Source organism: Oceanisphaera ostreae (assembly GCF_042676125.1).
Lineage (GTDB): Bacteria > Pseudomonadota > Gammaproteobacteria > Enterobacterales > Aeromonadaceae > Oceanimonas > Oceanimonas ostreae.
In genome coordinates this window covers 1-100,615 of record NZ_JBHTJS010000029.1, presented here as the reverse complement: position 1 = coordinate 100,615, position 100,615 = coordinate 1, and the positions used below count along the sequence as shown (strand labels likewise).

Here is a 100,615-nt window from a genome sequence, read left to right as displayed (position 1 = left end):
TCCATTTTGAGCTCCGCGATCTCCTTTTTAAGGCGGTAGATTTCTCGCTGCTCCTCGGTGATGGGGTGGGCTTTTACTTCCTTGCCTTCTTGTTCATCTCGAACCTGGCGCACCCATTTGCCGAGCGTAGAAACCCCGATGCCCATCGCCCTGGCCACATCGGTAACAGAACGACCTTGGTCGAGAACCATCTGAACGATTTCCATCTTGTATTCAGCGCTAAAACGGCGGTGTGTCTTGCTTGTCATTATGTCACCTGTATATCTGATGAGGTGATGATATCACCTCTGAACAGGTGGCCACTTTAAGTGTGCCACTACATCATCTCGGCGGAACACACTCGCCTATGGCGCTCAAACACATGACATCCTTGTCATGTGATGGTCGGTGGAGCAGTGCCCTTCATCCTCTCTTAACTCCCTCAGGTGACTGATGACGTTGTCTACAGGCAACTCGATGCTTGCAAAGAGGTAACGGAGAACGCCTCCCACGTCCGTGAAATGCCAAGGATGGCATGTCCCGAGCTCCGATGGATGGGTTTATGGTGAGTCGAGGGAGGCGACTCTGTTTCCTCTCGTCTCCGACATTAAACTAGATCACATTTTTACTTAGATTGGTATGAGGTAACGCTCATACATCGTTAATTATTAAAGACGATAACTTGCCGAAACGTGTAAAGCGTCATAGCGTTAGGTTGTCATCAGAATGTCATTGTACCCAGTCTTAATTGGGTATTAATCGTAAGCATAAGGGAGCATATCTATGGATGATAACGCCCGTAAACGCTTTATTCTGGATACCAACGTGCTGTTGCACGAGCCTCTTTCTATTTATTCCTTTAATGAACATAACGTAGTTATACCCATGACGGTGCTTGAGGAGCTGGATCGTATTAAAGACCGACAGAAAGATGTGAGTCGGGATGCGCGACAGGCCATTAGAACCTTAGAGAGTATTTTTCATGACGCCACACCGGAGCAAATAGTTGCTGGAGTCCCACTAGGACTGCAGGATGATGATGCCTCGGGCACGATTGCCATCATTACCGACAAGCACTTGCCCCAAGGCTACGCGATGTTTACCGATGACGAAGCCGATAATCGTATTATTAATACTGCGCTTTATTTGCAGCATACGATGACGGGAATGGCGGTGCTGGTGACCAAAGATATTAACATGCGCCTAAAGGCTAAGGGGGCCGGACTACAGCATGTCGAAGATTATCGCTCTGACCAGCTGGTTGATGATATCCGTTTGTTATCTAAAGGATTTTACCATCAAGAGAATAGTTTTTGGGATCGTGTCGGTGAGTGTGAAAGTGAAACCCATGGCCGAGAAGTGATTCATACGGTGGCCGATGAGCTATTACCTGGGGCGTACATCAATCAATATCTGATTGATGATACCGAGGACTTTGCCGGTCGAGTGTTGGAGAAAATACCTCACAAAATCCGCTTTGTCGACTTGGGGCGAGAGCGGATGATGGGACGTAAAGCATGGGGTATTCAACCTAAAAATATATACCAAGCCATGGCGCTAGATGCATTGCTTGATCCGAGTATCGAACTGGTTATTTTAACGGGCCCTGCCGGTAGTGGTAAAACGTTATTGGCAATGGCCTCTGCGTTAGAAATGACCATTGAAAAAGGGATTTACGATAAAGTTATCGTGACACGTAATACGCCGGAAATAGCCGAGAGCATCGGTTTTTTACCCGGTACCGAAGAGGAAAAAATGGCCCCTTGGTTGTCGGCAATTACCGACACTTTAGAAGTGCTACATAAACAAGACGAATGCATGGACGGCTCGCTGAGCTACATAATGAGTAAAGCGAATATTCAGTTTAAATCGGTTAATTTTATGCGCGGCCGCAGTATTCAAAATACCTTTGTGTTGTTGGATGAATGCCAAAACTTAACCGCTTCACAGTTAAAGACTATTATTACGCGCTGCGGTGATGGCACAAAATTAGTCTGCTCGGGCAACTTGGCCCAGATAGATTCCAATTATTTAACCCCAGTCACCTCAGGGTTAACCTATATTGTGGAGCGCTTTAAAGATTTTGAGGGCAGTGCCAATGTGTACCTTAACGGTGTAATGCGCAGTCGTTTAGCGGCGTTTGCCGAAGAGAATCTCTGAGTAAGAACATGAGGCGTGAAGCTCTTATCTCACGCTTTCTCCTCGCAGCTTCCCCATCCAAGATAAGCTTTTAATTCCTGAGTATAAGGAGCTGCTAGCAGCTCCTTTGTTCCTTGCTCTAGAATACGGCCGTCATGAATAAAAGCGATATTATCGGCGACTCTGGCCGCTTCGTCTGGATGATGAGTGACCAGCAATACGGTGAGTTGCAGTTGATTGGTCTGGCTGCGTAGAAGATCCAGTAATTCGAAACGCAAGGCCGGATCGAGTGCAGAAAAGGGCTCATCAAGTAATAAAATGGGCTGACGACGAGCTAAGCAGCGGGCCAACCCCACCCTTTGCTGCTGACCACCGGATAAACTGGATGGTTTTCGCTCCAGCAACTCACTAATGCCAACGTGGTTCGCCACCTGCACAATGATAGCCTCTTGATCTGTAGTGAGGCGTAATGAAGGTGATAAACCTATGGCGATATTCTGATAGACCGACATATGCCAGAACAGGTTATTATCCTGAAACAGCGTGGTGACAGGCCTGTGTGCTGGGGACAGTGGCAATAATGATTGGTTTTCATGGCACAACTGGCCGGAATCAATAGCCGAAAAGCCACCGATCATAGCCAGTAACGTAGACTTACCGGCGCCACTGGGGCCGATCAGTGCGGTTATTTCACCGGCTTTGGCGGAGAGCGTAAAGCACAATTCTTGCTCTGGATAGCGAGCGCAAAGCTCAATTAGCTGCAGCATCTTTGCCCCCTAATACTCCTTCAACCAAACCAAACAAGCCGAGGCTTAGCACCAACAACACCAAGGCGGTAGCCGCCGCATCTATCATTTGATAACTCCCTAACTGTTGATACAAAAGCCACGGTAAGGTTTGCAGCGACTGACTACCAAACAGCGCAATGGCACTGAGATCGCCCAGCGACAGCATCATGGCTAATGCAAAGGCCAGTGCTAGTGGCTTGCGTAATAAGGGCCATTCGACTTGTTTAAGTCGCGCCCAGCCTTGAATATCCAAGCTAGTACACAGGCGATTATATTGCCGTGCTACTCGGTCCATCGGGAGTTGTAAGGCGCGTAGACCATAGGGCAGTGCCATTAGTGCATTGACCAATAGCACCAGTATTGGCCCCAGAGTGAAGACGTCGGCCACATTGCGTAACAGAATAAACAAACCCGTAGACAGCACCACGGCAGGTAGCACGAGAATCACCGAGCCGGTTGCCTCCATTAAGGCGGCGGCTGATCGCCGCTGCAACTGCAAGCGTAAATAACGGCTGCTACTTAGTAAACCGACGGTTAGTAACACTGATAATACCGCTGCTCCGGTGGCAATGATCACTGAGGTAAGGGTGGCTTGCCATAAGGTTATTGACGTTAAGGCAGCCCATAGGCGGGGGTTAATACCATTGCTGATAATAGCGAGTAGCGGCGGCAGGAAGATGCTTAAGCAAATAGTGAGTATCACCGCATCCCAAATGCGCACGCGAACTAAGCGCCGATCGGGACGTAGCGAACACCCTGAATGGCCCGATTGATCGGGAGCTGTCTTAGTTAAGCGGTATTGTAGTAACAGAAAGCCGCTACAAAAAAACAGCTGCAGTAATGCGAGCATACCGGCAAACGGCAAGTCGAAATCAAAACGCAGCGCTTGATAAATAGCGACTTCTAAGGTGGTAGATTTAGGGCCGCCGCCTAGGGCCATTACGGTAGCAAAGCTGGTAAAGCAGAGCATGAAAATCATGCTCCCTAATGCGGGAAGCGCACTGCGAATTGTCGGCCACTCCAGCCAGCGGAATAGTTGCCATCCATTAAAACCCAGTTGATTGGCCATGCGCCAGTGACTCTCGGGGATAGATTCAATCCCCTGCAGTAGAATGCGGGCCGCCAGCGGCATATTAAAAAATACGTGCGCCAGCAGAATACCGTTCAGGCCATAGAGGTAACCGACAGACTCAAACCCCGAAGCCTGTAGGAGCTGATTGACCCAACCTTGGCGGCCGTGCACGGTCACTATGCCAAATACCACCAAGATCACCGGAAGCACCAAAGATAGGCCAAACAATCGCAACAATAACTTGCGGCCAAAAAAATATCGGCGTGACAAGGCTTGAGCCAACGGAATAGCCAGCATCAGGCTGAGTAGGGTAGACAATAGCGCCTGATAAAAACTAAACCAGAGAACATGATGTAGATAGCTGTCGTGTAGTAGCCGAAACCAGCCATGCTGACTACTTTGTACCAATAGCGCGCCGATAGGCCCAGCACTCAGCAATAATATGCCTAGCAGGCTTAAGCAGCCGGGTAGCCACCAATATTTGCGTACCATTAACGAGTAACGGCGTTAAGCCACTGCCTTAACCAGGTACTACGTTGCTCGGCTATATGCTCGGCACTAAAGCTGAGTGCCTGATCTGGCTGAACCAAATCGGCAAAGCTGTCGGGTAGCGGTGTATCGATTACCGGATACATCCAGTTACCGGCTGGGATTTGCTCTTGAAATGCAGGGCTAAGCATAAACCGCATAAACTGTTTGCTAAGCTCGGGTTGCTTGCTGGTATTAAGGATAGCTGCAACTTCGACCTGCAAATAGTGGCCTTCTTTAAAGTTAGCGGCTTGATACTGATGCTGTTGTTCAGCGGAAATGTGATATGCCGGTGAGCTGGTGTAAGACAGCACTAAGTCAGCCTCGCCTTTTAGAAACATACCATAAGACTCGCTCCAGCCTTTAGTGACGGCTACGGTGCGTTTAGCTAAATTCTGCCACACACTAGGTGCTTGCTCGCCATACAATTTTTGCACCCACAGCATTAATCCTTGGCCAGGTGTACTGGTGCGAGGGTCTTGATACAACAATGTCAATTCGGGGCGTTCGAGCAGTTCGGCAAAGCTCTGCGGAGGGTGTGCTAGTTTATCGGCATTATAAATAAAGGCGAAGTACCCATAATCAAAGGGCACAAAGGTGTTGTCGCTCCACCCCCCGGGCACTTTAAGCGCGTCTAACGGTTGTTGATGCTCGGCCAATAAGCCAGTATTTTTTGCGGCTTGCAGCAAGTTATTATCCAGCCCCAAAATAATGTCTGCTTTGGTGTGTTTACCTTCGAGCCGTAGACGGTTCAAGATAGAAACTCCGTCATCTAGGGCGACAAACTCCAGCTGGCAGGTACATTCGGCTTCAAAAGCCTGTTTAATTGCCGGCCCGGGGCCCCAATCTGATGCAAATGAGCTATATGTATAAATAGTTAGCGTGGAAGCTTGTGCCATTGCTTGGCTAGTTATGAGTAGGGATAGGGCAATAAAAAATTTATTCACCGAGCACTCCTTGTGGATGAAATAAAGCCGGGAGCAATACGCGAGTATGATCTCTGCGGTCGCCGCACACTATTTTTGAATGGCATTATTGTAGGGTTATTTTGTAAGCTAAACTAGTGACTTATAAACTGAAGACTGACAAGGAAGGTCAATTATGTTATTTGCGAATGAGGATCAGCGTTTATTTCAACGTATGCAGCTTGATACTAAAATTATTCTAGCTACTGCTCAAACTCGAGTAGAGGGCGTGTGTCGCAACATTAGCGCCACGGGCGCATTAATGGAAGTAACCGCTGGCCATTGTCAGGTTGGTGAAGAGTGGCAGTTAGTGGTGCCCTCAGCCGACAATAGTGTTGAGCCATTAAAAGCCATGGCAACGATATTGCGGGTTGAATCCGGTACGGCGACCGATATGGTGGGGCTCAGCTTGAGCGAGGTACGTTAATACCATGGCGCCGAGTAAACAGCACTTTCCGGTAAGCCTCGATATTCCCGTGGCCTGGGGAGATATGGATGCATTGCAGCATGTAAATAACGTGGTTTACTTTCGATATTTTGAAACTATTCGTATCGAATATTTACGCCGTATTGGCATGTTGGAAATCTTGGCCGCTGAGCAGATAAGCCCAGTGCTGGCAGAGACCAGTGCGCGCTACCGTAGGGCTGTTGTTTTTCCTGATACGCTGGTGCTAGAGGGTAGAGTGAGTGAGTTTTTTGATCACGGATTTACCATGGAGTATCAAATCACCAGTAAACAGCAGCAAGCGGTAACGACACAAGGGACGGCGCGCATTGTTATGCTGAATATGGTCACGGGTGAGAAAGCAGCGTTGAGTAAAAGGCTAAAACAGCAGATGGTGCAACTGGAAGAAATAACATAACGCCGGCGTTTGCCGGCGTTATAAAGTGCAAATTACAGCCAGCTGGGTTGCTTGGCTTCAAAGCTGTCGATTTGCTCTTGATGCTGCAGCGTTAGGCCGATGCTATCTAGACCGTTTAGCAGGCAATAACGACGGAATTCGTCAATTTCAAACGAAAAATTCAGGTCGCCAGCACGAACTTGCTGAGCTTCCAAGTCGACAGTGACTTGGGCATCGTTATTGGTTTTTACGTAAGCAAACAGGGCGTCGACTTCGGCGTCAGCCAAACGTACTGGCACCATGCCGTTATTAATGGCATTACCATAAAAAATATCGGCAAAGCTTGGGGCAATAACTGCCTGCAAGCCAAAGTCGGCCAGCGCCCAAGGGGCGTGTTCACGGCTAGAGCCACAACCAAAGTTTTCGCGTGCTAGCAAAATCACCGCTTTATCAAACGGTGCTTGGTTGAGCACAAACTCAGGGTTAGGCTGCCGGCCCGCTTCATCTAAAAAGCGTGAGTCGTGAAACAAGTGCTGACCAAAACCAGAACGGGTAACTTTTTGCAGAAACTGCTTAGGAATGATCTGGTCTGTGTCTACGTTCGCCTCATCTAAAGGGGCGGCAATACCGGTTAACTGCTTAAATCCGCTCATGTTATACCCCTTATAATTCTCGAATATCGACGAAGTGTCCGAACACGGCTGCTGCTGCGGCCATGGCTGGGCTCACCAAGTGAGTGCGACCACCGCGGCCTTGGCGGCCTTCGAAGTTGCGGTTACTGGTAGCGGCACAGCGTTCGCCGGGCAGTAATCGGTCATTATTCATGGCCAAGCACATAGAGCAACCTGGCAGACGCCACTCGAACCCGGCTTCCAAGAAAATCTTATCTAAGCCTTCGGCTTCAGCTTGGGCTTTCACCTGCTGTGAACCTGGCACGACTAACGCTTGTACACCCACGGCCACTTTACGGCCTTGGGCGATGGCTGCGGCGGCGCGCAAATCTTCGATACGGCTGTTTGTGCAAGAGCCAATAAATACCTTATCGATATTCACGTCGGTGAGCTTGGTGCCACCTTCTAGCGCCATGTACTGCAGTGATTTAATGGCGGTTTGACGCTCAGCGGCATCGGTCATGTCAGCAGGAACGGGGATGGTGGCGTTAATAGCCATCACCTGGCCTGGGTTAGTACCCCAAGTCACTTGCGGCGCAATATCGGCACCATCAAGCTCAACCACCGCATCAAACTGGGCGTCGGCGTCAGACTTCAGTGTCTTCCACTCGGCGACGGCTTGATCCCAGTCGGCGCCTTTAGGCGCAAATGGCCTACCGTTCAGGTAATCGAAGGTAGTTTGGTCGGGAGCAATAAGGCCGGCCTTGGCGCCGAGTTCGATGGCCATGTTACAGATGGTCATGCGCGCTTCCATTGACAGGGCTTCAATCACGCTGCCGCAGAACTCCACAACATAACCAGTACCACCGGCGTGGGTGACTTTGCCGATAATGGCCAATACTACGTCTTTGGCGCTAATGCCGGGCTTAAGCGCGCCATTGACCTGAATCTTCATGGTTTTGGCTCGACCCTGTTTCAGGGTTTGTGTCGCCATCACATGTTCAACTTCTGAAGTGCCGATACCGAACGCCAAGGCACCAAAGGCACCATGAGTGGCGGTATGGGAGTCACCACAGACGATGGTGGTTCCGGGCAGGGTTAAGCCTAATTCAGGACCAATGACATGCACTATGCCTTGATATTTATGGTGCAAGTCATACAAGGGCACGCCAAACTCTTCACAGTTTTTGGCCAGCGTTTCCATTTGAATGCGTGCCATTTCACCGGAAGCGGCAATGTCGTTAGTTTCGGTGGAGACGTTGTGATCCATGGTTGCCCACGTGCGATCCGGGCGGCGCAATTTGCGGCCCTTTTCACGCAGGCCATCGAAAGCTTGCGGTGAGGTCACTTCGTGCACTAGGTGGCGGTCGATATACAGCAGCGGCGTTTCACCATCTTCATTACGCACCAAGTGGGCGTCGAATACTTTTTGATAGAGTGTTTTAGCCATTAGCTTGCTCTCCTGATGCGGTTAGCGATGTGCTCACCCATTTGTACCGTGGTTTGTACCGGGTGCTTAGCGTCAGCACTGTACAAGTCGCCACTGAAATAACCTGCTGCCAGCGTTTCGCTGACGGCACGCTCTATGGCAAGGGCGGCTTCTTCTTGTTTGAAGCTATAACGCAGCATTAATGCGGACGATAAAATTTGTGCAATTGGGTTAGCGACGCCAAGGCCTGCAATATCTGGTGCCGAACCACCGGCTGGCTCATATAAGCCAAAGCCTTGGTCATTCAAACTAACGGATGGTAACAGGCCCATGGAGCCAGTCAGCATGGCCATTTCGTCAGAAATAATATCGCCAAAAAGATTAGAGCACAGCATAACGTCGAACTGCGATGGATCTTTAATCAGCTGCATAGTCGCGTTATCGATATAGATGTGGTTCAAGGTAACGTCTGGGTAATCTTTGGCGACCTCTATAACCACTTCACGCCATAAAATAGACGCTTGCAGTACGTTGGCTTTATCGACAGACGTAACAATGCCACGACGGCCTTGGGCTGCTTCAAAGGCTAAACGCGCGATGCGCTCAATCTCGAAGCGATGATAGACCTCGGTATCGAAGGCTTTTTCTTGTGCGCCCGAGCCTTCGCGGCCTTTAGGTTGACCAAAATAGATACCACCGGTGAGTTCGCGCATACACACGATGTCGAAACCGCGCGCGCTAATGTCGGCACGCAAAGGTGAAAAACCTTCTAAGCCTTCATAAATGCGCGCCGGGCGCATATTACAAAACAGCTTAAAATGGCCGCGCAACGGCAGCAGGGCACCGCGTTCAGGCTGATCGTTGGGGGGTAAATGCTCCCATTTAGGGCCGCCTACCGAACCAAACAGAACCGCATCGGCGGCTTCACAGCCTGCCAAGGTCGCCGCTGGCAGCGGAGTGCCATGGTTATCGATGGCTACGCCACCCACATCGTGATGGCTTAGCTCTAGGGTAAAACCGAACTCTGCCTGTACCTTGTCTAGCACTTTAAGGGCTTCTGCCATCACTTCTGGGCCGATGCCGTCTCCGGGCAAGACGGCGACCTTGTAATTTGCATTCATACTCACACTGTCTCCATACGAATTTTCTTTTGAATTGCTTCTTTTTTCTTTTCTGCAACTTGCTCGGCACGCCAAATACTATTAATGACATGCACTAAGGCTTGCGCGGATGATTCTACTATATCGGTGGCTAAGCCCATGCCGTGAAATTTGCGCTCTTTATACACAGCAACAATGTCCACTTGGCCCAAGGCATCTTTGCCTTCGCCTTTACTTTTCAGTTCATATTTATCAACGTTTATGTCGTAGCCAGTCACGCGGTTAATACATTGATACACTGCATCTACCGGGCCATTGCCAACGGCGGCTTCGTTAATGATTTCGCCGCCAACGATCATGCGCACACTGGCGGTAGCCATTACATTACTACCGGATTGTACGCTGACATATTTTAATTTGAACTGCTCGGGCTCTTCGTGGATCTGGCTGAAAAACACTAAGGCTTCTAGATCATAATCAAATACTTGGCCCTTGCGGTCGGCCAGCTCTAAAAAGCTAGAATACAGACGATCTAATTCATAATCTTGCTCGTTATAGCCCATCTCACTCATGCGATGCTTGATGACGTGACGGCCAGAGCGTGAGGTTAAGTTCAGCTCATTTTTCTGCAAACCAATACTTTCTGGGGTAATGATTTCGTAGGTGTTTTTGCTCTTCAATACACCATCTTGATGAATGCCAGAGGAATGAGAGAACGCATTCGCACCCACAATCGCCTTATTGGGCTGCACGGGCATGTTGCACAAGTTACGCACCAGCTGGCTTGTACGATAAATTTCTTGATGCTTGATATTGGTATTAACGCCCAGCAATTCGCTACGCGTTTTCAAGATCATGGCGATTTCTTCTAACGAGCAGTTGCCCGCCCGTTCGCCAATACCATTAATGGTACATTCAACTTGGCGTGCGCCTTGCTGTATGGCGGCAATCGAGTTGGCTACCGACATACCTAAATCGTCATGGCAGTGCACCGAAATGACCGCTTTATGGATGTTAGGTACACGGTTGAACAGCATCTCTATAATGCCGCCGAATTCGCTGGGCACAGTATAACCCACGGTGTCGGGAATGTTGACCGTAGTGGCGCCGGCTTTAATCACGGCTTCTACCATGCGGCACAAGTTATCGATAGGCGTACGACCGGCGTCTTCACAAGAAAACTCAACATCATCGGTATAGCGGCGTGCATGCTTTACTGCATTCACGCCCATTTCTAATACCGAATCGAAGTCTTTGCGCAACTTGCTTTGTACATGAATGTCGGAGGTAGAGATAAAGGTATGAATACGGAATTGATCCGCGACCTTAAGTGCCTCAGCGGCGGCATCTATGTCGGCTTCTAAGGCGCGAGACAGTGCACATACGCGGCTGTTCTTGATATGACGCGCGATGGTTTGCACCGACTCAAAATCGCCCGGTGAAGAAATCGGGAAACCGACCTCCATAATGTCTACGCCTAAGCGCTCTAGTGCATAAGCAATTTGTAACTTTTCCTTGACCGTTAGGCTAGCGGAAAGCGCCTGTTCGCCATCTCGCAAAGTAGTATCGAATATTATGACTTGGTTCGACATGTCGCTTTCCTCTCTGTTTACCGTGTCGCCCGCGACACAGATATAAAAAACCCGTGCGGCTGGCACGGGTTTTTTATGAAGATATGTGGATGATGAATTCCAGCTACGCTCGACCCGTGCGCGTTAGCACCTGTGAGTTTATTAGTAGAAGTCGTAGCTGAATATGTTTGGACATCGCACTCATCACCGAAGAATAGATAGTTAACAACAGTATACAAATAACGGGAATCTGTGATGGTGTCAACGTTTTAGATCTTATTTCCAATAGGCAGTCACTCGGTCTTACAGTGCTTGATTAGCTATTATTTGGGGTTTAGCACTGCTTTTCTATCTCATGTTGGCCTGAACTTCTTATTTTGGTTTCTTGGGCCATATAAACACCTGCATTGTTAGGTTGGATCCCACAGAAACAGATGGCCATAATAGCAGCAAGCAAGAGTGCTGCTGTTTATATGGTAAGGAAGTAAGTGTGAGTGTTCTATTTTGAGTTTTGCCACTGTAAAGAGAGTACCTGTTTTGTATGGCAAGGAATAAGTGTGAGTGCTCTTTTTCGAATTTTACCACTGAAAGAGAGTGGCTTTTTGTATAGCAAGAGATAAGTGTGAGTTCTCTTTTTCGAATTTTACCGCTGAAAGAGAGTGCCTGTTTGGCACCTAACTGCTAGCCTTTTATTAGGCTCTTATTGGGCCGTTTGTTATGACGTACGCTCTTGTGCACAGAGAAGATATGCGGCTTAAGCCTTGCGATACGGCGCTTTTAATAAAGCCTCGTAGACAAGCGATTTAAAGCAGGTTAAGGTGATTTTCACCCCTTTTCTGCTTATTTACATCCTATCTGGCAGAAGCATTTGTTTTTAAAGATAAAAATTGCTCGCTTTTGTTATGTTCCAGCTATTTGGCTGGGCGGCTCGGGTAACTGAAAATAGCAGAGCGAATAAAGTAAAGCCTGGAGGGCTTATCATGGAGATGTTATCAGGCGCACAAATGGTAGTTCGGGCGCTGGAAGATCAGGGAGTCGAGCATTTATTCGGTTACCCCGGCGGTTCAGTGCTTGATATCTATGACGCCTTATTTGAAAACAGCAAAATAGAACATGTATTGGTGCGCCACGAACAAGCAGCCGTGCATATGGCTGATGGCTATACCCGAGCGACAGGTACCGTGGGCACGGTATTGGTGACATCGGGGCCAGGTGCCACCAACTGTATTACGGGTATTGCTACCGCCTATATGGATTCCATCCCAATGGTGATCCTATCGGGTCAGGTGCCTACGTTTTACATTGGTGACGATGCTTTTCAAGAAACCGATATGATTGGTATTTCGCGTCCTATCGTGAAGCACAGCTTTTTATGTAAAAAAGCATCAGACATTCCAATGGCTATAAAAAAGGCATATTACATTGCTGCCAGTGGTCGCCCAGGCCCTGTGGTTGTCGACTTGCCGAAAGATGTGCAGAACCCGCTAGAAAAGCATCCTTATGTTTATCCTAGCTCGATAGAGATGCGCTCTTACAACCCCTCTGACGTGGGTCATAAAGGACAAATCAAAAAGGCGATGCATGCCTTGGCTGCAGCTAAACGTCCTATTATGTACGTGGGGGGCGGTGCCGTTACAGCAGAGGCCAGTGCGCTGGTTATTCAGTTGGCCGAGATGTTTAACTTGCCGGTGACTAACACCTTGATGGGACTTGGCGTCATGCCAGGTACGCACAAGCAGTTTGTGGGCATGCTGGGCATGCACGGCACTTACGAAGCCAATAAGACCATGCATAACTCGGATCTTATTTTGGCCATTGGTGCGCGCTTCGATGACCGAGTGACTAATAACGTCGCAAAATTCTGTCCGCACGCCACTATTGTGCATGTGGATGTAGACCCCACCTCCATCTCTAAAAACATCAAGGCTCACATTCCTATCGTTGGCTCGGCCGACACGGTATTAGGCCAGATGTTGGACACCATTCGTGAACTGGGCTTAAAAACCGATCCCCAGGCGATGAGTGATTGGTGGGAGCAAATTGAACAGTGGCGTGCTCGTGAATGCCTGAAATATGCGACCAGTGAGAAATACATTAAACCGCAACAGGTGATTGAAGCGGTATATCGCATTACTAAGGGTGAGGCCATGGTTAGCTCGGATGTGGGGCAGCACCAAATGTTTGCCGCACTCTACTATCCATTTGACAAGCCACGGCAATGGATTAACTCCGGTGGCCTTGGCACCATGGGCTTTGGTTTACCTGCTGCCATGGGTGCCCAAATGGCACGGCCCGATGCGGTGTCGGTGTGTGTGACCGGTGATGGCTCTATTCAGATGAATATTCAAGAGTTATCAACCTGTATGCAATACAACATACCGGTTAAAATTATCTCCATGAATAACCACTCTCTAGGCATGGTTAAACAGTGGCAAAAAATGTTCTACGAGGGCCGTGAAAGCCACTCTTATATGGACTCGTTGCCAGATTTTGTGAAACTAGCTGAAGCGTACGGCCATGTGGGCATTCGAGTGTCTGATCCGAAAGAGTTGGATGCGGCACTAGAGAAATGTTTCTCGATGACCGACAAGTTAGTGTTTATGGATATTGTGATCGATCCAGAAGAACACGTTTATCCAATGCAGATTAAAACCGGTGCCATGGATGAAATGTTTTTAAGTAAAACGGAGAGAACTTAATGCGACGTATTATATCCCTGTTGCTGGAAAACGAATCCGGAGCCTTGAGCCGAGTGGTGGGGCTTTTTTCTCAACGGGCTTACAACATTGAAACTCTGACCGTTGCGCCTACCGAAGATCCGACGCTGTCACGCATGACCATAGTGACCACCGGTGATGAGCGAGTGATAGAGCAAATCACCAAGCAGCTAAACAAGCTAGTAGATGTGCTTAAAGTGTGTGACTTGAGTGAAGGCGGTCACATAGAGCGGGAAATTGTGCTGGTAAAGGTACGTGCCGATGGCGCCAACCGCGATGAAGTAAAGCGCACCGCGGATATCTTTCGTGGCCAAATTGTCGACGTGACGCCGCATCTATATACGGTGCAGCTGGTGGGCACCAGTGACAAACTGGATGCGTTTATTAGTAACATGAGCGAAATCACGGAAGTGGTAGAAGTAGTACGCAGTGGCGTGTGTGGTATCTCCCGCGGCGAGAAATCACTGCGCCCGTAATATGCACTGGCTTCTGATATGTTAAAACCGCCTACGGGCGGTTTTTTTGTTTAACATTTTTATGCCAGACTTTTCGATTGAAGAAGGTGGCTTGCTTCGCAACTAGAGAGTTGTTACATCAAAAATAGTTGACATCTGTCATCATCAGTTGAAGATCAGAGGCCATGAGTCACTCTGCTTGGTAAACCAAGGTCAAGAATGACTCTGTTGAATTTCATCGCGCGGCTATCCTGCATATTGAGGATACCGTGGACTATATAAATAAGGGCTAGCCGTTAAATTCTGCTAGCTCATTAGGAGCCCCATGACTAAAACAATTATAGCTACCGAAAATTCACCAGCAGCGATTGGCCCTTATGTTCAAGCGACTCGCATTGGTAATATGCTTTATACTTCGGGCCAGATCCCACTGGATCCGGTAAGCATGGATGTGGTTGAAGGGGGCATTGAAGCACAAACCAAGCAGGTAATGGATAACTTGCTGGCAGTATTGACAGCTGCCGGTGGCGACGCCTCTAGCGTGCTTAAAACTACCTGCTTCCTATCTGATATGAACAACTTTCTTGCCTTCAACGAAGTGTACGCCAGCTACTTTACCTTGGGCGCACCGGCTCGCTCATGTGTAGAAGTGGCCCGTTTGCCTAAAGACGTACTGGTAGAAGTAGAAGCCATTGCTTACGTTGAATAAACTTACGTTGAATCAATAAGAAAAGAGTCTGGAGATGACGTCATCTGTGTTGCGGTTTGCCCTGATGGTAACCGGCCCTTGTTATGGCACTCAGTCTGCAGCTGATGCCTATCGTTTTGCCTGCGCGGTAATAGAGCAGGGCCATGCTATTAGCCAGATTTTCTTTTATCAAGAAGGTGTATATAACGCCAATCTGATGGTGCAGCCCGCTGCGGATGAAACGGATTTACAGCAAGCTTGGGTTGCGTTGGCACAACAACACGAGTTGACGCTGGACGTGTGCGTGGCGGCGGCATTGCGCCGAGGTATTGTGGATAGTGATGCCGCCGCTCAGGCCGAGTTGGAGCAGTGGAATTTGATTGCTCCTTTTTGTTTGAGTGGCTTAGGTCAGTTGGCGCAAGCCGCACTCACCGCCGACAGAGTGGTACAGTTTTAACGAATATTAGAGGTAATCACGTCATTCTATGAGCTTTATCTTATGAACAAGGTCGCCTTTATTTTTCGTACCCCGCCTCATGGCTCAGCCGCTGGCCGAGAAGGACTAGACGCTGTGTTAGCCACGTCGGCACTCAGTGAAGATATTGGCGTGTTCTTTGCCGATGATGGTGTTTATCAACTGCTGAGTCGCCAAGACCCAAGCGCCATACTTGGACGGGACTATGCCCCGACCTTTGGCCTGCTCGAACTCTATGATGTAGATAATGTGTATATTTGTGCTCGGTCGTTGGCCGAACGAGGCTTGGCGCCAGCGCAGATCACCATAGAGACAGAAATACTGTCAGCGTCCGATTGGCAGCAGTGCTTGGCCAACTACAATGTACGGCTCAGCTTTTGAGGGCGTTATGCTATATACAATAAAGCAGTCTCCTTTTAGTCATCAGGCGCTCGTGCAGGCATTGGCGCTGATGCAGCCAGACGATCGATTGCTGCTATGGCAAGATGCGGTTATTGGCGCCACTGTCAGTCAATGGCTGAGCTTATTGCAGCCGCTAGCCGCCACAGGTCGTTTGTATGTTATGCAAGAAGACTTACAGGCCCGTGGGCTAACCCATCAAGTGGGTGAGATGATTTGTATGGCCGACTGGGTAAGGTTAGTGGCAGAATGGGGAAGTCCTCAAGCTTGGTGAGCCTGTTTTGATAAATATTCGAGCAATAATTGTATAAATCTTGACTCAAGGCCACAGCAAGCATAGACTTTTGCGTCCCCGCTTTTGGGGAACGTTTTTCACAACTGTAGAACGATACTTTTTCAGGAGCTGTTAATGACTACAATTAACCAGCTGGTTCGCAAACCACGCAAAAAAGTCGTTACCCTAGGTAGCGTACCTGCGTTAGAGGCGTGCCCGCAAAAACGCGGTGTATGTACCCGTGTATATACCACTACCCCAAAGAAGCCTAACTCTGCATTACGTAAAGTATGCCGTGTTCGCTTGACCAATGGTTTTGAGGTTAACTCATACATTGGTGGTGAAGGCCACAACCTGCAGGAACACTCCGTTGTTCTGATTCGCGGTGGTCGTGTTAAGGATTTGCCAGGTGTGCGTTATCACACCATCCGTGGCGCACTAGACACTTCAGGTGTTTCTGCTCGTCGCCAAGGTCGTTCTAAGTACGGCGCGAAAAGACCTAAGGCTTAATAGTTCTCTGTTAAGTAAGGCCAAACATTTATTCTATAACACTATTGTGTTTTGGGTTATCCCTGAAGTTACGGAGAATTTGCAATGCCAAGACGTCGCGTGATCGGCCAGCGTAAAATATTACCGGATCCTAAGTTCGGATCCGATTTGCTGGCAAAATTCGTAAACATTTTGATGATCGACGGTAAAAAATCTACCGCTGAGACCATCGTTTACAATGCTCTAGAAGCTGCTTCTGCAAAAAGCGGTAAAGAGCATCTGGCGCTGTTTGAAGAAGCCCTAGAAAACATTCGTCCTACAGTTGAAGTTAAATCGCGCCGTGTAGGTGGTTCTACCTACCAGGTGCCTGTTGAAGTACGTCCAGTTCGTCGTAATGCCCTAGGCATGCGCTGGTTAGTAGACTCTGCGCGCAAGCGCGGTGAAAAGTCTATGGCTCAGCGTTTAGCTGGTGAGCTGATGGATGCTGCTGACAACAAAGGTTCTGCGGTTAAGAAGCGTGAAGACGTACACCGCATGGCTGAAGCAAACAAAGCGTTTGCACACTACCGCTGGTAATTGGCTGGGTGCGCAGTTTGCGCACCTCTTTAATTGCCTACTAAGGGCATTGACCTTAGCAAGAGGATTTTATTGTGGCTCGTACAACCCCAATTGAGCGCTATCGCAACATTGGCATTAGTGCTCACATTGACGCGGGTAAAACTACCACCACTGAACGGGTGCTGTTTTACACTGGCGTAAACCATAAAATTGGTGAAACCCACGATGGGTCTGCCACCATGGACTGGATGGAGCAGGAACAAGAGCGTGGTATTACTATCACCTCTGCTGCTACTACCTGTTTTTGGGATGGGATGGAGCACCAATACCCGCAGCACCGTATCAACATTATCGATACACCAGGGCACGTTGACTTCACCATTGAAGTTGAACGTTCCATGCGCGTACTCGATGGTGCGGTTATGGTTTATTGTGCCGTGGGTGGTGTTCAGCCACAGTCTGAAACCGTATGGCGTCAGGCAAATAAATATAAAGTTCCGCGTATCGCGTTCGTTAATAAAATGGACCGTACCGGTGCTGACTTCTTGCGCGTAGTTGCACAAATCAAAAGCCGCCTTAAAGGTGTGCCGGTACCAGTGCAATTGCCGATCGGCTCTGAAGAAAACTTCAAGGGCGTGATCGACTTGGTCAAGATGAAAGCCATCGACTGGGATGAAGATAATAACGGGACTACTTTCGTTTATCACGATATTCCCGAAGAGATGCTCGAGCTAGCCGAAGAATGGCGTCAGAACATGGTTGAAGCTGCTGCTGAAGCCAACGATGAGCTAATGGACAAGTACCTAGAAGGCGGCGAACTGAGCGAGGCTGAAATTAAAGCAGCTTTGCGTCAGCGCGTGCTAAATAGCGAAGTCATTCTGGTTACTTGCGGTACAGCCTTTAAAAATAAAGGCGTACAAGCGATGCTAGACGTAGTAATCGATTATCTACCGTCTCCAGTCGAGGTTGCTGCTATTGTTGGCACTAAAGATGATGGCGAAACGCCAGATACTCGACCTGCCAGCGATGATGCTCCTTTCTCAGCCCTAGCATTTAAGATAGCGACTGACCCATTTGTGGGTAACCTGACGTTCTTCCGTGTGTACTCTGGTGTGATTAGCTCCGGTGATACCGTAGTGAACTCCGTTAAAGGTAAGCGCGAACGTTTCGGTCGTATCGTACAGATGCACGCCAACAAACGAGAAGAAATTAAATCCGTTTGTGCTGGTGACATCGCAGCCGCTATTGGTTTGAAAGACGTAACCACAGGTGACACCTTGTGTGCCGTGAATGCGCCAATCATTCTGGAGCGGATGGAGTTCCCTGAGCCTGTTATTTCCGTGGCCGTTGAACCCAGAACCCAAGCCGACCAAGAGAAAATGGGACTGGCATTGGGGCGTCTGGCGCAAGAAGATCCGTCTTTTCGCGTACGGACCGATGAAGAATCTGGTCAAACCATCATTGCCGGTATGGGCGAGTTGCACCTCGATATCCTTGTCGAGCGAATGAAGCGCGAGTTTGGCGTACAAGCCAACGTGGGTAAGCCCATGGTGGCCTATCGTGAAAGTATTAACGGTAGCGTTGAGCAAGAAGGCAAGTTCGTTCGTCAGTCGGGTGGTCGAGGTCAGTTTGGTCACGTGTGGATCAAAATTGAACCACAAGCGGCCGGTACTGGCTATTTGTTTGAGAATGCCGTTGTCGGTGGTGTTATTCCTAAAGAATACTGCCCAGCTGTAGATAAAGGTATTCAAGAACAGATGAGACAGGGGGTGTTGGCCGGTTATCCAATCGAAGATATCAAGGTCACCCTGTACGATGGTTCTTATCATGATGTTGACTCTTCTGAAATGGCCTTTAAAATCGCAGGGTCGATGGCCTTTAAAGAAGGGTTCATGAAATGTAACCCGGTGCTGCTTGAGCCTACAATGAAGGTTGAAGTAGAAACGCCTGAAGATTACATGGGTGATGTAATCGGTGACGTTAACCGTCGTCGTGGTATCATCGAGGGCATGGAAGATGGCCCATCAGGCAAAATAATTAATGCCATGATTCCGTTATCTGAAATGTTCGGCTACGCTACAGACCTGCGTTCACAGTCACAAGGTCGTGCTTCTTACTCTATGGAGTTTGCTAAGTACGCCGAAGTACCTGCCAGCATGGCTGAAGCGCTTATTGCTGCTCGTAAAGGTTAATAATCTTTGTTTAAACTCCCCGCCGCACAGCGAGTGGGAACAAACTAGGAAGGACTAGTCCGTGTCTAAAGAAAAATTCGAACGTATTAAAACACACGTAAACGTAGGTACTATCGGCCACGTTGACCACGGTAAAACCACTCTGACTGCTGCTATTACTACCGTTTTAGCTAAGAAAATGGGCGGTACCGCTCGCGGTTACGCTCAGATCGATAACGCTCCTGAAGAAAAAGCACGTGGTATCACCATAGCCGCTTCTCACGTTGAGTACGATACTGATGCACGTCACTATGCACACGTTGACTGCCCAGGTCACGCTGACTATGTTAAAAACATGATCACCGGTGCTGCTCAAATGGATGGCGCAATCTTGGTTGTTGCTTCTACTGATGGCCCTATGCCACAGACTCGTGAGCACATCCTGTTGGCCCGTCAGGTTGGCGTTCCTTACATCGTTGTGTTCATGAACAAGTGTGACATGGTTGATGATGAAGAACTGCTTGAGCTGGTTGAAATGGAAATCCGTGAGCTGTTGTCTGAGTACGACTTCCCAGGCGACGACACTCCAGTAATTCAGGGCTCTGCTCTGAAAGGCCTGGAAGGTGATCCAGAGTGGGAGCCTAAGATTCTTGAACTGGCTGACGCACTTGATACTTACATCCCAGATCCAGAGCGTGCTGTTGACGGTGCATTCTTGCTGCCAATCGAAGACGTTTTCTCAATCCAGGGCCGTGGTACTGTTGTTACCGGTCGTGTTGAGCGCGGTATCGTTAAAGTTGGCGAAGAAATTGAAATCGTTGGTATCAAGGACACTGTTAAGAGTACTTGTACTGGCGTTGAAATGTTCCGTAAGCTGCTTGACGAAGGTCGTGCTGGTGAGAACGTTGGTGTTCTTCTACGTGGTACTAAGCGTGAAGACGTTGAGCGTGGCCAGGTTCTTGCTAAGCCAGGTTCAATCAAGCCACACACTACTTTTGAATCAGAAATCTATGTTCTGTCAAAAGAAGAAGGCGGCCGTCATACTCCGTTCTTCAAAGGCTACCGTCCACAGTTCTACTTCCGTACAACTGACGTAACCGGTACTATCGAATTGCCAGAAGGCGTTGAGATGGTTATGCCTGGTGACAACGTTCAAATGGTTGTTACTCTGATTGCTCCTATCGCGATGGAAGACGGTTTACGTTTTGCTATCCGTGAAGGTGGTCGTACTGTAGGTGCTGGTGTTGTTGCCAAAATCCTTGCGTAATCGCACTTTTAGTGCATAAAAAAGGAGGCTTCGGCCTCCTTTTTTTATGGCTAAAATCCAGTAAAGTACAGCCGTACGCTTTACGCCGTACGCTATACGAGAAAGATAAACACTCATCCGTACGCTTTACGCCGTATGCTATACGAGAAAGATAAACACTCATCCGTACGCTTTACGCTTTACGCCATACGCCATACGCCATACGCCATACGCCATACGCTTTACGCCATACGCTATACCCGAGAAAGATAAACACTCAGCCTTACGTTTACGCCGTATGCTATACGTTAACGATCAACACTAGGTTAGGCTTTACGCTGTAAACGTAAGGCGTAAGGCGTAAGGCGTAAGGCGTAAGGCGTAAGGCGTAAGGCGTAAGGCGTAAAACGTACAGCGCACAAAGTTCTCTTCTTAGTTTAATTTTGAGGTATTAGATGGAAATTAAAGCCGTTACTGCAGCTTTCTCCGTTGCCGCTCAAGTGACTTCAGACGACTTATTAACACTTAAAGCGGCGGGTTTTCGCACAGTGGTGTGCAACCGTCCCGATAATGAAGCACCAGAGCAGCCCAGCGCAGCCAGTCTAGCCGCGCAAGCACAATCTTTAGGTATGAGCTGGCATTGGTTACCTATCACGCCAGGGCTGTTTACGAAGGATAATATTAGCGAGTTTGAACAGCTGTTAGCCTCTGCCAATGAGCCGGTGTTAGCCTTTTGCCGTACTGGCACCCGTTCCATTAGTTTATGGGCGTTAGCGCAAGCGCCGCACACGGCAAGTGCCGAGTTATTGCAGCGGGCGACTGCCGCTGGTTATGACTTATCGCAGTTAGCTCCACAATTGGATGCCGCTAAAAAGCAATAAGTAATAGGCTTGCTTATGAGCACATCGGTATGCGGTGGTGCCGTTGCTAAATTGTACAAATCTTAGAGAATAAGCCTTGCATTGATAACTAATATCATTTAGATTTACCTCATTGATGCGGAGGGTTTCTTCATGTATGTATGTTTATGCAAGGGTATTACCGATAGTCAGCTACGTGCCGCGATAGCGGACGGCGGCAGTGAGTTTAAACGGCTAAAGAAAGAATTGGCCGTGGGCTCGCAATGCGGTAAATGTGTCCCCGTGGCGATGGCAATTTTGGCGGAAGAAAATGCCAAAGCTGGGCTTTACTACGAAGTCGCTTAATTACCCTATCTAATCCCCTGCACTCTCCTAGCGATAGCACATAACCATCGCATCAAGCCCCGTTAGGGGCTTTGTCGTTTAAAGCCTCAATCCAACTATTCAATAGCTAACTGCGGCCAGCGAAGATGGCATACCTGTGAATGTTAATAGTTTCCTGTGCTCTTCCCTCTATCTATCTGACTCCGTTTTTAGCTAGTATGGGACTCGATTTTTATAAGGATTTACCCACAGTGAAAGAAACGTGTCGAGTTTTGCCTGCCCACAAAAATGTTGCCTTAGTGGCACATGATCATAAAAAAGCACAGTTGTTAGAATGGGTAGGGCGCCGCGCCGAAGCGCTGAAGTTACATCATCTGTATGCCACGGGTACCACGGGCAGCATGTTAAGCAAGACAATCGGCCTGCCAATTCGCTGCTTAATGTCTGGCCCGATGGGCGGTGATCAACAGCTAGGTGCCTTAATTGCTGAGGGTAAAATTGATGTGTTGATTTTTTTCTGGGATCCACTCAATGCCGTCCCCCACGATCCCGATGTGAAGGCATTACTGAGGTTAGCTACGGTGTGGAATATCCCCGTAGCCACTAATATGTCGACCGCCGATATGTTGATGGATAGTGCACAAATGAGCCAGGATTTCAGTATTTGCATACCCGATTATCAAGGATATTTGGACGAAAGAACGAAGTAGTAGCCGTAAAGGGGCGCCTTACGCTGTACGCCTTACGTTCATCTCTCGCAGGCTCAGTATTTTATCTTTGACGTACGGCGTACAGCTTATAACGTAAAGCTGTGTTTTCGTCTAATGTCTATCTAACCGCTTATATGCGTACTTAGGGCGGGTGGTCATAATGAGATCTTTTTGTTCTTCGGTCATATTTGTCGGATTGAGGCCCAGCACTTTAAAAGTCAGTAATGGTCGCGCCGCGATACTGATCATGAGTGGCTTAATGGAATTTATCCCCGCGTCACCTGGTTCACCAAATGCGTAAGTCAGTATTCCTTGCTCCAGCAAGTTTTTGACGGTCGGTTCGGTGACTGGCAATTTTATGACGCTTTTACGTTGTATCACAAATTCACGTAACACCGACTTCTCATTGGCATCTAAATAATCCAGCAATTCTTTGAGTAATTTTTCTTGCATAAGGCGCTGCTTACGAGAAAACAGGTATTGAAATAGCATGATAGCTGCATGAGAGAAAAAATAAGCCCCAGATGCCACCATACTTAGTATGAATAGCAATCGATAATCATTGAGCCACAGCCCAAAAGAACCAGTAAAAAGAGAACTGGGTAATAAACTCATGATTGTACTACTTAGCAATAACCAACACATAAAGCGGTTAAATGTTGATATATATCGTAAATCCAGCATGTCTTTCTCCACGATTACACGATGACAGCCGCTCATCATGCTCGCATATGCAGCTAAAGTTAATATTATGAATAGGCAATTACCCAGCAAAAGTCATGCCATTTAACGAAGTAATGATCTTGTAGAGGATACAAGTGATGGTATCGTTCAGAGATGGTATAGTGATAAATTAATTACCTTAACGTTAAGTGTATACAGAATACCTTAATATTGTGTTTTATTAATGTTCGATTAATTTCTATTGTTATAGTCGACAGGGAGTCTAGAACAAATGAGTACGCTTACACTTGAACAAGCATTAACCATTACGCGTGGCGCATTCGAGCATGCGCAAGAGATTTCTGCTGCACCACTTACCGTTGCCGTATTAGATAATGCGGGTCGCTTAATTTCGCTGCAGCGCCAGGATGGGGCCAGCTTGCTGCGACCAGATATTGCTACTGGCAAAGCATGGGGAGCCGTTGCCATGGGCCGTAGCTCGCGTGGTTTGGCTGAAGTTGCTGAAGCGAGACCGGCTTTTGTGGCGGCGGTTAACGTTATGGCGCAAGGACAAATCATTCCGGCACCGGGTGGGGTACTAGTACGCGATGCCAACAATAATATTCTAGGCGCCGTAGGTATTAGTGGTGATACGCCCGATGTTGATGAGGTTTGTGCCGTTGCCGGTGTAGAGTTTGTCAGTTTGGTTGCGGATTGTAGCTAACAGATTATTTGTCAGTTGTTTTGGCCGAGGAGTAACTTTGGTTACTCATCTTAGCGCTCACACAGGTGAGCGCTTTTTTACGTTTTTTTGCCAAACTTTCGGTCAACCTGAGGTATGGTTAAGCAATGTAGCGTCTCATATTATGGTTTGGAGTTTAAAATCAATATGTCTCGGATCCGAGCAAAGAACGAAGAAATTATCATACGCGCCGCGAGTCGAGTATTTGCCGAGCACGGCTATGCCGCAACCAAAACGGCTACTATTGCGGAACTCGCTGAATTACCAAAACCCAATATTTACTATTATTTTGGCAGCAAAGAAAAGCTGTACCACGCCGTGCTCGAAAGCATTACCGAGCCGTTACTGGCGGCGTCAGCGCCTTTTATCGAGCACCAAGATCCCGTGCTGGCCCTAACGGCTTATATTAAATCTAAGTTAATGATTTCAAAGAATTATCCTTATGCTTCCAAGGTGTTTGCCAATGAAATTATGCACGGGGCACCACATTTACCAGCGGATATGATTGAGCGACTTAGCGAGCAGACCCGCACCCTAAGCGCCAAGCTCCACGACTGGATGGCGCAAGGCCTAATGACGGCCGTTGATGCACACCACTTGTTGTTTGCTATTTGGGCATCCACGCAAACCTATGCCGATTTTAACTGGCAGATAACGATGGCGTTGGGCAAAGAAGAATTAGATGAGCAAGACTTCGAGCGTGCAGCTCAGCAAATCACCCAGTTAGTCATCGGTGGCTGTAAAGTTCAATCCTTACCCGAAGCATAGCGATCGGCTCCCCGCTCTAAGCTAAAATCAACACCGTCTTTTGACGGTTTTTGTCCATCTGGCAGTTGTACCTAAGCTGTCTGACGTAAGTCAGAGCCTCCGTTTGGATTTAACAACTATCCTGCTGCGCTATCTTTTCATTCCCCCGTCTATAATTACCAACGCTGCTTAACATACTGCCTCCTCTTAGGCAGCGTGCTGTTACGGCCGCGGCTAACGGATTTTCGCAAAGTTAAGTTATCTAATAGTAAAATAATTGTTGACTATTGGGTCAGGTTTAACTTTAATTACACTTGAAGATATTATTTTTTTGCCAACTGGCAATGTGTGCAGTGTATTCGCTGAAGGAGGTAGGCCTTGATTAAGTTTCTGCTTAACCAAGAGTTGCGAGAGGAACAAGACCTTTCGCCAAATATGACGGTGCTTAACTATTTGCGCGAACGCGTTGGTAAAACCGGCACCAAGGAAGGCTGTGGCTCGGGCGACTGTGGCGCTTGCACTGTGGTGCTAGGCGAGCGAGAGGGTGAGCATATCCGTTATCGCACGGTTAACTCCTGCCTAACCTTTGTGTCTACACTGCACGGCAAGCAATTGCTGACGGTTGAAGATCTCAAATCAACAGACGGCAGTCTGCATCCAGTACAGCAAGCGATGGTGGATTTTCATGGTTCTCAATGTGGATTTTGTACACCGGGCTTTATTATGTCGATGTTTGCTTTAAGTAAAAATAAACCGACGGCAAACAAACACGACATCTTTGAGGCATTAGCCGGCAACCTATGTCGCTGTACCGGTTATCGCCCGATAGTCGACGCAGCCAAAGCCATCGCCGAGCAGCCCCAGCTAGTTGACCAATTCTCTCGTTACGAAACCGATATTTTGGCCAAGCTAGACCACATCGAAACAGACGCTTTAGTTACCCTTAACGGAAACGGCAATGTATGTTTCTCTCCGGTGTCTAGTGATGAGCTAGCAGACTTATTAATAGAACATCCGGATGCTCAGCTGTTAGCGGGTGGCACCGACTTGGCGCTGCAAGTGACGCAGTTTTATCGTGAACTGCCAAAGATGATTTATGTGGGTAATGTCGAAGAGATGAAACAGCTGGCAGAAGATGACCAGCAATTAGAAATTGGTGCGGCGCGCAGCCTCAGCGATAGCTATGAGGCGTTAAGCCGTGTGTTCCCAGATATGGGTGAATTGTTAGATCGCTTTGCGTCCTTGCAAATTCGTAACCAAGGCACGCTCGGCGGTAACGTCGGTAATGCGTCACCCATTGGCGATGCGCCACCGGTATTAATGGCACTGAATGCACGTTTGGTACTGCGCAGAGGTGAGGTACGCCGCGAGCTGGCCATTGGAGATTACTTCTTGGATTATAAGAAGACCGCGCAACAAACCAGTGAATTCATTGAGAAAATCATCGTACCCAAGCCTAAGCCTGACCAGCACTTCAAAGTCTATAAGCTGTCTAAGCGTTTAGATGATGATATTTCTGCGGTATGTGGTGCCTTTAATCTGACCATTAATGGTGGAGTGATCCGTGAAGCCCGCATCGCCTTTGGTGGTATGGCGGCAGTGCCTAAACGTGCCTCGGCTTGCGAGCAAGTACTGCTCAATCAGCCATGGAACCAAGCGACGGTAAAGGCGGCGATGAAGGCCCTAACAGGTGATTTTGAACCCTTATCTGATTTTAGGGCTAGCAAGGAATATCGCAGCAAAACGGCCACCAACCTGCTTTATAAGTTTTTTATGGAGCAACAAAGTCTGCAACTCGAAACGAGGGTGACGTCTTATGTCTAATAAACCACAACAGTCACTGACCATCGACGAAATGATGGCACGCGTGCAGCAAAGCCTGCAAACCGGCGTAGGCAAGAGCGTGCCTCACGACAGCGCGGTAATGCAAGTGGCTGGCGAAGCACAATATATTGATGATCGATTGGAGTTTCCTCATCAGCTGCATCTGTATGCCCGACTGTCAGAAAGAGCACATGCACGCATTACCAAATTAGATGTGAGCCCGTGTTACGAGTTTGAAGGTGTCACCATTGCCATTACCGCTAAAGATGTACCGGGCGAGCTGGATATCGGCCCTATTCTGGCGGGTGATCCGCTGTTAGCTGACGGTTTAGTGGAATACGTGGGACAGCCAATATTGGCGGTGGCAGCCAAAGATTTAGTGACCGCCCGCAAGGCGGCCATGGCCGCGATTGTGGAATACGAAGACTTACCGGCGGTGCTGTCGGTAGAAGACGCATTAGAGAAAAAGCTATTTGTCACCGACAGTCATAAGCAGCAACGAGGCGACTCCGCGACAGGGTTAGCCAATGCCAAGCACGTTATTGCAGGTAGCCTGCACATTGGTGGGCAAGAGCACTTTTACCTAGAAACTCAAGTGAGCTCGGTAGTACCTACCGAAGATGGTGGCATGATGGTATTTACCTCTAGCCAGCACCCCACCGAAATTCAGAAATTAGTAGCCAGCGTGCTGGGTGTGCCCATGCACAAGGTGGTGACCGACATGCGGCGTATGGGCGGTGGCTTTGGTGGTAAAGAGACGCAAGCCGCAGCACCCGCCTGTATGGCGGCAGTGGTGGCACATTTAACGGGTCGGCCGACCAAGATGCGTCTGCCTCGGGTAGAAGACATGATGATGACCGGTAAGCGTCATCCATTTTTCAACCAATATAAAATTGGCTTCGACGACAGCGGCCGCATTCAGGCCTCGGAAATTATCGTGGCAGGTAACTGTGGTTACTCACCCGATTTATCCTCATCTATCGTCGACCGCGCGATGTTTCACTCAGATAACGCCTACTACTTAGGTGACGCCACCGTGATCGGCCATCGCTGCAAAACGCACACGGCATCTAATACCGCCTTCCGTGGCTTTGGTGGCCCTCAGGGCATGATGACCATAGAACATGTGATGGACGAAATTGCCTCTTACTTGGGTAAAGATCCGCTCGAGATCCGTAAGGTTAACTTCTACGGCAAGGAAGATCGTAACGTCACTCACTATCACCAGCCGGTAGAGCACAACATCATTCATGAAATGGTGGACGATCTTGAAGCCTCCAGTGAATACGCTGCGCGTCGTCTTGAGATCAAGACGTTTAATGCTAACAGCCCAATTCTGAAAAAAGGTATCGCCATTACTCCCGTTAAGTTTGGGATCTCCTTTACTGCGAGCTTCTTGAACCAGGGCGGTGCCTTAATACATATTTATACCGATGGCAGCATTCACCTCAACCACGGTGGCACCGAAATGGGCCAAGGGTTGAACATTAAGGTGGCCCAAATTGTCGCCGAAGAGTTTCAGGTTGATATTGATCGCATTCAGATCACTGCCACTAACACCGACAAAGTGCCTAATACGTCACCTACTGCAGCGTCTAGCGGTACCGACTTAAACGGTAAGGCGGCGCAGAATGCGGCACAAACCATTAAGCAGCGCTTGATCGACTGGGCAGCAGGACATTTTCAGGTCACACCAGAAGAAGTGGTATTCAAGAATAACTTCGTCACAGTTCGTAACCAGATCCTGTCGTTCCCTGAGTTTGTACAACAGGCGTACTTTAATCAGATTTCGCTATCTAGCACCGGCTTTTATCGTACGCCGAAGATCTTTTACGATCACGCCACTGGATCTGGTTCGCCTTTCTATTATTTTGCCTATGGTGCGGCCTGCGCCGAGGTACTGATCGATACCCTCACTGGGGAATATAAAATTTTGCGCGCCGACATCTTGCATGATGTAGGTGACTCGCTGAATCCGGCCATTGATATTGGTCAGGTAGAAGGGGCCTTCGTACAAGGGGCTGGTTGGTTAACCACCGAAGAGCTGGTGTGGAATGATAAAGGTAAGCTCATGACCTCGGGCCCTGCGGGTTACAAGATACCTGCTATCGCTGATATGCCGATTGATTTTCGTACCAAGTTAGTCGAAAACCGCAAGAACCCAGAGGATACGGTGTTTCATTCGAAGGCCGTGGGTGAGCCGCCGCTGATGCTCGGTATTTCGGTGTGGTGCGCGTTGAAAGATGCCATCGCCAGTGTGTCTGATTATCGGAAATATCCCCATATAGACTCACCGGCCACGCCCGAGCGTGTGTTATGGGCGGTGGAGCAAATGCAGGAATGGGTAGAGAAAAGCGAAGCCGAACAGGCTAAATAGTAGGTTGTGTGTCAAACAGAAGTACTTGAAGCGTGTCGGTGGTGTAGACCCTTAGGCCGACTTTTCTCATGAGGTAAGGTTATGTTCAAGGATAACTGGATTCAAATACTGGCCGAATTAGAACGTAAGGGGGAGCCTTGTGTGCTGGTGACTGTGGTCGAGCATAAAGGCTCTACGCCTCGTGATAGCGGTACCAAGATGCTGGTGACCGAACAAGGCTGCTACGCCACCATCGGCGGTGGTCATCTTGAGTATAAGGCGCTGAAGCTGGCGCGCGATATGCTGCTCAGTGGTGAACAACAGATGAAGGTTGAGCGCTTTAATCTGGGCGCTAGCCTAGGTCAGTGTTGCGGCGGCATGGCCAGCATTATGCTGGAGCCTGTGGTGCAGGCGCGTCATCATTTGGTGCTGTTTGGTGCCGGTCATGTGGCTAAAGCCTTGGTGCATATTCTGGCCACATTGCCGTTTCGTATTACTTGGATTGATGAGCGCGAGTCTGAATTTCCGCTTGAGCAAATAGCTAATGTGACTCAGGTGGTCAGCGATGACTCGGTTGGAGAGATAGCCAGTCAACCCGCGAATAGTTTTTATCTGGTAATGACCCACAACCATCAGTTGGACTTGGAGCTTTGCGCCAAAATACTTAAACGCCAAGATGCCCGCTACTTTGGGGTCATTGGCTCAAAAACCAAACGTAAACGCTTTGATTATAAGCTGAAAGAGCGGGGCTTTAGTGAGGCTAACCTGACACAGATGATTTGCCCGATTGGTTTAAGTGAAGTTAGCGGTAAACATCCCGCCGAAATTGCAGTGTCGGTGGCGGGTGAGCTGATTCGTGAATATCAGCAAGTGGGCACTCTTGCCGCAGTGACGGGCTCAATCGTGACACAGGTAGCATCGCCCCGCGCTGAGTTTAGCGACATAACGAATGACGTGGTTGTTGCTCAATAAATAACGACAACCTTTTTTTAGTTTACAGGAGAAGCCTTTTCATGACGCAAGTGACCGCCTATCGCGCCGCCATTTTGCATAGCTTGGCCGATCCGGCCCAAGTAGGGCTGGACGCAAGTTACGACTATTACGAAGATGGTATTTTGGTAGTGGCAGACGGCCATATTAGCGATATCGGCCCGGCAGATCAGGTGCTGGCGCGCTTGCCTGCAGCAGCCGAACTGCTGAACTTTGAACATAAGCTGATTACGGCAGGGTTTATTGATACCCACATTCATTTTCCGCAAACCGAAATGATCGCCTCTTACGGTGAGCAGCTACTGGACTGGTTGAATAACTACACCTTTCCTGAAGAGGGCAAGTTTGCCGATCCGGTTCATGCAAAGCGCGTCGCCAGTTTTTTTCTCGACGAACTACTGCGCAACGGCACCACTACAGCCATGGTCTTCGGTACCGTGCATAAAGCGTCGGTAGAGGCGTTTTTTACGGAGTCTGACAAGCGTAATATGCGCATGATTGCCGGGAAGGTCATGATGGATCGCAATGCGCCTGACTATTTGTTGGATACCCCTGAGTCTAGCTACATCGATAGTAAAGATTTAATCGAGCGCTGGCATAAAAAAGGCCGTCAGCTCTATGCCGTAACGCCACGATTCGCCCCCACAAGCACCGCCGAGCAGCTAGACATGGCGGGGCGCTTATTACAGGAATACGATGACGTTTATCTGCAAACGCATTTATCTGAAAATAAACAAGAAATTACCTGGGTAAAAGAGCTCTTTCCCGATAGAGCTGGTTATCTTGATGTCTATGATCATTTTGGCTTATTGGGCGAACGGTCGGTTTTCGCTCATGCGGTGCATTTAGAACAAGCTGAATGTGAGCGTATGAGCGAAACGGACTCTGTGATCTCTTTTTGTCCCACATCCAATCTATTTCTTGGCTCGGGGCTGTTAGATCTACCTGCCATGGAAAATCATAACATACGGGTTGGTTTAGGTACCGATGTGGGCGGTGGCACCAGCTTTTCCATGCTGCGCACCATATCCGAAGCTTATAAGATCCAGCAGTTGCAACAGCATAAATTACATCCGTTAAAGGCCTTGTACTTAGCAACCTTGGGTGGCGCTCGGGCACTGAGTTTGGATGATAAAATAGGTAACCTAGCGATTGGCAAAGAAGCGGATTTCTTGATCCTCGACCTACATGCCACGCCGTTAATACAAACGCGTATGAATAATACACACAGTTTGTTTGAACAATTATTTGTGCTGATGATGCTGGGAGATGATCGAGCCATCGCTGAAACTTATATTGCGGGGCAGCGTCAATATCAACGAGAACAAGCCTCTAAGTAGGTCTTAGTTAATGACGATGTAAAAAGCGCCCAATAAGGGCGTTTTTTGTGTTCAGTCACAGTCTTGAATATTGTGGCTGTTGTATTGCGTAAAACCCAGTAAGATTGTATACGTGATTACAAAAAATTAACTAACAAGCAAACATTGCGCTGCGTTAATAGCCATTAATGCGCTAATTAGCCGGTAATGTCAGCTTTAATCGGAAATCTTATTTATGAGTTCACTCAGTCAGCTGGAGCCCAGACCCGTCAAGTCGAGCTTAAATACCCAAGATGATATTGTTTATGAACACATTTTTGATGCAATTTTGGAACAACGCTTAGCACCTGGTACCAAACTTAGCGAAGAAGCATTAGGCGAAATTTTTGGCGTGAGTCGCACCATTATCCGTCGTGCCTTGCTGCGGTTGTCTCATGAACAGGTGGTGAGTATTCGACCTAACCGTGGTGCCGTAGTGGCAGCCCCTAGCGTTGACGAGGCACGGCAAATATTTGCGGCGCGGCGCGTGGTTGAGTTGGCGGTAATTGCCCTGGCTGTAAAAAATGCCACTCCCGAGAGCCTCGGGCGCATTCGTACCATGGTACAAGAAGAGCACGCTGCATTTGCCCGTGGCGACCGCGGCCGCGGCATTCGTTTGTCTGGAGAGTTCCATTTAGAGCTGGCTAACATGGCTCACAACACGCCTTTACTTAACTTTCAACGCAGTGTGGTATCACAAACGTCACTCATTATTGCCCAATATGAAGTAGGCCATCAGGCGGATTGTTCTTTTAACGAGCATGAAGCGCTGTTGTTGGCCATTGAGTCTGGCGATCCAGACCGTGCCGTTGCCATGATGGGGCAGCACCTAGATCATATTGAAGGTAAATTGAACTTGGATAATGAGTCAGCCTCCACCGATTTACACGTGGTGTTCTCGGGCGTGGTCAAGAAAAAGCCAAAAAGTTAGCGATAACCATCATTTATTAGGGCCAGGTATAGCTGGCCCACCTTGCTTTTCCCTTCTGCTATAGTCATTTACACCACCTCTGGCATGGTGAATTTGTCGTGGCTACCATTTACCCTGAGGGTGGTCCAAGTCACGACGTCCAACTGGCGCTACCGACATGAGCGTTCGACTCCTAATGTTATAGGCATGTAAACAACAGTAACGACTGTTGAGATTATAGTTATTGCACAGCCTAATTGGGGGCTGCAAAGGGAGCATGTCATGTCTGTAGAAAACCAGAAAAGCGTCGCCTTACTCGAGCAATTATTTGCCGCATTTAACCGTCATGACATTGATGGTGTTGTGGCCTGTATGAGCGAAGATTGTGTCTTCGAAGGAGCTGCTGGCGCCGAAGCGTACGGTACTCGCTTTACCGGTATTGCCGCTGTGGCAGATGCTTTTGTTAAAGTGTGGACCACCTATCCTGATGTTAGTTGGCAGAATACCAGCCACTTCGCCGTTGGCGACAAGGCGGTGTCTCAGTGGACCTTTTGTGCCACCTGCCCGGATGGAAAACGCATAGAAGCCGATGGCGTCGATATTTTTACGGTGAAAGACGACAAACTGGTGTTAAAGCAGGCTTTCCGTAAAGACCGCCCGCTGCTGGATCCCAAGTAAAGCATCACCAGGGTTTCAACTTTTCATCGGGGAATACGAATATGGATATCGCCAACAAAATCCAGGCGGAGCTCAGCCAGTCTGCTCAGCCCAAAAAAGTGCTAGATAGTTATGATCCCACCTATGATCCTTTGGTGGCGGCTACGCCAGGGCGAGGCCAGCAGTATGCTCCCACCTATTGGGTGGCAACCGCCGGTACGGCGCCGGAAGACGATGGCCCTATTACCCAAGATGTAGATGTGGATGTGGCCATTATTGGCAGCGGCTTTACCGGCTTGACCTGTGCGCTATTTTTGGCCAAAGAGCACGGTATTAAGGCGACGGTATTGGAAGCCAATCAGGTTAGTTGGGGGTGTACCAGTCGCAACGGCGGTCAGGCGCAGAATGCATCGGGTCGGTTAACTCGATCTCAATGGATCCAACGCTGGGGTATAGACACAGCCCGTAAGATGCACGAAGAAGTGCAAGAAGGCTTTGCGACTTTCAAGGGGTTGATTAAAGAAGGTAATATCGACTGTAATCCCCAAGACGGTGGCCATTTGTATGTTGCTCATCGGGAAAAGGCGTTACGTAAGCTGGAAGCCGAAGGCAAGGTGCTGCGTGATCAATTCGGTTATCAAACTGAGATGCTCGACAAAGCCACCCTAAGCCGTAACTACGTCGATGAGGCCGAAGCGGTAGGCGCCATGCACGAGCCGGATGGCATTGGTGTGCACCCACTCAAGCTGGCGCACGGTTACCAGCGCATGGCGCGGGAGTTAGGGGCGACCATACATCCGTCCAGCCCCGTTACTGGTTGGGAAACTAAAAATGGTATTCATTATCTGCAGACACCCGGTGGCATAGTACGAGCGCGGGCGGTGGCGGTGGCGACGGGAGGCTATACCTCTCAGGGCCTACATCATCAGCTGCGCAATAAAATTATGCCGATATTGTCTAACTCGCTGGTTACTCGGCCGATGACAGATCAAGAGCTTGCCGCCTGTAACTTCAAGACCAATGAAGTGATCACCGACACCCGCACCTTGCGTCATTATTATCGAAAGCTGCCGGATAATCGCTTACAAATTGGTAGCCGTAGCTCCATTACCGGCAGTGATGCGGCGAACCCTAAGCACCTACAGTTGCTGGTCGAGGGCATGCATCGTAAGTTTCCGGCGCTCACCGGCATTAATGTAGATTACTCATGGTGGGGCTGGGTCGATGTCAGCCACGACATGATGCCACGCATCGCTCAGCCTGATGAGAAAGAGCAGGTGTTCTATGCCTTGGGCTACGGCGGTAATGGTGTGATGTTCTCGGCCCACGCCGGCCGACGCATGGCTCAGCGAGTTGCAGGTATTAAGGAAGGTTTTGAGCTACCGATTTACGACACTGCATTACCGGGTCACCTATTTTCACCCTTTCGTCGGTTGGGGCAACGGATGTTATATAACTGGTATCAGCTGCGTGACGAGCATTTGTAAGCCAACATGGCGGGGTGTGATGTAAGCACTTTACTTTTGTGCGCATTGGGTTACAAAGGTGTAACCCAATGGCACGGTAATGCTCCGGTATTGTCGTTGCCTGCTTTCTCATTCGTAGACAGGTAGCCGATTCATGTTCCCGCTGTTTCATTTCTCCACGGAAAAAACCACCAGTCTGCAACAGCAGCTACGCGAGCAGATTGCCGTCGCTATTCTCAATGGCAATATCCCCCAAGACAATCCACTCCCTTCTAGCCGCAAGCTGGCCAAACAACTGAGTATTGCGCGCAATACGGTAGTGCTAGCCTATGAGCACTTGTTAGACGACGGCTATCTAATCGCCAGAGAGCGTAGTGGTTATTTCGTCAATCCGGACATTTTATCCCGTCAGCTGAAGGTGCCGCAGCCGAGTAGCCCGCAAGAAGAAGGCGCTGCACCGGATTGGTTACATAAGCTCAAGATTACTCCGAGCAGCCAGCATAATATCACCAAGCCTAAAGACTGGCAGAAGTACCCTTATCCTTTTATTTATGGTCAGTTTGATACCAGTTTGTTTCCTAGCAACCATTGGCGCGAATGCTGCAGAGATGCGGTGAGCGTGCCAGCGATCCGCGACTGGGCCTCGGATCGTTTCGATGCCGACGATCCGCTACTGATTGAACAAATCCGAACTCGACTGTTACCTCGGCGTGGGGTTTGGGCGTCAGCAGACCAGATACTGGTAACGGTCGGCGCTCAGCAGGCCTTGTATATGTTAGCTCGACTACTGCTGGATAAAGACAGCACCATTGGTATTGAAGAGCCAGGCTATGTGGACATTCGTAATATTTCGACCATGAACCCAGCCCGCGTACGCGGGCTGCCGGTTGATGAACAGGGGCTGATCGTCGACGAGGGGCTTAACGGGTGCGATGCGGTGTTTACTACTCCTAGTCATCAATGCCCGACCACGGTGACCATGCCGCTAGATCGACGCTATGCCCTGTTAGAAAAAGCCATCGAACAGGATTTTTTGATCATCGAAGATGATTATGAATGCGAAAGTAACTTCAAGTCCAATCCGATACCGGCACTAAAGAGTCTGGATACCAACGATCGGGTGCTGTACGTCGGCAGTCTGTCCAAAACGCTAGCGCCAGGGCTGAGGCTTGGTTATTTGGTGGGGCCGGCCGAGCTTATTCGCGAAGCTCGGGCCTTGCGTCGGCTGATACTGCGTCATCCTGCGGCTAATAATCAGCGTTCGGTTGCATTATTTTTGGAGCGGGGCTACCACGACGCCCTGATTATGAATATCGCCAAGGCTTACGAAGAGCGCTGGCAGGAAATGGGGGAGGCCTTGAATGAATACCTGCCTTGCTCCACTCGTCAGCCCAGTTTTGGCGGTTCTTGTTACTGGGTAAAAGGCCCGGAAGGGTTGGATAGCCGACTACTACGTAAGGAAGCGGCTGACAGAGGTATTTTGATTGAGCCGGGTGATATTCACTTTTTGGAGCAGCCGGCACCTCTTAATTATTTTCGCCTTGGTTACTCATCTATTCCGGCTCATAAGATACGACCAGGCATTAAGGCGCTGGTGGAACTGATCAAGGATATGGTTTAGCACTTACTCGTAATAAATAGTGGTTCGCACCAGTAATCAGTAAATGTTTATAAAATGTTAACCAAAGGCGCCTTCGTGCGCCTTTTTTTGTTTTTAAGGCTCTGATTATTATGAGTAAATACTCTGGCGTAACGTATGTTACGTAACTGGTCCTACTCAGTCATCCCTCCAGTTCCTACTCTAGTCCTCAGTGAATCGCATCATGCCATCAGGCATTAATTGTCTGAATCGAGTTGTCTGAGAGGGGAAGCCTGAATAGCTCGATGGATACTAAAGGTGTTATTCGCCTGTATTAATAATGAACGTAAACCTGCTTGAACCGAATATTGGATTGAACACTCCGGGTGGCGGTACCTATCGCCACCAACAGGACACAGCAAAAGGAAGACAGCTATGCCACGTATGACTCCTAGTGAAGCCTTGGTTGAAACTCTGGCGGCAAATGGTGTAACCGATGCCTTTGGCATCATGGGTTCTGCTTTTATGGATGCCATGGATATTTTCGCGCCAGCCGGTATTCGACTCATCCCGGTAGTTCACGAGCAGGGTGCGGGCCATATGGCCGATGGTTATTCTCGCGTCAGTGGTCGCCACGGGGTGTGTATTGCCCAGAATGGTCCCGGCATTACCAACTTCGTGACAGCCATTGCCGCCGCCTACTGGGCACACAGCCCTGTGGTCTGTATCACTCCCGAAACCGGCTCCATGAGCCAAGGTTTGGGTGGTTTTCAGGAAGCCCAACAGCTACCGTTTTTCGAAACTATCACTAAATATCAAGGCCATGTGGCCAACCCGGCCCGTATGGCCGAGATCACCGCCCGTTGTTTTGACCGTGCCATGCTAGAAAACGGCCCGACCCAACTGAATATTCCGCGTGACTTCTTCTACGGCGATATCGACGTCGAAATCCCCCAGCCTATCCGTATCGAACGAGGTGCTGGTGGCGAGCAGAGCCTGCAGGAAGCGGCAGAGCTGCTGGCCAACGCCAAGAACCCGGTGATCATCTCCGGTGGTGGTGTGGTGATGTCCGATGCCGTCGAGGAATGTAAAGCACTGGCCGAGTTTTTGGGCGCGCCGGTTGTGAACAGCTACCTGCACAACGACTCCTTCCCAGCTAGCCACCCGCTGTGGTGTGGTCCTCTGGGTTACCAGGGCTCCAAGGCGGGTATGAAGTTGATTTCTCGTGCCGACGTAGTGCTGGCACTGGGCACTCGTTTAGGTCCGTTTGGCACTTTGCCGCAGCACGGCATGGATTACTGGCCGAAAGACGCCAAGATTATCCAGGTTGACTGCGATGCCAAGATGTTGGGTCTGGTGAAGAAAATTTCCGTTGGTGTCTGTGGCGACGCCAAGGCCGCCGCGGTGTCTATGCTGAAGCGCTTAGAAGAGCTTGATGTGCATTGCTTAGAAACCAAAGGTGCCCGTGGCAGTGAAATCGCCGCCGAAAAAGCGGCTTGGGAACAAGAGCTAGACGAGTGGATCCACGAGAAGGATGACTACTCACTGGACATGATTGCCGAGCAGGCCGAAGAAGAGGGCAGCTTCCTGCACCCTCGCCAAGTATTGCGCGAGCTGGAAAAAGCCATGCCAGAAGACGCTATGGTGTCTACCGACATCGGTAACATTAACTCGGTGGCCAACAGCTACCTGCGTTTCGAAAGACCGCGCTCTTTCTTCGCCGCCATGAGCTTCGGCAACTGTGGTTACGCCCTGCCCACCATTATTGGTGCCAAGGTAGCCGCTCCCGAGCGTACCGCTATCTCCTACGCTGGTGACGGCGCTTGGGGTATGTCGATGATGGAAATCATGACCTGTGTGCGTGAGCAAATACCGGTAACTTCTATCGTATTCCACAACCGTCAGTGGGGCGCCGAGAAGAAGAACCAAGTTGATTTCTACAACCGTCGCTTCGTAGCTGGTGATCTAGAAAACCCGAGCTTTGCAGAAATCGCTCGTGGTATGGGAGCAGAAGGGGTCGTTGTTGACCGTCTGGAAGACGTAGGTCCGGCACTTAAGGCCGCCTGTGCTGCCCAGAAGGAAGGTAAGACCACGGTTATTGAAATTCTGTGTACCCGTGAACTGGGTGACCCCTTCCGTCGTGACGCCCTGTCTAAGCCGGTACGTCACTTGGAGAAGTACAAGGACTACTGCTAATCGTGCTGGCTACCCGCCGTTGCGAGCAGCCAAGCTAAAAGAGTTTGAGTTATCGACGATGTCGTTGATACAGATTACAAAGGGTTGGCTAAGCCAACCCTTTTTCTCACCCTTTTACGACCACGTTGTTATGCAGAGGTGGATCACGGGAGATAACCCGATGCCATTGCCACAGTGGTTTCCGGTTGTTTTCTGTCTGTCAGGAAGGAATTAAATCATGCTCAGTACCACGCCCAAAGAATGCCCGGCCCGGTTGCTGGCCCAGGCCCGTCAGCACCCCCGAGTCACCACTGTGGTGATCAACCCGATTAACGAGATATCTCTGGCCAGCGCACGCATGGCTAACGAGCAGGGGTTGATCGAGCCGATACTGGTGGGTGACATTGAGACCATGCGCCGTCAGGCCGAGGCGATGGGTTGGTCGCTGGAGCAGATTCGCCTGGTGCAGGCCGCCGATGAAACGGAAGCGGCTCGGTTAGGGGTGGCATTGGTCAGTCAGGGCGAGGCGCATTCCATCATGAAGGGACATGTGCATACCGACATTCTGCTGCGGGCCGTGCTAAACAAAGCGGCGGGCCTGCGTACAAATAGTCGTCTGAGTCATGTGTTTTACATGACAGTGCCCGGTATCGACAAGGCGCTGTGTATTACCGATGCGGTGATCAACGTGCAGCCGTCGGTCCTCGACAAGTTGCATATCGCCCGCAATGCCATCGAATTTATGCATGCACTGGGCAATCTTGAGCCCAAAGTGGCACTGCTATCGGGTACCGAAGAGGTGAGCAAGAGCATGCCCTCCAGTCAGGACGCCGCCGAGCTGGTTAAACTGGCTGCTATGGGCGCTATGCCTGGTGCCGTAGTGGAAGGCCCACTAGCATTCGACAATGCGGTATCGCTCGAAGCGGCGACCATCAAGGGCATCAAAGGCAAGGTTCCTGGGCAGGTGGATATTCTGTTGGTGCCTAATCTTGAGTCGGGGAACTTTCTCTTCAAGCAGATGGTATATTTCATGGGAGCTACTGCAGCCGGTTTGGTGCTGGGTGCCCGAGTACCGATTATTCTGACATCGCGGGCCGATCCGCCCGAGGCTCGGCTGGCCTCCTGCGCTTTGGCTTCGTTGTATTGTGCCCATCGGGCAGTGCAGGTATCTTGAATTCAGCGTTATTGCGCATTCATTAAAGGAGTCGAATATGTCGCTCAGTCGTTATGGTTTTATTGTAAAAGGCGCGGATCTGGAGCTATTCAAGCACCATAGCCGCATCAAAAGTGAATTGTTTGATATCGCTGTGTCCGGCGTACAAACCCTAGAAGAGGCCATTATGGCCGCCCAGGAAATGTTAACCCGACGCATCGAAGTCATTGAGCTGTGTGGTGGTTTTACTGCCGCAGAAGAAGCGCAGATCCGCGAAGCGATCAACGATCATGTTCCCTTGGGCCGAGTGCAATATCGCAGTGAAGATCAGGCTCGCGTCGACTGGCCCGATTAATAATTAGTACTGTATTGATGCTGTCGTTACCGCCCCCGTATGGTTTGTCCATCCGGGGGCGGTGTCGTTACAGCATCAATAAAGACTTCCCGGTCATATGCTGGGTGTTGAAGTCGAGCCCCTTGATCCTTCCCATGCAGCGGCAGTGCCTGTTGACGCTGTTTGCTGGTAACTCGATATAAAAAAGGCGGCAATTTCTGCCACCTTGTTCAGTATGTGGAGTGTTGAAATAGAGGATTAGTGCTTTTGTGAGACAGCTTTGCTTGCCGTGTCTTTTTCGGGGCGAGGCACGATCAGGGTGGGAATGCGCGCTTCGCGCAGCACATTTTTGGCTACGCTACCCAGCAGAGTCTGAAACCAGCCCTTCTCGTGGGCGCCCATCACAATTAAATCACAACCCAGCTCCCTAGAGCGCTTGAGAATCGTTTCGGTAGGGTAACCTTCTACCACTTCGCAGCCGATGATTTTAGAGCGCAAAGCCTGTTCTTCTGGTGCAATGACCTCCCAGAAATGGTCTTGGCGTTGTTGCAGCTGGTCTTGGGCATGACGAAGTCGTTGATGCAAAAACTCCTCACGGCTGCTCTGATTAAGAATATAAGACTGCAGGGTCAATCGTTCATCGCTAGACAGCTCTTCAACCACTTTCAGAATATGCACCTCGGCACCGGTTGTTTTAGCCAGATAGATAGCATATTTAAAGGCGTAAGAGGCATTTTTGGATAAGTCGGTACAGTACAGGATTTTATTTATTTCCGGCAACATCGGCGCATCCCTCATATTAAGTATTAAAGACAGGGCAGATTAATTATCGGCCCTGTCTATCATAGTGAACTCGTCGTTAATATCCCAGTAGGCTGGGTAAAAATAGAGTTATTTGTGGTATATAAGCGATGATAAATACGGCCAGCACCGAGGTAAAAGCAAAGGGTAGGGCACGAATCGAAATTTCTTCGATAGACGTCCCTGACACGCCGGAGGCAATAAATAAATTTTCGCCCAGAGGAGGGGTCTGAAAGCCAATAGAAAGGCTGCACACCACCACAATGCCGAAGTGAATGGGATCTATCCCTAAATTATAAGCTATCGGTAACAGCACCGGCGTTAAGATCATGATGGCAGCCAGCGTTTCCATAAACATGCCGACAAACAGCAAGAAGAAGATGATCAGCGCCCAAATCAGATAAAGATTAGTGGTCACCTCCAGCATGGAAGACGCTACGATGGCCGGGATCTGATTCTCTACTAGCAGGCGACCGAACACGGTGGCAGTAAACAAGATCAGCAACACGCGCCCAGTGAGCCAAGTGGTGGTTTCTAACGACCGCATCACCGCTTTTATTTTTAGTTCTTTGTGCACGAAAAAACCAATGAACAAGGTATAGAAGATGGCAACGATAGCGGACTCGGTAGGGGTGAACAGACCGCTGTAAATACCACCCAATATCACCACAGGTGCCAGCATTGACCAGATACCTTTGCGCATAGCGGTGCGGGTTGTGGCAACAGACCAGCCTTCGGTCGTCCCTTTATAACCGTATTTTCTACACAGAAAATAGTTCATGATCAGCAAGCCACCGGCTAGCACCATGCCCGGCAAGACGCCGGCGATAAACAATTTGGGAATAGATACTGACTGAAACTGTCCGTATTGAGCAATAGCTTCTGGCGGGGCCATCATACCCATGGCGGAAATGCCAAAAATAACCATGGGAATGGACGGCGGTATTACCACGCCTAAACCACCGGACGAGGCAGTAATAGCCGAGGCATATCCCTTGCTGTAACCCCGATCGACCATGGCCGGGATCATTAGCATACCAACAGCTGCAGTGGTGGCTGGGCCCGAGCCTGAAATGGCACCGAAGAACATACAGGCCATAACGGTGGCGGCCGACATGCCGCCGGTGAAGGGGCCGGCAAAGCTTTCAGCCAGATCTACCAGCCGTTTAGAAATACCTGCGGCTTCCATCAAGGCACCGGCCAGAATAAAAGCGGGCAGCGCCATTAGAGGGAAAGAGCCGACCGAGGTAAAGGCAATTTGTACCAGCTTGATGGGGTTGTCGCCCAGATAAAGAAAAGAGGCGAGGGCGGATACTCCTAAAGACACACTGATAGGAGCGCCTAGCAGCAGTAATAGCAGAAAGCTCCCGAATAAGATCATAACGACGGATGATTCAACCATGGGTGACTCCTGCCTTAACTCGGTTTGTTTTGTTGGTCGGAGGATTCGATCAGTTTCTCAACTTCCAAAGATTCTGGATCACGAATGTCGATGCCTTTGATCAGCTTGTAATAATTGACCTGTAATATGCGTATTGTCATCAGAGTGAAGGCAATCGGTAATATGATGTACACATATTTCATCGGGAAACCCAATGTTTGGGATTTCCAAAATAAATTCATTTTATTAAATACAAAATCATAGCTTAAATAAATAAAGTAACCGTTGAAACAGACCCAAATTAGATCCGCAATTGCTTCAGAAATAACAGCAACAATGGGTGGAAAAAATTTGAATTGGAAGGTCACCCGGTTGTGTGCCGCGAGCTTAGTGGCATAGCTTGCACCAAAATAAACAAACCATACAAACATGTAAGTGGATAATTCTTCGGTCCAGGAAAGAGAGTGGTTAAATACCTGTCGCGAGATTATTTGTGCAAACAATAAAATAACAAAAGAAGCGAGTAGAGTTCTACAAATTACGTTTTCTATATTATCGACAATCTTGAACAGTAACTTTCCAATGCTCATGGCGATGTCTCCCTAAGAAGAGTGCACCCGCAGCATAGCGGGTGCACTCTGGTTGAACCGACGATTTAAATAGTGTCGCGTCCGAGGGAAGTCAGAATCTTGTTCAGATTATCTTTACCACCCAACTGCTTGTAGTACTTGGGCCATACTTGGTCGATGGCTTGCTGCATCCATTGCTTTTCTCCGTCGGCTGGCTCGGTAATTTCCATGCCATTGGCGGTCAGCTCAGCTTTAATCTTGTCTTCTTGCTCAACCAGCCATTGGGCACTGTGATCGGTAGCAGCCTGACCAGCTTCCAGAATGGCTTTTTGCATATCGGCAGGCTGAGACTGAAAGACAGATTCAGACACGATCAGCGGTTCAATGGAGAACAGATAGCGAATATTGGTGATGTACTTCTGTACTTCATCAAACTTCATCGCCGACACGGTAATGTAGGGGTTATCCTGCCCGTCAACGACGCCTAGCTGCAGGCCGGTAAAGGTTTCAGACCAGGCCATGGGCGTAGGGTTGATGCCCCATGCGCGATAGGTATCAATCATAATTTCGTTGTTGGGGACTCGAATTTTCAAGCCTTCCAAATCGGCCAGTGACGATACAGGTTGCTTGGAGTTAGTCAGCACTCGAAACCCGGAATAAGCCCAGCCGATAATGCGCACCCCAGCATCACGAATGGTGTTTTCTACCAGCTGCTTACCGACCTCACCCTGAGTCAGGGTCATTGCATCGTCTAGGCTGTGTACCATATAGGGCAAGGTCAGCACGCCGACAGAAGGTGAAAAAGGGGTTACGTTGTTGATGGCCAGAATGGAGAAATCGAGCAACCCCATTGACGCATCGTTGACTGTAGCCTGCTCATCGCCCAGCTGGCCGTTAAGGAACATTTTGGTGTCGTGCTTGCCACCGGTTTTTTCCTTGAACACTTCTGAAAACTTAAGACCCAGTTCGTGCTGGGTGCCACCGGCACCGTCACCCACCGCAATACGAAAGGTATTTGCCTGCGCGACCGAGCTGCCGACGGCTATCGCGCCAGCACAAAGGGCGAAGGAGATGGACTTGATAAAGCGTTGCTTAAATATCATGGCTTCTTGCTCCAGTTTTTGATGCTCCGTCCGTATGGCGGAACAGGTCCTTCCGTGATGCCAGGCAGGTGAGAACCGATGTTTCACCGTGCCTACTACTGGCGTTTTCTGCTAACTCCGGGTGCAAGAGGAGGAACTCAACAAACCCTCATTGCAGGGCCACTCCGGGCGAGCGACTTACTGCTAATACTCGAATTTGAACTCTAAAATAGTTAGGGCCACTTACTGTGACGAGCTGGGTCCAACCTGTAATTGGTTAATTATCAGCATGTTACGCCGGTCTCGTTGTAAATGAAATGTTATTTATTTGTTTTTCTTTGTGGTGAGTGTTTTGCTCATCAGACTCAGCACCTCGTCGAACACCTTGTTATCCAGAGACTGACTCAGGTCCAGTAGCTGGCTGTGGCGATAGTAGTCACTCAAATCCAGTCCCACGCCCAAAGCACAAAGGGCAATGCGTCCCTCCCGCTCTAGACGACCGGTGACTTGGCGCAGATGTAGGTCGAGGATATCTTGCTCATTATGTTGGCGTGTGGCGGTATCCATAGGGCAGCCGTCGGAGATCACCAGTAGCAGGCGATCTTGAGCAGAGTGTGCCAGCAGCCTCTGCTCTGCCCATAAGAGTGCTTCTCCATCGAGCCCCTCGCGAAACAGGTCGTCCTTGAGCAGTGCGGCGACGTGGCGGCGGGATCGCCGCCACGTCGTATCGGCATCTTTGTACACGAGATGACAGCGCTCGTTCAATCGACCAGGATTGGCGGGGCGGCCTTGACGCTGCCAGTGGCGAAGCGGCTGACCACCGTTCCAGTGTCCGGTGGTAAAACCCAGTATTTCTATCTTAGCGCCGACTCGCTCCAGCGCCCGAGCCAAGGTATCCACCAACATGCTGATGCTTTCCATGTTGGGACGCATGGAGCCAGAATTATCGATCAGGAAGGTAACCACTGCATCACTCTTAGGCTCCTGTTGCTCTTGTTTGAATACCCGGCGGTCGGACAGCGAAGTCACCAGCGTCGATAGTCGTCGGCCGTCGAGGCGACCTTCTTCTTCACCGAAGCGCCAGCCCTGTTGGTGCGGACGCACGAGCAAGTGGCGTAGCTTTTTGGTGAGTACATTCAGATTGAGCCCTTGTTCACGAATACGATTATCTAAGTTATCGCGCAGGCGGACCAACAGCTCGGGTCGCACCCGCTTGTGGGCGGGCCACTCCCGATCGAAACGGGAGTCGTAAACCTGATAGTTCAGTGCATCTGCGGCCTGGCGCAGACGACTCTGTTGATGATGCTCTGCCATGGCTAGGCCGGCGTCATCGCCAGCTTCTAGATCCAGCAACAGTCCAAACGTTCTTTTGGTATCTTCGCTAAGGGCATCTTCAGGCTTGCCCTCACCAACCTGTTGCTGGTGGAGGTCGTCGATCAGGCCGTTCAGGCACAGAGCGATAGACTGCGCATGTTCGGCGAAGGCGGCTTGATCGTAACGATGACGGCGGATTAAGCCGAAAGCGGGGCCAATTTCTCGTAGTAGAAACATGCGAGTTGACTCAATCATCATTTCGGTGGTTTCTTCCAGCGGTCCGCCGCCCAGCTGCACCCAACTCATCTGGGCCAGCGTGAACAGCAAGAGCCCGATATGAGTTTCGGTCTGACCTGAGGACTGAAACTGGTTACACCAAGATGAAAATCGGTGATGCAGATTGTGTTTGCTGCCCGGATGCCAGGACTCAACCAAAGACTCGACCCTGAGCTGCTCCAAAAGCTCGAACACTAGCCGAGCTATAGGAGGAGCAGGTAGCCATTGTCGATGAAGCTCGGTGTTGTTATGGCGCAGGCGCAGAGCGATGGCATCGACGACGCCGCGAAAAGAGCCGAGATCGTCCAGTCCCAGTTGCGGATGTAAATGAGGGGCGCGCAGCGGATAGGGGCGACCCTGTAATTCCAGTTGATGGCCGCGATAGCGCAGATCTTGCTGGGCCGATAGGGCACGGATCAGAGCGGCATGCAGCTCTTCGAGTCGTTGCTGTTGGCGAGCTTCCCGGGCCTGATCCTGGCCCGGAGTCATTGAGGGCGTGGTCATCTTGAGTTTCCTCACAAGGCGAGAAGAGATAAACGATGGGGATAAAAGAGATTGGTAGCCGACCATCTACATGATGGACGACGAGCCGGAGCCGCCAACCGCTTTTCCACCGCACGGCAGGCTCCGGATTGCTACCTTTATAATTACCAGTTCAATCCGGGCATATGAACTACATCAGGGACAGTTTGAGTGACCTAGATTCATCCAGTTCCTGATCGAAACAGCGCTGATAATACTCGGCTACCAAGGGGCGTTCCGCCTCGTCACACTTATTGAGAAACGATAGCCGGAATGCCAGCGCGGGGTCGCCAAAGATCTCGGTATTTTCGGCCCAGGCGATCAGAGTGCGTGGTGACATTAGGGTAGAGAGATCGCCGGCAGCAAAGCCGCTTCGGGTTAATTCTGCTACCGCAACCATGGTGCTGATCAGTTGATGGCCTCGCTCGTCTGCATAACAAGGCACCTTGCCCTGCACTATGCTGATTTCGTCTTCTCGCGGCAGATAATCGAGGCTAGCCACTATGTTCCAGCGGTCCATTTGTGCTTGGTTAACCTGCTGGGTGCCGTGATATAGGCCGTTGACGTTACCCAGACCCACGGTATTGGCGGTGGCAAACAGTCTGAAGTGACTATGGGGGGTAATGACTTGATTTTGATCGAGCAGAGTGAATTTACCATCCTGTTCCAAGATCCGCTGGATCACGAACATCACATCCGGACGACCGGCATCAAACTCATCAAAAACGAGCGCCACCGGACGGCGCAAGGCCCAAGGCACTATGCCTTCCTGAAACTCGGTGATCTGCTTACCGTCTTTCAGCACTATGGTGTCTTTACCCACCAGATCGAGGCGGCTGATATGGCCGTCCAGATTTACCCGTACGCAGGCCCAGTTCAGTCGAGCGGCTACCTGTTCGATATGGGTCGACTTGCCGGTGCCATGCAGTCCCTGAATTAGTACCCGCCGATTGCGAGTAAAGCCGGCGAGAATGGCCATGGTGACATCAGGATTGAAACAATAGGCTGGGTCGATATCGGGGACATGTTCGTCTTTGTGCTCGAATACCGGCACCTTGAAGTCGGAGTCGATATTAAACAGCTCGCGAACCGACACAAGCCGGCTGGGGTGGTCGTGAATTAGACTAGTCATGGTTCTGCCCTCGTTCGTTGGCGGCGGCGACATTAAGTAAACAAAGTGTTAACAGTGTATCTGCCGCGATCGAATCGAGCAGGGGCCAGTTGGCACGGGTTCATGTAGCCAGCGCCAGTGATAGAACAACCCAAAAGAGTTAAGCTTTTTGGTGCGCGTTAGGTTGGTCGACGGTGATATTTTTACTCGGTGGTGCAATATGACATTCTTGAAATATTCTGGCAGTACAGGTTTTGCAAATTTCTGGGTCCAGATGATCGTAAATGCGATGTATTGCTTGGCCTTTGTTGGTAAAAATATGATCTTCTCCTAGTCGCTCCATTAAGTTATTGCGCTTGAGCGTGCGCACCACGCCTTCTTTCAAATTGCATAGATAGAGACCGCCTCCCGCCGCTTGTCGGCGTATTGACTCCTGCAACAGCATTTGTGCTCCCACTATATCCACGAAGTTCATGCCGTTACCCACGATTAATAATCTAGGCTCGCGAATGTTTTGCAGGTATTCCTGTACATGATTTACGGCGCCAAAAAATAACGAGCCTTCGATACGAACAATGCGTAGTTGAGGACAATAAGGGAGACGTTTGTTTTCGGCACTAACAAATACCGGATGCTTGGCATCCGGGTCCGGCAAGATAGAAACAATACGCGGCGTGGAGGTGCGTTTCAGATAGAACACCAGCGACAAGATTACCCCCGCATAAATGGCAAACTCTAGGGCGACTAATAAGGTGGCTGCAAAGGTGGCGATCAGCACGGTGGTTTCGGACTTGGCGGCGCGAACAATCAGCTTGATATGGTGAAAGTCGATCAAATTCCAAGCCACTACCAACAATAAACCGGCCATAGCAGGTATGGGTAACCAGGCGGTCATGCCAGAGAACAGTTGTAGTATGAGCAACAGAAAACCGGCGGCAAAAATGGCCGCCATCGGCGTGCGAGCACCAGAGGTAAAGTTAACGCCGGTGCGAGTAAATGATCCGGAAGAGGCATAACAAGAAAAGAAAGCGCCCACTACGTTCGACAAGCCCTGACCGATAAACTCTTGATTATCATCAAGGCGTTGGTGAGAGCGGCTGGCGATAGCTCGGGCAATCGACGACGCTTCTACCAAGCCCAGCAAGCTAATGGCCAAGGCTCCAGATGATAAAGCGCTAATGTTGCTAAAACTTAAGTCGGGCATACTAAACGGCGGCAGGCTGGCGGGAATCGCGCCCACCATGGCGATCTGCTGTTGAGTGGGGTCCAATATAAAGGCCAAGCCACTGGCCAGAGCTAAGGCCATCAACATATAGGGCCAGCGAGGAAGCAGCTTCTTAATTAGCACACAGCCAAGCACAGTGGTAAGCCCCACCGCCAGACTATAAGGGTCGGCACTGGATAAATGGCTAAGTACTTGCCAGCCGTTATCGGTAAAGGTGCCCTTGGTATGCAGCGATAGCCCTAGTAAATTCTGTAGCTGACTCACCACTATCACCACGGCGGCCCCAGCGGTAAAACCAATTACCACCGAGTGGGAAACAAAGTTAACCAGTACCCCCAGCCGAGCCGAGGCGAGTACCAGCTGAAACACCCCTTTCATTAAGGTCAGCGTTAGCGCGAGGGCAATAAACTCGGCGGTACCCGGTGTGGCCAGTGGGCTCACCGAGGTAAATACCACAATTGACATAGCGGCAGTGGGGCCAGAAATTAAATGCCAAGACGAGCCAAATAAAGCGGCAATAATGGCCGGTATAATGGCGGCATAAAGCCCATATTCTGGGGGTAAGCCGGCAATCAGCGCATAGGCTACACCCTGAGGCAGCACAATAATGGCATTGGTTAATCCCGCTTGAGCGTCGGCGCGCAGGCTGGCGCCATTAACTAAAGGTGTCCACTGCAAAAATGGCAGCATGCGGGTCCACACTTTTGATTTCCCCTTAGTTTGGTTTGGCATGGTTGCTCTTCCTTGTGTTGTTGCATGCTTACTATCTAGATCATAGGCCGCGGGCGATAAAATTTGGATCTATCGAACGAGGGTAACTGGCCTTTGCCACACCGTTCGTATCTGGCTAACGTCATATCAAGGTGTGACTTTTACTCGAGCCTGCGGTGATCGCTTAAGCTACGCTTTTTTATTATATCATCGGTGGCACCATACCTCGCCGAAATGGATATATCGTTTGGCACCCTAGACAAGGAAGCTGGGAGAAATATTATGGCCTTTATCTCGTATCACCCGGCGACCGGGACCGAAGTAACACGCCTGAATACGCTGTCGGCTGCCGAACTTGAGCAGCGGGTACAGCAGAGCCAGCTGGCCGCACAAACATGGCGACAGAGCAGTGTATCTGATCGTAGCGCCCTGCTGAATCGACTGGCATCTCTGCTGTCGGCCAATCGAGAACGATTGGCGATGTGTATGACGCGAGAAATGGGCAAGTTGCTAAACGAAGCACTGGCGGAGGTGGACCGCTGTGCCTTGGAATGTAACTATTTTGCGACTCAAGGACCGGCCATGTTGCCGCTGGCGCGGAGCATGAATACCTTCGAACCCATGGGCAGCGTACTGCTGCTTAGCTCTTGGCGTTTTCCCTTATGGCAGGTGTTTCGTGTGTTGGCTCCGACGCTGATGGCGGGCAATGCCGTGTTGCTGAAATTGGCCGAAAATCTACCGCTGTGTGCCCGTGAAATCGAATCTCTGCTGACGGAGGCAGACGCGCCCAACGGACTGGTGTTCAGTCTACTGATTACCAAGCCACAGGTCGCTAGCCTGATTATCGACACCAGAGTAAAAGCGTTGGCGTTCAGTGGAAATCGGGAAGACGCCAGTCGGGTGGCCGCACTGGCCGGACAGCAACTGAAACCGATAGTGCTAGAGCTGGATGAAACAGAGCTACATGTGATTTTGGATGATGCAGACCTGAACTTGGCGGTAGCGGCGGCGCTGCGCTCGCGCTTTCGTAACGCCGGTCAGCTGGGGCATGCGGCGCGGGGGTTTATGGTGGCGCCGGGCATTGCCGATAGCTTTGTGACCAAACTGTCGGCTCAGCTAGCCGAGTGGCAGCCGGGCGACCCGGAGCAGCTTGTGTCAACCCTAGGACCCTTGGCCACTCAGATGCAACGAGATGAATTGCATTTTCAGGTACAAGCGGCGCTGGCGGATGGCGCTCAGGCTGTCGTGGGCTGCGAGTTACCGGCAGGAGCGGGTTGGTATTATCCCGCCTCGCTACTGGATTGGGTGCATCCTCAGATGACGGTATTTCGCCAACAACTGAGCGGGCCTTTGGCCTGCGTGCTTCGAGCCCCCAACGTGGAGGCGATTATCGACATGTGTCAGGGGTTAGGCCCCGATGGCACTGTTAGTATCTGGACGCGAAATATTGCCCAAGGAGAGCAGCTAGCACGGCAGTTGCCGTTTGGTACCTGCCTGATCAACAGAGAGCCTTGTCAGGATAAAGGTTATCGATCCCAATCCGGACTGATGGCGGAAGGTCATTTTAGTATCAGAGCTTTTTGTCATACCAAGACGCTACGGGTGTCTGCCTGACGCTCTGGTGCCAGTTTGACGCTATATCTGGTCCTGTTATTTGCTGGTGGAGCTCGGTTATACTACCGACACATGTATTGCTCACGTTTTCTCGCTAAGTATGGCTCGATCTATTCTTGACTGTCACGGAGTGGCCCCCGAGTGCAATACCCTGCCACAGCCTTTTGGCTGTAGCTTCTTTTCATTAATATCAAATGATTGGGCGAAAAAATGACAACAAAGTATCCAACTCTGGAACAGATGGGGATCACCTCTTTCGATAATATCAGTCGTTACAGCTTGCGCCGCGAGGCCAGAGCAGACGTACTAAAAATATACTATCGCCGACCGAGCGGCTCCTTATTGTCGCGCAGTAAGAAGTTTACCTATGCTCGAGCTAAAGCTAGGGTCGCGGTCGAGTTTCAGAAAACCGAAGCTTGGCATCAGTTAGAAGACACCAGTCCACTATTGCGCCAGGCAGTGGCTGAATTACAACAATTACTCAAACCAGCAGCCGAACCGGCGATTTCCGATGAACTCCAGAACACTAAGCAGCAGTTACTAGCGGATTTGGAGCATATGGAAGCGGTGATGAAGGCGAAGCTAGCAGAGTTGCGTCACCAGATTGAAGCATTGCAATAAAAAACAGAAGGGTGGCTGGGCCGCCCTTGTTTATCCCTCTAATTTTCATTTGGCAGGCATCAGGATGCCAGAGCTTGCCGTTGCTTTAACATTGACTCCGCCATTTTCTTGCCAAATAACTCCATTACCACTTCTTCATCGCCATTGGCCTCATGTAAGGCACTTACCATGGCCTCCAGGGTCGGCATTGTTTTTTCGATCAATTGCTGTACATACACCTCTGGTGTGACTCGAGTCAGGGTCTCGTACTCGGCAAACAAAAGGGTAGTGTCGTGATCCAATGCAATGTTCAGCGTAGTTGTCTTCTTTGACATGGAAACTCCTGTGGCTATTTGGCTGATGTATGAATAGCAATCTAGAATGCCTGCTCGGTCTTCGTTAGAGCCATCTTAGCCGTAACACTGGTGCCAGCGCGCTGGTCTTATGTTGAAATGAATTCTGGCCCTAGCCAATAATACGCGTGAGCATTAATGTAGATGGTTGTTAATGGTATGTAAATTTATAGTGTATTTCATCTGCAAGTGGGGTCGTAATATGTCTGATTTTCCAACCTTAATCGCCATGGGTATCGAAAATACCCGCGCCATTGCGCGATTCAAAGTGTGTCATACATCGACTGAAGATCAGCTGAAGATCTATTTTCATCCAGCACAGGACGGTTGTCAGCCGGCGAGCCTCAAGTTTGGCTTTTCACACCAAGACGACAAGACCGTATTGGGACAAGCCTTGAGCGAACTCCACTTGTTACTGGGAGAAGAGCCATCGACAACCGACGCCAAGCTCGCTATTGCCGAAAACCTGACCAATCTAGAGCAGGTGATGCACGCCAAGATGGAAGAGATTCGCCAGCGTTTGGCAAGCCTATAATAGCCAATCGAATTAAATAACCGATCTATTTGGCTACACTACTATAAGGTCTAATAAATAGCCTTATCACCGACTTACATCGTTCGTTGTGGCGAAGCCCCCAAACGCTGTATATGACAATCGACCGTGTCGTGGCTAAGGTGCTGATTCTAATAACAAAAAAACCACCGCATCAAGCGGTGGTTTTTTTGTTAAAACGTCAGCAATAAGCTTACATATAAATAAACTTGGCGATGAAGACAACGCTCAGTACATAGACGCCGACCGAGACCTTACTCGCCTGACCCGTAGCCAACTTTAAGATAGCGTAGCTAACAAAGCCCATGGCAATACCGTTTGCAATCGAAAAGGTCAGTGGCATCATCAAGGCGGTAATGGCTGCGGGTGCCATTTCGGTGTAATCGTCCCACTCTATCTTAGCCAGACTGCTCATCATGGCGAAAGCCACGTAGAGTAAGGCGCCGGCGGTGGCGTAGGCTGGAATCATGCCTGCCAGCGGTGCTAGAAACATGGAAAACAGGAACAAGATGGCAATGGTCACGGCGGTCAGACCGGTGCGACCACCAGCCGCTACACCCGCAGCACTTTCTACATAGCTGGTTACCGGTGGGCAGCCCACGAAGGTCCCGATAACCGAAGAGGCACTGTCGGCTTTAAGTGACTTTTTCAACCCTTCAATCGATCCGTCTGGGTTACGTAAATTGGCGCGTTCGGCCACGCCCATCAGAGTGCCGGCGGTGTCGAACATGTTCACGAACAAAAACGACAATATGATGGTGATCATGCCCACATCCAGCGCGCCCATAATATCCAGCTTCATAAAGGTGGGTGCTATGCTGGGCGGCATGGCGAACACACCGTTATATTCCACTATGCCCATCAGCAGGCCTGCCAGTGTCACGCCGATCACGCCGATTAGTACTGCGCCGAATATCTTGCGATAGGCGAGAATAGAAATAACGAGGAAGCAGGCGGCAGCCAGCCAAGCGCTGGGTTGGGTCATGTCGCCCAAGGTGACCATGGTGGCTGGGCTAGGAACGACGATGCCGGCAGTTTTAAGACCGATCAGACCCAGAAATAAGCCCACGCCTGCGGTCATAGCGAAGCGAAGTGATTCGGGAATGGCGTCGAGCACCCATTCGCGAATTTTCCAAAAACTCATGGCGGTAAAAATCACGCCAGACCAGAACACAGCACCCAGTGCTATCTCCCAGCTATAACCCATTTCACCTACTACGGTGAAGGCAAAAAAAGCGTTAAGGCCCATACCTGGAGCTAAGCCTACTGGCCAGTTGGCGTACAGCCCCATAAACAGTGTGGCAATGGCGGCGCCGATACAGGTTGCTACGAACACGGCGCCTGCATCCATGCCCGAGGCGGCCATAATATTAGGGTTAACAAAAATGATGTAGGCCATGGTAATAAACGTGGTTAAACCGGCCACCAACTCAGTTTTTACCGAGGTACCATGCGCTTTTAACTTAAACAGTTTTTCCAGCATGCTTGCAGACTGAACAGTCTCTTGCTGGGTTATTTCATTTTTGGCATTGTCCATAGCCGGAGTCCTCGATAGTTTAAATGGCAAACTGTCAATGCCGAACGAGGTTCCCAGCGTCGGCATTGACAGGTGCTGCCTTCTACCTGTTAGCTGCCTCTATAAGTAGAGTAGCTATAGGGTGAGATTAGCAGGGGTACATGGTAGTGCTCTTGATCTGCAGCCAAACCAAAGCGGATAACAACGTCATCCAAGAAGGCTGGTTCTAACAGCTCAACACCTTGCTTGCGCAAGTAAGTACCAGTGTGGAAAACCAACTGATATTTACCGGCTACATAGTCGGTGCCTTCCAGCACCGGTGCATCGGTACGGCCATCGCTGTTGGTGTATACGGTGTTGATTAAAGTGGTTTTTTCACCTTCTTCAACGCGGTACAACTCAATTTTAATGTCGGTACCTGGTTTGCCTTTAGAGGCGTCGAGTATATGTGTCGTTAACTTTCCCATTTTCAGTTACCTTGCGCGTGTTATGCGTCTACATTATTTCAAGGCACTGCCTTCACATCCCTTGATTACCTACGGCATATTGGCGTAGTTCATTGCAGAAGTGGCGATGACAGAACTAATTTTACATCAAGATAATATTTCATGTCTACATTTCATTAACATAAAGTTGACTGTTGGGTCACATTTTTTGCTGCGACTAATGGCAAAGTCGTCATCTTGATGAGCAGAGATTGTCTTTGCTTTAGAGGCTCAAAGCAAGATCAGCTGTAAGATCTTATACAAAAAGCAAACTTGTAATTTACATATATCTATTTTATTGTATACAATAAAGTCGATATTCGACTGGCCAGCCCCCCACAAATCTTGTCTCGGCTGGTATCTTAACCTGCGTTGCAAGGAGTTCTCTGATGAGCCAAAAAACCGACTATCCCCGCGATCTCGCTGGGTATGGTGCTAATCCACCACATCCTCAGTGGCCAAATAAGGCCCGTATTGCTATTAACTTTGTACTGAACTACGAAGAAGGTGGTGAGCGTAACGTATTGCACGGTGATGGCGAGTCTGAAGCCTTCCTATCTGAAATGCCTACCGCAGTTGCCTTTCCTAACGCACGCCACATGAGTATGGAGTCTATCTACGAATACGGTAGCCGCGCCGGTGTGTGGCGTTTAATGCGTTTATTCAAACGCTACAACATTCCCATGACTATTTTCGCCGTAGCGACCGCTCTTGAGCGTTATCCTGATCTGGCTAAGGCATTTATGGCTGAAGGCCACGAAATCTGCTCTCACGCTTATAAGTGGATCAGCTATCAGTTTATGAGCGAAGAAGAAGAGCGTGAGCACTTTAACAAGGCCATGGAAATCTTTGAACGCGTGTGTGGCCAGCGTCCACAAGGCTGGTATACCGGCCGCGATAGCCCTAACACTCGTAAGATAGTTATGGAAGATAAAGGCATCTTATACGATTCAGACTCTTACGCCGATGACCTGCCTTACTGGGTAGACAACCAAGGCGAAGGTCATTTGGTGATCCCCTACGTTATGGACACCAACGACATGCGCTTTGGCCTGAATGGCTACAACAACGGTGAAGAGTTCTTCCAGTATCTAAAAGACTCTTTCGACGTATTGTATGAAGAGGGAGCAGAAGCGCCCAAGATGCTTTCTATTGGTATGCATTGTCGCATATTGGGTCGCCCCGGTCGTATGGCAGGCCTCGAGCGTTTTATTAAGTATGCCCGTAGCCACGACCATGTGTGGTTTACTCGTCGCATCGATATTGCCAACCACTGGTATGAGAACCACCCTTATGAAGGAAACAAGTAATGAGCCGTTTTACTACCTGTACGCCTAGCACCATGAGCCGCGACGAATTTGTAGCTGCATTCGCCGATGTTTATGAGCACTCACCTTGGGTGGCCGAGCAAGCGTTTGATCAAGGCCTAACCGCAGAAGATGATAATATTGCTCAACTACACAGCCGTATGGCTGCAGTGATGAGCAATGCTGACAAACAAGCACAGCTCGCTCTCATTAACGCTCACCCCGATTTAGCGGGTAAAGCGGCTCAACGTGGCGAATTAACCGCGTCTTCTACCAGCGAACAAGCCGGTGCTGGCATCAGTGAGTGTAACGCAGAAGAATTTGCCCGTTTCACCGAGCTGAACAATGCCTATAAGGAAAAATTCCAATTTCCTTTCATCATGGCCGTAAAAGGTTCAGACCGTCACCAGATTTTAGCAGCATTCGAAGAGCGTATTCATAACGACTACGACACTGAATTTGCCCGAGCGGTAAAAGAAATTAATAAGATAGGCGAATTTCGTTTAAGCGCCATGTAATACAGAAGCTGTTTAATATGTAATAAAATACGGGGTGCTAGACACCCCGTTTTAATGAATTTTGGAGGCAGTAATGATCAAGACTCTTACAATAGAGCCGTTGACTAAAGAAGCGTTTGCCCCTTTTGGCGACGTAATTGAGTCTGAAGGCCGTGACCACTTCATGATTAACAACGGTTCAACCCAGCGTTATCACAACTTAGGTGAAGTGCAGCTGGACGAAGATGGCCAGGGTATTATCAGCATCTTCCGCGCTAAAACGCTGGAATATCCGCTGCAAGTTAAAATGCTAGAACGTCATCCTTTTGGCTCACAGTCTTTTATTCCTCTGTTTGGTCACGAGTTTTTGCTAGTGGTTGCCCCAGTGGGCGACGGTAGCTTGAACATTGATCCAAGCACAGTGCGTGCGTTTCGTGCTAATTCTCGCCAAGGCGTGAACTATCACAGAAACGTATGGCACCACCCGATTATGGCACTGCGCGATGACGACGAGTTTTTAGTGGTCGATCGCACCGGTCCAGGCAACAACTGCGATGAGTTCTTCTTTGACGAAGCCATCCAGCTTAGCGTTGAGCTAGACTAATAACCGCGAATCGCGTTATAAATATAAAAAGCCTCTTGCCCACAGCAAGAGGCTTTTTTAATGCCCTTAAAAGAACGCTGTACGCTATACGCCGTATGGCTTAAAGCGTACCGCTCACCAAAGGGCGGGCTGTCTAACGTAAGGCATACAGCGTTAAACGTACGGCCTTTTTTACTGCTCTTTCTGACAGCTTACGGCTGCTCTTCGTACGGATCTTCGTCGTTAAATTCCCGCATAAAAATGTCCCACACCACCAAAAATAGCGCCGCCACCAGCGGGCCAATTACAAAGCCATTAATGCCCATTAGGCTAATACCGCCCAAGGTAGAAAATAACACTAAGTAATCGGGTAGCTTAGTATCGCGGCCTACCAATAACGGGCGTAACACATTATCAGCTAGGCCGATTACTAGCGCACCAAAGGCCATCAATATAGAAGCTGATACCCACTCGCCAGTGGCATACAGATATAATGCTACGGGCAGCCATACCAAGGCCGCGCCTACGGCTGGGATCAACGATAAAAAGGCCATTACTACTCCCCACAATAGCGGGCCGGGCAGCGAGAGTGACCAAAAAATAAAGCCACCCAGCGCGCCTTGTACCATGGCCACTACTATGTTGCCTTTTACTGTGGCGCGAGTGACCTCCGAAAATTTAGAAAATAGCTTACGCTCGCGGGCATCGCCCAGTGGCAATGCTTTTACCAACAATTCAATGAGCTGGCGCCCATCACGTAATAAGAAGAAGGTTAAATACAGCATTAACGCGGTATTCATAATAAAGCCGAAGGTCATTTGGCCGGCGCCTAAGGCTTTTTCTGCCATGATTTTACTAGTAGATACCGCACCTTTAGCCAAGGTTTCGCGAGCACTACTTAGGTCTATCCCCACGCGATCAAACAGCTCTGGCACCATAGGAAAGGCATGGCGCATTTGCTCTAACCAGTCTGAGGGATTGATTTCGCCTTTATCAATACCTTGATAAAGAGCGAGTCCTTCCTGAATAAAAGAAGCGGCAATTAGCAAGATAGGCAGTACAACTATTACCACACAAATAACTAAGGTAAGTAGGGCGGCACGGTTAGGTTTATGGCCAATAAGGCGCAAAATGCGGTCTTGCAACGGATTAAAAATAACGCTGATGGCGCACGCCCAAAAAATGGCACCCCAAAAAGGCTTAAGCAGCAATACGAACAACAAGCTGACTAACAGCAAAACAAACAGAAACGAACGTTGCTCGAGTTTTTCGCGCATAGATCTAAAGTCCTAAGTAGGGGGTAGCTTGATAGTAAGCAAAGATAAGATAATAGGCTACCAACCTGGCTGCAAATCATTTGCGCCAGCATAGCGAGGTGCGTTGCGGGACGGTGGCTGTTACAGTTGTCGACAAATTCATTACTAATAATAAAAATCATGAGCAATCGCACAGATATACCGTTAGCCGACCTACCCGTCACCGGTACCCTTATTAAAATGCCAGCCCAGCTGGCTGCTCCCATCAACTATCAGCTGGCGCTGGGTGAGCACCGCGTCAATCTCACTGCGCGTTTAGGGCAGCCAATTACACTGACCCATACCGGCAACATTTACTGTAATGCCTGTAGCCGTAAAACCAATAAAAGCTACGCTCAGGGACATTGCTTTCCCTGCATGAGAAGCTTGGCGCGGTGCGACATGTGTATCATGAAGCCAGAAACCTGCCATTACTTTGCCGGCACTTGCCGCGAGCCCGAATGGGGTGAACAGCATTGTATGGTTGAGCATATTGTGTATCTGGCGAACACCTCGGGCTTGAAGGTCGGTATTACCCGCCACACTCAAGTGCCCACCCGCTGGATTGATCAAGGTGCGACTCAAGCATTACCTATTTTACGGGTGGCGACTCGCCAGCTCTCTGGCTTGGTCGAAGTGGCGCTCGCCGAGATGGTGGCGGATAAAACCAATTGGCGCACCATGCTGAAAGGCGGCGAAGCGGATATCGATTTAAAGACTGAAGCGGCGCGTTTGCTGCCTGAAATACAGCAAAAAATAGATGATTTACTACTGAGCTACGGCGAAAAATCGATCACGGTATTGGATGAGTCGATAGTCGAACTCGTTTATCCGGTGCTGGAGTACCCCAGCAAAATAGTTAGCCATAACTTTGATAAAAATCCAGTGGTATCCGGCGTATTGCAGGGTATTAAGGGGCAATATCTAATGTTAGACACCGGCGTTATCAACTTGCGTAAGTTTACAGGTTACGAAGTTACTTTTAATTAAGCGCATAAATTACGGCGCCACTTTGAGTTAATAAAAAATCCGGCGGTAATGCCGGATTTTTTATGGGTAAGATACTCAAGGCGCCGTAATTGCTGCGGCTTGTTCTGCCAGTAGCTGTAAAAAGAGATCCTTCAAGCGACTTTGCCGGCCCTGGCTGCGGGTAATGGCGGCAATACTTAAGTGGTGGCTTTTTTGCTCCGGTAATATTGCTTTCATACGACCCTGCTCTACCCAGCGCCGCGCGAAGCTCTCGGGCAAAAAACCAATATAGTGACCAGACAATATCAGCGCCGCCCTGGGTTCGTAATGATAGGCGCGCCCGGCACGTTTCAGACCGCTCACCTGGGCACTGGCCTCCGGGTTGGTATAAATACCCGGATGAATGAACTTGGTATCCGTCAGATTTTGTTCCAGTGCTGCCGGGTCCTGTTCGTTAAACAGAGGATGCGTGTCGCTGCAGTACAGAAAACAATGCACCTGATAGAGATGCTGATAATCCAGCCCTTCCAGATCTCTGTGATAATGAATAAAGCCGATATCGGCATCTTCACTCAACACGCGCCGCTCTATTTCGCTCATGTGTGCGACATCCACGCTCACATTCACTTCGGGTGCTACTTCCCCTAGGCGCGTAAATACGTCCACCATGGAAAACTCGTTTTCAAGCCAGAGGTTATCGCTAGAAACAATTTTAAGTTCGCCGCTAAGCTGTTCATGCAGCTCGTTTACTGAGTAGCGAAACTCTTCCAACTTAGTAAACAGCCGCTTAGCTGATTCATAAACAACGGCACCATCGTCGGTCAGCGCAAAACCTGAACGGCCACGGCGACACAGCTTGAGCTTAAGCCTGCTTTCTAGGTTTGCCATGTGGATGCTAATCGTTGAGCGACTGATGTTAAGTTCGGTTTCAGCCGCCGAAAAGCCCCCGCACTCCACAACGGTCTTGAACAATTTGAGTAGGCGAATTTCATAATCACCTATCTGACCCAGTACTAGCCTGTTTGCATGACTCATAGTTTGATCTGCTTCAATGTTAAGGTTGATATGTAGCCATTTATAAAACTTTGCTCCGCAGGTTAACATGCTGGCAACTTATGACCAATGTGGCGTCATATTTGGATTAACATTTGAAACGGAGTCAGAATGAGTATTTCTTCTGTAAATAAAAGTTTAATTAAAGATGCCTGCTACATTAATGGTCACTGGTGCCAAGCCAGCAGTGGCCAGACGATTAGCGTTTACAATCCTGCGACGGGTGAAGAGCTGGGGCAGGTACCCGACATGGGGCAAGGTGAAGCCCTCGCCGCCATCGATGCCGCACAGTCTGCATTGGTCAGCTGGCGTGAAGTGACGCCGAAAGAGCGGGCTCGAGTATTGCGTCGCTGGTTTGAACTGATCCTGCAGCACCAGGAAGATCTGGCTCATTTAATGACTCTGGAACAAGGCAAACCGCTGTTTGAGACCCGGGGCGAAGTCCTGTATGGCGCTTCTTATATTGAATGGTATGCCGAAGAGGGAAAACGGGCCTATGGCAAACTCTTTGCCGCTCCCAGTAATGATAAGCGTGCCTTGAGTATTCAGCAACCGATAGGTGTCGTGGCGGCCATTACGCCCTGGAACTTCCCCAATGCCATGATCACCCGTAAAGTCGCGCCGGCGCTGGCTGCGGGCTGTACCGTGGTACTCAAACCTTCTGAAGAAACTCCTTATTCGGCGCTGGCCTTGATGGAGCTTGCCGAACAGGCTGGCATTCCTGCCGGTGTCATTAACATGATCACATCTAGCCAAGCTGCGGAGATCGGTAAGGTGCTGACCGATGACAGCCGCGTACGCAAGCTGTCGTTCACCGGCTCTACCCGTGTTGGCAAGCTGCTGTATAGCCAGAGCGCGAACACGATAAAGAAGCTCAGCCTAGAGTTAGGAGGCAACGCGCCCTTTATTGTGTTTGATGATGCAGACTTGGATGCAGCGGTGGCCGGCGCGGTTATTTCAAAGTTCCGTAACGCCGGTCAAACCTGCGTATGTGCCAACCGGATTCTGGTGCAGGACGGTATTCACGATGCGTTTGTGGCGCGCTTCAAAGAAGCGGTCGAACAATTGGTGGTAGGCAATGGCCTAGATGCCACCACCACCCTGGGCCCCGTGATTAATCAGGCGGCAATAGACAAGATTGCCGGTATGGTCGATCAGGCTCAGTCCGAGGGCGCCACGTTAGTGACCGGTGGTCAGCGCCATGAGGCGGGCAAGCTGTTTTTCGCTCCGACTATTTTGACTGGTGTGACCCAGCAGATGGAGATTGCGCGCCAGGAAATTTTTGGCCCTGTGGCACCCGTCATTCGCTTCAAGGATGACGCCGAAGCCATCGCCATTGCCAACGATACGCCTTACGGTTTGGCGGCGTATTTCTTTACCGAAAACCATCGCCGTATTTGGAAAGTGGCCGAGGCGCTGGAATACGGCATGATCGGCATCAACGAGGGCATTCTTTCCAATGAAATTGCGCCTTTCGGCGGCGTCAAGGAATCCGGCCTGGGCCGGGAAGGCTCTTCTCAGGGGCTGGAAGATTACATGGAAACTAAATACCTGTGCATGGGCGGCATCCGTTAAGCCACCCATAAACCAGAGGGCCGGCGGCTTTGCTGTCGGCTCCTAGGTGGATGTGAACAGACAATATGATAGTCATAAGGTTATCAAGGACATAGTTGTAGGGAAGCGGCCAAATGAAAAATGAACAGAGCGTAGATAGTAAAAAAGTACTCTCCCGGTTAGATGTGTTGTTTCTGGCCTTTGGTGCCATGATCGGCTGGGGCTGGGTGGTATTGTCAGGCAACTGGATTATGGAAGCCGGTACTCTTGGAGCCATGATAGCCTTTGTGCTAGGTGGCGTGTTGGTGATTTTTGTCGGTCTGGCCTATGCCGAGCTCGCCTCGGCCATGCCCACCACGGGCGGTGCCTTGATTTATGTGCTGCGAGGCATCGGATACAAGACGGGGTTTGTGGCCGCCTGGGCATTAGCTCTGGGGTACATCTCGGTAGTTTCGTTTGAGGCGGTGGCCTTGCCGACCGTCATTGAATATATATTTCCTGATTATAAAGTAGGGTTTCTCTACTCCATCCAAGGTTATGACGTTTACGCTTCCTGGGTATTGGTGGGGATGCTCGGCTCGGTGTTCATTACCGTGGTTAACCTGATGGGAGTTAAGTTTGCCGCACTGCTGCAAATGGTGCTCACCATTATCATTGGCATTATCGGCTTGATGCTGATCTTTGGTGCGTCTGTTAACGGCAGTGCCCAGAACGCGGATCCCTTGCTGATTGGCGGCATGGCCGGCGTGTTGACGGTGGCCATCATGACGCCGTTCATGTTTGTTGGCTTCGACGTGATCCCCCAAACCGCTGAAGAAATGAAAATACCTCCTCGTTCGATCGGTCGCATTCTGATCGTGTCGGTCGTGGCTGCGGTTATCTGGTATGTGGCCATTATTTTTGCGGTCGGATTTGGTCTGGATCACGAAACGTTAATCAGTTCGGTGCTGCCGACCGCCGATGCCATGAGTCATGTCTTTGGTCACAATGCCTTTGGTATCATTCTTATTCTGGGTGGTGTGGCGGGTATTATCACCAGTTGGAACTCCTTTATTATCGGTGGTAGCCGTATTCTCTGTGCCATGGCCGAACGCAAGATGATCCCCGCTTGGTTTAGCCGTCGACACGCACGCTACCACACACCGGTCAATGCCATTGTATTCATTGGCACCCTGTCTACTCTGGCCCCTTTATTGGGTCGCCCGATGTTGATTTGGCTGGTCGATGCGGGTGGTCTTGCCATCGTGCTGGCTTATGCGCTGGTTGCCGTGGCCTTCGTTCGACTACGCCGCTCAGAACCCGACATGGAACGTCCGTTTCGCGCCGGAAAATCCAGTGCCATCGGTTGGGCTGCGGTGTTTTTCAGCATCTTGTTTGTTGCCTTGTATTTACCGGGTATGCCGGCGGCCTTGCTCTGGCCTTATGAATGGCTGATTTTTGCAGGCTGGTGGGGCGTAGGCTTACTGCTGATGGTTAACATGAGCAAAGAACGCAAGGCGTCAGGCCCCCACATATTCTCAACGACGACGAGTACGAGATAAGGCACTCGGCAGTATAGTTAACACTGACAGAATCGGAGCAAGAATCATGAGTAATAACCAACAACTTCAACAACGTAAAGATGCGGTCTTCGCCCGCGGCATGGGTAACATGGCCGCAGTGTATGTCGACCATGCCAAAAACAACGAAATCTGGGATGTGGAAGGCCGTCGCTATATCGACTTCGCCGCCGGTATTGCCGTGGTCAACACCGGTCACAGCCATCCGCGCATTCAGGCCGCCGTGGCTGAGCAGTTGGGCCGCTTCAGCCATACCTGCGCCATGGTCACCCCATACGAGAGTGTGGTGGAACTGGCCGAAAAGCTGGTTGCACTGGCGCCGGGCGAGACTCCCAAGAAAGCTATCTTCGTCACCACCGGTGCCGAAGCGGTGGAAAACGCGGTCAAGATTGCCCGCGCCCATACCAAGCGCAGCGGTGTTATTGCCTTCAATGGTAGTTTCCATGGTCGTACCAACATGACGATGGGTCTGACCGGCAAAGTAGCTCCCTATAAGGCGGGTTTCGGCCCTTTCCCGAGCGAAATCTATCACCTGCCTTTCCCGAACGAGTATCACGGTGTGACAGCCGAGCAGTCGTTGAAGGCGTTGGACGAGCTGTTCCACTGCGATATCGAGCCGGGCCGGGTAGCCGCGCTGATCATCGAGCCGGTGCAGGGCGAAGGGGGCTTTTATCAGGCTCCGCCGGCCTTCCTGCAGCAGCTGCGTACCCTTTGTGATCAGCATGGCATCGTGCTGGTTTGTGATGAGATTCAGACCGGGTTTGCTCGTACCGGCAAGATGTTCGCTACCGAATACGCCGGCATAGAGCCGGATCTGATGACCATGGCCAAGGGCATTGCCGGTGGCTTCCCGCTTTCTGCCGTGGTGGGCAAGGCAGACATCATGGACGCCGCCAATCCGGGCGGCCTAGGTGGCACCTATGCCGCCTTTCCGCTGGCCTGCGCTGCGGCTCTGGAAGTACTGCACATCATTGAAGAAGAGCAGCTGTGCAACAAGGCGCTGGCCCTGGGTGAGCTGATGAATAAACGCCTGAGCGAGCTGCAGACCAAGTATCCTCACCATATCGGCCAGGTGCGCAACCTGGGCGCTATGGTGGCGATGGAGCTGATTCACAACGGGGATGTGGAACAGCCCAATGCCGAGCTGACCAAGGCGATTGTGGCCAAGGGAGTCGAGAAGGGAGTGATCCTGTTGTCTTGTGGGGTACGTGGCAACGTGATCCGCTTTTTGCCGCCCCTGACCTCGCCGCTGGACGTGGTGGGTGAAGGTCTGGATTTGCTGGAGCAAGTGCTGGCTGAGCTGATTTAAGATAGTGAATACGTCAGACTCTAATATTTGGCGGGCCTTGGGCCCGCCTTTTTTTTTGAATAAACGGGAAAGGCATATCGGGAATTAGGTTGAAGAAGTTCAAACTAAGCATTTAAACATCGTCATTTATCAAACATACCTACTTATTTACACTGTAGTGACATTTTAATTACACCATCGTTATATCTAGATTCAGAGGGAGTGCCAACATGACCGCAACCAACTTAGCTGCACACTGGATGCCGTTTACTGCCAATAAAGGATTTAAAGAAAAACCGCGTATGCTCAGTGCTGCCAAAGGCATGTACTGGACAACTGATGATCAGCGCCAGGTGCTGGATATGACGGCGGGACTGTGGTGCTGTAATGCTGGGCATGGCCATCCTCATATTGCCGAAGCCATAGCGAAGCAAGCTAGGGCTTTGGACTACGCTCCAAGTTTTGGTTTTGGCCATGAATTATCCTTTGAATTATCCGAGCGCCTGGCCCAACTGGCACCGGGCAACCTGAACAAGGTGTTTTACACCAACTCGGGTTCAGAGTCGGTAGACACGGCTCTTAAAATGGCAATGGCTTATCACTACGCCAAAGGCAACACCGACAGGCAGATGTTTATTAGCCGAGAGAAGGCTTACCACGGGGTTAACTTCGGTGGTGTTTCGGTAGCCGGACTAACCAATAACTACAAAGCTTTCGGCCAGTGGTTGCCAAACGATCGCCTAAGCCACACTCAGGATTTAACGCTTAATGCTTTTTCCCATGGTCTGCCGTTACATGGCGGTATTGAAAAGGCCAACGAGCTGGAAACATTGATCCAGCGTCACGACGCCAGCCGTATTGCTGCCGTTATTATCGAACCAATTACCGGTGCAGGTGGCGTGCTGCCGCCACCAGTAGGCTACTTGAAACGCGTTCGTGAAATCTGCGATCAGCATGACATTCTGCTGATCTTCGACGAGGTGATCACCGGCTTTGGTCGTACCGGTAATGTATTTGCCAGCCAAACATTCGATGTGACCCCCGACATCATGACCACGGCCAAGGGCTTAACCAATGGTGCGGCTCCCATGGGAGCAGTACTGGCGGGAGATCATATTTATGACGCTATTGTTAATAACAGTGGCCCTGGCGTAGAGTTTTTCCATGGTTACACCTACTCGGCGCATCCGTTAGCTTGTGCGGCGGCCATGGCGACACTTGATGTGTATGAGCAAGAAGATTTATATAAGCGCGGCGCAGCCGATGGTGAAATCTCTCAGTACTTTGAACAAGGCCTGCACAGCCTAAAAGGGCTACCCGGAGTGATTGATGTCCGTAACTACTCTTTTATTGCCGCGGTGGAATTCGAGCCTTTGGCTGGCAAGCCCGGTGCTACCGGCAGCTTGGTACAAACTAGCGCGTGGGAGCAAGGTCTGATGCTACGCTCACTGGGTGAGGCTATTGCCATGTCGCCGCCGCTGATCATGGAAAAAGAACATGTTGATCAGACGATTGGCATTCTTGAGCGCAGTATTAAACAGCATTTAGCGTAAGTACGCTGCCAAGATCAAAACAAAGGACTGCCCAGGCAGTCCTTTTTTGATCCTGGCTAAGTAATCACGCATAACTTATGTGTTTTTGTCGTCATTCCCACGAGAAAGAAAAGCTAGCCCCATACCACAGCTGTCATACGGCATTACTTGAGGAAATAAGAGCGGTGGAAATGGATTGCAGCATCGCGGGGAGGCTTCCCCGCAATGTATTAGCAGAATGGTGTTACGCGACTACTGAGCCTTGTTCTACTTGCTGCTTCACCTTCTCAACAATATAGCCACCAATAGGAATGGCAGATGTCGCCGCAGGCGAGGGCGCATTACACACGTTAATGGTGCGTTGCGTGTTAACGAATAAAAAGTCATCTACCAAATTACCGTCTTTCGATACTGCCTGAGCGCGTATGCCGGCAGGATAAGGCGTTAAATCATCAAGTTGTAGGCTGGGGCAATACTTGCGTACCAAGTCAAGATAGCCGCCCTTGTGGATGGAGTTTTTCATTTCGATTAAGCCTGGCTTCAGGTTTTTCATCAGCACTTTTAAAATACCTGGGTAGGTGAACATTTCCAGGGTGTCGCGCAGAGAAATATCACTCTTGTTGTAACCCTCTCGCTTGAAGGCTAGTACCGCATTGGGGCCCACGGTAACGGTGCCATCGATCATCCGGGTCAGGTGTACGCCGAGAAAGGGCATGTTTGGATCAGGGATCGGGTAGATCAAGTGGTTTACTATCTGGTTGTGCTCGGGTTTGAGCAGATAGTATTCGCCGCGGAAGGGACAGATCTTGAACTCGGGCTCAATGCCGAGCATGCGTACTACTCGGTCTGCCATCAAGCCAGAACAGGACACCAGGTACTTGCCCTGAAATTCGCCTTGAGAGGTCTCTACCACCACCTGGCTGCTTTCTTCTTTCAGGCCGGTCACTTCGGCGCTGTAGCGGATTTCACCGCCTAGTCGCTCGAATTCCTTGCCCATGGCTGCGGTCACTTGCTTGTAATTTACGATGCCGCTGGAGGGCACGAAGATACCACCCACACCTGTGATATTAGGCTCGCGCTCTCTCAGCTCCTCGGCATTCAGCCAGTAACGCTCCAGGCCATTAGCCTCGCTGCGATCCCATAGCGCCTGCATGCGCGCCATTTCCTGCTCGTTGGTGGCCACCAGCAGCTTGCCGCACTCGTCGAAGGGAATATCGTGTTCCCGGCAGAACGCCTTGGTGGCAATATTGCCTTCTAGGCAGAATTTGGCCTTGAGGCTACCCGGGGTGTAGTAGACCCCAGCATGAATAACGCCGCTGTTGTGCCCCGTTTGGTGCTGGGCTGGGCCGGACTCTTTTTCCAGTAGTAATATTTTGTGGTCGGGATAGGTTTTTTTAAGCTGCCAGGCGGTGGACATACCGACGATGCCGCCACCAATAATAATAAAATCAAACACTGTAGGTTCACCTGTGAGAGAGAGGGACAAAAGCCGGAGACTTGCCCCGGCGTGATATTAGCTTGTTCTTATTGTGCAAGGTGGCGCTTCAGACGGCACCTGGCCAAAGTCGTTAGCCCTGGTTGGGCTCTCTCACGGTTTTAGCGTGAGTAAAATAGCCACGCTGGCGCATCAGCTCGCGGCGCAGGCCTGCGTGGGCGGTGAACTTGTCCCGGCCATGCAACCAAAAGTGGTTATTGATCAACAAAAAAGATCCCGGAGGCACAGGTACCGACAACCGCTGCTCACTGGTTTCCAGGGCCTCGGACAGATCCGCCAGCCAGACACCTTCGTCATAATCCTTGGGCTGCACGAACTGATCGATATAGGACATGATGGGCAGACCGTTAACATCGGTATCAAACACCGCATGGTAAACATCTTTCTGGGTGTTTTTGCTTGGCGGAGCGGCCCAGCGCATGACTCGGCGTGCCATAGGGTTGGCATAAAAATGTTCCAGATGTTCCCAATCATCCAGGTGTAACAGCAGAGAATTGCCGCCGTCCATGTTTTGCTCGTCAATTTTTAGCATCAACACATAGTCGGTGTCCTGTTCGACGAAGGTACCGTCGTTATGTAGTTCCATAACCCGGTGGGCCTGGCGAAGATAACTATCTGAATTATCTTCATTTTTAACCACAAAACGGGCGTAGTACTGGCCACTCATGGCATCGAAATTGGAACGACCCATTAGGTGGGCCACTGCGGTAGTAAACTTGACCATGTCTTCTGCTTGCTCGACCTGATCCAGCCCTTCCGGAGTGATCAGCAGACCGCCGGTATTACGGTCAACCAGAGTGTTGATCAGCAGGGATTGCAGCGCTTGGCCGCAGAGATCGTTAAGCAGCTTTGCTACCCTAAAGCGCAGGAATGACTTGTATTCCAGCGCTTGGATCGGCCACTCGGCAGTAGCTGCCAAAAATGCCTTTACGGTTTGCTCGTCGAAGCGCAGCTCGAGTAGGCGCGGAGACTGGGCAGATGGCGCTAGGCTGAATCCTTGATACTTGTGATTAACGAAATCGGCAGTTGCAACGTTAGACATGATAGCTTCCTTGTTCTTTCTGGTGGTGTGGAGGAACAATTAAAAATCGTTGTAAGCGCATAATGTCGACATTATTGATTTATGTCAATCTTATGTGTCGTTTTTATGATCTCGGTTACAATTTCGTTATAATCGAATAACTGAATGATCTAGGAGCCCACGAAAAATGACGAACCAGCTCAACATCCCACGAGAAAACCTTGCTCGTGCGGCTTATCAGCAGTTAAAACAAGATATTATTCAGAGCCATTTTGGCCCTAGCGAAAAACTGTTGATGAGCACGTTAAAAACGCGCTATGGCTTGGGGGTGAGTCCGTTAAGGGAGGCATTATCGCAGCTGGTCTCTGAACGGCTGGTTACGGCAGAAAGTCAGCGCGGCTTTCGAGTAAGCAGCATGTCTATTGCCGAGCTCAAAGATATTTATGACGCCCGAGCCCAACTGGAAGGTTTAATTGTTGATTTGGCTATGGCCCGCGGTGATGACTTGTGGGAGTCAGGAGTGGTGGCGGCGCATCACGCGCTGAGTAAGGTGAATCATATTGAGACCGTGGAAGACCAGCTTACTCAGTGGGATCTGCGCCACCAAGCCTTCCACCAGTCGGTGGCTGACGGTTGTCAGTCGCCCCAATTGCTGGTGGTGCGCCAAACCCTAATGGATCAGGCTGCGCGTTATCGTTATCTGTGGCTTAAACAAACTGTATTCAGCCAGCAAGCATTAAAAGATAAGCAGCAAGAACACCTGACCTTATTTAATGCTTTGCTGGCGCGCGATACCCAAGCCAGCAGTATGATGCGAGAGCATCTTATGAGTCCAGTAACCATTATCAGCCAAGTATTAGACGAGCAGGGCGTACGTTAAGGCGCAGCTCGGTAAACACGAGCATGATGTTTAAAAAGCCGCCGAAATGCTAACACCATTCAATTAAGCGTGTCTTGACTGAATGGTGTATCGGTTTTTTGATATTCGAACGGTCCTATTTTTGGGCCGTTTTTTTTAGCTATATATCTGCTGGGTCGGGTTAGGAACGGGAAATATCTTGTCATAGGTCAGGTTATAGACAAACGCGTATATCAAATAAAAGGTGGCCATGGCGATATCCATCATGAAGGCATCCCAGAGGCTGATACTCAGATACCAAGCTATAATTGGCAAGAATAGTAGTAGCAGGCCTCCCTCGAACAGCAAGGCGTGAAATACCCGTAGCGGAATGGTTTTACGCACATCACCGCGCAGTTTCAGCATGGCATGGTCAAACCACAAATTGTAAGCATAGTTCCATACCGTGGCGATAATGGAGCCGACTAAAGCCATGGTCCCCATCAAGTGGAGTTCGAAACCGAATACCCAGCTGGCTACTGGGGCAAAGATAATTAGGCCTATTATCTCAAAGCCTAGGGTATGACGAATACGATCTTTGGTGGTGCGCATTAAAATTCCTTGTTGTCTCTGTTGGCGTATAGCTAATCCTATCTGTTAATGTCTCATATCAAAGTTGGAATATATCGGATTTAAAGATAGATGAGTTTCTCTCTGGATCAATTACAGGCCTTTGTGGCCACCGTGGATACCGGATCTTTTTCTGCCGCCTCTCGCCGTCTCGGTAAAGCTCAGTCGGCGATCAGTGTCGCGGTCTCAAATTTAGAGATCGATCTGGGCAACAGCCTATTTCTGCGCAATAGCCGCTACCCAAGCCTCACCCCTGCAGGAGAACGGCTGCTAATGGAGGCGCGGGTGATCCTCGAACGCTGTGAGCATTTTCGCGGGGTGGCCAAGAGTTTGGGAGAGGGCGTTGAAAGCCGGCTGGTACTGGCGGTCGACGAATTGTATCCCTCCGAGCGGCTGGGTGCCCTGATGGATGGTTTTTCCCGCCATTTTCCTAGCGTGGAGCTGGAGCTGTTGTTTCCACTGATGGAGGATGTCAGCCGAATGGTGCTGCAAGAGCGAGCGGATCTGGGCATTATGTGGCGCCAGGAAATTTTACCTTCGACATTGAACTTTCATGCGCTTGGCTGGGTGCCCCTGAAAATTGTCTGCGCGCCGGAGCATGAATTGGCCCGTCAGCGGGTGAGGTGGGAAGAGCTCAAGCGTTACCGGCAATTGATGGTGGCAACTCGTAATGACAGTAAAGAAAAGGTGCGGCTGCGGGTGGCTGCTGATGTGTGGTGGGTGGAAAGCCAGTGGGTAATCGTCGAGCTAGTGCAACGTAATCTGGGCTGGGCCTTTGTGCCTGAGCACGTAGTGGCTAACGCCTTAAAAAATGGCTCCTTGGTCTCGCCAGGCCTAGAATTTGACGACCATGACTGGCCGATAGCCTTGGAGCTTATCTGGCACAAACAGCGGCCGTTGGGTAAAGCTGGCAATTGGTTAAAGACCACGGCAATTGCAGCGGCAGCTAGTGCGACGGACTAGGTATTGCACTAGCCGAGCGTGGATTTCACGGATGTTTTGTACTCAGTCGGCAGTGGTTAGTTGACGGGGAGCAAGGCCATAAGGTTCAAGAGTTGTGTCTATTGATATATTAAGTAGATAATGGCCACCAGCTTCACTATGTACTGCGTTTTTTGGCGATAAGCATCAGCTCACGACTGGAACCTTTTGCTCTGTTTCATTGTTTAAGACTCTGTTTATGAATCAAGCAACTTACTACATTAATTTTTGTAACGGAGTCAATTAGTTATGAATCAGGCACGCCATGTGCTCGCGGCACAACAGGACATCCATAACCAAATAGCACAGCATACTCCTTTTGACGATATCTTGTCGGCCATCATCGATATGGTGAGCCAACAATTGCCCGGTGCTTTGGTGTCCTTTATGCAGCTGGACCCTGTAGAGAATAGCCTCAGTGTGGTGTCCAGTAGTGGCTTGTCCGACACTTATTGTCGTATGGCGCAGCGGATTCCTGTTGGAGTCAACATCGCATCCTGTGGAGCAAGCGCCTATCGCAGAGAGATAGTGATCACCAATGACATAGAACAGGATGTTAATTGGGCTCCCTTTCTTGAACATACCCGCCGCGAAGGTCTCGCTTCTTGCTGGTCGGCGCCGGTGCTGACCGCCGATGACGAACTGCTCGGCACGTTTGCTACCTATTACCGTTCTCCTAGAGTGCCGGAGCAAGCGGAGCAAACTCAACTCATTCAAGCTGCGAACCTATTGGCCTTGGCTATTGCGCGACAGCGGGACCGACGGGCACTGCAAACCCACGAGCAACGTTTTACTTCGTTATTCACTCATCATCCTGATGCGGTATTTGAGCTGGACTTGACTGGCCGCTACCTGAGTAGTAATCAGGCCATGACTGACATTAGCGGTCTGTCTGCGGAGCAGCTTAGGGGCATGCATTATGAAGAGTTCGTTGTCCAAGCAGATCACGCACATACTCGATTAGCTTTCGAACAGGCCTGCCGAGGTATTCCTCAATACTATGAACTCAGTGCCTACAATGCACGGCAGGAAAGCTACCAGCTAGAGATCACTAATCTGCCGATTGTCGTGGATGATGATATCGTCGGTGTTTATGGCATCGCTCGGGATGTTAGCGCTCAGCGTTTGCAGGAAGCTGAACTGCGCCTGCTTAAGCGCGGTATTGATGCAACTCCCAATGGTGTAGTGATGGCTGATGCATCCGATCCAAACTTGCCACTGGTGTATATCAATACTGCTTTTCAAGAGATCACCGGCTATCACAGAGATGAAGTCATTGGTCATAACTGTCGATTTCTTCAGGGAAAAGACACAGATCCTTATGCGATAGAGCAGATCCGCACCGCCATAGCCGAGTGTCGTGAGCATCAGGTTACTTTGCTGAATTACCGCAAAGACGGCACACCCTTTTGGAATTTATTCAGTATCGCACCCGTGTTCGGTCAAGATGGGCGCCGTACTCACTATGTGGGAATTCAGCAAGATGTGACTCACCAGCGTGAGAACGAAGAAAAGCTACGCCTTCAGCGTACCCATGATCTGTTGACCGGCCTGTTAAGCCGCACGACCTTTGAAGGCCAGTTGGAATATGAATATCTGCATCTCGCCCCGTCTCGGCAGATGGCGGTGCTCGTCATTAACCTAGACGGATTTAAGAGCGTCAATGACGGCCTTAGTCATCACGTTGGAGACTGCTTGCTGCAGGCGGTAGCGCAACGGCTGAACGGTTGGCTGCAACCTGGAGATGTGATTGCGCGCCTAGGTGGCGATGATTTTGGCCTGCTACTACTTGACCGTGAAGAAGAGGGAGTAATTCAAGCTGCAGAAAGCTTACTTACTCTGTTGTCCCGCCCTTTTACCATAGATGAACATCAGCTACATATTAGTGTCAGTATTGGTATCTCGACCAGCGGTGAGGCTATTCATGAAAGTGGAGAGTTCATTCTGCACGCCAACGTAGCCTTGCGTGAAGCTAAGCTTCAAGGGCGCAATACGTGGCAGTGGTACTGTGGCGACATCAGCCCCCAAACTTGCGAACATATTGCCCTGCGCCGGGAAATCTTGGAGGCAATAGAAGACCAGCAGTTCGTAGTGTACTACCAGCCATTGGTGGATGCGCGTACCGGCGAAGTGCGAAGCCTAGAGGCTCTGGTACGCTGGAACCACCCCAGTCGAGGGATAGTGCCGCCCAATGATTTCATTCCCTTGGCAGAGCAGACTGGGCAAATCATTAACATTGATCAGTGGGTGTTACGTCAGGCATGTTTTGATACCGTCGCTATCAATGCGAGTCGACCCGTGTCCCAGCCGGTAGGGGTGGCGGTTAATATCTCTCCGGTGCACTTTCGCCGAGTAGGATTCTTTTCGGAAGTGCAGCAGGTGCTGGAAGAAAGTGGTCTGGCGCCATATCTGCTGGAGCTGGAAGTAACCGAAGGCGTGTTGATGTCTGGCACCGAAAAAGTCATCGAACAACTAGCAGCGCTGCGCAACATTGGAGTGCTGGTGGCCATCGACGATTTTGGTACCGGCTTTTCCAGTCTCAGTTACTTGCGTCAATTACCGATTAACAAGGTCAAGCTGGATCGCAGTTTCATTCAGAATATCGACCATAATCGGGATAACGCGGCTATCGTTCAAGGGGTAATTACCATGGCGCACCACTTGGGTTTACAGGTGGTGGCGGAAGGAGTGGAAACCTTAGCCGAACAAGAGGATCTAATACGGCATGGCTGCGACCTGCTGCAGGGCTTTCGTTTTTCTCGGCCGATACCATTGCCGCAGTTTATTGCGCTGCCCACCAGGCTGCCAGCCGAGTAGGACTCATGACCTACCATTATATGGCCAAAGATAATGGTCGAAACAGCACGGTATGCGAGTCATCACAAGCCAGGACTCTTTGAGCTACGTAGGCCGTTCTAATCGCATCTATTCATAAAAACAATTACACTGCCCTCGTCCATTCTTCGCTTTATTTTTCACTTGTAGGTCTACATGTCTTACCAATGCCCGCTTTGCCATCACGCTCTAATCACTCGTTCTGGTGGGTTTGAATGTGAAAATAACCATCAATTTGACAGTGCCAAAGAAGGTTACGTTAACTTGATGCCAGTGCAGCATAAACGCTCGAAACAACCGGGTGACAATGTAGATATGATGCAAGCTCGCCGACGCTTTTTAGCTGCTGAACAGTATCATCAGATGCGTGAGGCAGTGGCAGAGTTATGCTTAAAGTACACTGAAAATACCCCAAGACAAATTTTAGATATTGGTTGTGGCGAAGGCTATTACACCGCTTATATTGCAAACAAACTTGCAGAGCAATCAAATTGCGCCACTTGCTATGGTTTAGACATTTCAAAAGTTGCCATTCGCTATGCAGCTAAACGCTATACTTCTAAGTACATGCAGTTTTGTGTTGCCTCAAGTCATCGCCTACCCTTTGCCAATAATAGCCTTGACGCTGTGGTGCGTATTTATGCCCCATGCCAAGAACAAGAACTTGAACGAGTACTAACCGCACAAGGCGTCATCATTACTGTCACACCCGCGGCTCGCCATCTCTATCAGCTTAGGGAACAAGTTTACAGTGACGTTCATCTGCACGATGAAGCTGCAGAAGCGATAGCAGGTTTTGAGCTAGTGGAGGAGTCTAAACTGGGCTACGACATGAACCTGACGGGCGAGCAAGCAGATGACTTATTGCAAATGACCCCCTTTGCCTGGAAAGCCAATGAAGCGCTTCGCACTCAATTACGAGCGGCTCCAGAACTGATCTGTGAAGCAGACTTTATGATACGGGTATATAAACGTCACTAAAGTGCACAGCAATAAAATAAATCAATAACCGACAGCGGCCAAAATCGATAATAGAACCCAAGCAAGTAGTGACGTTCGCTATACTTTACAGTTACTACCTACTGGAGGTGTTTATGTCTGAGGTACTAGAGGCAGAGGCGCAAGCTAGAAAGTGGCGAAGCGAGTGGGGATATACCGGTCGTGGAGGTTTGGTCTTGGTCTGCGGTGGGAAGGTGCAAAACTGGTGTGATCGTCTGCCTGATGCTGCTCAATGTATTAAAGGCTGCATTGCGCTTTATGAAGGCGGAAAAGCATGGGGGAGTCGTGGTAGGAACGGCTTTAGATGGGTCATTCACGTGGTTGTCGTTAGGGGGAAACGATGAGTTTTAAAGCTAACCAACCCTGCTAAAATTATTTTCAGGTGACGAATTGTGTCAGTTATGCCCGCAGTGGCATCTTAATTTGTACTAAAATGTAGACATAAAAAAACCCGCCGAAGCGGGTTTTTAAGTATTTAATTACCGAGGGGTAATTAAATAGCTTGAATTTGTGAAGCTTGAGGACCCTTTGCGCCTTCAGTGGCGGTGTAGGATACTGCTTGGCCTTCAGCCAGAGTTTTAAAGCCGCTACCAACTACTTCTGAGAAATGTGCGAACAAATCTTTGCCGCCATCTTCAGGAGTAATAAAACCAAAACCTTTTGCTTCGTTAAACCATTTTACAGTGCCGTTAGCCATGTTATCTTACCTTTAATTTTAAGGGTGAGCGAAAGCTCGAAAGTGCAATAAATATCAAATAAGGGAAGTTTGGTGACTGTAGTACCGTAAGGAACGAACAATATACAAAGGCCGCGCTAACTTGAAACATCTTGCTTGTGCCGAGCACTCTACGGGAGAGATGGGGCGGCGTCAAACTAAATGGCCAATTTTCTTTGTGGGTAGTCTGCGCATGAGCTCGATAATACTGAACGGAGTGATCGGGCATATTTTTTGTTAGCGAGGTTGTTACCTACCTTGAAGGACCCTTCAAACTTGCCTGCTGAACGATGAGCTAAGTATTGGCTGTTAGTGAGCCAATACTTGTTCGTTACGCTAGTGATTGGCTTATGAGAGGCGTCGCTGCGTGTTTATACCAATCGCACTAAATAAGTAGTCTGCTTTTACTTCCTCTAAAGGTCGGATAAACGGCCTACTCCACCGACACGTTGCAAGCATCCATGTGGCTCAAACACATGACATCCTTGTCATGTGATGGTCGGTGGAGCAGTGCCCTTCATCCTCTCCTATATTTCGCAGGTGACTGATGACGCTGCTCACAGACCACTCGATGCTTATAAAGAGGCAACAGAGATCGCCTCCCACGACCGTGAAATGCCAAGGACGGCATTTCACGAGCCCGTATGGGGCAGGCTGCTGCCGTGTATCATTGTTGGGTAATGGAACAAATATCCTGTGAATATTCGCAGCCGTTACCCAGCAAAGATGGCTAGCCCAGTGGAGTGTCGTGGGAGGTGGCTGTGTTGCCTCTAACACTCCAAGCTTTAAAATAGATCAAACATTTAGTGAGATTGGTATTAGCTTAGAGTTTAAATTTGTGTAAACACAGGTGTGATGCTAACGGATAATTACTGGAAGTATCGGCCAAAAGTACCCCGAGAGTATCACCAACAAAAAAGGGTTAGCAGATATTAACCTGCTAACCCTTGCTGTATATGGTGGCCCCTCCCAGACTCGAACTGGGGACCTAACGATTATGAGTCGTAAAAGTAGCGAAATTCTATGTAACGCTATGTAATGAAATGTAACTTAAAGTCCATGTTTATCAGTGGCTTATGTGTGGGTTGTGGTTTCTTTACATTACTTTTTGTTCTATTGTATTACGCTCTTACTTGACCCACTACTTGACCCAGAATGAACTGGGTCAAGTAACGAGAGCGATTTATACATGAGCAAAAAACCAAAATTCACAATGACAAGGATCCAGGGTTTGAAGCCTCGGCCTAGCGCTTACTACGAGTGGGATTCCACTGGGCAGCGTGGATTAGGTCGGCTAGGAATTAAGATCCAGTCGTCGGGGCAGAAGGTTTTTGTCTTCCGCTTCTTTGATGCTGACGGCAAGGCGCAGTTTATCACTATCGGAAAATTCCCCGAGATGAGCTTATCTCATGCTCGAGAGCAAGCTTGTGAGTACGGTGCCTTGCTGAAACAGGGTATTAATCCCAAGGTAGAGGCAAAGAGACTTCAAGTTGCAGAAGAAACACTAGAGCGTGCCGAAGCTTTAAAAGGTAGCGTTCGCCAGCTATTTGAAGGCTATACCAACAGCATGAAGGCAGAAGGCAAACGTACTTTCGATGCTGTACTCAGTTCCTTAGAGAAAGAGGCCTATCCTATCGTTTCTCCAGATATGAAAGCGAAGGAAGTAACAGCCGACCATATCAAACGAATACTGTCGAACTTGATTATTCGCGGTGCTGCGGTTCAATCTAATCGGGTACGCTCTTACCTCATGGCGGCCTTTAACTACGGTTTAAAACACGACAACGATCCGGCGCACATGGAGCAAGGAGTACTTTTTGCTTTAACTGCAAACCCTGTGTCGGTGATCCCTAAACAAACACATGCAGAGAAGCCGGGTCAGAACTGGCTCAAGCTTCCTTATCTGCGCGAGTTAATGACGACATTTAGTGATGCGCATAAGGTGGGAACGTTGATCCATCAGCTTCTTAAGCTGGTTGTTTACTGTGGTGGCCAACGACCTTATGAACTATTAGCTAACCGGTGGGAGTCGGTTGATTGGGTAGAGCGAACGCTTTTAGTTCCTGCTGATCTTAGTAAAAATAAACGGGAGCATCTAATCCCGTTAACTGACACCTCATTTTCGCTGTTGCGTGAGTTGTACCACCAGACCGGCATATGCACTCATATTTTCCCTAAATTACTCAGACGGCAGTACAGCCCTAACGAGCATATTTTGTCTAGCAGTCTAAGCAGGGCTATCAGCTACTATCGCAAGCATAACCCTGACTTTCCTTACTTTGTGGCGAGAGATATACGTCGTACCTGTAAAACATTGATGGGGGAAGCTGGGCTATCTAAAGAGATCCGAGACCGCATCCAAAATCATGCTTTCCAAGATGTCAGCGCTAAGCATTACGATCGTTATGACTACTTGAATGAAAAGCGCCATGCACTTGAACTCTGGGAAGCTCGGCTAAATCAGGAAGATGCGGTGTCTAACGTGGTTAACCTGCGGTGATGTACGGTTACAGTATTCAAGATCGGTAACCGCCAGAAGACTTGCTCTTGGGGGGAGGAAGGACAACGGAAAAGCTTTTTGCAGATGAAGCGAGCTAGAGAGTGTGATCTCGGCGGAGTTGATCAGAGTAAAGAGATCTCTTGCTGACGATGGAGGATCTAAGCCCAGAGGTGGTGATCCTGAGAGTGCTCTTCCTCGTCGCCGGATCTTAACCTTCCCCAACCTGCATGCCACCGTAGGTTTGATTTTAATTATCCTCGCACTTGCAGTCCTGATACCCTGAAAATATACTGTTTATATATACAGTATATTGGGGTTGTTCATATGGCTACTGTTCTTGGTTTACTGCAGTCTAACCTGCATCATCTGTTGCCATTGCTGGCCGACAGAGCTTCTTGCGGGTTTCCCAGCCCTGCCCAGGATTATGTAGAGCAGGGGATCGATCTTAACGATTACTGCATCCGTCACCCAGCCGCGACCTATCTGGTTCAGGCTGCAGGCGACAGTATGGTAAACATCGGTATCTACCCCGGAGACTTGCTGGTGGTGGATCGCAGTATTGAAGCGGCGCACCGCCACATTGTGATCGCCTGCGTAAATGGGGAGATGACCTGCAAACGGCTGGAACTGAGGCCCGTTGTCAGGCTGGTCGCGGAAAATCCGAGTTACCAGCCTATTGTGCCGGGCGAGGGCGTGACCCTCGAAATCTTTGGTGTGGTCACTAACATAGTGCGCAAGTTGCCCTTATGAACACCCCCGTCTTCGCCCTGGTCGACTGCAATAATTTTTACGCTTCCTGCGAACGTCTGTTCCGACCGGATCTTGCTGGCAGGCCCATTGTCGTGCTGTCCAACAACGACGGTTGCGTGGTGGCCCGCAGTGCCGAGGCTAAATCGCTGGGCATCAAGATGGGGGTGCCTTATTTCAAGATAAAAGCGGCCTATGAGCAGGGCGGAGGCATAGTGTTCTCCAGCAACTATGCTCTGTATGCCGATATTTCCAGTCGGGTGATGCAGGTGCTGGAAATGCTGGCGCCTAGGATCGAGGTGTACTCCATTGATGAGGCCTTTATCGATCTTACTGGTGTCGACAAGATCCTCAATCTGGCCGGTTTTGGGGAAGAGATAAGGCAAAAAATATTCCGTTGGATAGGAATAAACGTAGGGGTGGGCATAGCGCCTACCAAGACGCTGGCCAAATTAGCCAACTATGCGGCCAAGCGCTGGCCCACCACCGGGGGCGTGGTGGATCTTACTGATCCGGTACGGCAACGAAAGTTACTGCAGTTGGTCCCGGTTGAGGAGGTATGGGGTATTGGCCGCCGGCTGGCGAAACAGTTAAACCAGATGGGGATCCATACTGCCTGGCAACTTGCCCAGGCCAACAGCAAGGTGATTCGGCGACAGTTCTCCGTGGTGGTAGAGCGCACCGTATGCGAGCTGAATGGTCAGAGTTGTTTGGCACTGCACGAGCAGCCCGAGCCCAAAAAGCAGATCATCAGCTCACGCAGCTTTGGCAAGCGAATCACCGAGTTTCAGCTGCTACGCGAGGCCGTCAGCAAATACGCCAGCCGAGCGGCGGAGAAGTTGCGTCAACAGCAGCAATACTGCCGTTTAGTGCAGGTCTCTGTACGCACCAGCCCCTTTGCTCCCCAGGAACCTTACTACAGCAATGCCGCCGTGGTAGCACTGACCCTGCCAAGTGCAGACAGTCGCGAGCTGGTGCAGGCCGCCACCCTCGGTCTGGAACGGATCTGGAAACCGGGTTATCACTATCAGAAGGCGGCAGTGATGCTGGCCGACTTTTGGCCGACGGGCACTTACCAACCCAGCCTGTTTGAAGTGCAAGAGAGCAAACCGAACAGTGAACGATTGATGGGAGTGATGGACAGTATCAACCGTTCCGGCAAGGGCCGGATCTTCCTGGCTGCCGAAGGGATCCGCCAACCCTGGCAAATGAAACGTACCTTTTTATCTCCTGCCTACACCACCCGCATCAGCGACCTGCCTAGAGTAACCTAGCTCCCCTTTCATTTTGGTAGGGGACTTCCCTTGATTGAAACACGCAGGTTAAACATGGAATGGCGCTTATAAAATCCGTTACCGACAGCCACGTTGAGATAGAGCCTGTATAAATTTCTGCAGTAGGCTCTCGACTGTATACGGAGTGGTTCAATGCCGGGACTATTCTTCCATTTGGCTGCCTGCAACGACATAACGTGAAGGTTTCATATGGTCCCATCTTTATGACATAGCTCAGCTTAAAACCAGAGCGGGAGCATACTTTGCCTAATATCTATACATCTGACGTTCGTACATAAGGTTTCGGGCACTTTTCAGAGCGAAACGATGAAGTATTCACGCAGAAATGCATGTGTTGAATATAAAGTAACCGATTTTAAAGTGTGCTCCCGGCCTGCCTGAAGGACGACGTTCAGCTCTCTTCAGTAGTTCCAGTTTTTCGTCATTGTAATGTCATAAACATTTATTACCCTGCCAACCATCTAGAAGCTGTTTACCGAAATACACCAATCAAATATGAAAAGAGGGTTGTATTAAGGTTTGGTGGCATATACATCGGTAAAGTATGCAGCGCCAACTTAAAAAAACATAAATCCATGACGGCTTTTGATAAGAAATTAGGAATGGATTTTATAAAATAGTCGCATTCAGCTACTCAGCTTAACGTTTTTGCAATTGCATTGTATTGACCAATGTAATACTAATACTCATTAGAGACCAAGGTGAACACATGGGTTAAACCTTCATTAAAGATGTAAGATTTAATCTTTTTAAGTCGAGCTACTCTGGTCAGCTTCGACTAACAGGTAGAGATAATTTTCCATCTTAGTGTTGCTAATAATTCATACTGATTTATCAGCTTTGGATTATTTCCGCTCAAATAAACGAGCGCTCCTGCGTTCACCCTGATTTAGCGCCAACTTGATAAAGAACATAAACCCATGACGTTTTCTGAACAACATATCACCTTCAATGACCGACAGGTCACAGACAGTAATGGTCACCTCCTGCCATCCTCTATCCGGCCGCTGGCCGATCATTGCTGGCCGGACTCCCTTATCGGTCAGACCATGACACCACTGACAGCATTGACTTTGTTGGCAGCCAGCGGGGTGTTCTGTCAGCGCTCTCCAGTCGCAGTTATCGGCCCAAATATAGCAACGGAGGAGGAGTATCAATTGGGCGAGGAGCTGGGTAAGGCTTTGGCTGGGTATGGTATCCCGATTATCTGTGGAGGACGTACCGGCATCATGGAGGCGGTAGCCAAGGGCGCCTCCATCAGGGCAGGGCAGGTCATCGGATTGTTACCCGATGAGGAAGCTCATCACGCCAACCCCTGGATAACTACCGTCATCGCAACAGGTATCGGCAAGGCCAGAAACTCCATCATCGCTCAAGCAGCAGCCTGTCTGGTTGCGATCGGTGGCAGCCACGGCACTATGACCGAAATGGCCTTTGGTAAGCATTACGACAAACAGGTATTCACCCTGTCCGACTACCCTCAGATCCCTGGATGCCTACGACTCGCAAGCGTCGACGATGCGTTGGCCGCTGTGGCGGCAGCCCTCTTTGGACTTGAGGTACAAAGCTGATGCGCGCCGCCGCCTGGTTATATCTGTTGTTCCTGTTAACGCCGATCACACTGCTGTTCATCGGCTCTTTCGGAGAAACCTGGACCAATACCCTATTGCCATCCGGATTTACTCTGGACTGGTACCATCAGGTTTGGACTGACAGTAGTTTTATTCGAGCCTTTAAAACCAGTATCTGGGTCACCTTCTTAACCTGTGTCGCAAGTGCTCTTCTTGCTCTTCCTTTCTGCTATGCGGTGCATCTCAATATGTCTCGCAGAGGCAAAGTAGCGGCACGTTTGCTGATCATGCTTCCAATTGCCGTACCGGAGCTGGTGTTGGGGTTTGGCTTTATACTGGTCTTCAGTAGCGATACTTTACCTTGGCTGGGCAGCAGCTGGCTGCTGGTTATGGGCCATATTGTCATAACCCTGCCCTACCTTGTTTACAACATCCTGACCGATCTGGAAAAATCCTCCCTCTTCCGCCTGGATCAGGTTGCCCGAAGCTTAGGCGGAAATACTCTACATAGCTTCTTTGATATTTACCTGCCCATTGTCAGTCAGTCTTTGCTTTCTGGGCTGATTACCGTGGCGGCTATTTCCATCGGGGAGTTCCAGCTCAGTAACCTGATTGCCGGATTTATGTCCCGAACCTATCCCGTGGTTCTTCTGCAGGCATTTTATGGTGCTGCCGGTTTTGCCTGCGCCGCAACGGTTATCCTACTACTGTTGGCGATCCTGTTTGCGCTGCTGTCTACCACCAGGCAACTACTGTCATCCTCCTCCAAACATCCAGAGCCAGCCTCATGATTGAATTTAACAATATATCCTTCCGTTACCCTGGCTCAAACAGTGGGGTGAATGACATAAACCTGACAATAAACAAGGGGGAACTGCTGGCAATACTCGGACAAAGCGGTTCAGGTAAAACCACCCTCTTAAAGCTGATCGCCGGATTCGAGAAACCGGACAGCGGTATTATCAGAGTGAATAACAAAGACATCACTCCATTAAGTTGCCAGCAGCGCAATCTGGGCATTGTTTTTCAGGACTATGCTCTCTTTCCTCATATGACGGTTCTGGAAAATATCGCCTACCCACTGAAACTGAAAAATATCGATAAAGACTCTCGGTTGGCTCGGGCTGCTGCCATGGTGCAGAAGACAGGCCTCTCTGGAAAAGAGCAGATGCGTCCTGCCAACCTGTCTGGTGGGCAGCAACAGAGGGTCGCTCTTGCCCGTGCGCTGATTTTTGAGCCGTCAGCTCTCCTACTCGATGAACCCCTGTCAGCACTGGATGCTGGACTACGAGAAGATATGCGTCAGGAAATCCGTCAGCTACAACAACAGCTGGGGATCACCACCATCCTGATCACTCACGATCAAGAAGAAGCCATGTCCATGGCTGATCAGGTTGCAGTAATGAAAAACGGCCGCCTATTACAGGTAGACCGTCCTGCCAACCTCTACCACAAGCCCAAGACAGTGGACGTTGCCCAGTTTGTTGGCAGAGCGAATATCCTACCGGCCATTGCGCTGGAAGCAGATCGAATTGAGTGTGCCCTAGGACAGCTGCAGGTGCATGCCCCCGAACTCAAGGCTGGGCAGCAGCTACATATCATGATTCGCCCCGAACACTGGAGCCCCATAGCGGGCGAACACAATACCTTTGCTGTTGAACACCTCAATACTGTGTTCTGGGGCCCAACCTGTCAGGCCACAGTGATGATCAACGGCACGACAATTAAGGCCGAGGGTCAGCTTCATACACCCCCAACCAACTTGTCTATTCACCCCGAACATATTCATCTTATCTCTTAGGAGCTACATCAGCATGTTTAAAAAAATAACCTCCGCCATCGCCTTCAGCTTGTTGCTGCCGAGCATGACCCACGCCACCGAACTCCCGGGAACAGAGCTGTATCCAGGAGAGGCAAAACTCTATGAAGCCGCCCTCGAGGAAGGTCTCGTCGTGTCATTTGATACAGGACCAACCTGGGCCAATTGGGGCACCATGTTTAAACGTTTCAAAGAGCGTTATCAAGGCATGGATATTGTCTATAACGATCTGGGCTCAGCAGCCACTGTAGTAGCACTGGATAAAGCCAAACGTCGCCCTCAAGCTGATACTGCCTACTATTTTGCTGCTTCTGGTATTGATGCTGCCAACAAAGGCCTCACCGCTGACTTCAGGCCTCTACACGCAGATAAAATTCCGCCTGTATTCCAACACGAAACTGGTCAGTGGTTTACTATCCATACCCTGAACATGGCCTTCTTGGTCAATAAGAAGCTGGTCGATAACGTGCCGGAAAGCTGGGCTGACCTGCTCAAGCCGGAATATAGAAATAGTATCGTCTATCAGGATCCCCGCTCTACTGGCCAAGGCCAGGTCGTCGTGTTGGCTGCCAACTTCGGCGCTGGTGGCGATATGGACAACTTTGAACCAGGCATTGAATATCTGGCCAAGCTACACGGCAACGGTAATGTGTTACGCGTCACCGGCACCACACCCTATGCACAATTTTTAAAAGGCGAGATCCCCATCTGGATCGGCTATGAAAACGACGGGTTTAAGGCCATGGTCAACGATGGTATGCAGGAAGATATAGCTGTTATCATTCCCAAGGAGGCCTCTGCTGCTGCGCCCTACGCTATCTCTAAGGTGAAGAATGGCCCCAACCCCAACGCCGCCGAACTGTGGTTGAACTACATCATGAGCAGCGAAGGTCAGCAGACTTTTGCCGAAGGCTTTGTACGCCCTGTGCTGACCGATACTCCGATGCCCCAGAGCGTAGCCGGCAAACTGAAAGCTGCACCACAGATCCAGCCCGTGGATCTGCTCAAGGCAGGAAAGAACAAGGCACAGATTGATGACGCCTGGACCCAGCGAGTTCTCACACAAGGATAAACCTTAATGACAGGTCTCTTTAGGTTCCACCTGAGCAGCCTGATAATGACGGTACCAACCCTGCTGCTAATGGCAGGGTTCTTCTTCCTGCCGCTGTTCATTATCTTTGGCGAAGCTCTGCAAGAGCCCCTATCGGCCCTTTCTCGGCTGATGTCCGATAACGCCTTCTGGCAAAGTCTGCTTGGCAGCCTAGTTCTGGCCGTCATGGCCTCCGGTGTTTCCGTAGCTGTCGGGCTTCTGATTGCTATCTACCTAGCAAAGCAGCCGACTCAAATACGCATGTTATGGTCGTTTTTGGTTTCTTTACCCTTGGTATTTAGCGGGCTGATTGTCGCCTATGGGTTTATCCTAGCCTTCGGTCGAGCCGGCACTGTGACCATGCTGATATCAAAGCTAGGCATAGACCCCGCGTGGCTGGGCGGTTTTATCTACTCCCCGGTCGGACTGGCTTTTGCCTACTGTTATTACCTGACCCCTAGGGCTATCTTTGTACTGCTTCCGATACTGGTCAACTTTGACCACAAGCAGTTGTTAGCTGGCTATAGTCTGGGTGCCAGCCGCTGGCAGGCATTTAAAGACATTCTGTTGCCTCAGATAGCTCCGGCTCTTGGCACCTCTGTCTGCATAACCTTTGCCGTGGCTTTCGGCGCCTATGGCACTGCCCTAGCTTTGACCGGTACCCAAATCAATATACTACCATTGCTACTATACAGTCGTATTTCTGATTCGGGTTCCGACTTTCCTGTCGTGGCGCTCATCTCTATTATTTTGCTGACCGTATGTCTGCTGATTACAGCTCTCAGTGAATGGCTGAAAGCAAGAGCCGATACTACTACCGTCAATTAAGCCAAAACATATCCCCTTATGAAAAGGGCATGTCCCAGAGGACCGGGCCATGCCTATTGAGAAGTAGTAATAGATAAAACAGGCGGAGCAGTGTCAAACATAAAAATAAAGGACAGGATGGCGGGCTAGTCGCCTGTTGGCATTGTCTGCGGGCAACAGAGGAAACGAAGAACCCAGACCAGTTTGGTAAAGCGCAGGGCGCTTCAGCACGTAGTGGCAGTGCCCTTCACATTGAAGACAGATATAGCCTTGAGGGCAGCACCACTGAAACAGAGCATCACGGCACTGTGCTTCAGTGCCGTAATCCCTGATAACAAGCTCGTGCAAGGGCCAAAGGGGAATCCTGTGATGTTCACCTCATCTGGCCCCCCCCGCACCGCCACATAGTGATCGCCTGTGTAAATGGGGAGATGACCTGCAAGCGGCTGGAGCTGAACCCCGTAGTTAGACTGGTAGCCGAAAGTCTGAGTTATTACTCCGGCTGAGAAGTTGCGTCAACAGCAGCAATACTGCCGTTTAGTGCAGGTCTCTGTTCGTACTAGCCCCTTTGCTACCTAGGAACCTTATTACAGCAATGCTGCAGTGATAGTACTGACCCTGCCAAGTGCAGACAGTCGCGAGCTGGTGCAAGCTGTCACCCTCGGTCTAGAACGGATCTGGAAACCGGGTTATCGCTATCAGAAGGCGGCAGTGATGCTGGCAGACTTCTGGCCGACGGGGACTTACCAGCCCAGCCTGTTCGAAGCACACAAGACTAAACCCAGCAGTGAACGACCGATGGAGGTGATGGATAGTATCAACCGTTCCGGAAAGGGTCGGATCTTTCTGGCTGCCGAAGGGATCCGACAACCCTGGCAAATGAAACGTACCTTTTTATCTCCTGCCTACACCACCCGCATCAGCGACCTGCCCAGGGTGACCTAGCCCTTCTTTCATCTTGGTAGGATCACTGTCCTTGATTAAATCGCACAAGTTAAACATGGAATGGCGCTTATAAAATCCGTTACCGACAGCCACGTTGAAATAGAGCCGGTATGAATTTATGTGGACGGTTCTAGGCTGTAAGTGATTAGGTGGATGCTGCATACCGGGACTCTTCTTCCATTCGGCAGCCTGGAACGTCATAATAAAACGGTTTCATACGATTCCAACATAATGGCGGAGAACAGCCTCAAAACAGGGGCGAGGAGAGGCAAGGTCGCCCACAAGGCTCGGGCGGTAGCGTGTCTATTGCAGGAAAATTCTGCTGATTTTGAGTGTATGAAAATCCTCTTAAAATGCTGGTCGTACATACAGTATATTTTACGTTTCTCGGCTCTGATGCTCGAATTGTCGCAGCTCGATGCGCTTATACAATCACCTAGCTTGATAAAGTAATATATTATCAATAAGTTAGCGGGTAGTGTTTTGTTGATACTGCGCACGGCTATGCATCAATATGATCATGTGCGTTTTTTTCGGTGTTAAATTGTCCAATAATGTAAAATGTCAATTTAATCAGCTGCTTGAATAATGTTTCCAAGTGTGTGCATGAGTGTACATGCGCATGCATAGTATTAAAATGTTATATGCCAATCAAATTCGAATTATACTCAATGCGGTAATAGAGAAGTGATTAAACATTTCGGGAAGTAATAATGATTAATGCAAACGATGCGCTTTATGATTTAAACGATATTTTGAACAAGATTAAAGTTGATGGTTACAGCAAGTTTACTGAATTTGCAAAAGATGTAATTTCCACAGGTACTAAAGGGCATTTGATAGACCTTATGATGCCTATGTTGGCGTACAATGTTTTGATACACAGAGATTTATCAAAATTCGATTCATCTTTTTTCAGGGTTATTGTTGATAATGTTGATGACTTATTGAAGTTAGCTAGAGAAGCAAATGGAAGCTTTATGAGTTTTCATGGCATGGTATTATTTTGTGTCTATAACGATTTTGATATTTTTCCATTAGCTAGGGTATATACATTTCAGGCATCTAGCATCGCAGTGTTTACTGACGCTATTAAGCAATCACAAGCGTCAGGAATTTTATTTAATCAAAAGAACTTTGAAGATTTATCTGATGGAATAAATGCGGAAACCAGGATTTCAGAGCACCTTTCAGACTTGGATGTTAGATTAAGTAAAATAAAAAGATTTGTGCAAGGTAAAATCGACAATACATCAGTATCTGGTGGTATCGCGATAGCTAGAAGGGATAATGTTTGCGCAAACTGTGCCAAGGAAAATGCAGATCAATTGGAGAGCATAACATCAACAAATTTTAGCTCCGGAGTGCATGTTTCGATGGAGGTCTGCTCAACTTGTTTAAGTTCTTCAGCTGAAAGAAACGTAATTCTAAATTCATTGTTTACTAAAACAGATCTAGACAAGGTAATTAAAGAGCGCCAATTGTCAATTGCTGAGCTTAGAAAAATTTCAAATGCCATTGTGAAGCACTACCTTAATTCAGACATAGAAACATATGCTTCAAATGATGAAGATACAATAACAGCAATTACTTCGGGGGGGTTTACTTTAAAGTTAAGACTTACATCGATTAAAAACTACGGATATATGATACTGAACTCCAATGGAGAGGAGTTGATTCGTTTTGATTCAGCACCAGATCACCCTGATAAAGTAGAGTTTATGCCGCATCACGTACATAACAATGTCGAAGAAGAAGAGTCGATAAAAAAGAAAGCTAAGAAGTTGAGTAAGAAAAAGGCTAAAGAGTTGAAAAAATCAATCGATATATCAGATAGCTTTTTATCAGGGTTTCTCGGTATTGATTATGTTTCAATTAACCGCCACCTGGACCGTTTAGCCAAGTGCATATAACAAGTAAATCCAGGTGACGCCTTTGGCGCACCTGATTTAGGCGTTATAAGTCTACTAGTATATTGTTCCATCAAGAAGGTAGTTAAAATGGTTCTAGATATTCCATGTAAAGATGATTTTTTCAACATGGGTGATTCGTTGTTGAATTCCGCATGGGACAATTTTATTACCTTGCTAAAGGATTACAGTGAGTACATTTCTGTAGGTTGTGAAGAGGAGTTTGAAGAAGTCTTCTTTTTGCATGCCAAACCTAAGCTCATGTCGTCGTTTACGCTTGTTCAGCAAGCAGTCGAGTTTTACCTAAAAGGAAATATTGCAGAAGTCTCACCTTATATATTAATTTCAAATGATGCACGGAATTGGCCGAAAAACGCTGCTAAATCAGATGTTAATTTTTCAGAGTTTCGTACGATAGATGCTCAAGATTTAGTAAAAATACATAATACATTTTCAGAGAACAGACTAGACGAGCCATTCAAGGTATGGTTTAACGAAATGCGAAATATACGTAATAAAATCATGCATTCAGTCAGTTCAAAAGACTTTATCGAGCCTACTCATTTGGCTGAAGCTATTTTAACTGCTCATGGTCACTTTTTGGGTTCGCACCAGTGGATAAAGTCTCGTTTTATCTACCACTTAAACTCTCCAAGCAATCGTATTGATTTTATGACGGAGCGTGAAAAAGAAGGTTATAGGTACTTTGAGGTTCACGAAGAAATATCAATAGCAGTAAAAGCTTTGAATCCAAGCTCAGTCAATAAATTTTTTGGATTTAACAAAAAGTCCAAAGCAATGGAATGTAATTTTTGTGAAGAGCACTTTGAAAATATTGAGTTCTATGATCACGGGCGTTGGCGAACTCACTTAATTGATACTCTTGTACAATCTGAACTCAGCAAAACTTCGTATACCTGCTTTATTTGCGAAAATACTTTAAATGTGTTGGATGCTCAGTGTGTTGAGTGTAGGGATACAAAAATTAATGTTAAGGATGGGCATTGTGTTTGGTGCAAAAATGACTATTGGGAATAGGCTTATTACCAAGCGTTTAAGGCAGATTCGCAACGCTTGGCATTTTTGGTTTGAATCGACTTTAGTGTTTACGACACAATGGTTAAGGTAGGGGGGTGGCGTGGCTCACTACTTAACGCAGCATTATATCCCCTAGTTACTCGAAATATAGGAGAGAGTTTTGAACGAGGGAAATGAAAATCTGAAAAATAAGACTGCATTCTTATTCGATATCATTAAAAGATACGATCATTACGTTGCAACAACAAACTTTAAAGTTGGGCTAATGATGTCATTTGTTGGCGCGATTGTATTAGGGCTCACAATTCGTGTTATGTCTATTAATCCAGCACAATCAGGGTGTAATTATCTATATTATGCAGTGTTGTTGTCTTCCTCTTTAACGATAGTTTGTTCTCTTTCAGCTGCTATAAATCTGTTAAGAGCTATTTTTCCAAACACTAAAACTCACGATGGTGATAAGTCTTTAATTTTCTTTGGAGATGTTGCCAGCTGTGAAAGTGGGGTTGATGGCTATAAGGAAAAGGTAGGGAAAGCTACCCCAGAAAACCTACTCGAAGATTTGTCGAAGCAGACATTTATTCTTGCTGAAATAATTAATGAAAAATTTCGAGTGTTAAAAATATCTGTGATAATAATTATTTATGGGGTTATTCCTTTTTTGGCAATTTCATTATTACTGTTGATATTTGAGAGGGTCAAATAATAAATGGCTAACTTTGAACGAATGTTTGAAGACTTTTTCGATTCTGTAAATGGCCAGTCTACTTCTGTGGCCCTAGCAAAATCAGCCTCTATGGAAGCAATGGATTCTCATCCCGTAATGGAGTCTTTGCAATCATTGCCAGCTGGCCCTCAAGAAGAGTTTCTTCTCCAAACACAAATTCGCCCTAATTTTGGTAAACATGGAGTTAATGATTCTCCTATTGGAACTCATCCTGATTTCATCGCTCTTGAAGGTACAGGTACGACACAGAATCACTATACGTGTACTCTCTTTGTCGACATTAAGGGCTCAACAAGACTTTCAATTCTCTACCCTTTAGACTTTGTTTTTAAGTTTAAAAACGCAGTTATTCAAACATGTGTTGAAATCATTCGATCCCTTGATGGCCATGTTCATAGATTAATGGGTGATGCAGTGATGGCATTTTTTGGTGGAAATTCAACTACTAAAGAAGACGCTGTGTCAGACGCAATCAATTGCTCTATAACCTTAAGGGCGATTTTAGAAGAAAGTATTAAACCTTGGATGGAACGGCAAGGCCTTGATGCTAAAGACTTTGGTTTTAGGGTGGGCTGTGACTTTGGAGATGATCATGAAGTTCTCTGGGGAAGTTTCGGTTATCAAAATGTAGGAGAGGTCTCTGCAACTGGCTTACCAGTTGATATGGCTTCTAAACTACAAGGGTTGGCGAGTAAGAATCAAACAATGCTTGGGCAAGGGTTGTTGGACTTTGTTGATTGGCCAGAGAAATACTCAGATATTAAGACTCGAGATAAAGGTGGTGTGCCAGAGAGCCTTCCGATAGTAACCCCCAATCTTACCGACAACGAAGGAAGCCCCATAAACTATGGTATGAGGCAGCTATCATATTCTAAAAGTCTTGAATTTATCGCCCTCCCTCGAAGCTTTCGAGAAAAGATTACTGGAGGCACTGTAAAAGACCACTCACAATTAGAATATAGGTGTTTCACTTCAATTAATGAGGAAAGAAGTGAATATATCTCAGCTTCTAGGTTTTTAGGAGCAAATGTCTCGCTAGTATTTGAAGTTGAAGCTAGGACAGCAAATAGGCTCAATTTTCCACTTAAAGTAGTTTTCAAGAAAACTAATCATGGTAGAGCAACACCTGAGAATGAAAGAGATATAGAGCAAGAAGGTCAAGTTAAATATATCAATAAGAAGCGTATTAGCCAATATAACAAATCAATAGCTCCATTCACTAAAGTAGAGCTGAATGAGGCAACCTTATATCGAGGTTTACATACCATGAAATGTGAAGTTTACGAAGCTAGTGGAGCTTTGTTATTTCGAGACTGGATTGGTGTAATGATCAGGTAGGATATTATAACAAGGCGCAGCTACGGAAAATTTAGGAGCGCTAGCGAGTAAATTTCCGCAGAGCGCGGCGTTAAGTACAGGGAGGCTCAAATAGCATGAGTTGTAAACTATGTGGGGGTGATGATGCTCTACAAAAATCTCACATTATCCCAAGATCCTATTTTAAAGGACTTAAGAATGGTAATGGTCAATTGATATCAGTTACTTGTGATGCTACTACGACACCTAAGAAAGAGAACTCAGATCCCAAAGAAAAATTATTGTGTCGAAGCTGCGAGCAATTCTTAAGTGACAATTATGAAAAATATGGGACTCGACTATTTAAAAGCAGTAGATGTGTCAAGAAAACAAGAAATTACATTGAATTTAATGGTTTCAAATATACGGAATATTACCTATTCCTTGTTAGTATATTGTGGCGAGCATCACTTTCCTCATTAGAAGAATTTTCCAGTGTGGATTTACAGGATAAATTCGAAAAAATTCTAGCTTCATGTCTTCGAAATAAGTCAATTAAACTCAGTGCATCGTTAAAACTAGACCATTTTATTCGCATTTCAGTGCTCCGAGTAGTCGATACACAAAGTGGGGTGGATGATGATGTAATTAGGAGTGTGCTGTTACATTTTGGTGCTGAGCATGGCAACACCGCAGAAGATGGTATGGTTTATTACTTCATGATTAGTGGCTTTCTAATTTGTTATCTTTTTAAAGTGGAAAGTGACATACATGAGGCTCGCACCAAGCGTATTGGTGGGCAATTGCTCAATCGTTCCCAAATTAAAGTACCCAAGGTAGAACTTAGTAATTTGAAGCAAGTTCATGATGCTTTTAAAATAGTATATGAAAAGGCACAGTCACACATCTTGTAAAGGCACTTAACAAATAAGGATAAGTGTCGCGCAGCCGACACTTCATCCGGGTGTTGAACAAGCCCGAAGCTGCCTTTAGTAAGTAAATTGCTCGGTTGAGAATGGGGTGGGCGGTGAGGCCGCTATTTTCTGCAGGCATAGCAGACTCCTAAGCGATTCGGCGTTTTTCAACCCTGTTATAACGAGTAACCCACCTACCAATCCAGTCAGTTCGAAGTGCAAGGGGCGGATCTTTCTGGCTGCCGAAGAGATCCGGCAACCCTGGCAAATGAAACGTACCTGTTTATCTCCTGCCAACACGATTCGCATCAGCGACTCACCCAAAGTGACCTAGCTCCTCTTTCATCCTGGTAGGGTGCTGTCTTTGATTGAGATACGCTGGTGAAACATGCAATGGTGCGGTTATAAAGTTCGTTACCGACAGTCACGTTGAAATAGAGTCGATATAAATTTCTATGGTCGGGTCTCGACGGTAACTGGTTGGGTGCAATGCTTAATGTCTGCTCTCGACGTTGAGACTTCTGGCATTTTTCCGCGAAACAGACATGGCTTGGGTTCATGATTTAAGCATTAAACCAATACATGGTGTGTGAGTCAGGCCGCTTGAGCTTTCAACTTCCAGTTTCTAATCACACTATGATTTGATTAAAATGCACATTCGAATCATAATGTGATCTGATTAAGGGTGGTTTTCGCATCATGAGGCGTGTTATGTGGATCTGGCAGCAAGACGATTGGCCCAAATTTACCTGGGATAAAAGCATAATAGATCCCCGGTTGCGGCAGACTCGCCTTAACCAAGGGGTGTTACTGGGTAAGGTAACCAGCCAATCGGCAGATCAAAAGCAAAACATGCTCGATACGCTGCTGGCCAACATAGTGCATTCCAGTGCGATAGAAGGTGAAAAGCTGAATGCCTTCTCAGTGCGGTCTTCACTGGCGAATAAATTAGGCCTCACCGAGACAAATCCCTTTCCTACAACGGATCAAACTGACGGCCTCGCCGAAAACATGTTGGACGCGGTGGAGAACCTGGATACGCCGCTGACCCTAGCGCGTATCTTGCACTGGCATAGCCGCTTGTTCCCTGAAGGTGATACCCAGTTCAATCCCGTTGTCGGCGGACAACTAAGGGGAGCTGCGCCTATGCAAGTGGTGTCGGGGCGCATCGACAAACCCAAGGTGCACTTTGTTGCGCCAGGCAGAGAACTGCTTGATGAAGAGCTGAACCGCTTTGTGACCTGGTTTAATGATTCTAAAGCAGATGGGTTACTCGATCCTTTGTTACGAGCGGGCATCGCGCATTTATGGTTTGTTACGCTGCACCCTTTGGAGGATGGCAATGGCCGCATTACCCGTTTGCTAACCGATCTTGCGCTGGCCCAGGCAGAGCAACAGTCGGTACGGTTTTATGCCATGTCGGTTGGCATCCTGGCCAAGCGTAATAGCTACTATGAGATCCTGGAGCAAAGCCAAAAGGGCGATTTAGACATTACAGAATGGCTGGTGTGGTTTTTAACTACGCTGGATGAAACCTTTGCTGGGGTGCTAAAAGAAATCGACCAAACCCTGTTTAAAACCAACTTTTGGCGCCGAGTCGATCAAACTCAACTATCGAGCGAGCAAGTTAAAGTACTGAACCGAATGCTGGATGGTGATTTTGCACAGGGCATTAATACCACTCAGTATCACAAGGTAGCCAAGGTGAGTAAGCCCACGGCAACGCGCCACTTGAGTGCACTGGTAGCCGTGGGCTGCCTGGTAAAATCTGACGCGGGCGGGCGCAGTACCCGATATTTCTTGCCAGGTTAACCAATGTTCATGATTAATGAACGGTAGTGAGCCAGTTTTACTGCTGCTGACCTGTTTCACCATTTCCCCGCAGAACGTACATCGGAGCTAAACAGGGAGTACCTCCGTCGGTAGCGAACACCAAGCATCAGATGTCGAGAGCAAACAATGAGAGCCTCAGTCGGTAGTGGTCTACGTGGAAAATAGTGATCTACCTGGAAAGATGCAGAAGCATTGGTCTACGCGTGTTGCTCCATATGGATTACATGGGGCTGTGGCTAGGTCCCAAAAATCATATCTTCGCATTGTCTCGTTCCGTTGAGGACAGATCGCGAAAAGTACACTGAGAGTACCTGTAGGTACTCTCAGCGTACTTTGTGAAATCCGGCTCCTCAATCACCTTTCGAGCAGATACCGAAAAATGCACTGAGTGTACCTGTGAGTACACTCAGTGCACTTTTCAGAGCTCGGTAGCCGAGCTGCTTTGCTGAGGATTACTCTATTCCTTTGGCTTCAGTACGCCATTTTTCACGAAAAAATCATCCCGGCTGGTTCCTGGTATTACCGGCCCAGTGCTATCGGTTCGCATCCCCTCCGTTATAAATCTCCTGAGCAGTTGTTCTGGGCTGATCCCCAGCTCGGCGGCCTTACGGTCCAGTTCATCAGGTAACCGCTCTCTGCCGCCATATTCAATGATGTATCTCTTCATCGTTCCCTCGTCTGTTATGCGCTGGCCCAGTCTTCGCGCCTAATGGGTAGTCGAGCTGTGGGCGTGCCATGCAGCTATGCATATTGGGCCAAATCCCAGAGCGGGGCAGTATGCATATGGTTTGAACCGGTAGGGGGCTTCGTGCATTTATAATGCATGAAGGGGCATAACCCAGAACGGGGCATTATGCATATGGTTTGAACACATGGGGGTTATTATGCAATTAGTATATGCACAGAGAGGGGATGACTGTGCATATAGGGATTAAACCCGGTCGATTATGCATGTAATTGCATGATGGTATCTGCCTTATGTCTTCATGCCTGTATTCGCTCGTAAGCTGAAATGATGGTGCGCGTTGATACAGGGTTATAACGAGTGAGAGACTGACATTCGGGCAAGCTCTGCTCTGACCCTTTGTATCCTGGTAGGATCATTACCCTTCATAAAACACAGCCGTTAAAAGCAGATGTCCTTCTAATATCCCCTCCGGACAGCAGTTTTAATATTCGAGCTTCCCTGTCTAATCACGCTAAATTGCGTCTCACCATCCCCATTTTTCTAAATATATTGATATAGTCATCAGTACTCATACGTCACCTTAGCTTGGCTGGCTTGCCATGCATGGACCTTCTGCGAGCTTTCTATGACCAACTTCAGCTTTCTCGGTGAACACGATCCCCTGTTTTTGCAGCTGGCCCAGGCCGCCGAGCAGGCCTTTGCCGGTGACCCCAACACCACGCTGATTAAACTGCGCCAGCTTGGCGAGGCGCTGGCTCAGCATATCGCCGCCCGCATTGGTCTGGAGCTGGAAGAAAGAACCACTCAATCCGATCTGCTGTATCGGCTCACTCGGGAGCTGGGGCTGGACCCGTCTGTTCGGCAGATGTTTCATGTGCTGCGCATCGAGGGCAACCGTGCCACCCACGAGTTTCATACCCGCCATAAAGAAGCGATGGACGCCCTCAAACTGGCGCGGGAGCTGGCGGTCTGGTTTCATCGTGCCTTCGGTGCCGAGGGCGACAGTTTCAGCCCGGGGGCCTTTGTGCCACCAACCGACCCCAGCGCCGAACTGCGCCAGCTCAGAACCCAGATAGCCCAGCTGCATGTCCAGCTTGAAGGCGCCAGCGAACAGTTGGAAAGCCACCAGCAAGAGGCCGAAAAACAGCAGCAACTGACGAAGTTGATGGCCCGGGAAACCGCAGAATACGCCGAGCTAGCCAACCTGATGGATGAAGAGGCCAGAGCCATGGCCGAACTGGCCCGGCAGCACGAGCAGGAGCTGGCGCACCAGCAGGCCGCCTTCGAGGCGCGGCTCAAGGCCGAACTGCAGCAGCAGGCAGAACAAGCCGAACAGAACAAAGTACGAACCGAAGTTTCACGCCGCACTCAGCAGGCCAGCAAGCAGTTGCAGTTGAACGAGGAAGAAACCCGGGTTCTGATCGATATGCAGTTGCTCGAAGCCGGTTGGGAAGCCGACACCCAGCAGCTCACCTACGCCAACGGTATTCGCCCGGAGAAGGGTAAAAACCTGGCCATTGCCGAATGGCCGACCCTGGGCAAGCAGGCGGCCGATTATGTGCTGTTCGCCGGGCTGACCCCGATTGCGGTGGTCGAGGCCAAGCGTAAGAACCTGGATGTGGCCGGCAAAGTTCAGCAGGCCGAGCGGTATGCTCGCGGCCTGCAGATGGAGCCGGACTGGCAGGCCCCCTGGGAGCTGGCGGCATTACCCCAACCCTGGGACGACGGTAACGATCAGACTTTCCGGGTGCCCTTTGTGTATTCCTGCAATGGCCGGCCCTTCGTCAAACAACTGGCCGAGAAGTCCGGCACCTGGTTTCGCGATCTGCGTGCGCCCGACAGTCTGGCCCGCCCGCTGCAACAGTTTCATAGCCCCCACGGGTTAGCAGATCTGCTCACTCGCAATAAAAGTGCGGCAGAGCACAAGCTGGAACAAGAACCCTTCGGCTACCTCAAGCTGCGCGATTACCAGCACAAGGCCATCACCGCAGTCGAACAGGCTCTGGCCGGGGGGCAGCGTCACTGTCTGCTGGCCATGGCCACCGGCACCGGTAAAACCCGCACCATCATCGGCCTGATGTATCGCTTCCTCAAGGTCGAGCGCTTCAAGCGCATCCTGTTTCTGGTGGACCGTACCGCCTTGGGGGAACAAGCCCAACATGCCTTCGACGACATGCCGCTGGAGCAGAATTACACCCTGCGCAAGATCTACAACGTCGCCGAGCTGGGTGACATGGCCGCCGAGGCCGAAACCCGCATTCAGGTAGCTACGGTACAGGCCATGGTCAAGCGCCTGTTCCAGTCTGACACCCCGCCAGCCATCGATGCCTTCGACTGCATCATCATCGACGAAGCCCACCGGGGCTACACCCTGGATCAGGAAATGAGCGAAGGCGAACTGGCTACTCGGGATGCCGGCCAGTATCTGTCCAGCTACCGGCGGGTGCTCGACTACTTCGATGCGGTGCGCATCGGCCTGACCGCTACCCCGGCCAAACACACCTCCGAAATCTTCGGTCGCCCTGTGTACACCTATTCCTATCGGGAAGCGGTGGCCGACGACTGGCTGATCGACCACGAGCCGCCCATTCGATACGAAACCCTGTTAACGCAGGAAGGCATTCGCTTCGAAAAAGGTGACCAGGTTGAAGCCATCAACACCCACACCGGCGAGGTAGAGCTGGCCGAGCTGGAAGACGAACAGTACTTCGAGGTGGACGCCTTCAACCGGCGGGTGATCACCGAAGGCTTCAACCGGGTGATCTGCCAGCAACTGGCCAAAGAGCTGGATCCGCTGGGTGATGAAAAGACCATGATCTTCTGCGCCACCGACCTGCATGCCGACATGGTTAAACGGTTGCTCGACGAAGCCTTCAAAGAGCAGTATGAAGACGAATACAACGAGGCGGCGGTGCGCAAGATCACCGGCCAGAGCGACAAGATCAGCACCCTTATTCGCCAGTACAAAAACGAGCGTTATCCCAATATCGCCATTACCGTCGATCTGCTCACCACCGGCATCGATGTGCCGCCCATCTGCCACATCGTATTTTTGCGTCGGGTGAAGAGCCGTATCTTGTTTGAGCAAATGATTGGCCGGGCGACTCGCCGTTGCGATGACATCGGCAAGACGGTATTCAAGATCTACGATCCGGTGGATATCTACGCCGCCCTGCAAGAGGTCAACACCATGAAGCCGCTGGTGAAAGACCCCAACATCAGCCTAGATCAGTTAGTGGGTGAACTGACCGACGACACCGTGATGGAGCAGGCGCTGAGTGCCCCCGGCACCCTGGACGGCCAGTCCCACGCGGATGACCTGCTCAACGCCCTGTGCCAGAAGGTGATGCGCATTACCCGCAAGGCCACCAGCAAGGCCGATACCAACCCGGCGCTTAAACAGAAACTGGATGAGCTTGGCGACCAATGGGGTACCGAACCTGATAAACTGCACCAGCATTTGCATCAGCTGGGCCCCAGCGGTGCCGCCGGCTTTATCAAGCGTCATGCCGGCCTGCTGGGCGCCCTGGCCGAGGTCAAGGTGCTACTCGGCTCGGAGAGAATGCCGTTTATCTATAGCGGCGAAGACGAGTTCAAGGCCCGCACTCAAAGCTATGGCATACATGAAAAACCGGCCGATTACCTGGAAAGCTTCGACGATTTTATTCGCCAGCAGCTCAACCAGTCGGCCGCGATCGGGGTAGTGGTCAACCGGCCCAAAGACCTGACCCGGGAGCAGCTGAAGGAAGTACGGCTGCTGCTCGATGCCCACGGCTACAACGAGGCCAGCCTCAACAGCGCCTGGAGCAACAAGAGCAATCAGGAGATTGCCGCCAGTATTATCGGCCATATTCGCCGGGCGGCGATGCACGAACAGCTGGTGCCCTTTAGCGAGCGAGTCAGCCGGGCCATGGATCATATTTACCGCCAGCACGACTGGACGCCGGCACAACGCAAATGGCTGGACCGGCTGGCCAAGCAGCTGACCCACGAGGTGGTGATCGACGAGCAGTTTATCAATCAGGCCTTCGCCCGGGACGGCGGCGCCAAAGGGCTCGACAAACGGCTGGACCACCAGCTGAATACGGTACTGACCGAGCTGGCCGAACAACTGTGGCAGGTGGCCTGATGGCGGCCGGCAGCAAGCAACATAATCAGATAACCCAATAATCGAGAATTAGATGACCAATAACCAAATCGTCCAGAAGCTATGGAACCTGTGTGATGTATTGCGCGACGACGGCATTAATTACAGCGACTATGTGACCGAGCTGGTGCTGCTGCTGTTTATCAAGATGGAGCACGAAAACACCGAGGCCGGTTTGCTGGGCAAACACGCGCTGCCAGAAGGCTGCCGCTGGCCGGATCTCACCAGCCAGAGCGGCCTGGTGTTACTCAACGACTACAAGCAAATCCTGCTGGACTTGTCCAAGAGCCAAGACAGCCTGATTGCCGCCATTTACACCGATGCCCAGACCCGGCTGCGCGAGCCGCGCCACCTGGAGCAGATGATCAAAGCTCTGGACGCCATCGACTGGTTCAGCGCCCGAGCCGACGGCCTGGGGGACCTCTATGAAGGCCTGCTGGAAAAGAACGCCGGCGAAACCAAGTCCGGCGCAGGCCAGTACTTTACCCCCCGGGCGCTGATCGACAGCATGGTGCGTTGCATCCGGCCCCAGCCCGGCGAGGTGATCCAGGATCCCGCCGCCGGTACTGCCGGCTTTCTGATTGCTGCCGACCGTTACATCAAGGATCAAACCGACGATCATTACGATCTGGATGCCAACGCCGAGATTTTTCAGCGCAACAAGGCCTTTGTCGGTGTCGAGCTGGTGCCCGGCACCCGCAGATTGGCGCTGATGAACTGCCTGCTGCACGGCATGGAAGGGGACGACGAGGGCGTGGTCCATCTGGGCAACAGCCTGGGCCAAGTGGGCGTGAACTTACCTAAGGCCGATCTCATCCTCGCCAACCCACCGTTCGGTACCGCCAAGGGCGGTGAGGCCAGCATCAGTCGCGACGATCTCACTTACCCCACCAGCAACAAGCAACTGGCTTTCCTGCAGCATATCTACCGTGGCCTCAAGCCCGGTGGCCGTGCCGCCGTGGTACTGCCCGACAACGTATTGTTCGAAGCTGGCGCCGGCACCGAGATCCGCCGTGATCTCATGCACAAGTGCAACCTGCACACCATATTGCGTCTGCCCACCGGCATCTTCTATGCCCAGGGGGTCAAGACCAACGTATTGTTCTTCACCAAAGGCAGCGCCACCGATCCGCGCCAGCAGGAAAATTGCACTAAACAGGTGTGGGTCTATGACTTGCGCACCAATATGCCGAGCTTCGGCAAGCGCACCCCCTTTAGCGACAAGTACCTGCAACCGTTCGAAACCGTTTATGGCGAGCAGCCCAACGGTACCAGTGAACGCAGCGAAGGCGAATGGAGCTTTGGCGCCGAAAAGATCGACGTGGCCGAGTCGGCAGAAAACCAGGGCGTGCAGGACGACCTGCAAACCAGCCGCTGGCGCTGTTTCAGTCGCGACTGGATTTTTGATACCAAGGGTGACTCGCTGGATATCAGCTGGCTGAAAGACAACGACAGCGTCGATGCAGCCAGCCTGCCCGAGCCGGACGTACTGGCCGCCGAAGCCATGGGCGAGCTGACCGAAGCCCTGCGCGAGCTGGATCAATTGATGCAGGCGCTGGGTGCCGGGGACCAAGCCGATACTCAAAAGCAACTACTGGCTGAAGTGTTGGGATTGGGGAGTGAGTTGTGAGCAAAGAGCAATTATTACATGGCTGGGTATCCGCACAGCTAGGAGAGCTTGGCGACGTCATCACTGGGAAAACCCCTAGTACAAAAGAGCCGGGCAATTTTGGTGGTGATATACCATTCGTAAAGCCAGGTGACTTAGATCACGGTAATTACATAATAAAGACAGCTGATACTTTATCTGAAACCGGGTTTAATCTGATACCCAAGCTTCCGGAAAAAGCAATCATGGTTACTTGCATTGGTAACCTAGGAAAAGTGGGCATTACAACTCGGCCGTCATCTACTAATCAGCAGATAAATTCTGTCATTCCACTGGAAGGTGTTAACTATAAATATCTATACCATTACTTAAGCTCAATCCGCTGGTGGCTGGAGCAGGAAGCTTCAGCTACAACTGTGGCCATTATAAATAAGGGGAAGTTCTCTAAAGCACCGATATTACTCCCCCCGCTATCCGAACAGCAGGAGATCGCCGCCCGGTTGGATACTCTGCTGGCGCAGGTGGACACCCTCAAGGGACGCCTCGACGCCCTGCCGGCCATCCTCAAACGCTTCCGCCAGTCGGTCCTCGCCGCCGCCGTCAGCGGCAAACTGACGGAAGAGTGGCGGGGAGCCGCGCATCTTGAAGGATGGGAAAACAAAACGCTTCTCGATGTTGTTCAAGCTAAACCAAGAAATGGCAATTCACCGAAAGGTGTCGACTATGAAACACCTTACAAGAACTTAACTTTGTCTGCGATAACTCCAGGCTATTTCCAGGAAGACAAATTTAAGTATGTCGATATAGATATAACTGACGACTCTTATCTTTGGGTAAAACACGGTGATGTGCTTATTCAGCGTGCCAATACGCTCGAGTATGTAGGGGTAAGTGCGGTTTATAAGGGGCCATCAAATCGCTACGTTTATCCAGATTTAATCATGAAGTGTGCTCCTAACGAGAGCATCGTTGGAGACTATCTTCATTACAGCCTTATGTCGTATATGTAGTGGTCAAGTAAAAGTGGCCACGGTTTTAGAGTTTTTCCAAAACAATCGTTCAGACTCGTTT

Annotated in this window: 87 protein-coding genes and 1 pseudogene; 63 read left to right on the top strand and 25 right to left on the bottom strand. The window is 49.6% G+C overall.

What is annotated here, in order from left to right:
* A pseudogene (locus tag ACFQ1C_RS07640) lies at positions 1–285 on the bottom strand (transposase); the annotation flags it as partial.
* A 477-nt stretch (positions 286–762) separates the two neighbouring features.
* Between ACFQ1C_RS07640 and ACFQ1C_RS07635 the strand changes: the two are divergent.
* Positions 763–2,139, top strand: a complete 1,377-nt coding sequence (locus ACFQ1C_RS07635) for a PhoH family protein (protein WP_379558013.1) — start codon at positions 763–765, stop codon at positions 2,137–2,139.
* A gap of 29 nt (positions 2,140–2,168) precedes the next feature.
* Here ACFQ1C_RS07635 and thiQ read toward each other — a convergent pair whose 3' ends face one another.
* Genes thiQ through thiB form a run of 3 tightly spaced genes read right to left on the bottom strand, consistent with a single transcriptional unit; the run spans position 2,169 to position 5,453 of the window.
* Positions 2,169–2,885 (bottom strand): thiamine ABC transporter ATP-binding protein, encoded by a 717-nt coding sequence (thiQ, locus tag ACFQ1C_RS07630; RefSeq protein WP_379558012.1) that lies wholly within the window; start codon positions 2,883–2,885, stop codon positions 2,169–2,171.
* The gene (gene thiP, locus ACFQ1C_RS07625) at positions 2,869–4,470 is read right to left on the bottom strand and encodes a thiamine/thiamine pyrophosphate ABC transporter permease (protein ID WP_379558011.1); all 1,602 of its coding nucleotides are present in this window, start codon (positions 4,468–4,470) and stop codon (positions 2,869–2,871) included. Before thiP ends, thiQ begins: the two co-directional genes overlap by 17 nt.
* Entirely contained in the window at positions 4,470–5,453 is a 984-nt protein-coding gene (gene thiB, locus ACFQ1C_RS07620) for a thiamine ABC transporter substrate binding subunit (RefSeq protein ID WP_379558010.1), read from the bottom strand. Before thiB ends, thiP begins: the two co-directional genes overlap by 1 nt.
* Before the next feature lie 154 nt (positions 5,454–5,607).
* On the opposite strand from thiB, the gene ACFQ1C_RS07615 reads away from it, so the two are divergent.
* Positions 5,608–5,898 (top strand): PilZ domain-containing protein, encoded by a 291-nt coding sequence (locus ACFQ1C_RS07615; RefSeq protein ID WP_379558009.1) that lies wholly within the window; start codon positions 5,608–5,610, stop codon positions 5,896–5,898.
* Positions 5,899–5,902: 4 nt separating this feature from the next.
* Positions 5,903–6,334: an acyl-CoA thioesterase gene (locus ACFQ1C_RS07610; RefSeq protein WP_379558008.1), complete on the top strand. Its 432-nt coding sequence runs from the start codon at positions 5,903–5,905 to the stop codon at positions 6,332–6,334.
* A 32-nt stretch (positions 6,335–6,366) separates the two neighbouring features.
* Here ACFQ1C_RS07610 and leuD read toward each other — a convergent pair whose 3' ends face one another.
* The 4 genes from leuD to leuA are packed head-to-tail and all read right to left on the bottom strand — an operon-like array spanning position 6,367 to position 11,045.
* Complete coding sequence (gene leuD, locus ACFQ1C_RS07605; RefSeq protein WP_379558007.1) at positions 6,367–6,966, bottom strand: 3-isopropylmalate dehydratase small subunit; 600 nt, start codon at positions 6,964–6,966, stop codon at positions 6,367–6,369.
* 10 nt (positions 6,967–6,976) lie between these two features.
* A complete protein-coding gene (leuC, locus tag ACFQ1C_RS07600) occupies positions 6,977–8,374 on the bottom strand; it encodes a 3-isopropylmalate dehydratase large subunit (protein WP_379558006.1) in 1,398 nt (465 codons plus the stop codon).
* On the bottom strand, positions 8,374–9,474 hold the full coding sequence (leuB, locus tag ACFQ1C_RS07595; protein ID WP_379558015.1) for a 3-isopropylmalate dehydrogenase: 1,101 nt from the start codon (positions 9,472–9,474) through the stop codon (positions 8,374–8,376). The genes leuC and leuB overlap by 1 nt, the downstream gene beginning before the upstream one ends.
* Positions 9,475–9,476: 2 nt before the next feature.
* Positions 9,477–11,045, bottom strand: a complete 1,569-nt coding sequence (leuA, locus tag ACFQ1C_RS07590) for a 2-isopropylmalate synthase (protein WP_379558005.1) — start codon at positions 11,043–11,045, stop codon at positions 9,477–9,479.
* Positions 11,046–12,004: 959 nt separating this feature from the next.
* On the opposite strand from leuA, the gene ACFQ1C_RS07585 reads away from it, so the two are divergent.
* The 13 genes from ACFQ1C_RS07585 (at position 12,005) to ACFQ1C_RS07525 (ending at position 22,390) form a co-directional block, all read left to right on the top strand.
* Positions 12,005–13,723 carry an acetolactate synthase 3 large subunit gene (locus ACFQ1C_RS07585; protein ID WP_379558004.1) on the top strand — a complete coding sequence of 573 codons (1,719 nt, stop codon included), beginning with the start codon at positions 12,005–12,007 and terminating at the stop codon, positions 13,721–13,723.
* Positions 13,723–14,217: an acetolactate synthase small subunit gene (gene ilvN, locus ACFQ1C_RS07580; RefSeq protein ID WP_379558003.1), complete on the top strand. Its 495-nt coding sequence runs from the start codon at positions 13,723–13,725 to the stop codon at positions 14,215–14,217. Before ACFQ1C_RS07585 ends, ilvN begins: the two co-directional genes overlap by 1 nt.
* A gap of 304 nt (positions 14,218–14,521) precedes the next feature.
* On the top strand, positions 14,522–14,905 hold the full coding sequence (locus tag ACFQ1C_RS07575) for a RidA family protein (protein WP_379558002.1): 384 nt from the start codon (positions 14,522–14,524) through the stop codon (positions 14,903–14,905).
* 34 nt (positions 14,906–14,939) lie between these two features.
* The gene (gene tusD, locus ACFQ1C_RS07570; RefSeq protein ID WP_379558001.1) at positions 14,940–15,341 is read left to right on the top strand and encodes a sulfurtransferase complex subunit TusD; all 402 of its coding nucleotides are present in this window, start codon (positions 14,940–14,942) and stop codon (positions 15,339–15,341) included.
* 42 nt (positions 15,342–15,383) lie between these two features.
* A complete protein-coding gene (tusC, locus tag ACFQ1C_RS07565; protein ID WP_379558000.1) occupies positions 15,384–15,740 on the top strand; it encodes a sulfurtransferase complex subunit TusC in 357 nt (118 codons plus the stop codon).
* 7 nt (positions 15,741–15,747) lie between these two features.
* Entirely contained in the window at positions 15,748–16,032 is a 285-nt protein-coding gene (tusB, locus tag ACFQ1C_RS07560; protein WP_379557999.1) for a sulfurtransferase complex subunit TusB, read from the top strand.
* Between the two features lie 135 nt (positions 16,033–16,167).
* The gene (gene rpsL, locus ACFQ1C_RS07555; protein WP_379557998.1) at positions 16,168–16,542 is read left to right on the top strand and encodes a 30S ribosomal protein S12; all 375 of its coding nucleotides are present in this window, start codon (positions 16,168–16,170) and stop codon (positions 16,540–16,542) included.
* A gap of 84 nt (positions 16,543–16,626) precedes the next feature.
* Positions 16,627–17,097 (top strand): 30S ribosomal protein S7, encoded by a 471-nt coding sequence (gene rpsG / locus ACFQ1C_RS07550; RefSeq protein ID WP_379557997.1) that lies wholly within the window; start codon positions 16,627–16,629, stop codon positions 17,095–17,097.
* Between the two features lie 74 nt (positions 17,098–17,171).
* On the top strand, positions 17,172–19,271 hold the full coding sequence (gene fusA, locus ACFQ1C_RS07545) for an elongation factor G (RefSeq protein ID WP_379557996.1): 2,100 nt from the start codon (positions 17,172–17,174) through the stop codon (positions 19,269–19,271).
* Positions 19,272–19,332: 61 nt separating this feature from the next.
* Entirely contained in the window at positions 19,333–20,517 is a 1,185-nt protein-coding gene (gene tuf / locus ACFQ1C_RS07540; protein WP_379557995.1) for an elongation factor Tu, read from the top strand.
* Positions 20,518–20,951: 434 nt separating this feature from the next.
* Complete coding sequence (locus tag ACFQ1C_RS07535) at positions 20,952–21,377, top strand: TIGR01244 family sulfur transferase (RefSeq protein ID WP_379557994.1); 426 nt, start codon at positions 20,952–20,954, stop codon at positions 21,375–21,377.
* 132 nt (positions 21,378–21,509) lie between these two features.
* Entirely contained in the window at positions 21,510–21,701 is a 192-nt protein-coding gene (locus tag ACFQ1C_RS07530) for a bacterioferritin-associated ferredoxin (RefSeq protein WP_379557993.1), read from the top strand.
* A 230-nt stretch (positions 21,702–21,931) separates the two neighbouring features.
* A complete protein-coding gene (locus tag ACFQ1C_RS07525; RefSeq protein WP_379557992.1) occupies positions 21,932–22,390 on the top strand; it encodes a methylglyoxal synthase in 459 nt (152 codons plus the stop codon).
* 111 nt (positions 22,391–22,501) lie between these two features.
* Here the strand turns inward: ACFQ1C_RS07525 and ACFQ1C_RS07520 are convergent, their stop codons facing one another.
* Positions 22,502–23,074, bottom strand: a complete 573-nt coding sequence (locus ACFQ1C_RS07520) for a superinfection exclusion B family protein (protein ID WP_379557991.1) — start codon at positions 23,072–23,074, stop codon at positions 22,502–22,504.
* Positions 23,075–23,345: 271 nt separating this feature from the next.
* On the opposite strand from ACFQ1C_RS07520, the gene ACFQ1C_RS07515 reads away from it, so the two are divergent.
* The 13 genes from ACFQ1C_RS07515 to ACFQ1C_RS07455 all read left to right on the top strand — a co-directional run bounded on the left by ACFQ1C_RS07515 (position 23,346) and on the right by ACFQ1C_RS07455 (position 39,365).
* A complete protein-coding gene (locus ACFQ1C_RS07515; protein WP_379557990.1) occupies positions 23,346–23,777 on the top strand; it encodes a GlcG/HbpS family heme-binding protein in 432 nt (143 codons plus the stop codon).
* Between the two features lie 165 nt (positions 23,778–23,942).
* A complete protein-coding gene (locus ACFQ1C_RS07510) occupies positions 23,943–24,563 on the top strand; it encodes a TetR/AcrR family transcriptional regulator (protein WP_379557989.1) in 621 nt (206 codons plus the stop codon).
* Between the two features lie 357 nt (positions 24,564–24,920).
* The gene (gene xdhA, locus ACFQ1C_RS07505; protein ID WP_379557988.1) at positions 24,921–26,366 is read left to right on the top strand and encodes a xanthine dehydrogenase small subunit; all 1,446 of its coding nucleotides are present in this window, start codon (positions 24,921–24,923) and stop codon (positions 26,364–26,366) included.
* Complete coding sequence (gene xdhB, locus ACFQ1C_RS07500) at positions 26,359–28,743, top strand: xanthine dehydrogenase molybdopterin binding subunit (protein ID WP_379557987.1); 2,385 nt, start codon at positions 26,359–26,361, stop codon at positions 28,741–28,743. Before xdhA ends, xdhB begins: the two co-directional genes overlap by 8 nt.
* 81 nt (positions 28,744–28,824) lie before the next feature.
* Entirely contained in the window at positions 28,825–29,694 is an 870-nt protein-coding gene (gene xdhC, locus ACFQ1C_RS07495) for a xanthine dehydrogenase accessory protein XdhC (protein ID WP_379557986.1), read from the top strand.
* 41 nt (positions 29,695–29,735) lie between these two features.
* Positions 29,736–31,052, top strand: coding sequence for a guanine deaminase (gene guaD, locus ACFQ1C_RS07490; RefSeq protein ID WP_379557985.1), 1,317 nt, complete (start codon positions 29,736–29,738; stop codon positions 31,050–31,052).
* Positions 31,053–31,266: 214 nt separating this feature from the next.
* Positions 31,267–32,001 carry a GntR family transcriptional regulator gene (locus ACFQ1C_RS07485; RefSeq protein ID WP_379557984.1) on the top strand — a complete coding sequence of 245 codons (735 nt, stop codon included), beginning with the start codon at positions 31,267–31,269 and terminating at the stop codon, positions 31,999–32,001.
* Between the two features lie 261 nt (positions 32,002–32,262).
* Entirely contained in the window at positions 32,263–32,658 is a 396-nt protein-coding gene (locus tag ACFQ1C_RS07480) for a nuclear transport factor 2 family protein (RefSeq protein ID WP_379557983.1), read from the top strand.
* A 41-nt stretch (positions 32,659–32,699) separates the two neighbouring features.
* Positions 32,700–34,124, top strand: a complete 1,425-nt coding sequence (locus tag ACFQ1C_RS07475; protein WP_379557982.1) for an FAD-dependent oxidoreductase — start codon at positions 32,700–32,702, stop codon at positions 34,122–34,124.
* Positions 34,125–34,257: 133 nt separating this feature from the next.
* Positions 34,258–35,724, top strand: a complete 1,467-nt coding sequence (pdxR, locus tag ACFQ1C_RS07470) for a MocR-like pyridoxine biosynthesis transcription factor PdxR (RefSeq protein WP_379557981.1) — start codon at positions 34,258–34,260, stop codon at positions 35,722–35,724.
* Between the two features lie 393 nt (positions 35,725–36,117).
* Entirely contained in the window at positions 36,118–37,878 is a 1,761-nt protein-coding gene (gene xsc / locus ACFQ1C_RS07465; protein ID WP_379557980.1) for a sulfoacetaldehyde acetyltransferase, read from the top strand.
* A gap of 217 nt (positions 37,879–38,095) precedes the next feature.
* Positions 38,096–39,031 (top strand): bifunctional enoyl-CoA hydratase/phosphate acetyltransferase, encoded by a 936-nt coding sequence (locus ACFQ1C_RS07460; RefSeq protein WP_379557979.1) that lies wholly within the window; start codon positions 38,096–38,098, stop codon positions 39,029–39,031.
* Positions 39,032–39,068: 37 nt separating this feature from the next.
* Positions 39,069–39,365 (top strand): DUF6506 family protein, encoded by a 297-nt coding sequence (locus tag ACFQ1C_RS07455; protein WP_379557978.1) that lies wholly within the window; start codon positions 39,069–39,071, stop codon positions 39,363–39,365.
* Positions 39,366–39,602: 237 nt separating this feature from the next.
* Here ACFQ1C_RS07455 and ACFQ1C_RS07450 read toward each other — a convergent pair whose 3' ends face one another.
* From ACFQ1C_RS07450 to ACFQ1C_RS07420, 7 genes are all read right to left on the bottom strand, one after another.
* Positions 39,603–40,127 (bottom strand): universal stress protein, encoded by a 525-nt coding sequence (locus ACFQ1C_RS07450; protein WP_379557977.1) that lies wholly within the window; start codon positions 40,125–40,127, stop codon positions 39,603–39,605.
* A 76-nt stretch (positions 40,128–40,203) separates the two neighbouring features.
* Positions 40,204–41,547, bottom strand: coding sequence for a TRAP transporter large permease (locus ACFQ1C_RS07445; RefSeq protein WP_379557976.1), 1,344 nt, complete (start codon positions 41,545–41,547; stop codon positions 40,204–40,206).
* Positions 41,548–41,561: 14 nt separating this feature from the next.
* Positions 41,562–42,116: a TRAP transporter small permease gene (locus ACFQ1C_RS07440; RefSeq protein ID WP_379557975.1), complete on the bottom strand. Its 555-nt coding sequence runs from the start codon at positions 42,114–42,116 to the stop codon at positions 41,562–41,564.
* A gap of 65 nt (positions 42,117–42,181) precedes the next feature.
* Complete coding sequence (locus tag ACFQ1C_RS07435; RefSeq protein WP_379557974.1) at positions 42,182–43,198, bottom strand: TRAP transporter substrate-binding protein; 1,017 nt, start codon at positions 43,196–43,198, stop codon at positions 42,182–42,184.
* A 303-nt stretch (positions 43,199–43,501) separates the two neighbouring features.
* Positions 43,502–45,271, bottom strand: coding sequence for a cobaltochelatase CobT-related protein (locus ACFQ1C_RS07430; protein WP_379557973.1), 1,770 nt, complete (start codon positions 45,269–45,271; stop codon positions 43,502–43,504).
* Between the two features lie 169 nt (positions 45,272–45,440).
* Positions 45,441–46,421: an AAA family ATPase gene (locus ACFQ1C_RS07425; RefSeq protein ID WP_379557972.1), complete on the bottom strand. Its 981-nt coding sequence runs from the start codon at positions 46,419–46,421 to the stop codon at positions 45,441–45,443.
* A 139-nt stretch (positions 46,422–46,560) separates the two neighbouring features.
* Complete coding sequence (locus ACFQ1C_RS07420; protein ID WP_379557971.1) at positions 46,561–48,357, bottom strand: SulP family inorganic anion transporter; 1,797 nt, start codon at positions 48,355–48,357, stop codon at positions 46,561–46,563.
* 261 nt (positions 48,358–48,618) lie between these two features.
* On the opposite strand from ACFQ1C_RS07420, the gene ACFQ1C_RS07415 reads away from it, so the two are divergent.
* Positions 48,619–49,950 carry an aldehyde dehydrogenase family protein gene (locus ACFQ1C_RS07415; protein ID WP_379557970.1) on the top strand — a complete coding sequence of 444 codons (1,332 nt, stop codon included), beginning with the start codon at positions 48,619–48,621 and terminating at the stop codon, positions 49,948–49,950.
* Positions 49,951–50,160: 210 nt separating this feature from the next.
* Positions 50,161–50,571: a DUF3461 family protein gene (locus ACFQ1C_RS07410; RefSeq protein WP_379557969.1), complete on the top strand. Its 411-nt coding sequence runs from the start codon at positions 50,161–50,163 to the stop codon at positions 50,569–50,571.
* Between the two features lie 59 nt (positions 50,572–50,630).
* Here the strand turns inward: ACFQ1C_RS07410 and ACFQ1C_RS07405 are convergent, their stop codons facing one another.
* On the bottom strand, positions 50,631–50,885 hold the full coding sequence (locus ACFQ1C_RS07405) for a hypothetical protein (RefSeq protein ID WP_379557968.1): 255 nt from the start codon (positions 50,883–50,885) through the stop codon (positions 50,631–50,633).
* Between the two features lie 220 nt (positions 50,886–51,105).
* Between ACFQ1C_RS07405 and ACFQ1C_RS07400 the strand changes: the two genes are divergently transcribed.
* The gene (locus ACFQ1C_RS07400) at positions 51,106–51,438 is read left to right on the top strand and encodes a DUF3461 family protein (RefSeq protein ID WP_379557967.1); all 333 of its coding nucleotides are present in this window, start codon (positions 51,106–51,108) and stop codon (positions 51,436–51,438) included.
* A 211-nt stretch (positions 51,439–51,649) separates the two neighbouring features.
* Here ACFQ1C_RS07400 and ACFQ1C_RS07395 read toward each other — a convergent pair whose 3' ends face one another.
* Positions 51,650–52,993 carry an NCS2 family permease gene (locus tag ACFQ1C_RS07395; protein ID WP_379557966.1) on the bottom strand — a complete coding sequence of 448 codons (1,344 nt, stop codon included), beginning with the start codon at positions 52,991–52,993 and terminating at the stop codon, positions 51,650–51,652.
* Between the two features lie 89 nt (positions 52,994–53,082).
* Positions 53,083–53,439 (bottom strand): hydroxyisourate hydrolase, encoded by a 357-nt coding sequence (gene uraH / locus ACFQ1C_RS07390; RefSeq protein WP_379557965.1) that lies wholly within the window; start codon positions 53,437–53,439, stop codon positions 53,083–53,085.
* 407 nt (positions 53,440–53,846) lie between these two features.
* Here uraH and puuE point away from each other — a divergent pair, with 407 nt between their 5' ends.
* From puuE to ACFQ1C_RS07375, 3 genes are all read left to right on the top strand, one after another.
* Positions 53,847–54,767, top strand: coding sequence for an allantoinase PuuE (gene puuE, locus ACFQ1C_RS07385; RefSeq protein WP_379557964.1), 921 nt, complete (start codon positions 53,847–53,849; stop codon positions 54,765–54,767).
* A complete protein-coding gene (gene uraD / locus ACFQ1C_RS07380; protein ID WP_379557963.1) occupies positions 54,767–55,282 on the top strand; it encodes a 2-oxo-4-hydroxy-4-carboxy-5-ureidoimidazoline decarboxylase in 516 nt (171 codons plus the stop codon). The genes puuE and uraD overlap by 1 nt, the downstream gene beginning before the upstream one ends.
* A 73-nt stretch (positions 55,283–55,355) precedes the next feature.
* Positions 55,356–55,865, top strand: coding sequence for an ureidoglycolate lyase (locus tag ACFQ1C_RS07375; RefSeq protein WP_449290064.1), 510 nt, complete (start codon positions 55,356–55,358; stop codon positions 55,863–55,865).
* 191 nt (positions 55,866–56,056) lie between these two features.
* Here the strand turns inward: ACFQ1C_RS07375 and ACFQ1C_RS07370 are convergent, their stop codons facing one another.
* The gene (locus tag ACFQ1C_RS07370; protein ID WP_379557962.1) at positions 56,057–57,121 is read right to left on the bottom strand and encodes an AI-2E family transporter; all 1,065 of its coding nucleotides are present in this window, start codon (positions 57,119–57,121) and stop codon (positions 56,057–56,059) included.
* 159 nt (positions 57,122–57,280) lie between these two features.
* On the opposite strand from ACFQ1C_RS07370, the gene ACFQ1C_RS07365 reads away from it, so the two are divergent.
* Positions 57,281–58,129, top strand: coding sequence for a DUF2797 domain-containing protein (locus tag ACFQ1C_RS07365; RefSeq protein ID WP_379557961.1), 849 nt, complete (start codon positions 57,281–57,283; stop codon positions 58,127–58,129).
* 75 nt (positions 58,130–58,204) lie between these two features.
* On the opposite strand, the gene ACFQ1C_RS07360 is transcribed toward ACFQ1C_RS07365, so the two are convergent.
* On the bottom strand, positions 58,205–59,143 hold the full coding sequence (locus ACFQ1C_RS07360) for a LysR family transcriptional regulator (protein WP_379557960.1): 939 nt from the start codon (positions 59,141–59,143) through the stop codon (positions 58,205–58,207).
* A gap of 129 nt (positions 59,144–59,272) precedes the next feature.
* Between ACFQ1C_RS07360 and ACFQ1C_RS07355 the strand changes: the two genes are divergently transcribed.
* The 4 genes from ACFQ1C_RS07355 (at position 59,273) to ACFQ1C_RS07340 (ending at position 65,115) form a co-directional block, all read left to right on the top strand.
* Complete coding sequence (locus ACFQ1C_RS07355) at positions 59,273–60,736, top strand: NAD-dependent succinate-semialdehyde dehydrogenase (protein ID WP_379557959.1); 1,464 nt, start codon at positions 59,273–59,275, stop codon at positions 60,734–60,736.
* Positions 60,737–60,849: 113 nt separating this feature from the next.
* Entirely contained in the window at positions 60,850–62,256 is a 1,407-nt protein-coding gene (locus tag ACFQ1C_RS07350; protein ID WP_379557958.1) for an APC family permease, read from the top strand.
* A gap of 46 nt (positions 62,257–62,302) precedes the next feature.
* Positions 62,303–63,583 (top strand): 4-aminobutyrate--2-oxoglutarate transaminase, encoded by a 1,281-nt coding sequence (gabT, locus tag ACFQ1C_RS07345; protein ID WP_379557957.1) that lies wholly within the window; start codon positions 62,303–62,305, stop codon positions 63,581–63,583.
* A gap of 209 nt (positions 63,584–63,792) precedes the next feature.
* On the top strand, positions 63,793–65,115 hold the full coding sequence (locus tag ACFQ1C_RS07340; protein WP_379557956.1) for an aminotransferase class III-fold pyridoxal phosphate-dependent enzyme: 1,323 nt from the start codon (positions 63,793–63,795) through the stop codon (positions 65,113–65,115).
* A 223-nt stretch (positions 65,116–65,338) separates the two neighbouring features.
* Here the strand turns inward: ACFQ1C_RS07340 and lhgO are convergent, their stop codons facing one another.
* A complete protein-coding gene (gene lhgO, locus ACFQ1C_RS07335) occupies positions 65,339–66,550 on the bottom strand; it encodes an L-2-hydroxyglutarate oxidase (RefSeq protein WP_379557955.1) in 1,212 nt (403 codons plus the stop codon).
* A 112-nt stretch (positions 66,551–66,662) separates the two neighbouring features.
* On the bottom strand, positions 66,663–67,631 hold the full coding sequence (gene glaH, locus ACFQ1C_RS07330; protein WP_379557954.1) for a glutarate dioxygenase GlaH: 969 nt from the start codon (positions 67,629–67,631) through the stop codon (positions 66,663–66,665).
* A 166-nt stretch (positions 67,632–67,797) separates the two neighbouring features.
* Between glaH and csiR the strand changes: the two genes are divergently transcribed.
* Entirely contained in the window at positions 67,798–68,490 is a 693-nt protein-coding gene (gene csiR, locus ACFQ1C_RS07325) for a DNA-binding transcriptional regulator CsiR (protein WP_379557953.1), read from the top strand.
* Positions 68,491–68,625: 135 nt separating this feature from the next.
* On the opposite strand, the gene ACFQ1C_RS07320 is transcribed toward csiR, so the two are convergent.
* Positions 68,626–69,060: a PACE efflux transporter gene (locus ACFQ1C_RS07320; protein WP_379557952.1), complete on the bottom strand. Its 435-nt coding sequence runs from the start codon at positions 69,058–69,060 to the stop codon at positions 68,626–68,628.
* Between the two features lie 90 nt (positions 69,061–69,150).
* Here ACFQ1C_RS07320 and ACFQ1C_RS07315 point away from each other — a divergent pair, with 90 nt between their 5' ends.
* The 3 genes from ACFQ1C_RS07315 to rlmA all read left to right on the top strand — a co-directional run bounded on the left by ACFQ1C_RS07315 (position 69,151) and on the right by rlmA (position 73,875).
* Positions 69,151–70,041, top strand: a complete 891-nt coding sequence (locus ACFQ1C_RS07315) for a LysR family transcriptional regulator (RefSeq protein ID WP_379557951.1) — start codon at positions 69,151–69,153, stop codon at positions 70,039–70,041.
* A 267-nt stretch (positions 70,042–70,308) separates the two neighbouring features.
* On the top strand, positions 70,309–72,876 hold the full coding sequence (locus ACFQ1C_RS07310) for a sensor domain-containing phosphodiesterase (RefSeq protein ID WP_379557950.1): 2,568 nt from the start codon (positions 70,309–70,311) through the stop codon (positions 72,874–72,876).
* A 174-nt stretch (positions 72,877–73,050) separates the two neighbouring features.
* Complete coding sequence (gene rlmA / locus ACFQ1C_RS07305; RefSeq protein ID WP_379557949.1) at positions 73,051–73,875, top strand: 23S rRNA (guanine(745)-N(1))-methyltransferase; 825 nt, start codon at positions 73,051–73,053, stop codon at positions 73,873–73,875.
* Between the two features lie 511 nt (positions 73,876–74,386).
* On the opposite strand, the gene ACFQ1C_RS07300 is transcribed toward rlmA, so the two are convergent.
* Positions 74,387–74,590, bottom strand: coding sequence for a cold-shock protein (locus ACFQ1C_RS07300; protein WP_379557948.1), 204 nt, complete (start codon positions 74,588–74,590; stop codon positions 74,387–74,389).
* A gap of 1,207 nt (positions 74,591–75,797) precedes the next feature.
* On the opposite strand from ACFQ1C_RS07300, the gene ACFQ1C_RS07295 reads away from it, so the two are divergent.
* The 19 genes from ACFQ1C_RS07295 (at position 75,798) to ACFQ1C_RS07205 (ending at position 100,554) form a co-directional block, all read left to right on the top strand.
* The gene (locus ACFQ1C_RS07295) at positions 75,798–77,108 is read left to right on the top strand and encodes a tyrosine-type recombinase/integrase (protein WP_379557947.1); all 1,311 of its coding nucleotides are present in this window, start codon (positions 75,798–75,800) and stop codon (positions 77,106–77,108) included.
* A 324-nt stretch (positions 77,109–77,432) separates the two neighbouring features.
* Complete coding sequence (gene umuD / locus ACFQ1C_RS07290) at positions 77,433–77,858, top strand: translesion error-prone DNA polymerase V autoproteolytic subunit (protein ID WP_379557946.1); 426 nt, start codon at positions 77,433–77,435, stop codon at positions 77,856–77,858.
* A complete protein-coding gene (umuC, locus tag ACFQ1C_RS07285) occupies positions 77,855–79,129 on the top strand; it encodes a translesion error-prone DNA polymerase V subunit UmuC (protein ID WP_379557945.1) in 1,275 nt (424 codons plus the stop codon). Before umuD ends, umuC begins: the two co-directional genes overlap by 4 nt.
* Positions 79,130–80,070: 941 nt before the next feature.
* Complete coding sequence (locus tag ACFQ1C_RS07280) at positions 80,071–80,721, top strand: SLOG cluster 4 domain-containing protein (protein WP_379557944.1); 651 nt, start codon at positions 80,071–80,073, stop codon at positions 80,719–80,721.
* Entirely contained in the window at positions 80,721–81,512 is a 792-nt protein-coding gene (locus tag ACFQ1C_RS07275) for an ABC transporter permease (protein WP_379557943.1), read from the top strand. The genes ACFQ1C_RS07280 and ACFQ1C_RS07275 overlap by 1 nt, the downstream gene beginning before the upstream one ends.
* Positions 81,509–82,522 (top strand): ABC transporter ATP-binding protein, encoded by a 1,014-nt coding sequence (locus ACFQ1C_RS07270; RefSeq protein ID WP_379557942.1) that lies wholly within the window; start codon positions 81,509–81,511, stop codon positions 82,520–82,522. Before ACFQ1C_RS07275 ends, ACFQ1C_RS07270 begins: the two co-directional genes overlap by 4 nt.
* A gap of 13 nt (positions 82,523–82,535) precedes the next feature.
* Entirely contained in the window at positions 82,536–83,612 is a 1,077-nt protein-coding gene (locus tag ACFQ1C_RS07265) for an extracellular solute-binding protein (protein ID WP_379557941.1), read from the top strand.
* Between the two features lie 45 nt (positions 83,613–83,657).
* Positions 83,658–84,458 carry an ABC transporter permease gene (locus tag ACFQ1C_RS07260; protein WP_379557940.1) on the top strand — a complete coding sequence of 267 codons (801 nt, stop codon included), beginning with the start codon at positions 83,658–83,660 and terminating at the stop codon, positions 84,456–84,458.
* Positions 84,459–85,040: 582 nt separating this feature from the next.
* The gene (locus ACFQ1C_RS07255; RefSeq protein ID WP_379557939.1) at positions 85,041–85,382 is read left to right on the top strand and encodes a DUF4113 domain-containing protein; all 342 of its coding nucleotides are present in this window, start codon (positions 85,041–85,043) and stop codon (positions 85,380–85,382) included.
* 713 nt (positions 85,383–86,095) lie between these two features.
* Entirely contained in the window at positions 86,096–87,295 is a 1,200-nt protein-coding gene (locus tag ACFQ1C_RS07250) for a toxin-antitoxin system TumE family protein (RefSeq protein ID WP_379557938.1), read from the top strand.
* An 87-nt stretch (positions 87,296–87,382) separates the two neighbouring features.
* Entirely contained in the window at positions 87,383–88,330 is a 948-nt protein-coding gene (locus tag ACFQ1C_RS07245) for a hypothetical protein (RefSeq protein ID WP_379557937.1), read from the top strand.
* Positions 88,331–88,490: 160 nt separating this feature from the next.
* Entirely contained in the window at positions 88,491–89,036 is a 546-nt protein-coding gene (locus ACFQ1C_RS07240) for a Pycsar system effector family protein (RefSeq protein WP_379557936.1), read from the top strand.
* Positions 89,037–89,039: 3 nt separating this feature from the next.
* Entirely contained in the window at positions 89,040–90,395 is a 1,356-nt protein-coding gene (locus tag ACFQ1C_RS07235; protein ID WP_379557935.1) for a nucleotide-binding domain-containing protein, read from the top strand.
* 95 nt (positions 90,396–90,490) lie between these two features.
* Positions 90,491–91,267, top strand: coding sequence for a hypothetical protein (locus ACFQ1C_RS07230; protein WP_379557934.1), 777 nt, complete (start codon positions 90,491–90,493; stop codon positions 91,265–91,267).
* Between the two features lie 106 nt (positions 91,268–91,373).
* Complete coding sequence (locus ACFQ1C_RS07225; protein WP_379557933.1) at positions 91,374–91,601, top strand: DUF4113 domain-containing protein; 228 nt, start codon at positions 91,374–91,376, stop codon at positions 91,599–91,601.
* A 377-nt stretch (positions 91,602–91,978) separates the two neighbouring features.
* Complete coding sequence (locus tag ACFQ1C_RS07220) at positions 91,979–93,079, top strand: Fic family protein (protein WP_379557932.1); 1,101 nt, start codon at positions 91,979–91,981, stop codon at positions 93,077–93,079.
* A gap of 1,334 nt (positions 93,080–94,413) precedes the next feature.
* Positions 94,414–97,917, top strand: a complete 3,504-nt coding sequence (hsdR, locus tag ACFQ1C_RS07215) for a type I restriction-modification system endonuclease (protein ID WP_379557931.1) — start codon at positions 94,414–94,416, stop codon at positions 97,915–97,917.
* Between the two features lie 52 nt (positions 97,918–97,969).
* A complete protein-coding gene (locus tag ACFQ1C_RS07210; RefSeq protein WP_379557930.1) occupies positions 97,970–99,565 on the top strand; it encodes a class I SAM-dependent DNA methyltransferase in 1,596 nt (531 codons plus the stop codon).
* On the top strand, positions 99,562–100,554 hold the full coding sequence (locus ACFQ1C_RS07205) for a restriction endonuclease subunit S (protein WP_379557929.1): 993 nt from the start codon (positions 99,562–99,564) through the stop codon (positions 100,552–100,554). Before ACFQ1C_RS07210 ends, ACFQ1C_RS07205 begins: the two co-directional genes overlap by 4 nt.
* Positions 100,555–100,615 lie beyond the last annotated feature (61 nt).

Coding starts and splice junctions, on each gene's coding strand:
- ACFQ1C_RS07635 (WP_379558013.1), top strand. CDS start 763: ATGGATGATAACGCCCGTAAACGCTTTATTCTGGATACCAACGTGCTG.
- thiQ (WP_379558012.1), bottom strand. CDS start 2,885: ATGCTGCAGCTAATTGAGCTTTGCGCTCGCTATCCAGAGCAAGAATTG.
- thiP (WP_379558011.1), bottom strand. CDS start 4,470: ATGGTACGCAAATATTGGTGGCTACCCGGCTGCTTAAGCCTGCTAGGC.
- ACFQ1C_RS07615 (WP_379558009.1), top strand. CDS start 5,608: ATGTTATTTGCGAATGAGGATCAGCGTTTATTTCAACGTATGCAGCTT.
- ACFQ1C_RS07610 (WP_379558008.1), top strand. CDS start 5,903: ATGGCGCCGAGTAAACAGCACTTTCCGGTAAGCCTCGATATTCCCGTG.
- leuD (WP_379558007.1), bottom strand. CDS start 6,966: ATGAGCGGATTTAAGCAGTTAACCGGTATTGCCGCCCCTTTAGATGAG.
- leuC (WP_379558006.1), bottom strand. CDS start 8,374: ATGGCTAAAACACTCTATCAAAAAGTATTCGACGCCCACTTGGTGCGT.
- leuB (WP_379558015.1), bottom strand. CDS start 9,474: ATGAATGCAAATTACAAGGTCGCCGTCTTGCCCGGAGACGGCATCGGC.
- leuA (WP_379558005.1), bottom strand. CDS start 11,045: ATGTCGAACCAAGTCATAATATTCGATACTACTTTGCGAGATGGCGAA.
- ACFQ1C_RS07585 (WP_379558004.1), top strand. CDS start 12,005: ATGGAGATGTTATCAGGCGCACAAATGGTAGTTCGGGCGCTGGAAGAT.
- ilvN (WP_379558003.1), top strand. CDS start 13,723: ATGCGACGTATTATATCCCTGTTGCTGGAAAACGAATCCGGAGCCTTG.
- ACFQ1C_RS07575 (WP_379558002.1), top strand. CDS start 14,522: ATGACTAAAACAATTATAGCTACCGAAAATTCACCAGCAGCGATTGGC.
- tusD (WP_379558001.1), top strand. CDS start 14,940: ATGACGTCATCTGTGTTGCGGTTTGCCCTGATGGTAACCGGCCCTTGT.
- tusC (WP_379558000.1), top strand. CDS start 15,384: ATGAACAAGGTCGCCTTTATTTTTCGTACCCCGCCTCATGGCTCAGCC.
- tusB (WP_379557999.1), top strand. CDS start 15,748: ATGCTATATACAATAAAGCAGTCTCCTTTTAGTCATCAGGCGCTCGTG.
- rpsL (WP_379557998.1), top strand. CDS start 16,168: ATGACTACAATTAACCAGCTGGTTCGCAAACCACGCAAAAAAGTCGTT.
- rpsG (WP_379557997.1), top strand. CDS start 16,627: ATGCCAAGACGTCGCGTGATCGGCCAGCGTAAAATATTACCGGATCCT.
- ACFQ1C_RS07535 (WP_379557994.1), top strand. CDS start 20,952: ATGGAAATTAAAGCCGTTACTGCAGCTTTCTCCGTTGCCGCTCAAGTG.
- ACFQ1C_RS07530 (WP_379557993.1), top strand. CDS start 21,510: ATGTATGTATGTTTATGCAAGGGTATTACCGATAGTCAGCTACGTGCC.
- ACFQ1C_RS07520 (WP_379557991.1), bottom strand. CDS start 23,074: ATGCTGGATTTACGATATATATCAACATTTAACCGCTTTATGTGTTGG.
- ACFQ1C_RS07515 (WP_379557990.1), top strand. CDS start 23,346: ATGAGTACGCTTACACTTGAACAAGCATTAACCATTACGCGTGGCGCA.
- ACFQ1C_RS07510 (WP_379557989.1), top strand. CDS start 23,943: ATGTCTCGGATCCGAGCAAAGAACGAAGAAATTATCATACGCGCCGCG.
- xdhB (WP_379557987.1), top strand. CDS start 26,359: ATGTCTAATAAACCACAACAGTCACTGACCATCGACGAAATGATGGCA.
- xdhC (WP_379557986.1), top strand. CDS start 28,825: ATGTTCAAGGATAACTGGATTCAAATACTGGCCGAATTAGAACGTAAG.
- guaD (WP_379557985.1), top strand. CDS start 29,736: ATGACGCAAGTGACCGCCTATCGCGCCGCCATTTTGCATAGCTTGGCC.
- ACFQ1C_RS07485 (WP_379557984.1), top strand. CDS start 31,267: ATGAGTTCACTCAGTCAGCTGGAGCCCAGACCCGTCAAGTCGAGCTTA.
- ACFQ1C_RS07480 (WP_379557983.1), top strand. CDS start 32,263: ATGTCTGTAGAAAACCAGAAAAGCGTCGCCTTACTCGAGCAATTATTT.
- ACFQ1C_RS07475 (WP_379557982.1), top strand. CDS start 32,700: ATGGATATCGCCAACAAAATCCAGGCGGAGCTCAGCCAGTCTGCTCAG.
- pdxR (WP_379557981.1), top strand. CDS start 34,258: ATGTTCCCGCTGTTTCATTTCTCCACGGAAAAAACCACCAGTCTGCAA.
- xsc (WP_379557980.1), top strand. CDS start 36,118: ATGCCACGTATGACTCCTAGTGAAGCCTTGGTTGAAACTCTGGCGGCA.
- ACFQ1C_RS07460 (WP_379557979.1), top strand. CDS start 38,096: ATGCTCAGTACCACGCCCAAAGAATGCCCGGCCCGGTTGCTGGCCCAG.
- ACFQ1C_RS07455 (WP_379557978.1), top strand. CDS start 39,069: ATGTCGCTCAGTCGTTATGGTTTTATTGTAAAAGGCGCGGATCTGGAG.
- ACFQ1C_RS07450 (WP_379557977.1), bottom strand. CDS start 40,127: ATGTTGCCGGAAATAAATAAAATCCTGTACTGTACCGACTTATCCAAA.
- ACFQ1C_RS07445 (WP_379557976.1), bottom strand. CDS start 41,547: ATGGTTGAATCATCCGTCGTTATGATCTTATTCGGGAGCTTTCTGCTA.
- ACFQ1C_RS07440 (WP_379557975.1), bottom strand. CDS start 42,116: ATGAGCATTGGAAAGTTACTGTTCAAGATTGTCGATAATATAGAAAAC.
- ACFQ1C_RS07435 (WP_379557974.1), bottom strand. CDS start 43,198: ATGATATTTAAGCAACGCTTTATCAAGTCCATCTCCTTCGCCCTTTGT.
- ACFQ1C_RS07430 (WP_379557973.1), bottom strand. CDS start 45,271: ATGACCACGCCCTCAATGACTCCGGGCCAGGATCAGGCCCGGGAAGCT.
- ACFQ1C_RS07425 (WP_379557972.1), bottom strand. CDS start 46,421: ATGACTAGTCTAATTCACGACCACCCCAGCCGGCTTGTGTCGGTTCGC.
- ACFQ1C_RS07420 (WP_379557971.1), bottom strand. CDS start 48,357: ATGCCAAACCAAACTAAGGGGAAATCAAAAGTGTGGACCCGCATGCTG.
- ACFQ1C_RS07415 (WP_379557970.1), top strand. CDS start 48,619: ATGGCCTTTATCTCGTATCACCCGGCGACCGGGACCGAAGTAACACGC.
- ACFQ1C_RS07410 (WP_379557969.1), top strand. CDS start 50,161: ATGACAACAAAGTATCCAACTCTGGAACAGATGGGGATCACCTCTTTC.
- ACFQ1C_RS07405 (WP_379557968.1), bottom strand. CDS start 50,885: ATGTCAAAGAAGACAACTACGCTGAACATTGCATTGGATCACGACACT.
- ACFQ1C_RS07400 (WP_379557967.1), top strand. CDS start 51,106: ATGTCTGATTTTCCAACCTTAATCGCCATGGGTATCGAAAATACCCGC.
- ACFQ1C_RS07395 (WP_379557966.1), bottom strand. CDS start 52,993: ATGGACAATGCCAAAAATGAAATAACCCAGCAAGAGACTGTTCAGTCT.
- uraH (WP_379557965.1), bottom strand. CDS start 53,439: ATGGGAAAGTTAACGACACATATACTCGACGCCTCTAAAGGCAAACCA.
- puuE (WP_379557964.1), top strand. CDS start 53,847: ATGAGCCAAAAAACCGACTATCCCCGCGATCTCGCTGGGTATGGTGCT.
- uraD (WP_379557963.1), top strand. CDS start 54,767: ATGAGCCGTTTTACTACCTGTACGCCTAGCACCATGAGCCGCGACGAA.
- ACFQ1C_RS07375 (WP_449290064.1), top strand. CDS start 55,356: ATGATCAAGACTCTTACAATAGAGCCGTTGACTAAAGAAGCGTTTGCC.
- ACFQ1C_RS07370 (WP_379557962.1), bottom strand. CDS start 57,121: ATGCGCGAAAAACTCGAGCAACGTTCGTTTCTGTTTGTTTTGCTGTTA.
- ACFQ1C_RS07365 (WP_379557961.1), top strand. CDS start 57,281: ATGAGCAATCGCACAGATATACCGTTAGCCGACCTACCCGTCACCGGT.
- ACFQ1C_RS07360 (WP_379557960.1), bottom strand. CDS start 59,143: ATGAGTCATGCAAACAGGCTAGTACTGGGTCAGATAGGTGATTATGAA.
- ACFQ1C_RS07355 (WP_379557959.1), top strand. CDS start 59,273: ATGAGTATTTCTTCTGTAAATAAAAGTTTAATTAAAGATGCCTGCTAC.
- ACFQ1C_RS07350 (WP_379557958.1), top strand. CDS start 60,850: ATGAAAAATGAACAGAGCGTAGATAGTAAAAAAGTACTCTCCCGGTTA.
- gabT (WP_379557957.1), top strand. CDS start 62,303: ATGAGTAATAACCAACAACTTCAACAACGTAAAGATGCGGTCTTCGCC.
- ACFQ1C_RS07340 (WP_379557956.1), top strand. CDS start 63,793: ATGACCGCAACCAACTTAGCTGCACACTGGATGCCGTTTACTGCCAAT.
- glaH (WP_379557954.1), bottom strand. CDS start 67,631: ATGTCTAACGTTGCAACTGCCGATTTCGTTAATCACAAGTATCAAGGA.
- csiR (WP_379557953.1), top strand. CDS start 67,798: ATGACGAACCAGCTCAACATCCCACGAGAAAACCTTGCTCGTGCGGCT.
- ACFQ1C_RS07320 (WP_379557952.1), bottom strand. CDS start 69,060: ATGCGCACCACCAAAGATCGTATTCGTCATACCCTAGGCTTTGAGATA.
- ACFQ1C_RS07315 (WP_379557951.1), top strand. CDS start 69,151: ATGAGTTTCTCTCTGGATCAATTACAGGCCTTTGTGGCCACCGTGGAT.
- ACFQ1C_RS07310 (WP_379557950.1), top strand. CDS start 70,309: ATGAATCAGGCACGCCATGTGCTCGCGGCACAACAGGACATCCATAAC.
- rlmA (WP_379557949.1), top strand. CDS start 73,051: ATGTCTTACCAATGCCCGCTTTGCCATCACGCTCTAATCACTCGTTCT.
- ACFQ1C_RS07300 (WP_379557948.1), bottom strand. CDS start 74,590: ATGGCTAACGGCACTGTAAAATGGTTTAACGAAGCAAAAGGTTTTGGT.
- ACFQ1C_RS07295 (WP_379557947.1), top strand. CDS start 75,798: ATGAGCAAAAAACCAAAATTCACAATGACAAGGATCCAGGGTTTGAAG.
- umuD (WP_379557946.1), top strand. CDS start 77,433: ATGGCTACTGTTCTTGGTTTACTGCAGTCTAACCTGCATCATCTGTTG.
- umuC (WP_379557945.1), top strand. CDS start 77,855: ATGAACACCCCCGTCTTCGCCCTGGTCGACTGCAATAATTTTTACGCT.
- ACFQ1C_RS07280 (WP_379557944.1), top strand. CDS start 80,071: ATGACGTTTTCTGAACAACATATCACCTTCAATGACCGACAGGTCACA.
- ACFQ1C_RS07275 (WP_379557943.1), top strand. CDS start 80,721: ATGCGCGCCGCCGCCTGGTTATATCTGTTGTTCCTGTTAACGCCGATC.
- ACFQ1C_RS07270 (WP_379557942.1), top strand. CDS start 81,509: ATGATTGAATTTAACAATATATCCTTCCGTTACCCTGGCTCAAACAGT.
- ACFQ1C_RS07265 (WP_379557941.1), top strand. CDS start 82,536: ATGTTTAAAAAAATAACCTCCGCCATCGCCTTCAGCTTGTTGCTGCCG.
- ACFQ1C_RS07260 (WP_379557940.1), top strand. CDS start 83,658: ATGACGGTACCAACCCTGCTGCTAATGGCAGGGTTCTTCTTCCTGCCG.
- ACFQ1C_RS07250 (WP_379557938.1), top strand. CDS start 86,096: ATGATTAATGCAAACGATGCGCTTTATGATTTAAACGATATTTTGAAC.
- ACFQ1C_RS07245 (WP_379557937.1), top strand. CDS start 87,383: ATGGTTCTAGATATTCCATGTAAAGATGATTTTTTCAACATGGGTGAT.
- ACFQ1C_RS07235 (WP_379557935.1), top strand. CDS start 89,040: ATGGCTAACTTTGAACGAATGTTTGAAGACTTTTTCGATTCTGTAAAT.
- ACFQ1C_RS07230 (WP_379557934.1), top strand. CDS start 90,491: ATGAGTTGTAAACTATGTGGGGGTGATGATGCTCTACAAAAATCTCAC.
- ACFQ1C_RS07220 (WP_379557932.1), top strand. CDS start 91,979: ATGTGGATCTGGCAGCAAGACGATTGGCCCAAATTTACCTGGGATAAA.
- hsdR (WP_379557931.1), top strand. CDS start 94,414: ATGACCAACTTCAGCTTTCTCGGTGAACACGATCCCCTGTTTTTGCAG.
- ACFQ1C_RS07210 (WP_379557930.1), top strand. CDS start 97,970: ATGACCAATAACCAAATCGTCCAGAAGCTATGGAACCTGTGTGATGTA.